This is a genomic window from Natronolimnobius sp. AArcel1 (assembly GCF_011043775.1).
In the GTDB taxonomy this organism is placed as follows: Archaea; Halobacteriota; Halobacteria; order Halobacteriales; family Natrialbaceae; genus Natronolimnobius.
This window is the reverse complement of record NZ_JAAKXY010000003.1, coordinates 564,448-677,381: the sequence shown is the minus strand read 5'-3', so window position 1 is coordinate 677,381 and position 112,934 is coordinate 564,448. Positions and strand designations below refer to the sequence as shown.

Genomic DNA, 112,934 nt, shown 5'->3' with positions numbered 1-112,934 from the left:
TTCGATTGCAGCCGAACGGGCACCCATGTCAGAGCAAGACGATGGACCCGGCCTGCATACGCTTCCGTTCACGGTCGACCACGGTGGCCACGAGCTCACAGTCACGCCAACGCTCGTCGAGAGCGACCGCGGCCTCGTCCTGATCGACGTCGGGCCCGAGGGCGCGGTCGACTCCCTTCGGACGCACCTCCGAAGTCTCGGCTACGAACTCACAGATATCTGGCTCGTCGTTCTCACGCATCACGACGCCGACCACGCGGGCGGCCTCGCCGACCTGCTCGAGCACACGGATGCGGCCGTCGCGACCCACCCTGCCGAAGCGCCGTACATTACGGGCGAGCGCGATCCGCTCAAGGGCGACGGCGAACGGTATCCGCCGGTCGGCGTCGACCTCGAGTTAACGGATGGAAGCCGAATTCCGACGCTGGCTGGACCGATGGAGGTCCTCGAGACGCCAGGGCATTCGCCCGGTCACGTCTCGCTGTACTTCCCGGACACTGGCTTGCTGCTTGCTGGTGATGCGCTGGTTGCAGACGGCGACACCGCCCTTGCAGGCCCAAAACCCGAGTTCACGCCCGATATGGACCGCGCACTCGAGTCCGTCGCCGACCTTGCAACCCTCGAGATTGACGGCGTCGTCTGCTATCACGGCGGCTACGTCGAAGAAGGAACGGCACGAATCGCGGCGATTGCCGAGCGCTCGAGCGGTGAGTGAGAGAGAAGCAACGGAAGATGTGACAGCTGCGGTGCTGGGGAACGTCGCTGCGGAAACGGGCGCTCCAAACGGCACTGGCGGCTACGAGGAGCCGACCGACGGCGGCATCTCCACCGCGATAACGTCGTGTTCGGTCTTGCGGCGGTGATCGTTTCCGACCGTCGCCGCTTCGTCGCGTCCGTCGACCGATTGTTCGAACGCACAGCCGTCGCACTTCACGAGGTACTGGCGTGGCGGTTCCTGCTCGGCGGACTCTTTGTCTGTGAACATAGCCCGCTGTTCGGGGGCAGCTTGCTTGAGCCGTTTTCCAAAAGGATTTGGAGTTACAATCGAACATGCGTTTCGATCATGACTTCGTCGGGCGATTTTTCGAATGCGTGTCCAATGGTCACTATTCCGGAAGAAGCCTGACGAGTGGCCCGTCCGCGTCGTCGACTGCTACGTAGAGCTCACCGGTCTCTGAATCGACGTCAACGTCCCGGATTCGCCAGCCACGGTCCTCGAGCAGCGGCGACTGCTCCTCAACATCGGTCCCGTCAACGGTGAAGCGACCGAGGTACTCGCCGGCCAGGTTGCCGACGAACAGATCGCCCTCCCAGTCGGAGAATGAATCGCCCTCGTAGAAGGTCATGCCGGCCGGCGGGAAGCCGCCGCTGTTGCACTCCCAGTAGTAGACTGGATCGACCACGTCCTCGCGCTCTTGGGGCCGCTCACCGACGGGGTCGTCCGTTCCGTACTCGCAGCCGGTGTGAGTGACCGGCCAGCCGTAGTTCTCGCCACTCTCGAGAATGTTGAGTTCGTCGCCGTCTTCCTCGCCGTGTTCACTCTGCCAGAGATCGCCAGTCTCGGGATGGACGGTCATCCCCTGGACGTTCCGGTGGCCGTAGGTGTAGATCGCGTCCGCGAAGGCCTCGTCGTCACCCGCACCATCGACGAACGGGTTGTCATCGGGAATCGAACCATCTGGCTCGAGGCGCAACGTCGCACCGAGTTCGTTCGTCGCGTCCTGTGAGACGTGGTCCGGCCCGAAGTCTTTGGATTGGCGGTCACCCGTGGTCACGTAGACCGCTCCATCCTCGCCGAAGACGACCCGCGAACCGTAGTGGCCGTTCGAGTTGACGAACGGCTCGGCGACATGGAGTTCCTCGAACGACTCGAGGCCGGGATCGTCCGCGTCGAGTTCGAGTTGTCCCCGGCCAAGGTGTGTGGTGGACTCGCCGTCGTCGTTCGTCGCGGCGTAGGTCAGGTAGACCCAGGGATCGTCGGGAAATTCGGGGTGAAGCGCCGCGTCGAGGAGGCCGCCCTGTCCCTCCGCGTGAACGTCGGGGACACCGTCGACGGACTCGAGGCTCCCGTCGGATCGGTCGATGAGTGTGAGAGTGCCCTCGCGTTCGGTCACCAGCAACCGGTCGTCGTCCGGAACGACGGTAATCGACCACGGGTACGCGAGGTCGTCAGAGACCGTCTCGACCTCGAAGGGGTCGTCGCTGTCCGTTTCGTCGAGGACGCTGAGACAGCCGGCGACCGCGAGCGTGCCGACTGTTGCCGTACTCGCAAGCATCGTCCGTCGGGTTCGGTCAGTCGGTGGAATCGTAATCGCCTCGTGTACTACCGTTCCGAGCCGAATCCGTTTCATTGTACTGGGTACTGCGGATGATGTTATTACCCCCGAACGGCGTGTCTCTCGAGAGAGAGAGAGAGATCCGTGCCGTGAACGGACAGATCAGCCGTTGTGAGTGAAAGCGAACATCTTGCCGTCGACGGACGCGCCGCGGCAGAAAGAAGCGCGACTTACGACGGGTCGAAGCGGAATTCTCATCGGTCTCGAGCGAGAACGGTGGGCCAATGCGAATCGAACTCCGCGTCTGCCAGCACTGTCTCGATGGCGAACACGGCGGCGGACACCACAAGTCGGCGCTGCTTCAGGATATGGTCAACTGCGCCGAGCGGATCAAAGAGCACAAGGACGTTCTCGACCTGGATGCGGTCCATATCCGCCGAGTTCGCGACGACGAACAGGGGAAACCCGAGGCACTACCCGTCGTCGCAGCGACGATTCAGAACAACCAGATCGTCCTCAACGACACCCAACTCGTCGCTGAAGGCCAGGACGGGAACATGCTGCTGTACGCCAACCCTGACGATATTCTAACTGTGCTCGCGGGCAACGTCGACGAGATCAGCAAAGCGGTCCCTGGCGACGTCACTGTTGATCTCTCAGAACCCGGCGCACAGATCGTCTCGAACGCTGATCTCGGTGCAGATCCGGATCGTCAGCCTGACGTGTAGAACGCCGGTTTTGTCACCGTCCACTCGACTCGAGTAAGTTACTGTCCGCTGCGGTGTTGTGGGTGCTGTTTCCGTCGTCGATCCCGGATGAGCAGCCACAGCGAGCACAGAAACGCAACTACCAGCGTGGCCGCAAGGACGCCGAAGGCGATCCGATACCCAAACTCCGTGTAGGCGATTGTTCCGTCAACCGTTTCGTCCGTCTGGTACGCATCGAGAGCAAGGCCCATCGCAGCGGGCAGGACGGTTCCCCCGACGAAGCCGAACGTGTTGACCGTTGCCGTCGCGACACCGCTTGCTGCGGGCGGGTAGCGTTCTTTAATCACCGACAGCGAGAGCATGATCGAACCGAGCAAGAATCCACAGGCGAGATACGACACGGCAATCGCCCACAATGGTGGTTGGCCGAAGACGGGGATGACGCTAAGTGCAATCGCGAACGCAGCCACCCCAGCTGAAAGCGGTACCAGTCGTTGCTCGAGGCGATCCGAGAGCCAGCCGATGACCGGCGAGCCAACGAGCATGCCGACCGATCCGAGCATCGTAAAGTACGACGCGGTCGCCACGTTGAGGTCGTAGACCACGACCAGGTACGGCACGCCCCACAGCCCAATGAGCGTCAACACGGCCCCGTTCCCGGCGAAAAAGATGACCGAAAGAAGCCACTGATCGATGTCTCGAGCCAGGGTTCGCAGTGTCTCGATAATCTCCGACCGGGAACTCGAGGACTGCGTAGGGACGCCATCGATTGGCTCGAGGCCGGCGTCAGCGGGGGAGTTGCGCGCCAATAGGGCGGTTGCACCGGCTCCAATGAAGCCAACGACTGCGAGCGCGCCGATCGAGGGCCGCCAACCGAACAGATCGACGGTGACTGCAAGCGGCGTCGTTGCGAGAATCGCCCCCAATCCGGCGACGCCAGCGGTCAGTCCGGTCATCGTCGCGAACTCGTCGGGCCGGTACCAGTTCGCACAAAATCGCAGGATCGAAATGAATATGACCCCGCTGCCGAGGCCGATGAGCGCCCGCGAGAGAAAGGCGGCGAGGAAGCTATCGCTGATCGCAAATCCGATTGCGCCGAGGCTCAGGACGAAGCCACCGATCGAGCCGACAAGGCGCGGACCGAACCGATCGGCGAGGACGCCGGTTGGTATCTGGACGATCGCGTAGATGAGAAAGAACGAGGCGTGTAACACGCCGAGCTGGGCGGCGGTCGTTCCGAACGCCACCGTAAGGCGGTCTGCAATGACGCCAGTCGAAAGTCGGTGGAGATTGACCAGCAAGAAGATGGTCGCCAGCGCACCCCATGCGAGCCAGCGTCGCGTTGTGGGATCCGACAGGACGTTCACGGCGGTAGATTCTGGATCCTCGAGCCTAAGGATTGCGATGGACGCTGCTGTTTGGGGCTGCACAAAAGCTGGTCGCACCGCTCGAGGCAACTGTGAAAATCGAAAAATCGCGGTGGGTCGCAGTGTCGCTTAGATGCGACCGACGTTTTCGACGGCGACGCTTTCGACGCCTTCGACGTCCGCGAAGTCCTCTTCGACGGTTTCCGTCCCGCCTGCGCCGTCAGGGACGATCACAGTTGGGTACAGTGCGGTAAGACCAAACGCGACTTCCTCGCGTTCGACGCCGTTTATCTTTGCACCCTCTGGGAGCGAACTCTCGAGGCGCTCTTGGAGAGCGTCGAGGTCGATTTCGGGGCTGTTCGGCATGACCTTGAGTTTGGCTGCTACTTTACCCATGTGTATTATGGTCCGGTGAACCCGCAGTCAGGGCACTCATAGAGGTTGCTCTGTTTTCGGCACTTGGCACAGCGGAAGATCTGGACTCCGCAATCGGGGCATTTGAACGCCGCAGCGTTCGTCCCGGCAATGTTGATCCCGCAAGAGACGCAGGATCGGGACTGATGGTCGTCCGTCGTACTCATACTCGTCCCTTCCCGCCCGCCGTTTTTAACCGTTGTCTTTCTCGAGCCGACTGTGTGACCAAGTCTCGAGGGCCGATACAACTGTATGAGCGGGTGGTATTATCAAGGACAGAAGCACGCCAAACAGCGAAAAATCGGCGTACTGCCGGCACTCGAGCGCGTTTTCCAGGTCAGAAAACACCCTGCTAGGTCTTTTTACCCACATGCGAAACTATGGGTGCGGCCGACGGTCGGTGAACTGCCCGAACACCGGTCTGGCCGTGCCTCTGACATCGTGGCCGGAAACTGTCGGTACCAGTCCACGCCGTCGCATACTGGATCGCACACCGTGTGGTTGGGTGCGTCCGTGCTGCTGGTACTACAAACATTCAAACCGGCCGCATCCCTACTTCCGGTGAATGCGCCTCGACGACTACATCGAGGACTTAGAGCCCGACGAGGAAGCCGAGCGACGACGTCTCGCCAAGGAAAAGTCGTACGCGATTACGGACCACCTCGAGGAGTTCGAACGCCAGTTTGACGACGCGTTGAGTGGCGACACGCTCGTTGGCTCGACTTCACCGTCGATTTTCGTCGGCCGCTCGAACTATCCTGACATTCCTGTTGGACTCCTTTCACCGGTCGGGAACGAAGACGACGCCCAGGAGTACGTCACCGACAGCGAGTGGTATCGCGACGATTACGCGATTCCCGACGTGCTACAGCGCCGAACTGGTCTCCTGAACTCGAACAAGCGCGCGAACGTCGATTCGCCGAGTATTGCAAGCCGGCTGACGCCGAACGTTCACGATTCGTGGGACGGCTTCGTCGGCGTCCAGCGCGAGGTCGCCATCTCGGGTCGTCCCGTTGATCTCGAGATCGGTCTCGATGATAAACCGGATCTTGGACTCGATACAGGGACGGATGTTGCAACGCCTCGCGGCCCCAGAGCCAACGCGCGCAACGCCGAACTTCGCGAGAACCCCTACGTGCCGAAACCGGTCAAGAAGACCTTAGAGGACGACGACTGGCAGGCTCAGGGCGCGATGACCTATCTCTATCGTCGGGGCTTCGACGTCTACGAGATCAATTCGATTCTCTCCGCGGGCGCGCTGGGCGAGGCGAAACAGCGCCGACTCGTCCCGACGCGCTGGTCGATTACGGCGGTCGACGACACCGTTGGCAAGTACCTGCGCGGGCGCATCCGTAACGCGCCAAGCGTCGACGAGGTACAGGTCTGGGCCAACGAGTACATGGGCAACCGCTACTGGGTCGTCCTCGCGCCGGGCAACTGGGAGTTCGAACTCGTCGAGATGAAAGCCCCCGGCAGCATCTGGAATCCCGATCCAACGGGCGACACCTGGATGGCAAGCGCGAGCGAGGGCTTCGAGGGGCGCTCAAGTTACGTCGAAGAAACCGCGGGGGCGTACTATGCGGCTCGATTAGGCGCGCTGGAACATCTCGAGTCCATTGGCAGACAGGCAAAGTGTCTCGTGCTCCGGGAAGTGAGCGACGACTACTGGGCACCAGTCGGCGTCTGGCAGGTCCGCGAAAGCGTTCGCAACGCCTTCGACGGCCAGTACGGCGAAGCCGAGACGTTCCACGGCGCACTCGCCGAAATCGCCACGCAGTTGCCAATCTCATACCAGCGCCTGCGGCGCAAATCCGAACTCGCCGCCGGGTTGCAGTCGAATCTGAGTGCCTTCGGCGCTCGAGGCCCGTCTGAGTAAGGAGAACACCTTTGTCCGCGCGGCCCGGACCGCCGCACATGTTTCCCGCATCCATTCCCAGCGATCCGCTTACGCTGCTGGCCGCACTCTTTACGCTGTTCGGACTGCCACTGATCATCTTCAGCCTCGTGCTCTTCTATGCCGGCTACATCCGACACGATGCTGATCAGGCACTCGAAGCACTTGAGGCCGAACTCGACGAGCAGGACGCCGACCGAGCGGCCGCGGATGATGCACGCGACAGCCATGACGAACGCGACAGTCAGCGGACACCCGTAGACGAACCCGAAACCACATCACCACTCGAGTCAGCAGCAGAGTCAGCCCACGCGCCAGCGGATGGCGTTGGTGAGCCGAGAGACGGTGACGATCAAACGAGACGGACCGACGACCCTGACGGGCGGTAGCAGCGAGTCACTACGCGATACGCTGGCGTGTCGCCGTCGCGTTTGGAGACAGAACCGGCACCGACTCGAGCAATCAGTCCCAGTCAGTCGCCGTCGCTGACTTCGGTCTCGACCGACTCGAGGCGTTCGAACGTTTCTGCGGTCAGGTCACCCGTTTTCTCGAGGATGTCGTCCCACGCGTCGTTGTCGGGGGCTGTACCGAGTAAGCGAGCAATCTTCATGATCGAGACGTGATAGACGCGCTGGCGACCCGGTGCTTCCTCCCAGATGATCATGTTGCAGGGAAAGAGCCCGCCGATGCGTTTCGTCTCGTCTAAGGCCTGATCCGCGATTTCGGGATTGCAAGCGCCAAGCACGTAGTAGGGGTCGCGATCCGCATCGACTTTCTCGTTCAGCAGTTCCGACGGGGAAAACTCGACTGGGATACCAAAGCCGACGTCCTTACAGACCTCGCGGACGTGTTCGATGGCTTCCTCGTGATCCATCTCGAGGATGGCCTGTTTCTCGCCGAAATCATCGGGATCGAGCGTCGCTGGGTCGATTGGGAGCGTCATGGTCGCTGCTTCGAGCGCCCCAGCCTTAATCCCACGCCCGACGCGGGGTTTCATTCGACGGGCGAACCCCTTTCTCACTCCGTGCTGTTCCCACGTGTGCCATGATCGAACACGAACGAGACCTCTTCGCCGAAACGCTTCGCGAATTATACCACATCGAATAGGAACTCGAGGACCTCCAATCGAAACTGGCGTCGGAAGCGGTCGACGAAGCCGTCGAGGAGTTCTACATGGCTCACAGCGAGTCGACGAGCGAGCAGATCGCGCGCCTCGAGATTACGAAACTCGAGACGTTGCTCGAACTCGCAGATCGGATGGATCTTCCGCCAGAAGTCGTCGACTCACTCGAGCAAACCAAAGCGGAGGCAGCGAACGGACTCGAGAAGCTACAAGCGATTTCGGCTGGCGCGTAGTCATATCCGGCGACGACTACAGCGGGAGTGAGACAAGACGTGCAATCACGAGAAGCATCATGACGGCACCGAGGACGACGAACACGGCGTTCTCGAGGTCTGGATCACCGGCGACGACCGGCGTGGAGCTGGGCTCTGGCCCGTACGGGTCGTCTTCATCTTCGCTCTCGTCCTCGTCAGCCGCGTCCGATTCATCACGCGAGAGATCCAGCGGGAACCGATCCTGCTCGGCTGTGGTCTCGCGAGTCCCGTCGTTACTCGAGTAGTGCGGTTGCTCAGTCGCCTCTGTTGCTGTCGATGTCGATGCGTCGTCCTCGATATCCCACGCGCTCGGGCCGTCCCACTGGGCGTCGCCCGTGGTCGATGCGTCCGGAGAGTCGGTCTCCGAGTCGCCCCGTTCGGGCGCTTCGTCAGCCATGTCTCGCCGTAGTAGCCCCGCAATCAAAAACCCGCGGTCCGCGAGAGGTCGGCCTCGATCAGTCGCGGTTCGCTCGTGATTCGATCGTTCGGTCGCCGATGTCGCCGCCGTAGACGACCCCACGCTCGGCGTCGACCGTCACCGTCTGGTCGGCGTCGATATCCTCGATATCGGCACCGCTGATCATCGGAATGTCCATCTCTCGAGCGACGAGCGCGGGATAGCCCGTCATCCCACGCTGGGCGTTGATGATGCCGCCGATTGTCTCTAAGTCACCGGAGAACTCCTCGTTGAACTCCGTGGAGAGGGCAACGATCGCTCCCTCGGGGACGTCCGAGAGGTCGCCATCCGATGTTCGGACGACGGGGCCTGTTGCACGACCCTCGACGACGACGCGGCCGGTCGTCAGCGCCTCGGCGGCGACGTGGACTTTCAGCATGTTCGTCGTGTTCGCCCCCTCGAGTTCGGTCATCATGCCGCAGAGAACGACGACGGTGTCACCGCTTTCGGCGATGCCAGCGGAGAGCGCCGCTTGGACGGCTTTTTCGACGACGGCGTCAGCACCCTGATCGGAGACACGGGCATACAGCGGCGTGACGCCCCACGAGAGCGCGAGGCGGCGTCGGACCTCGTGACTCGGCGTCGAGGCGACGACGGGGACGCCCGGCCGGTACTTCGCGGTCTTCAGCGCTGTATAGCCGGATTCGGTCGCAGCGACGACGGCGTCCGCGCCGATGTCTCGAGCAAGAAATCGCGCGGAGCGTGCGAGTGCATCCGTTCGAGCCTCGCCGGCGGATGGAACCCGCTGCTCGAGTGTTTCGGAATACTCCTCGGAGCCTTCGACCTCGCGGATGATGCTGCCCATCGCCTCGACGACCTCGGAAGGGTGGTCACCGATAGCGGTCTCCGCCGAGAGCATGACGGCGTCAGTCCCGTCGAGCACGGCGTTTGCCACGTCCGAGGCTTCCGCGCGGGTTGGCCGTCGCGCAGTCACCATCGAATCGAGCATCTCAGTTGCCGTGATGACCGGCAGCCCCTCGTTGCGACACTTTCGGATGATCCGCTTCTGGATCATCGGCACGTCCTCCATCGGACACTCGACGCCCAGATCGCCGCGAGCGACCATGATGCCGTAGGAGGCGTCGATGATCTCGTCTAAGTTCTCGACCGCGCCGACGCGTTCGATCTTCGAGATGAGCGGAATCTCCGCGCCGAACTCCTCGAGCACCTCGCTGACCTCGTAGACATCTTCTGCGTCCCGGACGAAACTCGCCGCGACGAAGTCGACCTCCTTCTCCGCAGCCAACTCGAGGTCCTTGCGGTCGCTCTCGGTGACGATATCCAGATCGAGGTCGACGCCAGGGACGTTGACGCCCTTCCGCCCGCCGAGTTCGCCGCCGGTATCGACGTGTGCGCGGACGACATCTCCGTCGCGCTCGAGGACGGTCGTCTCGATCAGACCGTCATCGAGGAGGATGCGGTCGCCTTCGGAGACGGCGTCGACCGGCAGCGAGAGGCCGACCGTTTCGGGTGTCACGTCGTCGCCTTCGACGAACTGAATCTCGGAGTCCGTCTCGAGGGTGACGGTTTCGCCCTCTGGCAACGGTGCGGTTCGGATCTCTGGTCCCTGCATGTCGAGCATGACCGCGACGGGTTCGTCGCGCTCGTCGTCGACATCGCGGACGCGGTCGATGAGGTCGGCTCGGTCCTCGCGGCTGCCGTGGCTCGCGTTGAGGCGCGCGACGGACATGCCAGCATCGGCGAGATTTCGGATAGAACGGCGGTCGCTCGAGGCAGGCCCGAGCGTGCAGACGATTTTCGCGTTTCTCATAGCCGCAGTTAGCGGGGGGATGGCAAAAAAGCCACGTACTTTACTCGATTTCGAGTTGGTTTTGCCTGCCGTCTTGTGCCACGTGAATCGTTTTCCGCGTGTTTGTGATAGAAAAGCGAACGTATGCCAACCTACGCCTCGCTCATCACGGTCGATGATCGTGACGTCCAGAACGCACAGGAACTGGCCTCCATCTGGGGCGAGATTCGGACCGAATTCGAGGACCACAACGCCGAACTCGTCGATTCCTACGCGGTCCTCGGCGAGCACGACTTCGTGATTATCTTCGAGGCGACAGATCGCGATTCGGCGTTCAAATCCGCGCTCACGCTTCGAAAGCACGGGCTCGAGGGCAAAACGATGGGACTCATCGATACGGACGACTTCTCGCAACTGGTCGACGAGATTTGATACTGCCGGACAAAAGTCAGTAAAGATTTTCGACCACCCGTTCGGTCGGAAATCTGTGACTCGTTTTGTCCGGCAGTAGGTGCAGCGCGCTCGAGCGCCGATATCGCTCGAGACGGACGCGTTACTCGAGGCGTTCGGTATCGACGACGCGCACTGAGTCATCGACGAACACCGCAAGTCGGTCGACGTTGCATTCGACATCGATCCGGAGCCGCGTGGGCTCGTCATCGACGACAGTTACCGCGTCGTCGGTGACGAACGGCACGTTCCAGACCTGCCAGTCGGCAAGGTCGATGCCGTGCTCCCAGAACAGCGAGACGACAGCCGGGTGCGAGAGAACCGCAACGCCGACGTGCGAGCCGCCCAGCGGGCCGCACTCGGTGCAGGTGCCCCCGAACGTATACTGCCAGTACCGATCCGGCCCGTCGCCGACCTCGAGTGAGCGCTCGACCGTCGCGTGACAGTACGGACAGATACCCTCGAGAATGCGCTCGACGGTGTGTCGCCACAGCGTTGAGGCGACGGAAAGCAGTTCCTCGAGTTCCATCTCTCGGTCGGCTGCCCCGGCGGGCCGGACGGCGTGGGCGTACAGCGGGTCGCCGTCGTGACTAACTGTGACGACGCTATCTTCGTAGACGGCGGTGAGCGGACTGTCGTCTGCGTCACTGCCGATCGGGAGCTTCGTCGGGCCGCAGACGTCGTGCGAGCGCCACGCGTCGATGTCGATTACCTTCGCAATCTCGAAGCCGGCGAACGTCAGTCGGTAGCCGCTTCGCCCGCCATCGGCCTCGTCGACCGACTCGAGGAACGCGCCATCGAGTTGGCGCAGGTGGTAGTTGAAGTTGCCCTTGTCTTCGATACCGACGGCCTCGCGCAACTCGGCGTACGGAAGCGTCTCCTCGTGTACCGCGCCGGTTTCTTGCCCGCGTTCGTACAGCGCACGTAGTATCTCGAGGCGCGTCTCGTTGCCGAGGGCCTTGAACGGATCTTCGGGGCGGTCAAAGCGCGAGCGGTCGTGTTGGGAGTGCTGTGCTGGCATAGCGGTTCACGAGCGCCGACGGCAGCGCATGGAGAAAAATATTGCTCCGAATACATATGCCGTTCCCTCGAGAAGCACGACCCATCACTGATGTCGAACCCCATTCCCCGCAGACGCGTACTCCAGGGCTCGGCCCTACTCGGCGCAACATCGTTTGCTGGCTGCCTTCCAGAGACCGTCGCCGCGGCCGACCGCTCTCGAGGCGCGACGGGCGACTCGAGTGGGTATATACCCGCCCCAACACCCGTCTCGAACATTTCCCAGGCCGACGCGCTCGATCTCGATGGCCTCGAGTCGTTCGTGGACGACCAGCTGGACGACCTGCTCGACGCTCACGATGTCGTCGGCGCGTCCGTCGCAGTCGTCCACGATGGAACCGTCGAACTCACCGCGGGCTACGGTGAGCGCGACGCAGAAACTGGCGAGTCGGTCGACCCCGCGGAAACCGCGTTCCGAATCGGCTCGGTCTCGAAGCCACTCGTTTGGACCGCCGTCGCGCAACTGCTCGAGGACGGCCGAATCGACCCGGACGAGCCACTCGAGGCGTCTCTCGAGTCGGTGTCAATTCCAGAGACGGACGACGACTCGATCACGATGGCTCATCTCGCGACACACACGGCCGGCTTCGAAGAGCGGTTTCAGGGAACTTGGGTCGACGATCCCGACGAGATCCGGCCGCTGCCCGACGTGCTGAGCCAGGAGCAACCGAATCGCGTGCGCCCACCTGGTGAGATCATCTCCTACTCGAACTACGGCACCGCACTCGCCGCGCAGGTCGTCGCCGACGTGACCGGCATGCCCTTCGAAGATTACGCGCGCGAGCACCTGTTCGACCCACTCGAGATGGACCACACGACGTTCGAACAGCCCGTCCCCGACGGAATCGAGGTCACAAAGGGCTACACCGCGGCCGCAGGGATGCGACAGGAAACGCCGCCGCTCCATCTCGAGATCGCCCCTGCTGGCGCGGCAACGGCGACCGCAGCCGATATGGCACAGTTCCTGCGCGTCCACCTCGGGGACGGCGACGTCGACGGCAATCGCGTCCTCGAATCCGAGACAGTCGAGGCGCTCCACCAGCAGTGGTTTACCCACCACGACGCACTGCCCGGGATGGCTTTCGGCCTGATCGAGGGCGACCATAGTGGAATTCGTGTGCTCGAGCACGACGGCGCGATTCCCGGCACGTCCTACAGCTACCTGCTGGTCGTCCCCGAGTACGACTTCGGGCTGTTCTGTGCGTACAACACCGACACCGGCGCGGCCGCAAACAGCGCGTTCGTCGATGCACTGCTCGAGGAGTACCTGCCTACAGATGATGAAAACGACGCACCGGCCGAACCCGACGGCCCACCCGAACACGCAGCCGCACTCGAGGGAACCTATCGCGGCGTTCGCATCGCGGAGTCGACCCATGCCCGCTTCTCCTCGACACTGCAGGCCGGCTCGGTCGATGTGACTGTCGACGACGACGGCTATCTCGTCACCGACTTCGGCGGCGGGCCGGAGCGCTGGGTCGAAACCGACGAGTCGCTCGTCTTCACGACCGTCGACGGCGATGACACGCTAGCCTTCGGCGCACAAGACGGCGACGTGACCCACCTCTTTCTCGGCTTTCAGGCGTTCGAACGCATCTCGAGGCACGAATCGCTGTCCGTCCATGGCGGTCTCGCCGGCGCTGCAACGCTCGGGATGCTTTCCGGTGCCGTTGGCTGGCCGCTCGCACGCGCACGGAGACGATTCGGCGGCGGTGGGGAAAACGATGCGGCTGCTGGCGAGAGCGACCATGAGGACGAGCACAAAACGGACGCCGCGAGCAGTGACATGGACTTGAACGGCGACACGCACTCGAATGACAACACAGACTCGAGCACACAGGGAGTATACGACCGCTTGACAGCGTGGCTCTCGCCCGCTCGAGCGCGATGGATCGCTGGTGGAGCAATTACTGCCCTGTTCGGCTTCGTCGTCGGCGCATTCACGCTGTTAGTACTCTCGCCATATACGCTGTTGAGCAGGCCGCCGCTCGCGTACGACCTCGTCTCTCTCCTGCCTATTCTCGGCGTGCTTGGAACGGCGGCCGCTGCCGTCTGTACCGTCGTCGCCTGGCGCGAGGGCTACTGGGGCCGGCTCTCGAGGATTCACTACGCGCTGGTGACGGTCAGCCTCGTTGGGTTTTGCTGGCTGCTTTCCTACTGGAACTTCCTGCGCGTGCCGCTGTAGCTTTTGGTTACATGTTCCAACTCGGGATTTATCCGGTTACAACCACTGCACACAATAATGGTCCCCGAAGATCCGGAACAGCAGGTACTGATCGAATACGAGATTCACGAGGGTGAATCTGTCAGTACGGCTGCGATCAATGCTGTCAGTTCACTCAACGACTGTGACCCATGGGAGTTGCGCCCACTGTATGCGACGATAGATCCAGAATTCCTGGACGAACTGTGTGAGTCACAGCAGACTGGCACAGTAAAATTCGTCTACAGCGACTTTCACATCACTGTTGAGAATGGCACATATCTTCTCCTTCAACCAGCAGACTGCAGGTAATTCTCATAATTCTATCCGAGGAAACCGAACCCTCGCTCCGACCGCTGCTTACCGAATCTTCTCGCCGATCTCGGCGTCGCCGTGAGTCGTCAGCAGATCCGCCTCCTCGCCCGCCGCGAGGATCATGCCGTTGGACTCGACGCCGAACAGCTCGGCTTTCTCCATATTAGCGAGCATGACGCATTTCTCGCCGGGGAGTTCGTCGAGGTCGTGGAGCTGTTTGATGCCGGCAACGATCTGGCGCGTCTCAAAGCCGATGTCGACCTCGAGTTTCGCGAGGTCGTCCGCGCCCTCGATTCCCTCAGCGGACTCGATGCGGCCGACGCGGATGTCGAGTTCCTGGAAGTCGTCGAAACTGATGCGGTCGTCTGCGAGCGGCTCGAGGCCGTCGATCTCGGTCATGTCGTCGGCTTCGGTCGCGGCCGTGTCGTCGCTTTCGGTTTCGGCGTCGGCTGACTCGTCGTCATCGTCTGTCGCTGCCGACGCGATACGGTCGGCGAGTTTGACGTTGAGTTCCTCGACGCGGTCGTCTTCGATTTTCTCGAAGAGTTCGCCGGGTTCCTCAAAGGTTCGGGGTGGAGCCTCGAGTGCGTTCTCGAGGTGCGTTGCAGACACATCGCCGTCCTCGCCGAGTTGCTCCCAGAGAGCCTGGGCTTTGTCGGGGGCAATCGGCTCGAGCAGGACGCCGACGGCCTTGGCGATCTGGACACAGTCGCGGATGACCTGTGCGGCTTCGTCGGGGCTCTCGTCGGTGAGCTTCCAGGGTTCGTGGCGCTGGATGTACTCGTTACCGAACTGGGCGAGTTCGGTCGCTGCACGGCCAACGCCGCGCAAATCGTAGTCGTTGACGCTCGAGCGGGTCGCCGCGATGGCGTCCTGAATGCGCTCGTGGACTTCGGTCGAGACGTCGGCGTCTGGCGTGCCCTCGTAGTTGCGGTAGGCAAACAGCAGCGAGCGGTACCAGAAGTTGCCAACCGTTCCTACCAACTCGCCGTTGACCTTCTCCTGGAAGGCATCCCACGAGAAGTCGACGTCCTGCTGGAGGCCGCCCGTGGTCGTCAGGTAGTATCGCAGCAGGTCAGGATGGAACCCTTCCTCGAGGTACTCTTTCGCCCAGATCGCACGATTCCGACTGGTCGAGAGGCCCTTGCCGTTGATCGTGATGAAGCCGGTTGCGGCGACGCCGCGGGGCTTGTTGTAGTTCGCCGCCTCGAGCATGGCGGGCCAGAAGATCGTGTGGTGTTGGATGATGTCGCGGCCGATGATGTGGACGATTTCGCCGTCGCCCTTCCAGGGCTGTTCCCAGTCGTACTCGTCAGTGCCGACGCGTTCTGAGTACTGCTTGGTTGAGGCGATGTACTCGATTGGGGCGTCGACCCAGACGTAGAGGACGAGTCCATCTTCGCCGTTCGGGTAGTCAATTCCCCAGTCCATATCGCGGGTGATACACCAGTCCTGCAGGCCGTCTTCGATCCATTGGCGTGGCTGGTTGCGCGCGTTCGAGGTACCCTCTAAGTCGTCAAGGAACTCGGTCAGGAACGTCGAAAACTCGGAGACCTCGAAGAACTTGTGCGGGCGTTCGCGGTACTCTGCGGGGTTGCCGGTGATCGTACTCGTTGGGTCTTCGACCTCGCCGGGCTCTAAGTGGCGCTGACAGCCCTCGTCACACTCGTCGCCGCGGGCTTTCTCGCCGCAGTAGGGACAGGTTCCCTCGACGTAGCGGTCTGGGAGATACTGGTCTGCGTCAGGGTCGTAGGCCACCTGGATCTCCTTTTCGTAGATGTAGCCTTCCTCGTCCAGCGTGCGGACGATATCCTGCGTGAGTTCGGTGTTCGTCTGGTCGTGAGTGTGGCCGTAGTTGTCGAACTCGACGTTGAACTTGGGGAACGTCTCCTCGTACTGTTCGTGCCAGTCAAGCGCGAAGTCCTCGGGGTCGACACCCTCCTGCTCGGCGTTGACGGCAACCGGGGTACCGTGCATGTCCGAGCCACAGACATAGGCCGTCTGCTGGCCAAGCGTTTGCAGTGCGCGATTGAAGGCGTCTGCGCCGATGTACCCGCGTAAGTGACCGATGTGGAGGTCCCCGTTCGCGTAGGGGAGCCCACAGGTCACGACGGCGGGGCTATCCGTCGGAAAGTCGTCGTTGCGTGTGCTCATATTCGTTCTCTGTCGGTGGCGGGCGTAAAACCCGCCGGTTTTCGGTCGTGCTCTCAGTACAGTTCGTGTCGCCTCGAGAAACTCAAAACGACGACTCGAGCGCACGGGTTTCGACGCCGCGATTGGGGCCGTATGACCGGCCTCGCGGCGCGTTCCCCGCGGTGGCGCTGTGGCTACGAACGCATACGCATGCGCGTCGGCATGCGAGTGCAAGAACAGACAGCAGTGGTGACAGCGCCAAGTCGCATACTACCAGTTACTCGCTCGCGCGTGATAACTGTTGGTGATTCTGCGAGTGTCTGCGGGCTACGCCTCGCTCGAGTCGACGCTCCAGACATCTCGCAGGTAGCCGAATCGGCCGCCGATCAGGAGGAAGACGCCGACGAGGCCGAAGCCGAGAAACAGTGTGAGAAACGCGCCGCCGCCGATATCGAGGACAAGCGTGCCGGCCGCACAGACCCACGCGAGCCAGCCAAGGGCCTCCCAGGGGCGGCCGCCGTACAACCGCCAGACCGACAGCGAGAGCGCAAAGCCGCCGAACGCGGCCGCGACGACGATTCCCTCGAGCGCGAACGCCGCGGCTGCAAGCGCGATGAATCCAACGACAGCCATGCCGTCGAGCCAGTCAAAGGCCATACTATCTGTGAGTCGCAGCGGGCGGGTAAAACGCGTATCGATCCTCGAATCAGCAGATTAGTCGTCGCTCACGACCGGCACGCTCGCACGCACCTCGAGTTGGTCGAGGTCGCTGATAAACGAGGCGAGCATCTCGCGGGTGACGTGGGGCATACAGACGATGCGGAGTTCGCCGGTTGCAGTGCGGGAGATGCGCCAGCCGCGTGCGCGGAGAGCGTCGAACGTCGACCGGGGAAGGTCCGCGGCAACCAGTGGGAGCGTCGGTTCGATGACGCTGTAGCCGCGCTTCTCCAGAGCGTCGGCGAGCCATTCGGCGTTGTTCTGCGAACGGACGTACTGGCTCCGGTAGCCACTCGGCCACAACTCTTCCATCGCGGCGACGGCGCTTGCAACGCCTGCACCCGAGCGGGTTCCGGTGAGCGTCGCCTGCGAGGTCGACTCGAGATAGGGCGTGTCGATTGCGAGTTCGTCGAGAAGACGCTCGTCGCGCACGAGCAAGCCGCCTGCGGGGACCGCGGCCTGGCCCATTTTGTGAGGGTCGATTGCCATTGTGTCGATGTCGGCGTGGCCGAAATGCCACTCGTCGTCGGTAAAGGGAAGGACAAAGCCGCCCCAGGCCGCGTCGACGTGACACAGTGCGTCCGCTGCGTGGGCGATCGTGGCGAGTTCCGGAATCGGGTCGACGCGCCCGTACTCGGTCGTCCCGGCAACGCCGACCACGAGCGCAGTCTCCGAATCGACTGAGGCCCGGACCGCCTCGAGATCGGCGCGATACTGCTCGTCAACGGGGACGATCCGAAGGTCGACGCCGAGGACATCCGCGGCTTTCTGAAAACTGAAGTGCGCCGACTCGGGCATGACGATGTTTGGTCGCCGCGTCTCAGCGCGCTCGCGGGCGATGCGGACTGCCTGAATGTTCGCTTCCGTCCCGCCGCTTGCGACGTAGCCGGCCGGGTTCTCGAGGCCGGCAATCTCGCCGAGCATCGCGATTGCGTCGTCCTCCAGGGCGGCGATGGTCGGGTAGGTGCCGGGGTCACCAGGATTCGTCGCGAGAAACCGTTCGGCCGCCTCGCGCGCTACCGGGTGGGGCTCGGTGCACATCGACGACAGCACCCGGTCGAACGCCTGCGGCTCGGTCTGCATATCACGTATGTAGATGGTTTTGGGTTTATGCATTGCGTTTGGCTGCCATTGCGCTAGCTGCGACGCCAGTCGAACCCTGAGATAGCCGCCCAAAATATCGCCTATGATATATTAAAACAGGATTTAATAATAACAACTTTAAACAAGCAGTCTGGTGACACTGGTATGACGTATACACGTCGAACGCTACTCGAGACTGGCGTCGGAACCGCACTCGTGACCGCGCTGGCCGGGTGTACTGCGCTTACGTCCGATGATGAGTCGGCTGACGGCTCGGATACCGAGGCGGAATCCGACCCCGAGTCTGATGATACCAACTCGAGTGCAAACGAGACGCCTAACGCTTCTGACGACGATTCCGACGGCGAGTCGGATGCTGAGGCGAACGGCGAGACAGACGACGAGACGGACGACGAACCGACCGAACACACCCTCGAGTTGCTCGGTGAGGAACACATCGACCATGAGCACGCGTGTCTCCACGCCGAGTTCGATGACCGAACACCGCTCGAGGCTGGCTCGGAAACTGAGGCGGCAGCTACCGTCGACGAAACGCACGTCATCTGGGAGGTAACTTACGAGGGCGAAGCGGGCTACGTCACTTTCGACGCTGACGCTCATCACGCGGACGGCTCGTTCGTCTTCTATACAGCCGACGGAACCGCAACACCCGTTTCGGGGACGCTACTCGAGGAGGGCGACGTTGACGACGATGAGTGTGGCCCGCTCGATGAGTACGTGGAAGTCGAACCCGAAGAAGGCGTGATCACGCTCGAGTTACAGGCAGAATAACGACGGCGCGGAACTGCGGTAGTTCAACATTCTGTCAACTGCCTGTGCGCTCAGTCTGCGCCCAGTGCCGCCCGCAGCGACGGAAGATTGAGTTCTTCCATCTGTTCGATCCAGCCCCAGTCCTGTTCGTTCCACTCTTCGGTCGTCCCTTCGACTGGTGTCAGCGGCTCGTAGGTGTCTGCATCGGTGTTCTCGAGGAGCACCTCGACCATCTGCGGGATGTCCTCATCAGGATTTGGCGTCTCGAACGGATCGTAGAGGACCGTCTCGATATCGTGTTCCTCGACGACGTCGATGGCCTCGGCGATGTCCGATTGGGATTCAGCTGCATCGGGGGAGATTCCGACAGGCGTGTGAATCTCGAAATCGTAGCGGTGCTCGATGTACTGGAACGCGTCGTGTCCGGCGAGGACGGCCACGTCGCGCTCGGCCTCGGCTGCAAGTTCTTCGAACTGCCGGTCAACGTCCTCGAGGCGTTCGATGTAGGCCGCGGCGTTGTCCGCGTAGGCGTCGGCGTTGTCGGGGTCGATATCGGCGAGTCCATCCGCGATGGCCTCGACGACATCCTGTGCGAGAACGGGGTCGACCCAGACGTGCGGGTCGTAAAACTCCGGCACGTCGCTCTCGTCGAGTTCCTCGACGACATCCGCGGTCATGCTATCCTCGCTCGTATCCCAGATCACCTCGCTGCCAGCGACGAGTTCAAAGGCAATCCGCGTCCGACCGGCCTCGAGGCCGTGGAACTCGACGTAATCGCCGTGCGAGACGATTTCTACGACATCGTCGTCTGCGCCATCGAGGACGCGCGCGTCGAACTGGAACGGCTGGTCGTCGCCGAGTGGCAGGATGCGTCCCTCGTCGTCTTCGAAGACACCCTCGACGGCGGCGTGGCCGTCAACCGGCGCGTCAGGGACACTGCCGTGCCAGTGGTCGATGTGCCAGTAGGCGATTTCCTCGCCGGACTGGCGGTCATAGACCTCGAACCCGTCGACGGTGAGCGAGTCGGGATCGTACTCGTGGTCAGTATCAGGAGTCCGGTCGGTGTCTGCGTCTCGATCAATTGGCAACAGCGACGACTCGAGGCCGTCCATCACGTCGATGACGGCGATATCATCGTAGTCATCCTCGAGGCCGGCGGCAACGTCTTGGGCCCACGAAAACTCGGCCGTATCCAGATAGATGAACGTGTCCGAGTCGGCGATGTCGCGCTGGATGTCCGCTGGTGGTTCCCAGCCGTGGCCCATCTCGCCAGTGGCGACGGGATTCGTGAACGTCATGTGGTCGCCGGCGACGTGTTCGGCCCAATCCCAGAGTGTGAAAAAGGCCGCGTAGCCGCTGTGTTCGGCCTCGCTTTCGCTTTCAGTCCCGTCACTGTCGGTTCCGTTTCCGCTCGGTTCGTTCATGCAACCGGCGAGTGCGCCGAGTGCGAGCGTTGCGCTACTGGTCAGCGTCGCACGTCGTGAGAGATCCATACACACACGTGTGGGGTAGCAAACAAGTATCTTATTATCTTGTCCCAAGGTTTTACTAAATTCTGTTATTGAGATTGGTCTCATTGCTAAATCGATACGCGGTCCGTCGCTGTGGGGCGTCTTACTGGATCAACCGCCGTGCCAGCGGACTCGAGTCGAGCGACCATCGCGAACAGCAACGTGTGGGATCGATTGCCATCGCTATCCACGCGGGCGCTGTTTGGAACATGTTTCAGCTGAGTTGGAAATACGGTCCGTCATAGCCTCTCCGTGCGGTCTCGAGCATGTTCTTCGACATTAGACATTAGTCAAACCATTGCTAGTTATTAAAACCAGCCAACTAGATAATATTTTTAAACATCCAACAGAGATGGGTTGGTAGCATAAATGATTGCAAGAAGACAGCAGACGAAACGACAAGATGCGCTGACAATCGTTGCAGTGCTGATGGTTGCCGTCGCGGCCGGCGGCCTCCTTGCGAGCGGAACAGTCGGCGCTTCAGATGACACCGTGCCCGCCGAGGACGCCGAGGGCGTCATCTTCCTGGCCGAGGAATCCGTTGATCACGCACACGCATGTGGCCACGGTGACGAAGATCCGCGAACGCCACTCGAGGCTGGCGACGCGGTCGGCGAGGGACCGACACTCGAGGAGACCCACGACATCTGGAACGTCACGTACGTGGGTGACGAGGGATACGTCTCCGTTGACACTGATGCACACGCCTACGACGGCCCGTTCACCTTCTACGTGGCCGACGGTTCCGCGGAACCCGTTGATGCCACAGTTCTCGAGAGTGGCGAGGTCGAGGAGTGTGACTCACTCGACAACTATCTCGAGGTCGAGACGCCCGAGGACGGCACGCTCGAGTTTGAACTCACCGCGGACGAAGCCGATGAGGACGGTTCGGACGAAGAGTCCGATGGCGGTGACGAAACGGATGACACAGACGACACGAACGAAACCGACGAGAGCGAAAACAAGTCTGGCGACAGCGACGACGAGACGCACAATCTGGATATCGACGCGTTCGAACTCCTCGACCGCGAGACGAACGACGCGCTCGCGGACGTTCACGATGACCACTGGCACGGCGAGGTGCCCGACCTGCAAGCGGGCGACTCAATCTCGCTCGAGGCAGCTGTCACAGATGACGGTGACGAACTCGACCTCGGCGACGACTACCATCTCGAGGCCGCGTTCGCTGCGGGCGCAACCGAGTCCGTCCTGAGCCTCGAGAGCCACGGCGACCACGTCACGCTCTCCGGCGATGAAGCGGGCGAGACGGAGGTCGTTTTCCTGGTGAGTGATGGCGAGGAAGCAGTCTACGAGACGCCATCGCTCGAGGTCGCAGTTGACGCGGCTGACGATGACGAGAGTGATGGAGACGATGAAACCGACGGAGACGACGAACAGAGCGACGAACTCGGAACGCTCGAGGTAGTCGACCGCGACACGGACGCTGTCGTTGCCACGTGGCAAGACGGCGAGTGGGACGGCGAGATTCCCGACCTCTACGGCGGTGAGCCGCTCGTGCTCGAGGCGACTGCAGAAGACGACTCCGGCGAGGAGATCGAACTCGGCGACGACCACGAACTCGGTGTGTCCCATGCAGCGGGTGCTGAGGAGCTGCTTGGATTCGATGAACGCGGCGATCACGTCTACGTACTCGCTGCGGGCGACGGCGAAACAGAAGTCGTCTTCGAACTCCGCGAGGACGAGACGGTTATCGACGAGACGGCATCCGTCGCAGTCGAGTCGGAGCGGCCGCCTGGCATCAAATTCCTCGTTGAAACGGAAATCGACAACAGTCACGCCTGTTTCCACGGTGACTACGACTCCCGAACGGCACTGGATGGCGGTGACGAACCCGGGAGCGGCCCCGTCCTCGAGGACGACCACGTCATCTGGAATGTGACTGCCGAGGGCGAGTCAGGGTACGTCACGTTCGACACCGAACCGCACTGGTGGGACGGCCCGTTCGTCTTCTACACAGCCGACGGGACGGCTGATCCCGTCGACGCCGAGGTTGTCGAGCGCGGTGAGGTCGATGAGTGTGCAACCCTCGATTCGTACGTTCAGGTCGAAACGCCCGAGGATGGCCTGATCGACTTCGAACTGCGCGAGGACACTGAGGTTCCAGACGACATCGCAGGCGAGCAAACGACTGTGGCACACGAGTTCGCCGGGATTGTCGACGACGACCCACTCCCAGTCAGCGCAGACGGGCTGACCGACGGCGACGGCACCGCACTCGAGGGAGACGTAACGGTGCAGGTGGTCCGCGAGGACACCGTGCTCGCAGAAACGACCGGCGTCACGGTCGAAGACGGCTCCATCGACGGAGCAACGGTCGACACGACCGCAATCGACCCCGCCGTCGAACCCGGTCCAGCGACCATCGCTATCGACGGCGTTGACACGGACCACGAGGCAACAATCGACCTCGTCCACGAAGTCCGCTCGCTCGAGGATGGATTCTCGCTGCAGGGGATTCCACAGCCCGCCGCCCTCCACACGGAGAACGTCAGCGCACTTGAGCGCTGGGACACCGAGGCCGAGAGCTACGTCAGCCTCGGCGCGAGCTACGACGACGGCGAGGTGATCGACGCAGCTGGCGATCTCCACCGTGGACTGTACGTTGATGCCGACGCCGACGCGCGACTCGGTTACGACTTCCAGACTGACGACGCACCAGCACCCGGCGATGTCCACCTCGAGGATGGCTGGCACCTCGCGAGTGCGAACTTCGCACTCGGCGAAGATGAGGGAACTCGAACGCTCGGGGACGATCTGGTGAATATCGATCCCGAACGCGATGGGATCACGGTCTTCGACGCACAGCAGCGAACGCAACTCGGTGCGGGATCATTGATCAGCGGCTACGACGCCTACTGGCTGTACGTCGACAATCCGGATCGTGCCGACCGCGGAACGATTGGACCGAACTACGAGCCGACCGACCGCGCCGCTGCCCTGAACGGAGCCGACTAACCGCATGAATCACGTCCGAACAGTCATCGCAGCAATCATCATCATCTCGGCTATCACGGCCGGGAGCGTCGCCATCGGAGCCGCACAGGAGGGCGCGCCAGGCCCGCCGGCGAACTTCTACGGCGAGGCTGTTGACGACGATGGCACCCTCGCACCGAACGGAACGACACTCGTTGCCGTCGTCGACGGCACCGTCAGTGGCGAGATCACCGTCGATGAAGCCGGCGAGTACGGTGGCGACGACGCGTTCGACGAAAAGCTGAGTCTCGATAGCGCCGCTGGCGACGAGGTTTCGTTCCACGTCGCGAACGCCTCCGGCCCAGCCGCCCTCGAGAGCCCCGTTGATCTCGAGTCCGGAACGCACGAACAGTCGTTGACGTTCCCGAGCGGAGCGTTCGAGGATGGCGATGATTCGGACTCGGGCTCCGGCTCTGATCCAGGCTCAGGCCCAGGGTCCGACCCCGGTGACGAACCCGAGCCAGAGCCGACAGAATACACCCTCGAGTTACTCGCCGAACAGACGGTCAACCACGCCCACGCCTGCACGCACGGCGATTACGATGATCGGACATCGCTCGATGCGGGCGACGAACCCGACGAGACAGTCGTCAGCGACGATCACGTCATCTGGGCAGTCACCTACGAGGGCAGCGAGGGCTACGTCACGTTCGATACGACGGCACACCAGTACGACGGCCCGTTCGTCTTCTATATGGCGGACGGCTCGGTCGACCCGGTCGATGCGACGGTGACCGACAGCGGCAGCGTCGACGAGTGTGACACCCTCGAGGAGTATATCGAAGTCGAGACGCCCGACGACGGGACGATTGACCTCGAACTCACTGGTGGAGACCGAGAGAGTAGTCCGGATCTGGGTGCGCCCGGTGTGGGTGGCGGAGACGACACGGACGGCCCCGAAGCGAACATCTCCGTCGACCCGGCGAATCCAGTCATCGGTGAGACGGTCACGCTGAACGCCAGCAACTCGAGCGCACCGGATAGCGAGATCGTCGCCTATGAGTGGTCTGTCGGCGACAAAAACGTGAGCGGCGAACACGCAAACATCACGTTCGATGACCCCGGCGAGAAGACGGTCGAGTTGACCGTCGAGACCGACGATGACGAGACGGGGACGACAAACGAGACAATCACTGTGCTGGACGACGACGCTGCGTTCTTCGAGGTCACCTCTCTCGAGGCACCATCGAACGCCTCGCCCGGCGACTCGCTTGCCGTAACCGCCACCATCGAAAACAGCGGCACGGAACACGGAACCGCCACGATCACGTACGAGTTCGACGGCACTGTCGTCGAGGAGCGCTCGGTCGACCTTAAACCGGACAGCGAAACGACCCTCGAGTTCGACGCGGTTGCACCGGATGCAAACGGCGACTACACGCACCACGTCGGGACACCGAACGAGAGTGCGATTGTGACCACGACGGTCCTCGCAGAGCCGGACACGGACGAGCACCACGACGATGACGACGGCCAGCCTGAGTCGAACGAGTCACAGGACGACCGCGAGACAGACAGCTCACACGATACCGAATCGGACGACTCTGAGTCACTGCCCGTTTCAGGCTTCGGTTCCGTTGCTGCGCTTGCTGCCATCTTCGGTGTCTTGCTCGTCGTCCGTCGCGACTGACGCTCGGCTCTCGAGTTTGCCGTTTCGAGGTGTTTCAGTTGGATCGACAATCGATTGAGATGAGTCGTGACCCAAAAAACAGAACTGAGATCGTAACGAACCGTTAGCGGACCGACTCGAGCAACAACTTCTGTTCGACGCGTTTGACTTCGTGCTGGACGTCGCGGACGGCGTCGATGTTCGCCGAAATCGAGCTAATGCCTTCGTTGACGAGATACTGAACCATGTCGGGTTTCGAGCCGGCTTGCCCGCAGATGCTCGTATCCACGTCGTGTTCGCGGCAGGTTTCGATTACGTCGCCGATCAGGCGCAGGACGGAGGGATGCAGTTCATCGAAGCGGTCGGCGACGTGCTCGTTGTTCCGGTCGACCGCGAGCGTGTACTGCGTGAGGTCGTTCGTTCCGAACGAAGCGAAGTCGATGCCGGCCTCGGCTAACTCCTCGACCGCCAGTGCGGATGCTGGCGTCTCGATCATCACGCCCCACTTGCGCTTGTCCGGGTCGATTCCGGCCTCACGCATGAGTTTCGTTGCTTGGTAGACGTCTTCGGCGTCGTTGACCAGCGGCAGCATGATCTCGACGTTATCATAGCCCATCTCGTACAGGCGGCGGAACGCCTCGAGTTCGTGGGCGAACACATCCGAGCGGTCGAGCGAGCGTCGAATGCCTCGGTAGCCAAGCATCGGGTTGTGCTCGACGGGTTCATCCTCGCCGCCCTCGAGTTGGCGGAACTCGTCGGTTGGAGCGTCAAGGGTGCGCACGCGGACTGGCCGCGGGTAGAACTCGTCTGCGACGCTGCGGATGCCCTGGACGAGCTGGTTCGTGTACTCGTCGGTGCCGTTTTCCTCGATGAACTTCTCGGGCGTCTGATTCAGCGAGAGGATCATGTGCTCCGTTCGGAGCAGGCCCACGCCATCTGCGCCCGTGGCGGCCGCGCGTTCGGCGGCTTCGGGAATCGAGACGTTGACTTTGACCTCGGTCGCGGTCATCGGCTTAACCGGCGACTTTGGACGGACCTCCTCGACTGGTTCGGCTTCCTCGTCGGGTTCGACGGTTTCACCCTCGAGAACGGTCCCTTTGTCGCCATCGAGCGTGACGACCTGTCCGTCCTGCAGGACAGTCGTCGCGTTGGTCGTACCGACGACGGCGGGAACGCCGAGTTCCCGGGAGACAATCGCTGCGTGGCTGGTCATCCCGCCCTCGTCAGTGACGATTCCGGAGGCACGTTTCATCGCGGGCACCATATCGGGCATCGTCATCTCGGTGACGATGATGTCGCCCTCTGCGACCTTGGCCAGATCGTCGAGTTTCGTGACGATTTTTGCGGGGCCGCTGACAGTGCCCGGACTCGAGCCGAGGCCATCGATGATCACGTCGCCGGCACTGTCGCCAGTCGCTCCGCCTGAATCTGTGCTGGCGCTTGCGGTCTGTGTGCCGCTACCATCGGCGACGCCAGGAGCGGTGCTGACGGTGTCTTCGATCGGGTCTGCAGCCTCGGTGCGTGCCCCGTCGTCGATCGTCGTGATCGGACGCGACTGGAGCATGTAGATATCGTCCTCGAAGATCGCCCACTCGACGTCCTGTGGGGTGTCGTAGTGGTCTTCGACGCGTTCGCCGAGATCAACGAGACCCTCGATTTCCTCGTCGGTGAGAACGCGTTCGGTCTGGCGCTCATCAGAAACCGGGCGTTCGACGGTTTCGCCTGTCTCCTCGTCTTTGATGTGCATAACCTTCTTCTCGGCGACGGTGACGTCGGTCGAGCGATCCCCACGCGAGACGACGTAGTTATCCGGTGAGACTGCCCCGGAGACGACCGCTTCGCCCAGTCCCCAGGCGGCCTCGATGATCATCGTCGGATCACCCGTCGATGGGTGGCTGGTGAACATGACGCCCGATTTCTCGGCGTCGACCATCTGCTGGACGACGACCGCGATGTTGACACTCGAGTGGTCAAAGCCCTGTTCCTGGCGGTAGTAGATCGCTCGCTGGGTGAACAGGGAGGCCCAACACTCGCGGACGCGCTCGAGCAAAGCCTCTTCGGTGACGTTTAAGAACGTCTCCTGCTGGCCGGCAAAGGAGGCATCGGGGAGGTCCTCTGCGGTTGCCGAGGAACGGACGGCGACGAAGGCCTCTTCTTCCCCGCCGATGTCGCGATAGGTGGTGATGATCTCCTCGCGCAGGTCCTCGGGAAACGGCGTCTCGAGGATGAGTTCCTGTGCGCGGTCGGCCGCGGTCGCGAGCGCACTCGAGTCGTCGGCGTCGACGTCGACGGCCTCGAAGAGTTCCTCGTCGATTTCCGCCGCTTCGATAAACGAGCGGTAGGTCCCGGCAGTGACAACGAAGCCTGGTGGGACGGGTAATCCTGCACCCGTCAGTTCCCCCAGGGAGGCGCCTTTGCCGCCGACCCGCTCGATGTCGCCGGCACTGATCTCGTCCAGCCAGAGTACAGCCATCTGTATCTGAGTGGTCACTGGAGCGAATAAAGAATGTTGCGAACGTTCGTTCGTGACTGCAACTCGAAATTGGATCAATTTCTCCGCGAGAACGTTGTTCCTGCCAGGTAACTGGCCGATCAAACTGGACAGAGAGCACAGGAAACCACGTCTCACGAGGTGGACCGCTACTCGAGTTCACCGAACGTCTCTGCTATCCGAGAAAACCGATTGCTATTGCCAGTACGCTGCTCGAGCGGTTGAACGTGTGCTGTCTGCCCGTCTGCGTCAGGCCTCGAGAATCTCGTCGTCTTCTTCCTCGGGAATCACGAGCGAGCCATCGAGGACGGTCACGCCGCGGCCACCGACGCGAACCTCGTCCTCGAGGCGCACGCGGACCAGCCCCGGCCGGTCGACGTAGTGGCCCTGCTCGAGGCGCAACTCATCTGGCAGATCGTTGTCGAACGCACCGAATCGGTCCAGATAGGCCGCGACAGCGCCGCTTGCGGTGCCCGTGACGGGGTCTTCGGGGATGCCAGCGCCGGGTGCGAACAGCCGCCCGTGCAGGGTCGAGTCGGCCGCGAGCGCGTCGAAGGTGAACAGGTAGACCCCGAGTACGTCGAGTTCGTCAGTCAGCGCCTCGACAGCCGCCATGTCCGGCGTTGCGTCACCGAGATCTGAGAGGTATGTGATTGGGACGATTAGATACGGCACTCCAGTCGACGCTCTCGCGAGCGGAATATCGTCACTCGCCCCCTCGAGTGCGGCCTGTTCGACCCCGAGCGCGTCGGCCACGCGGTCGTAGCCAATATCGACTTCGCGCACCTGCGGGGCGTCCTGGGTCATCCAGACCGTGCCGTCGCCCTCGAGTTCGATCTCGAGGGGGCCGACGTTCGTCTCGAGGGTCGTCGTGCCCGACTCGAGGCCCTCGTCGTGGAGGTGGGCGAAGGTGGCGATGGTCGCGTGGCCACAGAGGTCGACCTCCTGTGTGGGCGTGAAGTAGCGAATGCGTCGGTCGGCATCGGGATCGTCGCTCGCGGAGACGAACGCGGTTTCGCTGACGGCCATCTCGGCGGCGATTGCCTGCATCTGGTCAGCGGTGAGTCCGTCTGCATCAGGGACGAGGCCGGCGGGATTCCCAGCCAGCGGTTCGTCGGTGAAGGCGTCGATCTGCAGAATGCGTGTCGTGTCCATACCGTGGGTGTGCGGCGACTCCCTCTTCGCTCTTTTCACTGCTGGCGACTCGAGAGCGCACGGACTCGTGCCAGGACGACGCCCAGCAACCGATCAGTCGTCACTCGGCGTTCCAACATCGAACGCCGAGTCCGAGTCAGAACCGGGTCCGCCGCCCCCGCCAGTGAGATCGTTCGTTCGCCACGTTCCTCGGCGGAACCAGAGGGCCGCACCGACCGCGCCGACCAGATGTGCAACCGCGAACGACGCCCAGATGCCTGACGGACCGAACGCACTCGAGGCGACCCAGGCGACGGGTATCTGGACGACCATGAACGCGAGCAAGACGAAGCCGGCGGCCGTCCCTGTCATGCCCGCGCCGCGGAAGCCACCCATGTAGGTGTACATTGCCCCAAAGAGGCCGAACGTCGGGGCAACGTAGTAGAGGAAGGTGGCCCCGGCGTCGACGACTTCCGGATCGTTCGTAAAGAGTGCGACCAGCGGCTCAGCGAACAGCGTCGAGAACAAGCCAACGGCGGTGAGACCGACGAAGATCACTGCGGCGGTGAGATGATTCGCCTTCGCCGCCCGGTCAGGCTTGCCAGCACCGACGTTCTGGCCGGTCATCGTCTCGACGCCCTGCGAGAGCGCCATCGCCGGCAGGACGATCACCGAAAGGATGCGCGTGCCGATCCCGTAGGCCGCGACAACCGGCGTCGCAAACAGCGCCACGACAAAGAGCAACAGCGAGATCGAGAGCGCGCGGCTCGCTCCCTCGAACGACGCTGGCAGCCCGATTCGGATGAGTTTGGCCCCATAGCTCGGGTTCGGGATCATCTCCTCGAGGCGGATGCGGACGCCGCGGTAGCCACGGAACATGAGCCAGAGACCGATTGCGAGCGTCACGCCGCGGGCGAAGATGGTCGCGTAGGCAGCACCGGCAATGCCGAGTTCGGGGAACGGGCCGACGCCGAAGATGAGCAGCGGATCGAGGACGATGTTGATCACGACCGAGACGAGCATGACCAGCATCGGCGTCACGGTGTCTCCGTAGCCACGCATGAGCGCGGTGAACATCATGAAGCCGAAGACGAAGACGAGGCCGACCGCGTAGATCTGCATGTAGCTCGTCGCGGCCGCGACGACCGCCGGTTCAGCATCGAAGAGCATGAGCAGGTCCTCGACGACGAAATAGCCCAGTCCACCGAGTACGAGCGAACTGAGAACTGAGAACGCAACGGTCTGCGACGCCGCATACTCCGCATCGCTCTCTCGGTCCGCGCCGATATACTGGGCGACGAGTACGCTGCCCGCGACTGAGAAGCCAATCGCGAACGAGATCAGCAGGAAGATGATCGGAAACGCAAAGCTGATCGCCGCGACCTCGACCGTTCCGTAGCGGCCCAGCCAGAACGTGTCTGCAACGTTGTACGCCGTCTGCAGGACGTTCGTAATGATAAGCGGAATCGACAGATAGAGCAGCGGCTTGACGATTCCACCGTCAGTCAAATCGACCTCCTCGTGTGCCGAAAACGTCTGCTCGAGGTGGTCCCGAAGCGTCATCGTTGCCTCCGCCGTCGCATCAGTCGCAACAATCGCACCAGCCGCGGCCGCGTTCCGTCTCGCGTAGTCACTGGACTAACTAACCAGTCAGTCAGATAAGTGTGTTCCGATCAGCGAAGACGGTTGTCACTATCACGGTACACTCCGAACGGCGACAGACCCCCAAGTACGACGTATCTGAGGACCTACAGTGCTAAATGCGATGTGTGCGTGGCCCCAGTGTATCGAATTCCGACCGCTCGAGAAAGGACATATACGAAGATTGATACGGCGCTGTGACTGAATAAACTCATTAGGATCCGAGAGAATCACGGATACATGAACGACCGCTACGACGTGGTGATTGCCGGTGCCGGTCCTGCCGGTGCCCAGTGTGCACGCGACCTTGCAGCCCGGGACTACGACGTCGTTGTCTTGGAGACTGAGGCGGAAGATGAGTTCCCGCGCCAGAGTAACAAATCGACTGCCGGGACGTTCCCGTCGATGATGGCTGCCTTCGGCATCCCCGACGATGTCGTCATGCAGTACACCGACAAGGTCGTCCTCGAGTCGCCACATGACCATTACGTCCAGAACCAGTCCGGTGCTGTCCTCGAGTTCGCGGACTTCAAGCGCTATCTCGTCAAAGATAGCCGCGACGACGGCGCAGAGTATCGGTTCGATTCGCGCGTCACCGCGCCGATCATGGAAAACGGCGAGATCGTCGGCGTCACAGTCAACGGCGATGAGGAAGTCTACGGCAAAATCATTATCGACGCGACGGGGCCAGCCGCGCCGATCGCGAAGAAACTCGGCGTCAGCGACCTCTCACACGAAAATCACGCCATCGGGATCGAGTACGAATTCGAGGGCATCGATATCGACCGCCCCGGTTTTGCGGATCTCCACGACGCAATGATGTTGCGACTCGACCACGAACTCGCACCCGGCGGCTACTCGTGGATTTTCCACACCGGCGAAGACACCGCCAAGGTCGGCCTCTGTTACATCCGCAACGAAAAGTACCACCAGTACGGCAAGGACGACTTCACCGTCGACGACTACCTCGAGCACTGGCTCGATACCGACCCACGGCTCGAAAACGCCACCCGGCTCGAGGGGAAGATGCACCGGGGCTCGGCACACATCCAGATGCCCGGCCAGATGCACACCGACCGGTTCATGGCTATCGGTGACACCGTGCCGACGGTCGACCCGCTCTGGGGCGAGGGGATCCACAAGTGCATGAAATCCGGCCGCGCGGCAGCGGCGACGGTCGATAGCTGTCTCAAACACGGCAATCTCGAGCCGACCGCAGACAATCTCGAGGTGTATGAGACGCTCTGGCACCGCGACGTCGCACCAAACATGCGCGCGCGCCTGCTGATGACGAAACTGCTCTATCTCGCCTCGGATGAGCGATATGACCAGTTCATGGCTGATCTCAGCCGACTCGACGACGACACGCTCGCGAAAGCGAACAAAGGCAATCCGTTCGCGATCACCAAACTGCTGCACCGCGATGACCTGCCGCTTCTCAAAAAGTTTGCTCGAGAGGAGCTGCAACTCGCAGATATCCTGCAACGGCGCGCTGGACTATACTGACTCGAGGAGCGCGTCGGTTCGAACGATTTGTGCGAACTCTCCCTCGAGCTGTGCGAGTGCGCTTCGGTGTATCGTCTCCGCGTCGAACTCTTCCCCGTCGAACGTCCGGTCGAACGTCGCCGTGGCATCAGCAACCACAATCGGCGAAAAGCCCAGATTCTCCGCCAGCCGCGTACTCGTCGAGATGCAATGGTCAGTCGTCAGGCCCACAATGACGAGCGTCTCGAGGTCTCGCTCTCGAAGCCAGTCCTCGAGGCCGGTACCGATGAAGGCAGCGTTGACCGACTTGACGAACGTCGCCTCGCCCTCGAGTGGCGCTGTTTCGGGTTTGAACGCAAATCCCGGCTGGTCGCCTCGAAGCGGCGAGTCGGCCTCGCTCGAGTCGTGGCGAACGTGGACGATGGGCAGATCCGTTTCGCGCCAGCGTGTGAGCAGCGATTCGGCCCGCGCTTCAGCATCGGGATTGTTTCGCGTCCCCCAGACAGACTCGTCGAAGCCTTGCTGGAGGTCAATCAGGACCAAGACTGCGTCGTCCGATAGCGACTCGAGCGGTCCGGATGTCCCTGTCATGACAATCGCGCCGCCGGCTTTGGATGCTCGCGCGTGACCGTGATCGGACATGTTTCGGGGGCTTGCGTCTCGTCCGCCGAAAGCATGTACTGAATCCACTCGCGGTCACCCTCGACGCCCCAGTCACCCAGATCGGCGTGGGGACAAACGCCGTCGTACTCGGCGAGGCGCTCTTGAATCACATCGCGTGCGTGCTGGCCGGCGTCCGTGTCGGCCGTCACCGACAGCGACTCGAACAGCGTCCGCGGCTGGAACGTGATCTCGAGGCCAATCGGACAGTAGCGACTCTTCCGGTCGTCGTAAAACGGTGCGCGACAGGTCGGAAACATGGGTTCGCCGCCGAGACAGAACTCCCAGCGCGAGTCATCGGGGTTGGTCGGGATATCCGCTGGCCACGGCTCGGTGTCGTGGACGTGCAGCGTCTGAAGGATGTGCCACAGCGCGTCGTGATACGCCTGTTCCGACAGCGGCTCCGCGGGCGGTTTGAAGAAGGTGACCAGCGAGGCGCGCTCGGCGTGGTCGCGATAGACCTCGAGATACTCGAGGATGGTGTCACGAAGCGAGACGAGCGCGTCGGCGTCGCTCATCGACGGGACGGCAGTATACAGTGGTTCGCCCTGGTGAACCGATTCAGCGCCGAAAAAGCAGGGAAACGGCGTCTCGTTTCGCTGGCCGAGCAACCCATCCTGAAAGGAGTGCCAGTGAGCGGCGACCCACGAGGGCGTCTCGCCGGCGCGGACGCGGTCATCGAGCGTTTCCTGGTCCATCAGCGACTGGATGCCAGGCTCGTTCATACGGAGTCGTTTGCGTCCGGACGGATATCTGTTCAGGTTCGATTCTCTCACGGCCGACGACTCCAGCCGTTGGCTCTCCGCCCTGCGTTTGGGGACAGACGTTTTTCGCTCGAGGCCCTGGCTCCCGTATGGTGATTCAGACGGATGTCCTCGTTATCGGCGGCGGGGCGACGGGTGCCGGAACCGCACGTGACCTCGCACTGCGCGGCCTCGACGTCACCCTCGTCGACAGTGGGGGACTTGCCGCAGGGACCTCGAGTCGCTCGCACGGCCTCTGTCATAGCGGCGCGCGGTATGCCGAAAGCGACCGACCGGGTGCCGAAGAGTGTCTTCGCGAACGCCAGACTTTCGGTGAGATTGCTGGCGCGTGCGTCCGCGACACCGGCGGTCTGTTCGTCGAACTCGAGGACGACGACCCAGACTATTTCGACACCAAGCGCGATGCCTGCGAGGAGATCGGCATTCCGACGACGGAACTGACGGGCGAGCAAGCCCGCGAGCGAGTGCCCGATCTCTCGTCGACAGTCACGCGCGCACTCGAGGTGCCGGATGGCGTCGTCTATCCGTCGCGACTGGTCGCCGCGAACGCCGCAGATGCTCGAGAACACGGCGCACGAGTGCTCACGCACGCACCGGTCGAAGACATGACGCTCGAGGATGACCGGATCGCTGCGGTCGACCTCGGCGGAGACGTTGCAGAGACTATCGAACCGCAGTTCGTCGTCAACGCCGCTGGCGCGTGGGCTGGCCGCGTCGCTGCGATGGCGGGCGCGGACGTGGACATGCAACCAAATCGAGGCGTGATGGTCTCTGTCGCGTACGACGGCCTCGAGCCAGTTCTCAATCGGTGTCGTGACCCCGACGACGGCGATATTATCCTCCCGCACACGGATGAGGTCGTCCTTGGGACGACGAGCATCGACGTGGACGATCCCGACGAGTACGATACGGCGGAGTGGGAACTCGAGCGCGTCCGCAAGGAGTGCGCCGAAATGCTGCCGCCGGTCACCGACGCCGACGAAATCCGAACGTGGTGGGGCGTCCGCCCACTGTACGCACCGGACGAAGCCACTCGCCAGTCACGCGGCATCTCGCGCGGATTCTTCCTGCTCGAGCATGCAGACGATGACGAGCGCGTCGCGAACATGGCCTCGATTGTCGGCGGCAAACTGACCACCTACCGCGCGATGGCCGAGGCGACGGCAGATCTGGTCAGCGACCAACTCGGCGTCGAGGAACCCTGTCGCACAGCCGAGCGAACACTGCCGGGTGCGGACGATCCCGACCAACTCGACGCGTACGTCGCCGAATTCGATGGGAGCGGGCCGGCGGATGCCGATGTCGTCTCGCTCGAGGCCGAATAACTCTCACTAGTCCTCGCAAAATCTGGTCGAAAAACTGCCGCGGCGATACGCTACGACTCGAGTACTCAGACCGTCTCAGGCAGCCAACCGCCGTCGACTTCGATATTTTCGCCACTGATGTATCCCGCCTCGGGATCGAGGAAAAAATACAGCGGCTGAATCAAGTCCTCGAAACTTGCGGGCCGGTCTCGAGGCAGTTCCGCGGGGAATTCGTCGGAGTTCTCGACCACGTACGGCGAGATGGCGTTGACAGTGATTCCGTCGTCCTGCGTATCCGCGGCGAGCATCCGCGTAAACATCAGGACGCCCGCTTTCGCGACGAAGTAGGGGAAGTTTGTCGGGCTAACGAGGCCTTTCTCGCTCGAGGCGTAGCCGATGTTGACGATTCGGGCGTAGTTGTCCCCGTTTGCGCCGTCGTTCGCGCCGTCACCTCCACGCATGTTCTGCAGTGCCCGCTTGCTGCACAGATACGTCCCATTGAGATTCGTCTCGAGGACGCGGTTCCACGTGTCAAACTCGATGTCTTCCCAGTGGGCCGGCGCGAAATCGCCGACGTTGTTCACGAGCACGTCGACGGGGCCGAGTTCGGATTCGACGGCAGCGAATAGGCCGTTGACGCTTTCAGGTGTCGTAACATCTGCCTGGACTGTCATCGCCTCGCCTGCACCGCGGTCACGGGCTTCGGAAGCGACTTCACGGGCGGCGTCGGCGCTCGAGTGGTAGTGTACGGCCGTGTTCGCGCCACAGTCGGCTGTCGCAAGCAAGAGTTCGCGCCCAACGCCGCGGGCGCTTCCTGTGACGAGCACTGTTCGATTGGTGAGGTCCGGTCCGTCCATACCGATGACTTGCTGAGCGCGTGCAAAAAGGTCTGGAACAGTGTGACCGAGACACATGGATTTACGTCAGTGGGCGAGAAACGCACTGCCATGACGCTGGAAAGTGTACTGCTGGCCGTTGGACCGGGCGATGCTGACCGAATCGATGATCTCGCAGAGGCTGTTATTGAAGTTGCTGCGCCAGCCGATGCGACCGTCGTCCTTGCACACGTCTTTACCGACAGCGAGTATGACGAAGTGCTCGAGCGCCTCGAGTTTGATACCGAAGTCGACGAGATTGATCCCGACGAGGTCGCAGCCCGACATTCGACAATTCGCGACCTGAAGGCATCACTCGACGAGTACGATATCGAGTACGAGACCCGCGGTGCCGTCGGCGAACACGGCTCAACAATCGTCGATTTGGCGAGCGAGGCCGACACCGACCGCGTCGTCGTCGGTGGCCGTAAACGCTCGCCGACCGGCAAGGCCGTCTTCGGCTCGACCGCACAGGAAGTGTTGCTCTCGTCGCCGTGTCCCGTGACGTTCGTCCGGAGCAGCGACGAATAAAACCGATACCCGCCGGCCGCACGAGCGGCCGCTATTCCTCGAGGTGTGCGAAAATCTCGACTTCGTAGCCGTCGGGATCTTCGACAAAGACCGCGCGAGCGTCGACCGCATCGACGGTGATCGGACCGCGAAGCACCTCACAGTCGGTTCGTTCGGTGAGTGTCTCGAGCGTTTCCGAGACGTCGTCGACGAGGAGCGCGAGGTGAACGATGCCGCCAGGTTCGATCTCGTCGTCGCTCTCTGGGTCGTAAGCGAACTGAATCTCCGTCTCGAGGTTGTCGCCGGTGACGTAGTAGTTGCGGACGCCGTCGCCGGTCGTAAACTCCTTCGAGAACTCGAGGCCGAGACCGTCTTCGTAGAACGCTTTCGTTGCCTCGAGATCTGAGACGCGAACTGCCGTGTGGTGAACCTCCATACCTGCGGGTCAGGGCGACTCTGTATAAATCATTCCGTCTCCGAAGCGCCAATTACGGGGAGTATGTAAACAGCCCTGATATCGTGGTTATAGGGCTATCCCCGAGTGGAGTCTACTAGTAGCTGTTATGAGTTCCTACCAATTCCGCTGTCCGGAGTGTGTCTCCCAACTCACCCTCGAGCGCCCGGAACGTGTGGCGACGCTCGAGAGCGGCTGTCCGTTCTGTGGATCACCCATCACCCCAGCCAATTTCGCGACAGCGTGATATTACCGGACAAAAGTCAGTACAGAGTTCCGACCACCAGTTCGGTCGAAAATCTGTAACTCGTTTTGTCCAGTAGTATAAGGACACCAGCCCGCAGGCACCCGATTCTGGCTGCGAGTTTATGAGCCTCGAGTCCGAAGTATGGGTACATGTATCAGGACGTGCTGATTCCGACGGACGGGAGCGATGGGACGCGGCGCTCAATCGAACACGGACTGGCCATCGCCGAGCAGTTCGATGCCACGGTTCATGCACTCTCGATTGTCCCTGAAGGACCACTCGGCACGCTCGAGGCCGAAGAGGCCACGCCAGCCGCCTATCGGGCGGTCGAACGCGTCCAACTCGAGGCCGAAGCCGCAGGCGTCGACGTCGTCACGGCGGTCGAGCATGGCGTTCCCCACGAAGAGATTCTCGCGTATATCGACGCCCACGACATCGAGATGGTCGTCATGGGAACGCAGGGTCGGACTGGCATCGACCGCGTCCTGATGGGCAGCGTCACCGAACGCGTCGTCCGCATGTCCGACACGCCGGTCGTCACTGTTCGCCTGACCGAAGACCTCCGCATTGAGGACGCCGATGAGGCCGAACGACTCGCCCGCGACGCGCTCGCGGCCGAGGATCACGACCGCGAGGCACCGCTCTCGGAGCAACCTCATCGGACCAGTGCCTCCTGGATCGTCCCGTTTGACCTCGGAGACGAGCGCGTCCACGTCCACGTCGATGCCGTTTCGCGTGAGACTCGCGTCGCGCGACCGCCGCGGTAGCTGGCTCAATCAGAAATCGAAAATCGACCCTCAACGACGCAGTTGTTACTCGAGCGTGACCCACTCGCCGCGTTCGTCGCTGTCCCCGATGGCGCTCAGGACGCGCTGGACGGCTAATCCATCCTCGAAGCTTGGGTTGAATTCGTCCCCGTTCTCGACAGCGGAGAGGAATTCGTAGTTCTCGTGGACGAACGTGTGTTCCCAGCCGATGACGTGGCCCGGTGGCCACCAGTGCTCGACATAGGGGTCACTCTCGTCAGTAACGAGAATCGTCTCGTAGCCGCGACTGTCTTCGCGCAGGACCTCGAGTTCGTTCAGGCGCTCGAGTGAGAACTTCAGGCTGCCCTTCGAGCCATGAATCTCGATGGAGTGGTCGTTCTTGTGGCCGTTCGCAAAGCGCGAGGCCTCGAGAACGCCCATTGCGCCGTTTTCGAACTCGAGTTGGGCCGAATAGGCGTCGTCGACGGTGACGGGTTTGGTTTCGGTTGAGTCACCGCCAGCGCTATCGAGTGCGCTGCCCTCTGCGCCGGGAACGGGGCGTTCGTCGACGAACGTCTGGAGGTGACCGCTGAGTCGGTCGATATCGCCCGCGAGGTCGTCGTCGCCGACGAGGAATCGGATCAGGTCGATGGTGTGTGCGCCAAGGTCGCCGAGCGAGCCTGACCCGGCCATCTCCTCGTCGTTGCGCCACGACCACGGCGCGTCGGGGTCGATCAGCCAATCCTGCAGATACTGGCCGCGAACGTGGTGAATCTCACCGAGTTCGCCCGCCTCGAGCAGCCCTTTCGCGTACTGGATGGCGGGAACGAACCGATAATTAAAGGCACAGCCGGCGGGCACGTCCGAGCCGGCGTGACGGGCGGCGTCGGCCATCTCCTCGGCCGCCTCGAGTGTCGGTGCGAGTGGTTTCTCACAGAAAACGGGTGTGCCGGCCTCAAGGGCGGCAATCGAGGGCTCGGCGTGGACGAAGTTCGGGCCGAGGTTGTAAAAGACGTCGACCTCGTCGACGACGTCCTCCCAATCGGTTGCGGTGCGTTCGAAGCCGAGCTGGTCTGCAGCGTCGTTCAGCGCATCTTCGTCGCGGCCGATCAACACGCTGCGTTCGATCTCGGGCGCGTCCGGGAAGAACATTGGCAGTCGCGCCATAGCGTTTGCGTGTGCCTTACCCATGAACCGGTAGCCGAGAACACCGACTTGGAGTGACATGGGTGCGTGTTCACAATAGATATAGTTAGACGTTTCCGTCGCGGTGATCGACTCCGGCCGCACGGTTTCGAGGCACGGCACCTTCTCGGTGACGTGTAACTGGTCAATACATTCATCGCAACGTTCAACTAGTTTCGCTCCTAGCGGGAGTGTATGAAGGTTGCCCTGATCGGAGTCGGTCAGGCCGGTGGGAAGGTAACCGAACGGCTTGCCCAATTCGACGCGAACATGGGTTACGACGCCGTTCAAGGTGCCCTGGCCGTCAACTCCGCGGAACCTGACCTCCAATCGCTCGAGTTCGTCGATACCCAACTGATCGGTGCAGACCGTGTCAATGGACACGGGGTCGGTGGGGACAATGAACTGGGTGCCGAGGTCATGCAGTCAGATATCCAGGAAGTCCTCGGCGGACTCGATGGACGAATCACCTCGCGTGCCGACGCGATTTTCGTCGTTGCCGGCCTCGGTGGAGGGACAGGAAGCGGCGGTGCACCGGTCCTCGTACACAACTTACAGCAAATTTACGATATCCCGGTCTACGCACTCGGCGTCTTGCCCGGCCAGAACGAAGGCTCGCTGTACCAGGCGAACGCGGGCCGGTCGTTAAAAACACTCGCACGCGAGGCCGACTCGACGCTGTTGATCGACAACGACTCCTGGCACGAACAGGGTGAAAGTATCGATGGCGCGTTCGACCGGATCAACGGCAAAATCGCCCAGCGCGTCGGCCTACTGTTTGCCTCCGGCGAAGCCGTCGACGGCGTCGGCGAAAGCGTCGTCGACTCGAGCGAGGTTATCAATACCTTGCGTTCGGGCGGGATCTCTGTGCTTGGCTACGCGAGCGAGGTCGCCGCTGAGGATGCAAGCGACAATCTCCGGACGACGATGACCGTTGCCCGGCAGGCACTCCTGACGGGAACCAGCCTGCCCGACGCGACGCAGGCCGATTCCGCACTGCTTGTTATCGCCGGTAGACCCGAAGCGATTCCACGCAAAGGCGTCGAGAAAGCCCGGCGCTGGCTCGAGGACGAGACTGAGAGCATGCAGGTCCGTGGCGGAGACTTCCCGCTCGAAAGCGACCGCCTCGGCGCACTGGTCTTACTCGGCGGAGCCGAACGCTCCGAGCGCCTCGAGCGATTTATGGAACGCGCACGCGAGGCCCAGCAAGCCGAGGAGACGGACGTCGATCGCGCTGAAGCGCTGACTGACGACCGCCTCGAGAACCTCTTCTAACGCAAGCGGGCAACGGAGAGTCAAAGGGGGACGACACAGTCGGCCCGCTCACGTTTCCGACACGACGAATGCGCAGAGAACTCTACGAACGTGCACTCGATTCCGATCAGTACCAGCGGCTGTCTTTATATATGCAGTCCCGAACCATGTGAGTGTCCAACAGGCTCAAACAGGGTCCCTGCTAACGGTTTTCACGGTTTGAAGGACCGGTACATTTAAATTATAGGCGACAGTAGCTATCGGTACCAGAACGCCATCGGGGCGCGTATCGCTCGACGATCAATGACAGGAAATCTTATTCACCAGGTTTCGCAAGTCGTGAGCAGTTGCTCTCTACAGGAGCCACGACAGCATCCTGTCACCCCGGTGCGGGTATGGCACAGAGGTTTGACTAACACATGGTAGACGAATCGAAAAACATCGAACTGACAGAGGACGACCTAGCAAACAAATCGAAAGGCGAGCTTATCAAGATGGCAGGCCAGCTCCGAGATCGGCGAAACGATCTCAACCAGATGGCCTCCGAGCGCGCCTCCAGCCGCGACGATCTGAACGCCAAAACGCGCGAGAAGGTCGACGAGGCCCAGGAACACCGCGAGCAGCGCGACGAGCTCAACGAGCAGGTCCAAGAGCACAAAGAGAGCCGTAACGAGCTCAACGCCGAGGCCAACAAGCTCTTCGACAAAGTCGAGAAGCTCAAATCGGATATGGAACTCGACGAGGGCCAGGACCTCGACAAGCTCGAGGAAGAAATTGAGCAACTCGAGTTCAAACAGCAGACCGAGGTTCTCTCGAGCGAAGAAGAGCAAGAGCTGATCGAGAAAATCGAGTCCAAGCGCGAAGAGTACGAAGACCGCAAGGGAAAACTCGAGCAGAACGAGGATCTCGAAGGGCTCGTCGAGGAAGCTGAAGAAGTTCGCTCGGAAGCGTCCCAGCACCACCAGAAGGTGACGGAGCTTGCGGACAAGGCCCAGGAACATCACAACCAGATGATCGAGGCCTATCGCGAGGCTGACGACATCCGTGATGAAGCCGACGAGATGCACGAGAAGTTCGTGGAAGCCCAGGAAGCCGCCGACCAGCACCACGAAGACTTCGTTCGCGTCCAGAAGCGTCTGCGCGAACTGGACAAGGAAGAAGAGCAAGAGCGCAAGTCCGCTCGCGACAAGAAGAAAGAAGCGGCCAAAGAGGAGGCCGAGGAGATTTATCAGAAGTTCAAAGAGGGCGAGACCCTCGACACCGAGGACCTGATGAAGCTCCAGAAGACTGGCCTGCTCTAAGGGTCGTCTCTCGGATCTTTCGATTCGTCCCACGTTCTCTTTCGGGAACGTGTTTTTGCCCGACCAGAGTATCACTCGAGAGCCGTCGTTTCGTCGAGTGGGGCTGACAGAGTGGACGGACGGATGCCGTTGGTCGTGAGGAGAAACGAACGCCTATTGAGTACTGTTGATCGTGCTGTTTTCGTGTTCCTATAGTGGCGCACAACTCCGAAAGTGAGACCGCTGTCGTCACACCTGCTAGTCGACTCCGGGCGAGTGCCGACGGTAACGGTTAACCGGGCGGCAGACACAGACTCGAGCATGAATCGAGGTGCTAGCGGAAGCGATGGTCAGTAAGAGCGGTATTGGATCACTCGCAGTTGTCTTGCTTGCCGTTGCCGTGTTCGCTGTGGCCGGAATTGGACTGTTCGTCTACTATCCGACGACGCTGACGGACCTGTTTGGTGTCCTGTTTGCTCTCGGTGCCGTGTTGCTCGGCCTGAAAATTGGTGGCAACGTTGCTGGGTCGCTGTTTCCCGGCTACAACGTCGCCGAGGTCGCTGTCGACGGGCCGATTACGCGTGATGGGGGTGGCGGCCCGCTCCCCTCGAGTCCGCGTTCGACGCCGGCCGACGATATCGTCGACCAGATTGACCGCGCGGACGACGACGAAAACGTCGACGCACTCCTGTTGAAACTCAACACGCCCGGCGGCGAGGTCGTCCCGAGCGACGATATTCGACTGGCAGCCGAGCGATTTGACGGTCCGACCGTGGCGTACACGACGGATGTCTGTGCCAGTGGCGGCTACTGGATCGCAAGCGGCTGTGACGAACTCTGGGCGCGCGAGGGCTCCATCGTGGGCTCGATTGGCGTGATCGGCTCACGAGTCAACGCCAGTGACCTCGCAGAGAAAGTTGGCCTCTCCTACGAGCGATTCGCCGCCGGCGAGTTCAAAGACGCTGGCACGCCGTTGAAAGAACTCGAAGAGGACGAACGCGAGTACCTCCAAGGTGTGATCGACGACTACTACGAGACGTTTGTCGAGCGCGTCAGTGAAGGCCGCGAGATGGACGCTGAGTTCATCCGCGATACCGAAGCGCGAATCTACCTCGGCGAGTCGGCACACGACCTCGGGCTGGTCGACGAACTCGGCACCCGCCGCGATATCGAAGACGAACTCGAGCGTCGCCTCGAGACGGACGAGATTGCCATCGAGGAGTTCGAACCGGAGCGGCCGCTGATGGCGCGGGTTGGTGCGGGTGCCCAGCAGGTCGCCTACGCGTTTGGGGCAGGTCTGACTGGACTTGCCGAGGATCGAGAGTTCCGACTGCGAACCTGATCGCACCCGTTATGCCGACCGGGAGGTCGGGAAGCGATTACCGGCGGTGAACCGGTCGAACGAGTAAGTGGTTTTATCGTTCCACAGCATGGAACGACACTCGTGACAACGCTGGTCGTGTGCCTCGACCGGACCGACGATGTGGGTCGCAAGACCGGGCTTCGCTCACCAATCGTCGGCTGGGAGGCCGTTCGCGCGCTTGTAACCGATATCGGGCTTGCAGATCCCGAGGATTCAGGCGTCAATTCTCTGCTCGAGACACTGCGGGTTGCCCAGGACCTGCGCGACGAAAACGAAGATGTCGTCGTGGCGGTCGTCTCCGGGGACCGTGAGTCGATGGTCTCGGCTGACAGAGCGGTGGCCCGGCAGGTAGACGACCTGATGGCGGACTACGACCCGGACTCGGCGGTCGTCGTTATCGACAGCGCCGAAGACGAGCGACTGGTGCCCATTGTCGAGAGTCGCGTTCGCATCGACTCGGTCGACCGGGTCGTCGTCCGACAGGCTCGAGACATCGAATCGACGTACTACCTCCTGAAGCAGTTTCTTGCGGACGAGGAGTTGCGCCAGACCGTGCTGGTGCCGCTCGGATTGACGCTGCTCGTGTTTCCGGTGCTTGCGATGCAGATTGGAACGGCACAGGGCGCAGCCGCGATTACGACTGTGATCGGCCTGTTCTTGCTCTATAAAGGGTTCAACATCGACGAAATCCTCACCGGCTTTTCTCATCAGGTACGCGAAGCGCTGTACTCCGGGCAGGTGTCGGTCGTCACCTACGTCGTCGCGACGGGATTGACGTTCGTCGGGCTGTTCATCGGCGCACTCGGCGTCTCGAGTCTCGATGACCCCTCCGGCGTGCTCATACCTGCGACACAGTTTCTCTTTGACAGTGTCCCGTGGCTCGCGATGGCGGCGCTGACTGCAAGCGCCGGTCGCTTACTCGATGAGGCGATCAGCGAGGAACCTGTCCGTCGCTCATTTCGGAATCTGCCGTTTATCGTCGTCGCCGTTGGACTCGTAATTCGCGGGTTTTCGGCATACTTCCTCGAGCAACAGAGCGTGATCGGCCCCGTTGTCTTCGCAGGGATCGAACAGGGGGCGCTCACACTCGATAGCTTCCAGATCGGCGGCGGCGAGCGACTAACGATTTACGTCGTGACCGCGCTCATCGTGAGTCTGATCGGGGCACGAGTCGCTGCCTCCGTGAGCGACGGGGAGTCAGGCGCTGGCGATGAAGACGACTCGAACGCACCCGCGGATGGCTCGAGTCCGGCCCCCGAAAGTGCATCATCGGAAGCCACCGATCAACAAACCGAGCCAGCGACAACCCCGACGCCGACGGCCGAATCGGGTCGCACTGATGGCGGGCCGGAAACACCTGAGACGGAGTCAGCAGCGGACGAGTCGACCGACGACTCGAGTTCGGACGGAACCTAACTCGCCATCCCTTTACTCTCCGACCCCAACTACTCAGTATGAGCGACGCAGATGGCGCGTGGGTTGGGCTTTTCTCCGGCGGGAAAGATTCGTCATGGGCCGTGTATCAGGCACTCGAGGCCGGACTGTCCGTCGAGCGACTCGTGACTGTGCATCCATCCGAGGATTCGTACATGTATCACGTTCCAGCGACGGACCTCGCCTCGCTGGCCGCCGAAAGCATGGGAATCAAACTGATCGACGTCGATCCGGGCGATCTCGAGGCCGATTCTGTGCCGGACTCGAGCGTGCAGGGAGATGACGAACTCGAGCCACTCGAGGCTGCACTCGTCGATCTCGAGGACGAACTCGAGGGCGGCATCGCCGGCGTCACGGCGGGTGCTGTCGAAAGCGAGTATCAGACGAGTCGTATTCAGGGGATGTGCGACCGCCTCGAGTGTGACCTGTTCGCGCCGCTGTGGCAGGAAAACCCTCGCGACCTCGCCGATGCAATGCTCGAGGCAGGCTTCGAAATCATGATTATTCAGGCCGCCGCCCACGGACTCGATGAGTCCTGGCTCGGGCGGACGCTCGATCACGAGGAAATCGCCGACCTCGAGGTCCTCAACGAAGAATACGGCGTCCACATTCTGGGAGAGGGCGGCGAGTTCGAGACAGTAGTTGTTGACGGGCCGCATATGGATCAGCGACTGGATCTCGAGTACGAGCGCGAGTGGGAAGGAACACGCGGGCGGTTGCGAATTACGGACGCGCGACTCGAGTGATTCTCACGCGAGTTCACAGCGGCACTGGCAGCCACTCGAGGTACTGCAACGCAGGCGTTGGATCGAACAGCGGATCGTGCAGGACGAGCCAGTCTAAGAGGACGAGACCGGCTCCGTGGGCGATGACGGATGGGAGAATCGAGTTCGATTTGTAGTCTACTGCACCGAAGAGCACGTCGGTCGGCCCCGAGAGCAGGAATTCGATGGGTGGCTTCGAGGCGTGGTGAATCATGTAGACGACGGGGCTGATAAGCACCGCTTTGAAGCCAATGTCTTTAACGCCGACACAGAGCAACCCACGATAATAGGTCTCAGTCGCCAGCGCAATCGCGAACAGTTTGATTGCGTGCGGAATGAATTCGCCGGGCGCAGTTGAGGTCTCCCACATCGGATAGAACTGGCGAATCGTCGGGAGCGTCGACCCGATGAGATAGAAGGGGAGGACGAACATCGAGAGCAAGACGGCATTTCGAATCGCGACGCGATTGATGTTCCAGCCAATATGACGGCCGTGGGTCAGTCCCAGTGCGAGCGGGCCGCCGACCAGGATCAGCAGGTCGACAACGACCCGTGTCTCGAGGTCGCCGGGAACGTAGCGCATCCACAGCAGCGTCAGAACTGCACCGGTCAGTATCGACTTCTGAAACCACGAGAGGCGATTGAATTGGTCACGAAGCCAGCCAACGGTTCGGTGGGTGCCGTCCGTCGCCACGTGTTACTCGTCTGCAGTCGGGATTGGACCGGTTCCGATAACGGACCGGATGTGGGTTTCGAACTCCTGGTGGCGCTGGAAGTACGTCTCATCGACGTCCTCGAGGATCGCAGCCAGTTCCTGTGGACCCGCAGGCGTTCGGATTACGCTTTCGCCCTCGAGACGGGCGACTTCGCTTTTTTCTTTGGGCCAGGTAAGTCGGGAACTGACGCGGGCCAGTGGCGCGCCCTCGACGGGTGTGTGCTCACCGAGTGACACTGCTGGATCGTCGTCCTCGTCGTCGCTCATATGCGCCAGTTTGCAAGCCCAGCGATTCAAGGTTTCGCTTCGGCGGGTAATACCCTCAGATTCTCGAGATGTGTCTGACGTAGGGTTTTGTGGAGGGAGGTAGAAAGGCTGTCCATGACAAGCCTGACGGAGGTCTACGACGGGAATGCCCGGGGTGTGAGCCTCCAGCGGCTCTACGCGGGGATGGGGCTGGTTGTCTGTGGCGCAGTCCTGGCCGTCGTTGCCGTCCTCGTGGCCACGACGGACCTGTTCGCCGGATTCGTCGTGTCCGTAGCCGACTGGGGAATGAGCGACCACTTCGCAGTCGTCCGGGTCGCTGGCGTCCTCGCCGGCATTGGCGTCCCCGCGACGCTCGTCGGCCTCTTTATCGTCCTACCGGCGAGTCGTCGCGTCCGCGCCGCCGCTGCGATCAGTGCTAGCCTGTGCCTGCTTGGCGTCGTGCTCTTCTGGTATGCTTACCCAGAAAACTGGCGCTACGGCAGCGATCAACTCACGCTCGAGGTCTCTGCAGTCTACCTGCTCGGGCTCGTGACCGCCATCTGGTGTCTGTTCAGCGCCGTTGTCAACTTCAAGACGCGCAATGATCCCGGCGGGATGCTCGAGATGAACGTCACGCGTCACAATCAGACCATCGTCGAGGTTGAGGAATCCGAGACTCCCTCGAGTGGCTTCGGCGGGATTGGCTTTTTTGGCAACACGCCCGATGGCGAAGTCGAGACACAGACGAACGCCGCCGATACCGACGGAACGACGCTCTCGTTCGACGGCAGTGAGACGACTCACTCGAACTCGAGTGAGTCGCCCTCGCCAGCCGCAGGCGCAGCAACCAGTGATGGCGGGACGGAAACTGATGACATCAGGTCGCCACTCGGTACTGACGAGCCCACAGGGGCGACAACTGGCCCACACGCGGCTGGGTCGGCGACACGCGACCGAAGCGCCTCGAATGGCGTTTCGGCGACAGCCGGTGGCTCCGATGCCGAAATTATGGACGCTGACTCGAGCGCCGCGTCGGACCGGACAGGGTCGAACGCGAATTCTCCCGGTGACCGCTACTGTGGAAACTGCCAGCACTTCGAGTACGTTCGGTCGTCCTCGTCGGGCATGGTTCCATACTGTGGGCTCCACGAGACGGCAATGAACGATATGGACGCCTGCGAGGAGTGGGCACCGAACAGCCGCTAACGCCTCGGAAACCGTCTTCTTACACGCCGATGAACTGCTGGCCTGCCTCGAGCCACTCCGGAACTTGATACAAAATCACCGCAGCAATCACCAGTTCCGCAATCGTGACGATGACCATCATTAGATCTGCACGCTTGCTGCTGACTGCGACGCCGATGGGGAGTCCAAACTCCTTCTTCCAGAGTGGATAGAACAAGGCGATGCCGCGTTTACTGCCGGCAACGTCGAGAATGTAGTGTGTCAACACGCCGACCCAGACCCACTCGAGGTTGCCAAAGAGTGCGGGAAAGACTGCAAATCCGGCGAGCAGCGGGAGATTGTGCAGTGTCTTCCGGTGCTTGCCGAACGCAGTGTCGATATCCGGCACCATCGCCCCGAGCGTGATCGGCACGCCGATAGCGATAATCGTCTCGAACGTCTCCAGATTCCCCGCCGGCTCAAGGAGATACCCCAACCCGATACTCAGTAACACCGCGTTGAGAACGTGTCCCTTCTTGTTCATTACGCGGTACTCGAGAGGCAAGCGCCGAATAGCTTTCTCTCGAGACTGTCCACACTCGTGATGTTAGGGCCGATTCCCAATTGCAGTGAGAAGGTCCTCGAGCGCCTGTGAAACGGTTTTGGCGCGAACTGCGGCGCGATCTCCGTCAAACTCGTAGCGCGAGGCGGTTGCATATGATGACTCGCTGCCCCAGGGGCCGGCGTAGGCGACGCCGATGTAGACCGTGCCGACTGGGGTGTCCTCGGAACCGCCGGATGGGCCGGCGACGCCCGTCGTCGAAAGGCTCCAGGTCACGTCGCAGGTGTCGCGAACACCGCGGGCCATCTCGAGGGCGACGGGTTCAGAGACCGCTCCATGTTCGTCGAGCGATTCGCGGCTGACACCGAGTGCGCGGCGCTTGGCACCGTAGGCGTAGGTCGTCGCTCCGGACTCGAAGTAGTCACTCGAGCCCGGAATCGCTGTCAGTGTCGCGCCGATCAACCCACCAGTGCAGGACTCAGCAACGGCGACCGTGTCGTCAGTTTCAGCGAGGGCGTCGGCGACGGCCCGCGAGCGCTCGAGATCGATGGCATCCATGCTCGATTGTATGCACTGGTTTGTTGTTAATTGGCGGGAGCCAGTGTCAAGAAAGATGATTTTGTTTAGTGGAAGAGCCATCCAGTAATTCACAACAGAGTTCTCTATAGCGGAACATACTCTAACCCACAGTCAATGACGACATCATCTCTACTCGAGCGAGCGCATCGGTTTTCCGTTCGACCAACGCCACCACAGGCACAGAACTACCGATTTCGTGGCTATTGAGCGAAAATAGCTTTTTCTCACTCCAATACGCCTCGGAACGAGGGCATTATCTACAGCCATAGTAATTGTCTCAAATGTGGCTGGTGTTCTCTATAAACTCGATTACGTACAATGTGTAAGTCCGTGTCATACGTCACGAGAGCGCCTCTCACGCAGAGATTCGGAACCTCAATCTTTATCTGTGACGATGGTAACTCTTCTATCACATGTCCGAAACCGGGACGAAGCGCCCGCCGGTCAGACGGGGCCTTCCAGATCCGAACACTGCGTCGAACGTGCGCTACAATCCGTCGCTCGAGGACCTTCGTGACCTCGCGGCGCATGCTGAGACGACGACGGAGTTTGGATCACCGTCCTACGTCAGCGAGTTTCGTTCGCGCAGTTCCGATAAGACGAAGAATGCGGTCGATCACGAGTTCGGCGCAGACGACTACGCGCTGCTTACCGATGCCGTCGAGCGCGCAACCGAACGCGAGATGATCTGTGTCGACCGCCAGATGGGACGCCACCCCGACGCATCGTTTTGCTGCCGTCTCTTTGTGCCGGTCGAGCACGCCCGCATCGCACTCGCGTGGGCGACCCTCTTCGAGCCGACCGACGAGTCTGAGCCCGACCTCGTAACTGTTCACGACCCCGACTACGACCAAACCGCAATTCGCGTCCTGCCCGAGGAGGGCTTTACCGCTGCACTCGGCAGCGACTACCTCGGAGAGGCCAAAAAGTCGTTCCTGCGCCTGTTCATGTTCCGCGTGAAACAGCGCGGCGGACTCGGACTCCACGCCGGCAGCAAGCGCGTTCGCGTCCGAACCGATGACGATGACCTCGAGACCGTCGGCCAGGTCTTCATGGGCCTGTCCGCGACCGGCAAGTCGACACTGACCTCCCACGGCTGCTGGCTCGAGGGCGAAGAAGAGGCCGTCATGCTGCAAGATGACGTCTGTGGCCTCCTGCCGGATGGCTCCGTCGCCGGCAGCGAAGGCGAGGGGCTGTTCATCAAAACGATCGGCCTCGACGAGGACGAACAGCCGGAACTCTACGACGCTGCAACCGCCGAATCTGCCGTCCTCGAGAACGTCGCTGTCGACGACGACGGCACCGTCGACTTCGATGCGGATCGATACACCTCGAACTCACGCGCAGTTGTCCGTCGCGACGAACTCGAGAGCGCAGATGACGACATCGACTTAGAGCGGATGGATCAGGTCTTCTTTATCACCCGGAATCCGCTCATGCCGCCGGTTGCGAAGCTCAACGAGGAAGAAGCCGCCGTCGCGTTCATGCTCGGCGAGTCCATCGAGACCAGCGCAGGCGATCCATCGCGTGCCGGTGAATCCATCCGCGTCGTCGGGACGAACCCGTTCATCATCGGCTCCGAAGGTGAGGAAGGAAACCTGTTCCGCGACCTGATCGCCGAACTCGACGTCGACTGTTACATCATCAACACGGGCTATCTGGGCGACAAGTCGGCCGATATCGGCGTCACCGAATCGGTGACGATTCTGACTGAACTCGCCCGCGGCACGGTCGAGTGGAGCGATGACGACCAGACCGGCTTGACGATTCCCGAAACGGTACCGGGAATCGACATCGAGGAGTTCTACGTCCCCGACCACGTCGAGGACTACGAGGACGCCGCCGCCGACCTTCGTTCAGACCGACTCGAGTATCTCTCGCAGTTCGACGATCTGGACGAGACGATCATCGACGCGACGTACTGACGGCAGATAACGACCTCGAGGCGACCCAATCTGCTCGATTTTGCCGGCTGTTTCTCGCTCTTGAACTGAACCCAACCGCTTTCATACGCGCTTGTGAACTGTCACCTACGATGGAATCGTCAGAACACGCGACTCGAGACAGTCGTTGGCGCGGCAGTTCGCTACTCGGCGTCGTCACCGCCAAGCAGACGTACACAAATCTAGTGTACCTGTTTCTGGCGATTCCGCTGGCGTTTGCGTACTCGGCAGTCTTCATGTTCGGACTCGTCTTTGGCACGTTTCTCATACTGTTCATCGTCGGAATTCCGATTGTCATCGCAACGATCCTCAGCAGCCGACTCCTTGCCGCGTTCGAGCGCGCGCTCGCGAACGCCTTGCTCGCTGTCGACCTCGAGGCACCAAATGACGTCCAACGAGGGGACGGCGATGGGTTCGTCTCGAGTCTTCGGCGCTATCTTGTCGCGGGGTCGACCTGGCGCGGACTCGGATTTTTGTTTCTCAAAATCGGCCTGGGATTCGTGTCGTTTATCGGCCTGTTCCTGTTCGCGACGGCCCTGTCGCTGGTGCAGTCGCCAGTGCACTACCCTACCGAGACGGAATTCGTGACGGTCAACGACCAGCCGATTACGTGGGCCATCGATACTGTTCCAGAACTCGGGCTTGCCGTTGTCCTCGGTGTTGTCTTGCTGCTCGTCTGTTTCCACCTGGTGAACGCACTCGCCGCGTTGACCGGGCGAATTGCCCTGTCCCTGCTCGACGGTCCAACCGAACCTGTTCCCTCTCCAGGCACTGAATCGTTACCCACTGCTGGGAGCGACGATGGCGACGGCGGCGACAACGCTGACTCGAGTGAGACACCACGTTCTGACAGCGCCGAGCACGATGGAGACTCCTGACCGTTGAGTCGCAAGAGAAAAACCCACGGTCGAGGGCCCCAATAGCCCACGCATGGAGTACGAGACGCCACTTTTCTTTCGGGTTATGCAGTACGCCTCACGGGCAGAGCGTGACGTGATCGACATGGTCAGCGGAAATCCCGACTGGGAGCCACCCGACGCACTTCGCGAGGGATTACACGAGTACGCCGACCTCGAGTCGGCAGCGTTTCAGTACCCGCCAAGCGAGGGACTTCGCGAGTTACGCGAGGAAATCGCTGCCCGCCGTGGCGTCGATGTGGAACAGGTCGTCGTCACCAACGGCGCGGGCGAGGCGAACTACCTTGCGATGGCTCGCGCGCTCGAGCGCAACCGCGGCGACGAGGTTATTCTGACTGACCCGGTCTATCCCTACTATCCGGGCAAGACGACGATGCTCGGCGGGACACAGTGTTTCGTCGCAACGGACGATGCGGGTCAGATCGATCCGGACGCCGTTCGCGAGGCCGCGAGCGAGCAGACAGGCGCAATCGTCGTCAACACGCCGAACAACCCGACCGGTGCGGTGTATCCCGAAGACACGATGCGGGAACTCGTCGCCATCGCCGAAGCATACGACGCGATTCTCGTTAGTGACGAGGTCTACGACCACTACGACCTCTCGGGACAGTTTGCGAGCGCGCTTGCAATCGACTCCGACAATCGCATCGTGACGAACGCCTTCTCGAAATCACTCTCGATCACCGGCTTTCGCGTTGGCTACGCCGTCTTCCCACCGGAACTGGTCGAGGCCGCAAAGAGCCGACACATGCTGGTCAACGTCGCCGGGAGCCGACCCGCCCAGTACGCCGTCTTCCAGGCGCTCCAAGAGACCGATCCCGCCTACTACGAGGCAAACCGCGAACTCCTGGGCGAGCGCGTCGACACCTTTACTGACGCACTCGAGGACGCGGGCGCGGAGTACACCCGCCCAGACGGCGCGTTCTACGTCATGGCGCGGTTCGAGGGCTATCCGGGCACGCTCGAGAACGTCTTTCAACTGGTCGACGAGGCGGGCGTCGCGGGGATGCCCGGCGAGGCGTTCGGCGACTCGCGGGCGGACTGGCTGCGCTTTGCGCTCGTCACGCCGCGCGTTGAGGACGCAGCGGATCGATTGGCGCAGTATTTCGGGTGACGGACGAGCAGCCAGCGAGAGACCGACGAATACTCGTGTCCGCTCGGAAAAGAGCGTGCTATGAGCGGACTCGATGTCGAACCGGTCGACGAAGACGAGCAGGAGCACGGACGGGCGACAGGCGACGGCGGCGATAACACAATCGAGGTCACGCCAACGGACTCCGTTTCGGAGCCGGATCACGACCGTGAGACCATCGACGTCGAGCCCTCCGACGGACCGATCGACGGCCCCGAGTACGTCCTCTACGGCGGAAAAGGCGGCGTCGGCAAGACGACGATGGCGGCCGCGACAGCACTCGATAGCGCCCGCGCAGGGACGAGCACGCTTGTCGTCTCGACGGATCCCGCCCACTCGCTGTCCGACACGTTCGAAACGGCGATTCCTGCCGAACCCGGCCGAATCCGCGAGGACGTCCCCCTCTACGCAGCCGAGATCGACCCCGAAGCCGCCATGGAGCGCGGCCAGGCATTCCTTGGTGGGTCGGCTGGTGGCGATGGTCCGGACGCCGGTCCGGACGCCGACGCTGCGGGCGGATTCGGAATGGGACCTGACGGGGCCAGTGAGGGGCCACTGGGCGACCTCGGCGGTCTCGGTGAGATGCTCGGCGGCGACTCCCCGATGGACGCCATCTTCGGCGGCTCGATGCCCGGCGCGGACGAAGCCGCCGCGATGCAACTCCTTCTCGAGTACATGGACGACCCACGCTTTGAGCGCGTCATCGTCGACACCGCACCAACGGGTCATACCCTGCGACTGCTCGAGTTGCCGGAACTGATGGACTCGATGATGGGGAAGATCATCACATTCCGCAAGCGGATCAGCGGCATGTTCGAAGGCATGAAAGGCATGTTCGGCGGGCAGGAACCGCCGGAGCCGGACGACCTCGAGGATTTGGACGAACTACAAGAGCGCATCGAGCGCTTGCGAGCGGCGCTTCGTGATCCCGCGCGGACGGACTTTCGGATCGTCATGGTGCCCGAGGAAATGAGCGTCTTCGAGTCAAAGCGCCTGCGAGCGCAGCTTGACGAGTTCGGTATTCCAGTCGGGACGCTCGTCGTCAACCGCGTCATGGAACCACTCTCGGACGTGACTGGCGACGTCCAGGGATCAGAGCAGTTCCTCGAGCCGAACTTAGACGACTGTGAGTTCTGTCAACGGCGCTGGGATGTCCAACAGAGTGCGCTCGCGGAGGCACAAGAGCTGTTCCGCGGAACGGACGTCCAACGCGTGCCGCTGTTTGCCGACGAAGTTCGTGGCGAGGAGATGCTCGCGGTCGTCGCGGCCTGCCTCCGATAACTCGACTGACCGGATTAGTTGACGTCCACCGGGACGGTCATTACCGGCCGGTCGCTATCGAGAATCACTGCTTGTACGACGCTGCCGAACAACACCTTCCCGACTGGAGAGCGACTGCCAACGCCGAGAACGATCGCGTTCGCGTCGAGTTCGTCTGCGAGTTCGAGAATCGCCTCGGCCGGACCCCCGCTTCGTTCGTGGACTGCGTACTCGAGGTCGCTCGACTCGAGGCGCTCAACTGCGACTTCGACCGACGATGGGATTCGGTCGGCGTTGCGGACGTGCTCGGCCATCTCTTCGGCATAGGTTTCGGCGAAGCTGCCGCCAGCAGCCCACTCCGCGTTCGACGTCGATACCTCGTCGTGGACGTGAACGACATCGACGGCGAGGTCGTCCGAAGCGGCCGGCATCTCGAGGACTGCGTCGGCCTGTGTGCGTGCTCGTGACTCGCTTCTATCGACCGGCAGTAAGATGCGGTACATACACTTCGATTAGGTGCCGACACATAAAGCAATTCTCTGTATTCTGCGGATAACGGGCTGACATAGCCCCTTACTCCTGCATTGCCGGCTCATCTACGGGCGGCTCGAGGCGGATCGCGTAGACTAAGAGCGCAGCAGCGACGAGGGTTCCGGCAGCGAGTAGCCACCACGAGCTCTGGTAACCGACGGTGTCTGCGAGGTAGCCAAAGGCAGGCGGGGCGACGACTGAACCAACGACGAGCGCGAGTTGGCCGGCGGCGGTCGCGCCGCCCATCTCGTCGGCGGTGACGAGCGTCGCCATGTAGGAGTAGTAGACGCCGGTGTTTCCGAGGACAAAAAAACCGAGCGCCGAGAAGGCGACGACGGCACTCCACGGACTGTCGGTCGTCGCGACGACGACGAACATCCCAGCGCCGACGACGGCTTGGACGATCAGAATAGCGCCAATTCGGGTGTCCGGTTCGCCGGGGAGGGTGTCGCTCAGCCATCCGGTGATGATCCGGCCGAAGCTACCGAACAGTTGGACGAGCGCGAGGACGACGCCGGCAAAGACGACCGAGGTACCGATCTCTTCTTCGACATAGAGAACGGTGTAGCCGGTCGTGGTGAACAGCGCTGCGCCGAGGAAAAAGCCCGCGACGACGAGCACGCGGTATGGGCGGTTGTGTGCGAGCGTTCCGAAGTCGGGATACTCTGCGGTTCCACCGTCGCTGTAGCCGCTGTAGAAGAATGCGAAGATAACGGCGACGACGATGCCGACACCGGCAGCGATCAGGAAGCCCGCTTGCCAGAAGAGGATTCCTGCGAGACCGGTTACGAGCAACGAACTGATGCCGCTGCCGGCGGTGACACCGACCTGTTTGATCCCCATCGCGAAATTCTGACGCCCCGCGGCAATGTTGTCGTAGATCGCCTTGTTCGTCCCCGGAATCGCCGTCGCGTACATCGATCCGAGGAAGAAGGCCGCCGCAAGCAAGAGCGCATAGGTCGGCGCACCTGCGACCATCGCGGCACCGGCCGAGAGTCCAACCAAGCCAATGATGAGCGTGCGTCCCTCCCCAAAGCGGTCAATCAGCGCGCCGATAGGCAACAGCCAGACCGCATAGCCAAGCGTCAGCGCCGTCACGACAAAGCCCACCGAAAACCGCGAGAGGCCGAACTCGTCGCGGAAAAACGGCGTCGCCGCAAACACCGTGTAGTAACAGATGCTCGCCGAGACTTGCCACAGCGTGACGAGCGAAACTGTCCGCCAGTAGGACTGATCCATCGACTACCGCGAGGTTCCTCGAGCGAGCGCTTTACAGTCCCGAAGGCGGAGACACGTTCCGGGACGCAGGGGCTCATTCAGTTTGGATTGGTCCGCCGTCTGTGGCGTCGGCTCACTCCTCGTCCCACTCGCCGCCGACACGGTCGACACCCATCATCGACTCGCCGGGGTGGTCGGTGAACACGACCTTCATGTTCTCGTCGGGAACATCGAACGTCTCGCCGAGATACGCGAACGTCTCGAGAGCGAACGCGCGCTTTCGGTCGACCGACCGGCCGCGTCGAATCTCGGCGTCGAGAAAGACGAGTGGCCCGTCGACAGCGCGCCCGAGATAGAGGTCGCTCGGCTCACGCTCGCGAATCGTCACTGCGACATGGCCCGCGGTCGTCGCCATCTCGGTCGTGTAGGAGTCGGTTACCCGGTCTGCGAGCGACGCTTTTTCTTCGGCCGACAGGGATAGCGTCGTATCGAACTGTAATAGTGGCATACCTCGAGGTAGGCCGTGATGAGTGTAAACACATCCGCTCTCGAGCGACCGTCATACATGAAACTAATCTAATGTTTATCGCCGATGAGGCTGGCTCGATAGATATGTAGCGTTCCCTTTCGAAAGGCCACTATCGGTACTGTTTATACACTTTGGCAGGAATGAACGGAATAATGGTGGATATCTCCCGGGAAACAGGTCAAACGTTTATTCAAAAGATCTGGAACTATCTGTGGCGACTCAACGCTCAGACGAAAGCGTACCTCCGCCTTGACGGGCCGGCTATCGTCCGAGACATGGACGGCGTGACCGACGAGGAAAAACAACTCGCCGAGAAGGCGTTCGCGGATGGTGGCCGAAACTCGGGAGACGGCAACGGGTCGGATCCAGACGGCGGCAACAACGGTGACCGGGGCGACGATGGAAATCCGTTCGACGTCGGTGGCGGGACATACGGACTTCGACAGAAAATCGGCTTCGTGCTCGGGCCGCTGCTGTTCGCACTGATCTACCTTTCGCCGACGCCGGAGGGACTCACGCCGGAAGGTCAGGCAGTCGCCGCAGTCACCGCCTGGGTGGCCGTCTGGTGGATGTCCGAGGCGATTCCGATCCCTGCAACGTCGCTACTGCCGATTCCGTTGTTTCCACTGACCGGGGCGTTGCCAGCCGAAGACACCACACCGTCGTACGCCGATCCACTGATCTTTCTCTTTATGGGTGGTTTCTTCCTTGCGATGGCGATGCAGCGGTGGGGGCTGCACCGACGGATCGCCCTGCGAACCATCAAAGCTGTCGGCACGGAACCCTCGAGGCTTATTCTCGGGTTCATGATCGCGACGGCGTTTCTCTCGATGTGGGTCTCGAACAGCGCGACTGTGATGATGATGGTGCCGATCGCGCTGGCGGTCATCTACCAGACCGCTGACCTGATCGATGAGACTGGACTCGACATCGACACCAGTCAGGGTAACTTCTCGTTCGGCGTAGCGCTGATGCTGTGTATCGCCTACGGTGCCTCCGTGGGCGGCGTCGCAACGCTGATCGGGACGCCACCAAACATCCTCTTTGCGGGCCAGGCCAACGAGTTGTTCGGCGAGTCAATCTCCTTCGCCCAGTGGATGCTCTATGGGGTCCCGATCTCACTCGTCGGTCTGGCGACAGTGTACCTGTACGTCACGCGTATCGCGATGTCACCGCAGTTCGACGAGTTACCGATCGGTGCCGACACGATCGATCGACAACTCTCCGACCTTGGCGTGATGGGCAAGCAAGAGAAACTGGTCCTTGTCGTCTTTGTCGGCATGGCCGTCGCCTGGATCGGGGCCAGCCTGATCGGCCAGTTCGATTCTTCCCCAGCGATCGTTCCTGGCGCGATCGCTCTGGTTCTCGATCCAGTTTTCGGGGTCCCTGTCCCCGAAGACGCCGACACTGTCGTCGCGATCGGCGGCGCGATGATCCTCTTTACGCTGCCGACGACGACCGAGGACGGCGATCACACGTTCTTACTGGACTGGGAGAACGCCGTCGACATCCCGTGGGGTGTCATCCTCTTGTTCGGTGGCGGGCTCGCCATCGCCTCCGGCTTCGGCGATACCGGTCTCGCAGCGTGGATCGGCGAGCAACTACAGGCGCTTGCTGGCGTCCCCATGGTTCTCATCCTTCTGTCGGTGGTCGTCATGACGATCTTCCTGACCGAAGTTACGTCGAACACGGCGACGACGGCAATGTTGATGCCAATCCTCGCCGGCGTTGCAGTGGGCATCGGCGTCCACCCCTTCGGACTGATGATCGCGGCTGCGACCGCAGCCTCGTTCGCGTTCATGCTCCCGGTCGCAACGCCGCCGAACGCAATTGTCTTCGGCAGCGGCTACATTACGCTCCCGCAGATGGCCAAAGTCGGGGTTGGGCTCAACATAATCGGGATACTTTTGATTACCGCCGTTGCGCTCGTGTGGCTGCCGATCGCTTGGGGGATTGACGTCGGAACACTCCCAACCGAGTTCGTCGAGGCCTGGGATTCATAGAGCGCGTCAGGTAACTTCCAAGGCACTCTTCGGATTGTCATCGACAACACGGATCCGTTCGATTTTCGTCGATCATTGCCGGTCAAAGAGTGGTTCGTCTTCGGAACGGCGGCTCTGGTGGTCGTCCGCCCCGTCGACATCGGCAGGTGGCTCACCCAGAACTTCGCTCGAGGCACACTGGAGACAGTAGTGATTGTACCCCTCAGAGTGCGTGTAGACGGGCACGCCGGCAATAGCGGATTCCTCGCGATACCGGCGGATGAGCCCCGTCTCAATTGTTCCCTGACAGGAGATGCACGTCTCGTCGCACTCTTCTTCAGGTCCGATAGTACGCTGGTCGACACTGCGGACACGCCCGAACTGCGTGGGCTCGTGACGACGCTCGAGTCGGCGACGAAATCGCGGGTTAACGAAAATACCGAACGCGATGAGCATAAATGCGGATCCGAACATGACCATTGCACCGAGCAGTGAGGAGTCGGCCAATCCCGCGTCGACGAGATTCAAACTGGCGGTCACCGTCATCACCACGCCGATTGCGATTAGCAGCCACCCACAGATCGCATACAGCCATTCAGAAACGGTATCGGCGAGCGAGACGACACTGGAGGGCGGGGATGAGTCGGCGGACATGAATTGTCTCTCCGCCTGACTCGAGAAAAAGGTTCTGTCGCTGTCTGGGTCCCGAATCAAGGGCACACACCGTGGCGTTCAGGTCAGTTTCCGGAGTAATCCGTAGCCAGCATCACGCAGCCGATCCGGCAGGTAGCGGGCGTAGACGCCGTACTGCGCCAGCGGGCCAACTGGATATCGCGCGGGTGGCTCGGAGGTCGTCGCGGACTCGAGAATCGCGCGAGCGACGTCTTCGGGGTCGGAGGCGAATGGACCGCCACCGCCGATCAGTTGCATATCGTCGTAGAGTTCGTACAGCGCCTCGTAGGCTGGTGTACGCTGGTCTTCGGGTAGTTCCTCGTCGACACGATTCGTAAACTCCGTCTCGACTGGGCCGGGTTCGACGATGACGACTTCGATACCGAACTCCTCAGCTTCCGCTCGGAGCGCGTCGCTCATCGCCTCGAGAGCGTGTTTCGAGCCGGCATACGCACCGGAGCCGGGAATCGAAATCCGGCCGATGACGCTCGAGACGTTGATGATTCGGCCTTCTCCCTGGGCGCGCATGTGGGGCAATGCGGCACGGGTGAGTCTGTGCGGGCCGTAGACGTTCACGTCGAACTGGCGGTGGAGATCCGCCGTAGACACGTCCTCGAGTGGCCCCATCTGGGCGTAGCCAGCGTTGTTGACGAGACAGTCGATTGCACCGCCGATCTCGACGGTTTCTTCGACTGCGCGAGCGACCTGTTCGGGATCGGTCACGTCGAGTGCGAGCGTCGTACACCCTGCCTCCTCGAGGTCGGTAATATCGTCGGTGTTGCGAGCCGTCGCGACGACCTGCCAGTTCGACTGCAAGAACGCGAGGGCAGTCGCACGGCCAATACCCGAGGAACAGCCAGTGATCAGGACGCACTTCTTGCGCGTGTAGCGCTCGTTGGCTGTGTCAGTCGTCGTCTCACTGGTTGCTCCAGCGTCGGTTGCGCCAGTGTCAGTGTCTGTCGCAGTTGCTTCACCCGAGGTGTCACCCGTCCCAGCGCCTGCGTCGGCTGTAGCCGCCGGCTCGCTTTCGGTGGCCGGCTCAGCTGCTGGTTCGCCGGTTTCAGGATCGTCCGTCTCGAGGTTGGCGTCATCCTCTCTCTCGGGTGGTGTCGACTCGACTGGCTCTGGATCGGCGTCCTCGGCCGGTTCCGCCGACTCGTCGCCGGTTTCGTCCGTCCCCGCGTCGTCCTCAGCGGTGGTCATACGGTCCGGTACGTGAGTCGATACCTAAGTATCGACGGTTTGTCTCGCCAAGCGGACTGTCACGTTTGCTGTCTAATCCGGATTGGGTGGCCATGGCTCGAGTCAGGGTTTGGCCGCCGTCGCCTCGGAATCGGCGAGTCGAACGGGTTCCGGCAGTTTGTACGATCCGGCGAGTGCGAGCGCGATGTCGGCCGCCGTCTCCGCGCCGACCCGGTGGCCGGGACTGACGTACAGTGGGTTGATATGGCGATTCGGCGAGTCGTACTGGCGGGTCTGGACCGCGTAGCCGAGGACGGTCCCCGCGGGTGCGTCGACGGAGTCGTCCGCCTCAATCGGAATCTGTGTTCCCACCGAGCGATCCGCGGTTTCCTCGAGTGGCTCGCCACAGAGCAGACTCTTTGCGACCCCGATGGCCGGCACGTCCAGTACGACGCCCATATGCGTTGCAATTCCGGCCTGCCGAAAGTGAATGCGCCCACTCCCGTCGAACAGCAGGAGATCGGGGTCGACGGAGAGTTTCTCGAGCGCCGCCAGAATCGGCCGTCCCTCGCGAAAGGAGAGGAGGCCCGGAATGTAGGGACTCTCGAGTGGCGTAATCGCATGAACTCGCTCGAGCACGTCGCCGCCTTGCATGGCGACGACGGCACTGAGCGCGCGGTCTTGCTCGCCCTCGTCGTTCGTCAGAAAGGACTGATCGACGCCGGCGACAATCGGCTGGTCGCCGTCCGCATCTCCCGCAGCCGCAGCCAGCGGGTTCGAAAGCGTCGTTGGCTCAAAGGCAAGATCGTCTTCGAACACCGCGGCCGCCGCGATGTCGCGCTGGAGCGATTCCATCTCGGCTCTCGAGAGGGAGGCGTCGGGCTCGAGGTCGGGGCGAGAGCTGGTCATCGATGGAGACGTTGTGACCGGGAGAAAATCAGTTGTTGGGTTGCAAACGATATGCTCGAGCGGTTAGAAGCGACGACGGCCGGGACCGCCCGGGCCGCCTGGACCGCCGGGGCCTCCGCCACCGCCACCACCGAGTTGCAGCTGGCTTGGGGTTCGGATATTTTTGGTTCGCTTGATGTACTCACCGTAGGCAAGCCCGATGACCAGTCCGATGAGGTGGGCTGCGTGTGCGATATCTCCGCCACCGCCTGTCCCAACGAAGAAGATACTGATGAACGCGACACCGGCGGTGAGCGCCCACAGCGGCATCGGGATAATCATCATGAGGTAGACCCGAAGGTTCGGGTTGAGAACGGTGATAACGCCCATAATCGCGAGCGCAGCACCGCTGGCTCCAACGACGCCGCCGAAGGGGGTCTCTGCAAGGCCCTGTGTGATCTGAATTGCAACCTGTCCGAGACCAGCAAGCGCACCGCTGACGACGAACAGAATCGCAAACTTCTTCGAGCCGACGTAGCGCTCGACGAGCGGGCCGAAGAAGAATATCACGATGCTGTTGAAGACGATGTGGAAGATGTTAGGCGGCAGCGCGTGTGAAAACGTCGACGTGACCCACGTCCAGACGAACTCCGGATTCTGGGGCGTAAGCACGAACAGCGCGCGGTAAAGATTTGTGCCACCCAAGGTCGCTACGAGTATCTGAGCGACCCACGTAATCCAGATCAGCAGGAGAATTGTGTAGGTTGCATTGCCGCGGAAGTACGCCAGTGGGCCACCCGGTCCAGTGTCGATTGGAACGGCATCGAGGACCTTCTGTGACGTCGATTTTGACGCACTCGAGCCTGCCTGTACGCTGTCGTCGAACCCGCTATCGAAGACGCCTTTCGGGTCGTTCCAGTTCTCGAGGCCGGTGCAGTTGTGATTCTCCGGCAGCCGGTGGTCACCGCAGTACGTGCCGCCGCAGTGGCGGCAGTTGTACGGCATATTTTCGTTTTTTCCACACGCGTCGCACTTGGCCATTGCCCGGGGGTATGTGTGGCACCGCTAAGGGATTTGGGGTTCGTCGTGCCCGCTGCGAGAGCCACCGAGCGGTGACGAACGACTTACAGCGGTTCGTCGGTGACAGTTCCGTTGGAGTAGTGCGTCGGCTGGTCCTCGTAGAAAACACCACACCCAGTCTCCGGGCCGCTGGTTGAACTCCCGCACCCGCGGAGGTCACCGTCGACGTACCGTTCGGTCCGCAGTGCGTCTGCAGCATCAGGATACGGTGTGTCATACTCGACTCGGTAGATGATGCGGCCAGGACACTCATCGTCCTCGACCGACGTGTTGTGCGTCGCAACGTCGACGCGGTACGTAGCAACTGTCGCATCATCCGGAGACGGTCGCCGAATCTGGGCGGAGACCTCGGTCTGTGTCGAGGTTTCGTTGATTACCCCGACCCAGACGCCGCTACTGCTTGACATCGAATAGGGGTTCACGTCGTCGTAACACCCGGCCTCAAGGATTTCGACGGATTCGATCTCGGGATCTGCTGGTGTCTCATCCAAAATCGACAGGCCACCGGCAGCGACCGCGCCGATAGCGACGCCGATGAGGAGCGCGCCTGCGACGAACACCTTCAGATCAAACGCGTCATATCCGCGGCTTGGTCCGGTTCCCGCATGTACGCCAGTGACGGTGTCGTCTCTGCGGTCCCCGGGATCAGCCATTGGTTATTGTTTCTCGACGAACACTAAAGCAGTTCTGTCTTTCATCTCTCGACGACTGGTTTCTCGAGTCACGTCACGAGACGTCGAGTCCGCCAGTCGACCACGGACTGTACACTTTTGGCTCCGCGGCACCCATATCGAGATGTGCAAGCATACGAGCGCAAGCAGTTGCTCGAGCGCGTCGAGCGCGACGGTGCGACCGTCGGTGCGGACATCCCGGAGACCATCGAGGTCCAGGGCGAGGCAATCGACCTCCGGACGTTTGTCTTCGAGATCAAGCGCCGCGAGACGGTGCCGGCCGGCGAACGCGACCGCGTCGAGCAAGCAAAACAGAACCTGCGGCGTGAACGCAACGAGCGCCTCGAGTTAATCGAAGAGGGTGATATCTCCCGCGAGAAAGGCGAGGAACTCGCCGGGAGTATCATCGGCATCGACCGCGCGCTGAATGCCTTAGAGAGCCTCGGCCCGACGAACCTCGAGCGCGAACAGAAGGCACAGCAAGCCGCCGATACGAAACGCTGGATGTCGTTTCTCAAGAAGGCGCTGGGACAGGACGACGACGCGGCCACACGGAGGGGACGCTAGATGGCGACCAACGCCGAGATCGCCGGCCGATTCGAGGAGTTTGCGGACTTACTCGAGGCCGACGACGTCGAGTACAAACCGCGTGCGTATCGCCGCGCCGCAGAAAACATCCAAGCCCATCCCGTCCCGATTGCCGACCGGATCGGACGCGGCGACGAGGAGGTTCTCGAGGAGATCGACGGCGTTGGCAACGCCATCTCCTCGAAAATCGTCGAGTATGTCGACACGGGGACCATCGCGGAACTCGAGGAGCTTCGCGCCGAGTTGCCAATCGACATCGCTGATATCACGCGCATCGAAGGCGTCGGCCCGAAAACCGCGGGCAAACTGTACCGTGAACTCGGGATCGAAACGCTCGACGATCTCGAGGAAGCCGCTGAAGCGAGCGAGATTCAGGAGATCAAAGGCTTCGGTCCGAAGACCGAGGAAAACATCCGCGAGAACCTCGAATTCGCCCGTGAGGTCGGCCAACGCCACCTGCTTGGTGAGGGGCGTCCGCTCGCCGACGACGTGCTCGCGTTTCTGTCCGGACTCGAGTCAGTCGAACGCTGTGAGGTCGCGGGTTCGATCCGGCGCTGGCGGGAGACAATCGGCGACGTAGACGTCTTGGTTGGCACGAATGCTGGCGAGGACGTAATCGAGGCGTTCACAGCGTGGGATTCCGTCGACAGCGAGATCGAGTCCGGTCCGGAAAAGGCGAGCGTCCGCGTTGGCGAGATTCGAGTCGACCTGCGCGTCGTTGTCCCCGAGGAGTTCGGCTCCGCACTCCAGTACTTTACGGGCAGCAAGGATCACAACGTCACGCTTCGCAACTACGCGATTGACCGCGGGATGAAGCTGAACGAGTATGGTGCCTTCGACGTGAGAGATGTCGCCGATCACGAAGCAGGCCAACGCGTCGGTGATCGCGTCGCAGGCGAGACTGAGGAAGGCATGTACGAATCACTCGGCCTGCCGTGGATTCCGCCGGAACTGCGCGAGGACCGCGGCGAAATTGCGGCCGCTGAAGCCGACGCCCTCCCTGATCTCATCACGCGCGAGGACATCCGCGGCGACCTCCACACCCACACCGAGTGGTCCGACGGCAACACACCCATCAAGTCGATGGTCGAGGCCGCTGCTGACATGGGGTACGAGTTCTATGGCGTCGCCGACCACGCTGAAGGCCCCGGAATCGTCGGGGGGATGGGGCTCTCAGACACCGAAATTCTCGAGCAAGTCGAGCAGATCCGTGAGGTCGCCGCTGCAGCCGATATCGAGGTCTTAGCCGGGATTGAAGCCAACGTCGACGCTACGGGCGAAATCGGGCTCACTGAGGAGGTAATCGACGCACTCGACGTGATCGTCGCCTCGCCCCACAGCGCGCTCGATCAGGACGCCGAAACCGCAACCGAGCGGCTCGTCACCGCCGTCGAAAATCCTGCGGTCGACGTACTCGGCCACCCGAGCGGGCGCATGCTCAACGAGCGTTCGGGACTCGAGTTTGATGCCACCGCGCTCGGACGGGCAGCCGCGGAACACGACACCGCGCTCGAGATCAACGCGAATCCTCGCCGGCTGGATCTGTGGGGCAGCGCCGTTCAGGCGGCTCTCGAGGAGGGAGCGCCGATTTCGATCAACACGGATGCCCACCAGCCCTCGACGCTCGAGTACATGCGCTGGGGTGTCCATACCGCTCGGCGCGGCTGGGCCGAGCCTGCAGACGTGATCAACACCTGGGAACTCGAGGAGCTACGCGAGTTCTTGCACTGACGGCCGTTTCTCCGTCCTTTCCCACCAATCATGCGACTCCTCCTCGATGTCATGTGCGGCGGCCTTGTCGCCTACCTGCGAATGTGCAACCATGACACCGTCTACGCGGGTGACCGTGGCCTCGAGGCAGACGACGTCCTGCTAGCACTCGCCCGCGAAGAGGGCCGAACGCTCGTCACGAGAGATGTTGAACTCGCAACTCGAGCCGCGGAGTCTCCTGGCTCGATTCTGCTCGAGGAGCATAACGTCGAGGCTCAACTCGCAGAACTCGCTTCGGCCGGCGTTTCCCTCGAACTGCCGGCTGAACCCCGGCTGTGTGGCCGGTGTAACGGCTCGCTCGAGGCAGTCGAATCCGACGCACCAACGCCTGCATACGCGCCCACTCCGGAAGAGTTCTCCGTGTGGCGCTGCCAGGACTGTGGCCACCACTTCTGGCGTGGCAGTCACTGGGATCGTGTCGAACAGACGCTCGCGCAGGTCTCGAGTGGGATAGCGGAGTCGAACGACGAAGGTTAGTACACAGAAACGTCGTCGAATCGGCCGTCGTAGGCGATGTGGTTTGGATGGGTTGGCTCAGTTCCCGACAGAAACAGTCGATCCACCTTTTTCCAGGTATTTTCGTAGCCGAGGTGGGCCAGTTCACTCGCCGTTGTAATCCATCGCTCGAGGCCGTCCTGATGAACGATCTGTCGTGGCGCAGGATTTGTCAGTGCCCCACAGAGGTCGTCTTCACTGTTGATTTCGGCTTCGAAGGCTGTATAGGCGGCCCCCGCTGTCCGCGTGAGGTGCGCGTATGAGGACGTAAACGGTGCTAACTCGTGCTCGTTGGCAAGCGCCTGGGCACGACGGTTATGAAAGGGAAGGTGTTTCGGATTGAACGTCTCGAGTGCATCAATTGTCTCTGCGTACCGGGCGATGTCGCTTTCAGACAGACAGACGGTCGCAAACGTCGGATGTGGCACGAGTACGGCTGCGTCCTGTCGCTCGAACTCCGTCATCGCCGCCTCGAGCGAGATGAAATCCGGTACAGGGTCGGTAAGCCCGACGGCGAGGACGTGCTTGCGGTTTCGCCACGTCCCAGTGAACACTTCGCGTGCGGGGACGACGAGAAGGTCCTCATCGGAGTAGGCCGCCGCCTGGTCGCGGATTTCGGGCAACCGAGTGAAATGGGGTGCATAGACGAGTACATCGAGTCCAGCTTGCTTCGCTCGCTCGACAACGCCCTCCGAGAGGACCTTCACATGGCAATCGACTAGAGTCGTCACGCCGTCACTCACGCCCATCCGTTTCGAGACCGGAGAGTTATGGGTTCTGATTCCTTATGGGTTCGATTTCATGCTCGAGGCGGTCGACCGAACGTGTTGACTCGGACACAATGACTGCGAAAAGACCATTAGGCCAGCACCGAGATGTTTCGATCGAATGGCCTGGGAATGCGGAATCAGCGGCTGTGGTTCGGTGTTCGAGGACGTCGAGTCGGCGATTATCCATCAGGCAACCGAGCACGAACGGCCAGAGTGTAAAGTCTGTGGCACTGTCGTCCCCGATGGCTACCTCGCGATCCGACACACCTTCACCGAGCACAGTCGCGCCGAATACGTCCGTGCCTACGGCGCGGACTCTGCGGATGTTCGCAACCGGGAAGCACTCCTCGAGGAGATCGAAACCGAAGCAGATCTGGAAGCGATCGCCACCGAGTTGAAACGCTAACGCGTCGTCGGACAGGCCGACTCGCACTCGAGTTGCCCGGTTACTCATCGAGCGGTTCTGCTGTCGACGTAGCTACAGTTCACGCCGTCGGGGTCCATCGCTCCGCTCTGAACCGCTCCGTGCAAAATGTAGTATAAAAGTACACTCGCTATCGCTCGTCGCTGTCGAGCACTCGAATCTGGTCGCCCCGAACCGTCACGTGGCTAAATTTTACGTCGTCGGGTGCCTCGCTTCGCGTCGGCACCGCTCCTTGCAAAATTTAGTATAAAACTTTCCGACTCGCTATCGCTCGTCGCTGTCGAGCACTCGAATCTGGTCGCCCCGAACCGTCACGTGGCTAAATTTTACGTCGTCGGGTGCCTCGCTTCGCGTCGGCACCGCTCCTTGCAAAATTTAGTATAAAACTTTCCGACTCGCTATCGCTCGTCGCTGTCGAGCACTCGAATCTGGTCGCCCCGAACCGTCACTGGGATCGGAACCGTCGCCTCGTACAGTTCGACGGTCACCTGATCTTTGCCTTCGTCGATGCGCTGTACCTGTGCTTTCTCGCCTTTGAACGGGCCAGCGATGAGTTCGACGATGTCACCCTCTGCGATTCCCTCGACGTCTGGTTTTGGCGAGAGGAAATGCTCAACCTCGGAAATGTCGGATTCGCCAGGGACGATGCTACGCGCGTGTGGGATATCCTCGAGCACGCGATTCAAGGCCGCATCGCCTTCGGCTTCGACCATCACGTACGACGTGAGCGAGTCGGGTGCGAGCGCGGCGTGAATCTCTGGCTCTTCGCGGTTGATGATCATGTCCGCGACGGTGCGTTCCTGGCTCGCGGTTGTTTTGACGGCGAAAATACCCATTAGAGGCCACCACCCGCCGGGAGGAACATCATAATCGTGCCGATAATGAAGCCGATGAATCCAACGAAGAGGATTCCTGCACCGGCGATTTTTGCTACCTGCGTGAATTCCTCGGTGGTGGGTGTCGTCGCCATTTTTAACACCCGCACGTACGAGGTGAGGTCGTACGGAACGTCCATATCTGTCTATTCACAACGGGGCATCTTTTATCTGTCTTTCGTGTCCGCGGGGTAATCGGATCGAATCGGCGTTCGGACTGATCGGTCGATGGACGCGACAGTGACGAGCCACGACTTATTATATTGGCAACTAACACGTCTGTATGAATCGGCGACAAGTGTTGCAGGCTGGAAGCTGTACAGCCCTCGCTGCAGGGGCAGGCTGTCTCGGGCCGATCTACGATTTCAGGTACCGAGTTACCGGGTCGCTCTCCCGCCATGTCACAATCTCGAGTGTCGACACCGTTCCCGACGATTTCCCCTTCAAGTACGCCGTCGACGTCATCGCACCAGAAATAACGTCAACACAGTACGCGCGCCTCGAGATTGAAACCACCAATCGGAGCGAGTCCACAACGGACACAGCGGCCCCGATTTACAAGACTGCAAGCGCTACCGCTGGAACAGCCGGAATTTTACTCTACGATATTCGGGCACCGGACGCCCCGTCGACAGAGACTGAGCCGACGTGTTCGACCAGCGAGAATCTCAACTGGACACTTGAACACCAAGGACCGACAACGCTCGAGCCCGGTGAATCGATGCACACTGAGTACGTTATTGCTGACGATCCCTCTGTAAGGGGGTGTTTCCCCGTCGGCGAGTATCAGTTCGATGGGATCGTCAGCTACAACGACGGGACTGATCGCACGATAGAGTGGGAACTGTCGATCCAACTCGAGGATGCGTGAGTATAGCTCACTCGACGTTGCATGCGACGGCCCGAGGCCCAAACCGCCGGCTACCGAACCACAGGTATGGCAGAAGACGATCAAGACCGTCAAAACGAACGTGAAGCAGAACACGAAGCTGAGATCGAAGACGAACTCGAGCGAATCGACCGCGATCCGGACGAGGTTGACGATGGCGATGATGATCTCGGAACACAGAACGCGCCTCGAGAGGACGCAGACGACCTCGAGGAGGCCGAACAGGCGGACGAAACCGACTAGTACCGTGTTCTGAGCGGATCGAAGCCGTTACCCGCGACTCGAGAGCGTCGTTACGGCAAGTCGACATCCGGACGTTCCGCAAGCTCGAGATCGACCGTCTCGCTGTCGCCGTCGCGGATAATTTCGACCGAGACTGTGTCGCCGGGTGCGGTCTCAAGGGCGAGAAATGAGGATAAGCGGTCCTGATTCGGAATCGGCTCATCATCGATTGCGACGATGACATCGCCACCTGTCGGGACAACCGTATCGCCGGTGACGGCACCGTCGTCGGCAGCGTCGAAGACGCCACCCGCAGGACCATCAGGTTCGACATCCATGACCAGCACGCCCTGTGGCTCCTCGAGGTCGTTCGCCTCGGCGATCACTGGATCGACGGGCAGTACGCCGACGCCCATGTAGGGGTGTGCATACTCGCCGTCGTCGATCAGGTCGGGGACGACTCGATCGGCAAGTTGGGCAGCAATCGCAAAGCCGATTGTCTGGCTCGCGCCGGCGAAGACGATGCCGGCGACTTCTCTCTCGAGGGTAACGAGCGGGCCGCCGCTGTTGCCAGGGTTGAGCGCCGCGTCGGTCTGGATCGCCGCCGGGATCGAAAAGCCGGTCGGACTCGGCAGCGACCGATCGACCCCGCTGACAATTCCCTGTGTGATCGACGCGTCGAACCCGAGTGGGTTGCCGAGTGCGAGCACCTCCTGGCCAATCGTTGGCGTTTCGTCGACGAACGAGAGTCCGTCGACAGCGTCGGGAGCATCGCCGTCAATTTCGAGGATGGCGAGATCGCTGTGGCTATCCGTTCCGATGACTGACGCCGTTGCCCACTGTTCGTCTCGAAACTGGAGTTCGACGTCTGTCGCGTCGGTGACGACGTGCTCGTTCGTGACGACGTATCCATCTTCGAGAATGAATCCCGATCCCATCCCCTCTGGCGCGTCTTCGGGGACATCTCCGTCCTCGTTCGGGCCGCCGACAGTGACGAGAACGACGTTGTCGATCGTCTCCTCGTAAACGTCTGCGTACTGGGCCTCTCCGTTTGGGTCGTCCGTTTCTTGGAGTGATTGGGGGTGCCTGCTCGAGTCCGTGCTCCCGGTGACGGTCTCCGAGACAGCAGCGGACGCGGTCGCTGGAAGGCCCCCTGCCGCGACAGTGATACCGGCCATCTGGAGGAGTTGGCGACGAGGAAGGCGGTCCTGTTGGTCTGACATTAGGACGGGAATCATCGGCGGCGGTATTAAGTCACAGGCTGGCAGGCACATCCAGTCTAAACCGCCTGCTGTCGACGAACGGTCCCGATACAGACACCACCCTATCACTTCGTTCCGAAAAATCGGTCAGTGCAGCGATTCAGCTAGGAAGTCGCGATACCAATCCGCCTCAGGCCTCGTCGAAGAGCTCTTCGCCCTCGACCATGTGTTCTGCGACGACGTCCATGTCGAGCGTGACGCCGAGACCTGGCTTTTCGGGGATTTCGATGTAACCGTCTTCGATGACGTCCTCTTCGACTAAGTCCTCCCACCAGCCGAGTTCGTAGGAGTGGTACTCGACGGCGAGGGAGTTCGGAATCGCCGCGCCGACGTGGGCGCTGCCCATCGTCGACACCGGCGAGGCGACGTTGTGCATCGCGACCGGCATATAGTACATATCCGCGAGGTTGGCGATTTTGACTGTCTCGCGCATGCCGCCGACTTTCGGCATATCCGGCGCGATGATGTCGACGGCCTGCTCCTCAATGAGTCGGCGCTGACCGTGCGTCCGGTAGACGTTTTCGCCGGCCGTAATCGGCGTCGTCGTCGACTGCGTGACCTCTTGTTGCACGTCGTGGTTCTCTGGCGGAACGGGGTCCTCGAGCCACCAGATGTCGTACTCCTCGAGTCGCTCGGCGAGTCGCTTCGCGCTGCCGCCGGAGAACGTCCAGTGGCAGTCAAAGGCGACGTCTGCGCGCGAGCCAACGCGTTCGGTGACGGCCTCGACGATGCTCGCTTTGTGCTCGATTTCGGGGCCGCGCAGGTGGCGGTTCGCGCGGTCTTTTTCGTGGCCCGAAGGCACGTCGAGGTCGAACTTCAGCGCGTCGTAGCCGAGTTCGTCGACGACGCGTTCGGCCTCGTCGGCGCAGGCGATTGGGTCGGCTTCCTCTTCGGTGTGGCAGTCACAGTAGACGCGCATCTCGTCGCGGTACTTGCCACCGAGCAGCTGGTAGGCCGGGACGTCCAGAATCTTGCCTGCGAGGTCGTGCAGGGCGACTTCGATGCCGGAGACGGCAGTGATAGTGACGCCGGCAATCGAGCCTTCACCGGACATCTTCTGGACGAGGTGCTCAGTGAGTCGGTCGATATCAAGTGGATTCTCGCCGACGAGGAACGGCTTCATCCGTTCGGTGAGTTCGGGAACGCCAGCGCCCCAGTAGGCTTCACCGGTGCCGACGATACCAGCGTCAGTGTAGATTCGCACGAGCGTCCACGGGAAGTTGCCGTCGACCATCGTCGTCTGGATGTCGGTAATTTCGACATCGCGGCCGCCGCCGCGCTCGCGCGTGACGTTCATATTCTCGGCGGAGAGTTCCCGCATCGTATACTCCGCGTTCGGATCGTGCAAACCTGAATAATTGACTCCCATAGACCAAACACTTACTCCAAAGGTAGTAATAGTTTCTATCCTCCCGACTGACTGTCTCGAGCGGAGACCCACGCCCCTCTTAGCGACTCGAGAACTCGACGGCGGTCTTGATAACGTCGTCACCGGTTTCGAAGGCACGGTCGAACTCCTCGAGGCCGTAGACGCCGGTCACGAGGTCGTCGGTGAACCACTCGGGCAGTTGCGTGAGGGTGTCGACGGCGGCCTCAAAGTGGCCACGATGCGAGTTGACGGTCCCGAGCAAGGCCTTGTTGTGGAGAACGAGTTCTCGGTGGAGTCGGCCGCCGTCGACCTCGAAGTTCCAGTCGTCGGGCACGCCGAGGAGGACGCCCACCCCGTTCGGCGCGAGCGCATCGACCGTCTCGAAGGCGTGTTTCGCGTAGCCCGTTGCCTCATAGACGAGGTCCATCCCCTCGTATGCGTCGGCAACCTCAGAGACTGGGGTTTCACGCGAGTCGATGTACGTCCCACCCAGTTCCTCGATAATTTCGATTGTCGGATCTGGCCGGTCACGCCGGCCGAGACAGTAGGTGCTCTGGAGGTCGCTCATCTCGAGCATTGCGAGCGTGATGAGTCCGAGCGAGCCGTTGCCGAGGACGAGCCCCGAGTCGAGGGTCCAGTCGAACGCCGACCGAGAAGCGAGTGCGTGCTCGAGTGCCTTCTCGGAGATACTAATCGGTTCGACGAGAAAGCCGAGTGATGCGTACGCCTCGGGGACGGGAACGAGCGCGTCGGCAGGGCTCACGAAGTACTCCGCCATGAACCCATCCGCGCCGACGATGCCGCGTTCGACGTACTCGCCGGCCGGTGCCATGTCGGGTTCGCCGCGTTCGAAGTACTCGTTGTCGACGCCGTTTGGCCGCCGGCGAACGGTTGGGACAACGACCTGGCCGGCCTCGAGCGCGGTGCCGTTTGGGTCTTCGACGACACCGACGGCTTCGTGACCGAGGACGAGTCGGTCTGCTTCATCCGGGAGGTCCCCGTGATGGCCTGCGATGACTTCGTGGTCAGTTCCGTCGACACCCACGCGGAGGGTTCGGACGAGTGCCTCACCGGGTCCTGGGTTGGGCCTGGGCCGCTCGACAAGTTCCGGTTTGCCAGCCCCCGGTTCCACTGCGATAGCTTTCATAGCGGTACTGAGAACGCCAGCCGTTAAAATATTTACCCAGTTAATAGTAAATCATTTTCTCTGGAGACGGTGCGAGTCTGTCCTCATATGTGGCTACTTTCTGTGTACTCATCCAACTACTGTGCCGGCCACTAATTGAACGAAACAAAAGCCACTCATTCGCTCGAGCAGACACCAACCACGCCGGCAGGCACAAAAAGATCGACTGAGACTAGTCCTCAACCTGGGAGATCGTCACCGAATCGGCTTCGAAATCCTCGAGGAACGCACCTGAGCCGCCGATAGTGTACTGCTCGCCGTCGACCTCGAGTTCGAACGCGTTTTCGATAGGGACTGTTGACGTGGCGGGACGAACCAGACTCTGGCGAACGTCGGTGACGGTGCCGGTCAGCGTCGATGGAAGGTCCCGGTTGCCGACTGGTTCGCCAGTGACAGTGACCTCGAGGTCGGTGTCGATCGCGCGATGAAGCGCGAGCTGGAAGACAGCATGGCGGAATCCGTCGTAGGTTGCAGGGAGATCAGCAGCAGCCGCGATGTGCTGTTCTTCGGCGACGGGCCAGTAGTTCGCCAGAAATGACCCGGCGAGGACGGGTGCAAGCTGTTCCTGTGAGAGTGAGATTGCTTTGGTGTCGCTCGTTGACGTGGTGAGCAACTGGCTCGGTGCGAGCAGCCCGTGCTGACGGTCGACGGTCAACATCGTTGGCACGAGCGCATCCCAGGTACGGACAGCGCTGGCTGTCCCGGCGAGTGACTCGAGATCAACGTGGTCGCCATCTGCAACGCCGACCAACAACAAGACGAGCACACCACGGTTGGCAGTTCGCTCGAGCGTTGGCTGAATCTCCGGCAAGACGGACGCAGGAACGGAGAGTGTCACCTCCGTTCGTGCATCACTCAGGAGCTGCTTGATTCGCTTGTGGACGGTCTGGCGGGCTTTGATGACCTCGAACTCCTCGGCCGGCTGATCCGTTGTTGTATACCGCGAGCGCAACTCGGGTTCCATCGCTTCGACGCTCGTGGTCAGCCGGTCAACAACTGTTCCGGGGTCGATTGGCCGAATGACCGTCGGCACAGCATGGTCATCAACCTCGACGAACCCGCGTTCCTCGAGTTCCTCGCTGATGCTGTAGACGTACCGCTTCGAGACGTTGGCAGCGTCCGCGATGGTGCTTGCTTTCGATGCCCCGTGGTCGAGAATTGCGAGATACGTATCGATCTCCTTCTCGGAGAGTCCAAATTGCTCGAGTAGTCCGGCGAGCCCCTCTGAATCCATGGTAGTCAGTACATCGAACGTGCGGGTGCCGTGTAAAAAAGATTCGCTGTCGCAGCCACTCTTAAAGTTAGAACTACTATTACAACAATCTTTTTAGCTGCTGGTCGCAATCGAGCGAGTACGATGACACTCCACAGCGCCCTCAACGACGCTAAACGCACGCGAGCCGACGATACCGGTCGGCAGTTTCCCGGTGAGCGCCGGTCGACAACAGGGCTGTTTTCGGGACTCGATGACCGGTTAGTTCACGTCACACCCGACGGCTCGAGCAGCGACTACTCCTATTCGCTCTGTGGCCTCGTCGGCCTCGAGCGCTCACGATTTGGGCTCGTCGACGACGGCGACGTCCAATGGTTTGAGGATGGGACACAGCGCTATGTCGGTGCGAGTGCCGTCGTCGAAACCGTCCACGACCTCGAGGATGTGACGATCACCCAGTACGATCTGACCGTCGGGACGGTCCACCTCACACACTTCGAACTCACTGATGGCGGTGAGACGCTCTCCGAGCCGACGATACGGGCCTGTCTCGCGTTCGCTCCGGAGGGCCGAGTCGGCCAGACTGGCCAGTTGCGCCACGACGACGCTATCGAAATCTATCACGACCGCGAGCGAAACTACGTCGCCGCCTCGAGTGATCTCGAGATCAGCGGACAGGTGCCGGCCGATTTCGAGACCCTTCTCGAGCCTGAGCCGGTCGAGTTTCCCCGCAACGACGACGGTGATGGGCGCTACGAGGAGACGCGACTGAGTCCAATCGTCCTGGCCGATGCCGACCTCGCCGGGTCGACACCGAGTACGACGATTGCAACACTGCTGACTGACTCTCGCGCTCGGACCGGTGATCGACTCGAGGCACTCGAGCGGATTCGAGCCGCCGTCTCACAGTACGCGACCAGTGAGTCGCTCCTCGAGGCAGGGCGAGTGCAGGCCCGTGAACACACGCCGGATCTCACCGCACTCGAGGATGACAACGACATCGACGGCGCACTCGCGGACCTCCGCGTCCTCTCGCTGTTGCGTGCGTCCAACGGGGCACGAATCGCCGGCCCCGAGTTCGATCCCTTCTTCCGATACTCCGGCGGCTACGGCTACACCTGGTTCCGAGACGACGCCGAAATTGCCTCTTTCCTACTCGAGGCCGACCAGCGCGTCGACCTTGGTCTCGAGCAGTGGCACCGCCAGAGCGCGCAGTTCTACGCCGAAACGCAACTTCCGGACGGAACCTGGCCACATCGCGTTTGGCCCCGCAGCGGCGACATCGCGCCAGGGTGGGCGAATGGCCGCCTCGAGACGGGGACCGACGATGCGGACTACCAGGCAGACCAGACCGCAAGCGTCGCGACCTATCTCGCGCAGTATCTCCAGAGCGTCGACAGCAACAGCGCAGCAGTCGAAAACGCACTGCTGGGCGCGCTCGAGGGCCTCGATGACACGCTCGAGCAGGATGGGCTCCCCGAGCGCGTCCAGAACGCCTGGGAAAACATGACCGGGCTCTTTACACACACCGTTGCGACCTATCTCGAGGCGTACGCCACGATTGCACAGGCACCGATCGACCCCGAGAAACGACAGCACGCAGCCGAGCGCGCCCAGACCGTCTACAGGGCGCTCGATCTGCTCTGGACGCCAGACCGGGGATGCTATGCGCTCCGACTTGCTGATGGTGAACTCGATGACCGCCTCGACGGGAGTACGTTCGCGCTCGCATCGGCACACGCCGCGTACGCGGCTCTGCCGGAGACGACACTGTCGGCCGAGCGAATCGACCGACTCGTCAGTCACTTCGAGACGACACTTGAGGGGCTGTACCGCGATCCGTCCGGCCCAATCGAGGGCATCGCACGGTTCGAAGACGACCCGTGGCGTGTGCAGGATCAGGATGACCCGAAGGTCTGGACGGTGACGACTGCCTGGGGCGCACACGCCGCCGCCGAGTTGAGCGAGTTGCTGGACGCACACACTCACGACGCCGCATCGACGTTCGACCAGCGCGCACGCGACCTCCTCGCACTCGTCGATCCCAACGGAACGCTCCGCAGCGATGGCAACTACCTCCCCGAGCAGTTCTTCGATGACGGGACGCCCGACAGCGCAACGCCGCTTGGCTGGCCCCACGCGCTGCGGCTCGTAACGGCCGTGACACTCGAGGAGCCATCCCAGTCACAGACCGAGCCCCCGCTGACACGGTAATCGGTCTAACTCGAGCAGCTGAAAATCGCTCTCTGTGTCCGTGACTATGCGTCTGCGTCTGTGACCTCGAGCACGGCGACCGTGTCGACAGTGACGCCGGTGGAAAGCCCCTCGCTGGCGGCGGTGTCGGCCCGAGTAACCGTCGATCCGGTGACGAGGTCCGTCTCCGCGACTGCTTCGTCGAACCGGACCGTTGCCTCGCCTTCGCCGAAGTGGAGCACAACGATAACTCGGGTCCCATTTTTGTCTTCGCGCGCGTAGGCGACCGCGGCGTCCGTCTCGGTGTCGTACTCAATGCGCTCGAGTGTGGCGTCAGTCTGTAGCGCCGAGTGTGTGCGTCGGAGGTCGCTCAACTGTTCGTAGTACGTGTGCAGGTCGTCGTCGAACGCACCCCAGTTCATCGGCTCGCGGCGTGTTTCGAGGCCGGTTTCCTGCCCGTAGTAGACCATCGGCACGCCGGGGAGTGTGAACGTCGCCGCCGCGGCCGCTTTCTGCGCGTCTCGGCCATATTGCGTGAGATACCGATCCGTATCGTGATTCTCGACGTACTGCAGCCACAGCGAGTCCGGGTGGCCGCCACGACGGTCGCGTTCTGCCACCGCCTCGAGAATCGCATCGGCACTCGCAGTGTCGATGCCCGCCGCGGAATCGGTGAATTCGTCGGCGACGGCGTCTTCTTCGTCGGTGGCTCCGGCTTCGGCCTTGATTTCGGTCTGCCCGGCGTCGGCATCGCCTGCGTCAGTCGTCCCCGCTGCATCTGCAGCGCCTGCCCACTCGCCAATCGCCTCGAGCGTGTCGTGGAGCACGTCGTCGTGATGCATGTGGAATCGGCCGCCACCCATGTCCACGTCGGACGGCAGCGTCTCGTCGAGCAGGAAGAAGTCGGTGTCGGCGCTCGTGAGTCGGTCGTGCACTTCGGTCCAGAAGCCAAGCGGGACGCCCCACGCGACGTCCGTCCGGAAACCGTCGACTTTCGGGGCCCAGAAGTCGATCACTTCGAGGAGGTACTCGCGGACGGCCGGGTTGCTGTGATCGAGGTTCGGAATCCCGTCCCAGCCGAAGTAGGTGTCCGGCTCGCGCTCGTCTGTGTCCTCCCAGCGATACCAGTCGCGATAGCGCTCGTGGTCGGGATGGGAGGAATCGACAGCGGCCTCGTAGAACGGGTGCGTCTCCGACGTGTGGTTGATGACGAGGTCGAAGACGACGCGAATCTCTCGGTCGTGACAGGCCTCGACGAGGGCCTCAAGGTCCTCGAGCGAGCCCAGATCCGAATCCGGGCTGAAGTAATCGCGCGTGTTGTAACCGTGGGGTCCACCTCGGTCCATCGGTGTTCCAAAGCCGCTTTCGGCCTCGAGAAACGGCGTTAACCAAAGGACGTCAACCCCGAGTGACTCGAGGTGATCGAGGCGGTCGGCAATCGTCTGGAAGGTTGGCTCGTCCTGATCGGGAAACCGGCGCGTGAAGATTTCATACACCAGTGCGTTTTCGACCCACGTTGGCGCTTCGAACGGCTGCTCGAGGCGGACACCGGCGTTGGCGCTCTCGTCGGGCACCAACTCGAGTGCGTCGGGAACTGAGTGACGCTCGCCGACGGCGACGGCGTAGACCCGAACCGGCTCCGTAATCTCGGCGGTCGGAATCGTCCCGTCCGCACTGATCGTCGCCTCGTCACGGTCGTCTACGTAGTACTCGACCTCGAGGTCTGCATCAGATCCATCGGTGACGGTCGCCGTTGCCTCGAGTGCAATCTGGTCGTCCGTGACCGTCGCCTCAAGTGAAACCTGCGGACGGGGCGCACGCTCGTCTGCCTCCGGAAACGCTCGAACGGTTAGCTCGTGGGTTCCGTCGGGAGCCTCGAGTGCGAGCGTGTACGTGCCGGGAACGTCGGGGACGAACTCAGTGATGGGGGCTGCTGTTGGCGTTGCACTCGAGTCTGCGGGTGCGTCGCGGACGTGCCAGGAGTAGGACGCATCACCGCGCGGATTCCACGGTGCGAGTTCATCACGCGTCTCCATGTCGTTGCCGTTCGGATTGACAAAACTCTCGCCAACGGTGACGAATCGCGGGGGGCCGGGATGTGAGGACCCGTCGCCGCTTTCGAACTCGAGAGTAGTCTGTTCTCGATTGCGATCCGAATTCGAGTCTCGATCAGTCATACTCGAGGCCTCACGCGCCACGCTAAAATGTGTGGTGTGATACTACGTCAGAATTTGCTAGTCGTCGGTGTACGACTCCGGTCCGGTGGGGTCGTGGTCGTATTCGCGCTCGAGTGCGGACGGAACGGCGTCAACACTCGCCTCGAGCGTCCGCGTCGCGGTGAGGGCGGCCCGCTTTTCAGCCGTCCGCTGTTCAATTGCTCGCTGACCGACTGCGAGTTCGATCTCGAGTGCGCCATCTGCAGTCGGTGCCCGACTGAGAATCGTAACGGGGCCGATCTCGCGCGTGTTTCTGACGTGGGTCCCACCGCACGCCGCGACGTCCCACGGCTCACCGCCGTTCCCGACCGTAAAGCCGCCACTGAGTCGACTCGTTCCGGACCCGTTGCCGTTCTCGTCGGCAGAGCCAATCGTCACGACTCGCACGCGCCCGTTGTTGCGGGCGCTCTCCTCGGTTGCGTCAGTCAATACAACGTCGTCGCGCTCGCGCGCCTCCGCGAGCGGGATTGAGTCCCACGATACTGGTCGGGACTCCCAGACGACGCGATTGAGGCGCTCGTTCAGTGCGAGCATCGTCTCGTCGTCGACCGCTGTCGTCGTCTCGAGTGTCACTCGAACTGCGTCCTCGCCATCGAACGCGAGGCCGCCGTACTCGAGGTCCTCGAGCAGTGTTCTAGCCGCGCCATAGAGTGCGTGACTCGCGGTGTGTGCGCGCATGCAGTACATTCGAAACGACCAGTCAATCGAACACAGTACGCGCTGGCCCGCCCGAAGCGCGGGTTCGTCGGCCAGCACGTGAACCTGCGTGCCGTCGACGTACTCGACGTCGACAACCTCGGTATCTGCGATGCGACCCTGATCGGCGGGCTGGCCGCCGCTTGCTCCGTAGAAATAGCTGCGCTCGAGCCAGACCGTTCGTCCGTCGACGGCGGTGACTTCCGTCTCGAACCGTGTGGTGTAGGGCTCCGCTGCTGCCCGTTGCCCGGTCATCGGTATGACTGCGCGGCCCGGTACTAAAAGTCTGCTCGCCGATAGCCGGGACTTGTCGCCTGTCGCGTCCCGCAGTTGGGGTTACTCCGCCAGTTCCACGTCGAGGCGCTCCTCGAGTGCGTCGATCAGCCCGCCGCCGATGCCGGCCTGCGTTGCGCGACCCTGTTCGACGGCGAGGAGGTCTTTCTCGCGCGCGCCGAGTTCCTCGGCGAGTTCCTCGCGCTTGAGGCCGGCGTCCTGTCGTGCCTCGATGAGGCTCTCGCCGTAGTCAGAGACGAGATACGGCAGTGGATCGTCGTTGTAGTTCGTGCCCTCTTTCTCCCAGTGCTCGGAGTCGCCATCCCAGACTGGGTTTGCCTTCGCGACGTTTTGTGCCGCCTTCTTCTTGCGATTTTGGTCCTCACTCTGCCCGGACGAGCCTGCTCCTGCGCCGGAACCGGAGCCAGCACCCGGGCCCGACCCGCGCGACCCGCTTTGCTTCTGGTTGTCGTCGTGGGGCGCACAATCTGGGCAGACCTCGAGTTCGGCACCCGCGACCGAGGCCAGACGGAGCGAGTTGCTTTCGGCACCGCAGAGTTCGCAGTTCGTTCCACCGCCACTGGAAGACGAACCGGTCGAGTATTTAGCCATGGTAGCTGTTGGCAACTGATGCATTTGAAATCACCGCTCCGTTGAGTCCCCTGTGACCCCACCGCAGGCCCGGAGACAAAGGAAAGGGCTTTTATAATCACACTGGATACGAATGAGTGCGGAAAAGAAAGACACAGCGAGCGTGGGTAGCCAAGCCAGGCCAACGGCGCAGCGTTGAGGGCGCTGTCCCGTAGGGGTCCGCCGGTTCGAATCCGGTCCCACGCATCGCACGGGTGGACGTAGTCCACCAATAGCGAGGCGGTGTAACCGCCGAGCACAACGATGCAGGTGATTTCCCTTCGAGGACATCACCCACGCATAACTTCTACAGGAAACTACTTCCCAAGAGCGACTGCCCCGGAAATGGGCGCTGTCCCGTCGGGGTCCGCCGATGAGCGATTGGCATGGCCAATCGCGAATGTCGCCGTAAGCGAAGCGAAACGGCGGAAGTTCGAATCCGGTCCCACGCATCGCACACGTGGCGCAACGCGCCACGGAACGCGAGGCGAGCGCGGAACCTTCGGTTCCGCGAGTTGTTGAACGGGTGCTTTGCACCCGTGAAACACGGTGTAACCGCCGAGCACAACGATGCAGGTGATCTCCCTTCGAGGATATCACCCACGCATAATCTTCTGGAAACTACACTGAACAGCCACAGTGCTGTTCGGCTGGGTTTCCGTTGATCAGTTCTTTGAGAGCGATTGCCTCGAGACTACGCCCAAGAGCTAACAGCCATCTCTGTCGAGGACAGTAACCGATTTCCTCCCACAGTCGAACCCTGTTACATGGAGTACGTTCCTCGAGAGCGGGTTCGCCCGCTCACAGCGATTCTCAGCGTCGTCTCGCTCGTGGTCGTCTTTGCGGCTGCAGGCGGGCGAATTCCGCCGTCGTTCGTGCCGGCTGCACCGGAGTGGGTCCTTGAGTCGATTCCACACGTCAACGTTGCGCTTAGCGCGATGGCAATTGTGACGATTACGTTTGGTTGGCGTGCAATTCGTCGTGGAGACATCAACCGCCACCGGCTCGCGATGCTCGCCTCATTCGGCCTGTTCGCGGCGTTTCTAGTGCTGTATCTGTACCGGCTGGTTGCAACTGGCGGTCCGCAGCCGTTCCCTGGCCCGGACACGGTGTATCAGTTCGTCTACCTGCCGCTGCTTGCAGTGCACATCTTCCTGGCCGTTGTCTGCGTACCGCTGGTCTATTACGCGTTGTTGCTAGCGAGTGCGTATTCGCCCGCAGAACTTCGTCAAACGAGCCACGGCCGCATCGGTCGGTACGCGGCGACGCTTTGGCTCGTTTCGTTTTCGCTTGGGATCGCCGTCTACGTGCTGTTACACGTCGTCTACTGAACTATGTGACCAGATTCTGGAAGACGTCACTGAACGCGATGAGGAATAATGCGGCGATGATAATTAAAATCAAAAATCCGAAGAATATCAACAACGCCTGTCGTCCGGTAAGCGATTCGCCCTCGAGAAACTCGTCCAGCGCCATAGCGCCTAGTCGGGGACTTGTTCCTTAAATATTGATACGTTTTGCGGAAGCTCGAACGAGCGACCGAGTAGAAAACAGCTGTGAGATTAATCGTCGGCGTACATCGTCTGCCCGCCAAGTTCTGGACGAGTTACGTCACGGTCCGTTTCTTCGCCCTCAATATCGTAGGGATACTCGCCGGTGACACAGCCGAGACAGAGGTCGCCGCGTTCTTTCTCGAGAACCTCGGCGACGGCGTCGGTCGAGAGGTAGGCGAGGCTGTCGGCGCTGATTTCGTCGCGGATGTCTGTGGTCGATTTGCCGGCAGCGATGAGTTCCTCGCGGGTGGCCATGTCGATGCCCATGTAGCAGGGAGCAACGATGGCGGGGGCACCGATACGGACGTGGACCTCCTCTGCGCCGCAGTCTTTGAGCAACTGGACGAGTTGTGTGGAGGTGGTTCCGCGGACAATCGAGTCGTCGATGACGGTGACGGTTTTGCCCTCGATTGTGGATTTGATCGGGTTGAGTTTCAGTCGGACGGCGCGTTCGCGTTCGTCCTGGGTGGGCATGATGAACGTCCGACCGACGTAGCGGTTTTTCATCAGACCTTCGGCGAACTCGACGCCGTCGTCTTCCTCCGCACGGAGTTCGCCATCGGCGGTCGTCTCGCCTGCAGCGTCTGCATACCCGGAGGCAAACGCGCGTCCGGAGTCAGGAACCGGCATGACCACGTCTGTCTCGACGCCGCTTTCCTCCCAGAGCTTGCGCCCGAGATTTCGACGCGCTTCGTAGACGAGCGTCTCGTCGATGACGCTGTCCGGGCGCGCGAAATAGACGTGTTCGAAGAAGCAGTGAGCGGTGTTTTCTTGTTCGACGAGTTGGTAGGAGTCAAAGCCCTGCCCGTCTTCTTCCAGAACGATTAGCTCCCCGGGCCTGACGTCGCGGACGAGACCCCCATCAAGCGTGTCGATAGCCGACGATTCAGAGGCGAGAATGTAGCCGTCCTCGAGTTTGCCAATACAGAGCGGTCGGTTGCCCTGTGGATCGCGGACGCCCAGGACTGTGTCGTCGTGGCTGATCGTCAACGAGTACGAGCCGTGAATGCGGTTCATCGTTCGTTTGACCGCGCGTACGAGGTCTTCCTCGAGGAGGTTACGCGCTAAGTCGTGGGCGATGACCTCGGTGTCGCCGTCGCTGGTAAAGGCGTGGCCAACGGCGGCGAGTTCGTCGCGGATCTCGTCGGCGTTGACGAGGTTGCCGTTGTGTGAGAGGCCGAGCGAGCCGCTTTTGAACGAAACGGAAAACGGTTGTGCACAGCACGAATCGACGGAACCCGCGGTTGGATAGCGAACGTGGCCAATTCCTGCAGAGCCATTCAGCACGTCGAGGTCGTCTTCGTCAAAGACGTCGCCGACGAGGCCCATCTCGACGTGGCTGTGTTGCTGGAAGCCGTCGTGCGTGACGATTCCAGCCGACTCCTGGCCGCGGTGCTGGAGTGCATACAGCGCATAATACAACGGTCGTGCCGCCGGTCGACCGTCAAGTGAGACGCCGACGACGCCGCACTTCTCGGTCATTCCTGTTCGCCGGGGAGTTTCGCCCCGCCCATCAGTCATGGGAGTTTGTAGGGCGCTCGGCAGATAAAAATCCCCGTGTTTGTGCGTCCACTGGCAGTCATCTCGAGAGAATATATCCATACTTGTGTATACTTTTCGAGAGTGTATCAGTTGGACTGTTCGCCATCCAGTTCTGAGGTGGTTGGCGCTCTGAGTTTTCAGCGACGGCCGTTCGCATAAATATCCATATCATTCTAGAATAATCTTATAGTATAACCTATGGAACAAAGTGTTGCAGCATGACAAACAACAACTGCGATAGCGACGATTCGACGGAGAACCGATCTAGCCTCACCGACGTGGCACGGAGCGTGACCGACTTCATGCCGGGTGAGAATCAACCAACCGAATCCACCACGGGCAAACAGCACGCAATCGGTCGACGTGGATACTTGCAGGCCGTCGGCGCCGCCGCGGCGACGGGACTCGGTGCCGGGGCCGTAGCAACCCCTGTTGCCGCCCAGGAAACGCTTACCGAGAACCAGCAGACCGAATATGACGGGCACTTCGTGTCGTTCTGGACTGACACGGAAGACTCGGTCTCGATGACGCTCGAGGATGCGGGCAGTTACAGCGTCGATTGGCAAGACACCGGCAACTTCGTCGTCGGGATGGGGTGGAATCCGGGCGACCGTCGGACAATCGAGTACGACGCGACGCACAACCCGACGGAGAACTCCTATCTGTGTCTCTACGGCTGGACGACGGACCCGCTCGTCGAGTACTACATCATCGAAAACTACGGCACGTACCGGCCCGGCGACGAGGAACTCGGCAGCCACGAGAGCGACGGTGGTACCTACGATCTCGCCACGTCCGAGCGGATCGAACAGCCCTCCATCGAGGGGACGGCGACGTTCACGCAGTACTGGAGCATCCGTCAGAATTCACGAACCAGCGGGACGATCACCATCGGCAATCACTTCGACGCCTGGGAGAGCGCCGGCCTCGAGTTGGGGAGTCATGACTACCAGATTATGGCTGTCGAAGCCTACGGCTACCAAGGCAGCAATAGCGCCTCCGTTTCGTTCAGCGAAACCGACAGCAATGGCGGTGATCCGGGTGGAGACCCTGGCGGCGATCCCGTCGAGGACCCCGGCGAGGACCCTGGCGAGGACCCTGGCGACGGCGACACGTGGGACTCGAGCCAGACGTACACCGAGGGCGATCAGGTCACGTGGGACGGCACGGTCTGGGAGGCCCAGTGGTGGACGACGGGCGATGAACCCGGCACCGACCAGTGGGGTCCGTGGGAAGCGGTCGACGACGAAGACGAATCCAACGGTGACTCCGGAAACGGCGATACCGGCGGCAACGGCGAAAACAATGACGACTCGAGTGCAGAGGACGCCGACGCGTGGGACTCTGACCAGATCTACACCGAGGGTGACCGCGTCACGCACGACGGGTCGACTTGGGAGGCCCAATGGTGGACCCAAAATCAGGAACCCGGAGCCACGCAGTGGGATCCGTGGGAAGCGGTCTAATGCGGCGTCAAAGAACGACTGCAAGTCGGTGAACTGCCGATTGCATAGTCCACTAGTCGGCAGTATCAAGACGATTCCCTCGAACACCTCGAGTAGACTATGCGACTCGAGGAGTACTGGGGCGTCGGCCCGAAGACCCGGGAGACGTTGCTCGAGGAGTTAGGACAGGAGCGCGCGGCACGGGCAATCGAGAGCGGTGACGTGCGTGCGCTCGCTGATGCTGGGCTGGCTCGTGGTCGTGCCACCCGAATCTTACGGCGGGCAACGGGCGGTGACGGCATCGACGTGTTGGCAACGAGTGATTCGCGCTCGGCGTACAAGGACGTCCTGGATCTGGCCGCAGAATACGCCGTAACACAGCGTGCGGCTGACCGCATTCGCGTGCTGACGCCGCTGACCAGCCGCGAGGCGATGACCGACCGCCTCGAGGACGTCCTCGCCGCGCGGGACGCCTGGGCCGATCTCTCGGAGGATGACCACGAGACTGTTCTCACGGCGTATGCACACTACGATGAACGCGACGAGAGCGAACATGCGGCCGTCGAGGCGGCCCTCGCACTGCTCGAGGCGGGCGTCGACTCCGGCCCGTTCGCGGCGATTGCCGACCTCGAGCGCGAGACGCTCGAAGAGGCTGCAGACGCATTGGCAGCACTCGAGGGCAAGCGCGGTCGGGTTGCCCGTGGTGCGGACGACGAACTGGATCGGCTCCGGGATGCGCTGGGTGCGGTCGAGGATATGGATGCGAACGCACTGGATCTGATCGAGGAGTTGCGCTCGGACGGCGTTCGGAACGTCGACCAGTTTCAGGAGGCGTTCGAGGACCACCTCCGGACGGAGACGAACGTGACCATCGACCGAATCCGCGCGGCCATGCCGACCGATGCAACGGATGCGACGGATTTCGTCGGTACGACGCTGCGAACGCTGCGAAGCGATCTCACGGCGGCAATCGACGAGCGCGAGGAGACGGTTGCAAGCGAGTTCGAAGCGACGCTCGCCGAGGCCGACGACGCCGTCTCGCGGGCCGTTGCCGCGGTCGACGACATCGCGTTGCATCTCTCGCTGGCCCGCTTTGCACTTGCCTACGACTGTACGCGCCCGACGTTCCGTGACGGAACCGACGCCGCCGTCTCCGTCCGCAACGCCCGCAATCTCTCCATCGCAGCGACCGACGAGGAGGGAGTCCAGCCCGTGACCTACGCGCTTGGCGAGCACGCGCTTACTGGCCCAGCTGGGGCAGGCGTCGAAACACTCCCCGACGACGAGCGGGTCACCGTCCTCACTGGTGCGAACAGCGGCGGGAAGACGACACTGCTCGAGACGCTGTGTCAGGTCGTCCTGCTGGCGATGATGGGTCTCCCCGTCCCTGCCGACCGGGCGGAAGTAACGCCCGTCGACTCGCTGGTGTTTCATCGTCGCCACGCAAGTTTCAATGCCGGCGTCCTCGAGTCGACCCTGCGCTCGATTGTCCCGCCGCTGTCCTCGGGCGGGCGCACGCTGATGCTGGTCGACGAGTTCGAGGCGATCACCGAACCCGGGAGCGCGGCGGATCTGTTGCACGGACTCGTCCGTCTGACCGTCGAGCGCGACGCCCTGGGTGTGTTCGTCACTCACCTTGCGGACGACTTAGAGCCGCTGCCGCCGGAAGCCCGCGTCGATGGCATCTTCGCCGAAGGGTTGAATCCCGACCTCGAGTTGCTCGTGGACTACCAGCCACGCTTCGATACCGTTGGGCGGTCGACACCGGAGTTTATTGTCTCGCGACTAGTTGCAAACGCCGACGACCGCAGCGAACGCGCCGGGTTCGAGACGCTTGGTGAGGCCGTCGGCAACGATGTCGTCCAGCGGACGCTCGCGGATGCGCGCTGGAGCGACAGCCAGGCGGAGTAGCGTCAGCGAGGGCCAACGCCACCGAGTCCGTCGTCTGCATCCCAGGCGTCGTCTGCCAGCAATCGGTCCCGTCGTGGCTCGTACGCATCTGGCTCGTCGAGTGAGCGTCCGTGCGTGTAGATCGTTCCGTCGTAGTCCTCACAGACGCGAGCCTCGAGATAGGTGCGGGCGGCTCGCCTCGAGAGCGCACCCATCTCGATACAGTCCCCGAGAACCGTTTTGGTGGCGCGAAACCACGTTCGAATCCGGCTGACATTGTCGTCGGACTCGAGCGAGATGAGCGCGCCACGGCCAGCGTCGCGGCCGTCGCCCCACTCGAGCCAGCAGACGACCGACGCGGTGACTGAGTAGTCGTCTGTGGGTGAGACGATGTATAGCATCTCGTGGACACAGGGGTCGAGGTGATCAGCGAGAATGCGGTCGCGAGTGATCGAATCTGCGAGCACCGAGTCAGCAACGCCACCGTCTGCGAGTGGCGTGTCGGCAGTGATCGCGTCGCGGAGCGAGCAATCCTGGCCGCCCCAGTGGCTGTACCGCAGGTCATACAGGTGGCCGGGGCGCTCGTAGGCAACGAGTGCGCGATGTCCCATCATTGACTCGCCTCCGATCGGGTGTGGCTGGTGAGGGTGAGAGACAACGGAGACGCTGCGAGGGGAGTTGGGTCAGGTGATGTTCCTGGCGCGCGAACGCCGCTGTGCGCGTGGGAACGCAATGTTGTGGAACCCATCACCGATGTTCGCTTCCTTACCCTATTTCAAAGATAGCATCACAGTGGGGAACTCGAGCGCAACGCCAAAACGCCCCCAGTCCCTACAGGACGGTGAATGGGAGCGAACACGTACGATGCGGTTATCTTCGATAACGACGGCGTCCTGACGACGCCGACGGAGTACGACGTGCTGGTCGAGGCGATGCGGACAGCACTCGAGACCGTAAGCGACACCGAACCGACTGACGAGCACCTCGAGACGCTCATCAGCCCGAGCGTTGCCTCGCTGCGACAGGTTGCTGAGACCCACGCAGTCGAGGCCGAAACGCTCTGGCGCGCTCGCGAACAGGCGGCGATTGCGGCCCAACGTGCTGAGATCACGGCCGGGAGAAAGCATCTCTACGATGACGTCGCCGCCCTTGAGCAACTCGGCGTGCCGCAGGCGATTGTGAGCAATAACCAGCACGAGACGATCAAGAATATTCTCGAGCACCTCGCACTGGACGGATTCGAGGTCTGGTACGGGCGAGAGCCGACGGTACAGGGAATCAAGCGCAAGAAACCCAACGCGTACTATCTCGAGTCGGCAATCGACGAGCTGGGCGTCTCGAATCCACTGTACGTCGGCGATAGCCGCGTCGACGTCACTGCGGCCGAGAAGGCCGGAATTGACGCGGCGTTTATCCGTCGTGAGCACCGCCACGAGTACGAGTTGCCGACGACGCCAGCACACGAAATTCACTCGCTCGAGGGTCTCCTTGACCTCGTTTGAGGGCCTCAGATAGCGAATTGCTGACACTCAGCCGATCCACTTCGGACAGTTTTGGACCTTCGCTGTGTCGCGCAGTCAGATTACCACATCGGGGCGCAAACCGTCTCAGGCCGTCGCAGCAACGCGGGCTTCAGCGCGTGTTTTTACCGCGGTGTTCATGGCCTCAAAGCCACGCTCGAGGCGGTCACGGTCGAACAGCAGTGGCACGAGCGCGCCACGGAACGTTTCGCGGTGTAAGAGCTGCGTCCGTTCGCTCGCCCCGTCGCCGTCGATTGGCTCGAGGTGGAACTCGTGATAGCCATCGAAGACGAACGGGACAGCCAGTCGGCCAGCCCAGGCGAGGCGGCGCTCTTCGTCGACGGCGACGACGGTGGGTTTGAACGTCATCCCGCGAGAGTCCGGCGGCTCGATCCGAACCTCGAGTTGTTCGCCCGTGGCAGGAACGCCCTCGATTGCGCGGACGAACGGATTCCACTCCGGATAGCTGTCGAACTCGAGAAGGACATCCCAGACGACTGCCGGCGGCGCGTCTATTTCTTCGAACAACTCGATCTGTTCCATGGGTAGTAGTTACACACCGGAGGCGATACCAGTGTGGGTAGCAACTGACGGGCCCGGGTCACAGTATCGAGGGCGTTATCGCAGTGGGCGAGACTGTTCGTCGGTTGCATCGAAAGAGGCCGTCGACTCACTCGAGTCGCTGTGTGATGGATCCGGAGTAGCAACAGCCCCGGCCGTCGACTGCTGGTGCTGTCCGTTGTGGTATTCGGTCCGGTAGGTTTCGATGATCGCGACGAGGACGCCGATCAGGATCGGCCCGACGAACAGGCCGACAAACCCGAGCGTGTAGACGCCGCCGAAAACACCCACGAGAATCGCTGCGGGGTTGATTCGGGCTCGCTTGTCAATGACGATTGGGCGGACGTAGTAGTCAATGAAGCTCACGACGATGAGGCCGTAGGCGGCCAGAAACATGGCGGCAGTCGGTTCGTCGATGAGATAGAGGTAGACTGCGGCCGGTGCCCAGACGATGAACACACCAATCAGTGGCAAGAACGCCAGAATAACCATCACAATCGTCCAGAACACCACATTCGAGATGCCCACCAGATAGAAGCCGACGCCGGCGACGAGCGCCTGGACGACGGCCGCAAAGGCGTGGCCGACGACCGCACCCCACGTCGTCCGGTCGATCTGATCAATGAGTGTCTGGCTGACCGACGGCGAGAGCGGACTCGCTTCGGTTAGCCACGCGACCAGCGCGGGCCCGTCGATGAGCAGGTAAAAAACCAGGAACAACAAGAGTGCAATCCCAAGCGAGACGTGAAGCATCGACGCAAACAGCCCGGACACGTCGCCGAAGAACACGGCGAAAATCCACTCGGTAACGAGCGTAATCCCTTCCTCGAGGTTGATCTCAGCGCCCGCGTACTCGGAGATTTTCGACTCGATTAGCGCAGTTTCGATGTTCGATTCGCCCCGGTAAATCACCTGTAAGTCGCCGAGGAACGCGACGAACACGTACAACAACGGAAGGATAATCGCGACGAGACTGGCCAGTATCAGTCCCAGAGCCGACAGCGGTTCGGAAAATCGAGCAGTGGGGAAGCGGTTGTTGAGGATCGCAACCAGCCGACCGTGAATCGGAAAGAGCACGTACGCGAGGATCAGCCCAAGGAGCACATATTCCAGAAACGGGCGAACAATGCCAACGACGAGGAGGGCGACAATCGCCAGCAACAGGAACAAAAACCCCTTACCGCGATTCATGTCCACAAATCACATTCATAGTAGATGAACGTTTGTATGAGATACGACAGTGTATATAACTCGAGAACGATCCTAGAATCCGTGGCTTTGCAGTCGACTCGAGAGCAATGCGTATCACAGCCGCGACTGACCGCATCGGTTCAGACGCGTTTTGTCCGGCAATATCAGTCCGTCTCGAGTGAGAATCGACCGGTCGGGAACTCGTGTATACTCAACGCGTCGTTTCTGATGAGAGTCGACACGTACACAACGGCGTCAGTCGGAACCGAGTCGCCGATGACGTACGCTTCCGTCAGCGACTCGCCGGGCTCAATCGTCGTCGTTCGCTCTCGAGTTGGTTGTGGTGGCTGTCTGGTGATGGGATCGATCTCGATGGTGTTGTTTTCGACGTATCGGTCGTGGCCCAGTAGTGTGACCGTCTCTCCGACTGCAACACTAACCCCGAAGTATGGTCGGCCGGTGTGAGACACCTCAAGCGGAGCAGAATGACTGTTGGTCAATGAGCACTCGAGTTCGGTGCCGGTGGCGGTTGCATCAAACGTGACAAAATCGAGTGTGTCGGGGTTTTGGCCGTGTCCCATCCCATCACCGACACTGTAGCTGACGGTGAACGTCCGGTCGCGATAGTCGACATTTGAGACGTCTCCCTCAGAAATTGCCGGCGATTCGGTGATCATGTACTCGCCTCGGTGGATCGCGTTCGCAACCTCGAGTCGCTGTTCGCGGGACAACGAGTCGAACGGAATCGACGGTTCTTGCGGCTCGTCCGTCAGTTCGCTTCGTAACTCGTAGACGGCGCCAGCCGCAGAGGGATACGACGTCTCAGCGGACGTAACGGTCACGCCCGCGGAGAGACAACCAGCGAGCACCCCAGCCGCTCCGATGGCTGCTGATCCGAGAAACGAACGTCGGTCCATACTCTCGTTTCGACGGGAGGTGTCAAAAAGTATTCGTCTATTGAACTATAATTCAATGCGCCGGATGGCCACAGCCAGCCCGCAATGAATGTGGATCTGGCCGGACAACGCTGACCTAACCTACTTTACCGTGTCCGGTGTCGACTCGCTATGACGAACATCGCAATCGCTGGCTCGTCGGGTACCGTCGGCCGAGAAGCCATCGAGGCACTCTCCGAGAGCGACACCGATGCGTCGCTTACGCGCTTCTCGCACAGTGAAACCTCGGATGGAGAGACCGAGCCCCTCGAGATCGCCGGCCACGACGCGTTCGTCGACGCGCTCGAGTCTTCGTATCGAAAGACCGAATATCGGAACCCGTCTACATGTCGGTATGGCGATCAAGGTATCTCAGTCGACGGGCTACGTCCCGAATCTTCAGATGTCGGCGTTCGGGTACGTGATGGGCGTCGTATTACTCATCATCATGCTTCCCGCGCTGCCGATTTTGATTCCTGCGTACGTGGTCTGGCGAGTGTTCTTCGCGGACGAACCAACGGAGGAAACGTTCGAAACCTGGCGAACTGACGCGAATCGCTACCGACCGCAGGCACCCCAGCCTGACGAGCCTGAGGACGAAGACGACGACTGAGCCGTTTTCGTATTTCCGTTCTGTAGTGACTAACCGCCACTCAATCGTCTGCTGTCGATTTGGCGAGTGCAGCCGGCGGTCCGCCCGGTAGCTCGTCCCGGTTGTGGGGGGCCTCGAGGTCGAGGTCCGGCCCGCGGGCGATGATCCGGTGTGGATTCACGTCGGGGTGGGTCGTGTAATAGTGTTCTTTGATGTGGTCCATATTTACGGTCGCAGCGACGCCAGCGGTCTGGTACAGGTCGCGCAGGTACGGCCAGAGGTTGTCGTACTCGCGAATTTGCTGGACGTTGCACATGAAGTGCGTGTGATAGACGTTGTCGAATCGAATGAGCGTCGTAAACATCGCGATATCGGCTTCCGTGAGCTGGTCGCCTGCGAGATAGCGCTGGTCAGCGAGCACGTCGTCCCAGTGCTCGAGCGCGTCGAACAGGTCGGTGACGGCTTCGTCGTAGGGTTCCTGTTTCGTCGCGAAGCCAGCCCGGTAGACGCCGTTGTTGATTGGCTCGTAAATCGCCTCTATAACCCGGTCGACATCGTCCTGAAGGCCCTCCGGATAGAGGTCGACGTCCCGTGTTGCGACGTCGTCGAACTCGGTATCGAGCATCCGCATTACCTCCTTAGACTCGTTGTTGACGATGGTCTCATCTTCGGTATCCCACAGCACTGGAACCGTCACGCGCCCGGTCACGTCCGAATCGGCTTCCACGTACAACTCTCGCAAATAGTCGGCGCCGTGGCAGTGATCGCGCGTACACCCGTCCTTTTCGGGCGTGAACTGCCAGCCGTCCTCGCCGCGGTAGGGGTCGACGACGGACACCGAGATGGCGTCCTCGAGGCCTTTGAGCGCGCGCATTACGAGCGTCCGGTGGGCCCACGGGCAGGCGTAGGAGACGTACAGATGGTATCGTCCCGCTTCGGGCTGGAATCGGGCGTCGGGTTCGTCCTGAACCCAGTCGCGAAACGATGTCTCTTGTCGGTCGAACGAACCGTCCTCGCCGGTCGTCTCGTACGTGTCTGTTCGCCACTCGCCGTCGACGAGCATGTTCATACCACAATAGACGCACTCAAGCGTGAAAGGCACCCGCTAACCCCAGTGTCACCGGCTTGAGCACGCCGGCACGGATTTGACGCCCACCACAGGCGCGACTCACTCGAGTCACAGGTGTTTATGCGCCCCGCGTGAGCACTCGAAGCCATGACGGACACTGGGGACGAACCGGACCGCCACCGGCAAAGCCGGCTGTTTACGGATGACGATGGCGGATTCGATGCCGAACGCGCACGGGACGAGTCCCTGCCGGTCGAAGATGGTGAGGTGATCGACACCGACGCGCTTGCCGAGCATCAACAGTACGTTGAGGGACGTGGAATCTACGATGAGCGAAATCGGGTTAATGATCTCACGGGCAAAGAATGGAAGTACGCGACGAAATCGGTGATCGCACAGGGGTATCCGCCGGCCGTCCAGCACGACCTGCGGAGCGAACACGGCGGGCAAAAACCGCCGCGTCTGTGTGCGGAACTCATCGGTCGGTTTAGTAAGTCCGGTGACACCGTTCTCGATCCGTTCGCTGGCGTCGGCGGCACGCTGCTCGGCGCGAGTTTGTGCGAACACGAGGGAACCGGGCGTCGCGAAGCAATTGGCTTCGAACAGAACCAGCGCTGGATCGACATCTACGAGACGGTGCTCGTCCGGGAAAACGACGAGCGCCAAGCAAACGGCGAGTCGCCGCTTGCGGCCCAGGAGATGCGCCATGGTGATTGTGCGGACCTGATCGAGGACATTCCCGACGACTCTGTGGAGTTGCTGTTGACCGACGTCCCCTACTGGCATATGGACGAACTCGAGCAAACGCGCAACGAGCGTGCAACCCGAGAGAGTAAACTGGGCGCGTTCGACGCCAACGACACTGACGTCGCCGAGTCGACGGATGCAAGCGAATCCACAGACAGAGAGGGCAACAGGCCGACGCAGCAAAAAGACGAGTGGCTCGCGGATATGGCTTCGAAGTTCGAACGATTCGCCGATGCGGTCGTTCCTGGCGGCCACGTCGTCGTCTTCATCGGCGATATGTACCGCGAGCAGTCCTACGAGTTTCTCTCGGCAGACCTCGCGCGCGCACTCGAGAAGGGGACGTCGCTGTCGCTCGCGGCGAATCTCATCTGGTACGATCCATCCAAGGATTTGCACGTCTATGGCTATCCGTTCTCGTTCGTCCCGTCGATGGTTCACCAGAACGTGCTGGTGTTCAGAGCACCCTCGGCGTAACGGAACCAGGCCTCGAGTGAGCGACTCTCGAATTTCCGAGAGCGGGTTAGGTGTCCCTATCGGGGCCAGTCTGACCTCCGTCAGTCAGTTGTCTGACGGAATTTTATAGCCTCGTACTCCCACGGTACAGATGGCGCGCGTTGTGCGGTATCACCCCCATCCCTCAACCCCATCCAACGCTACCCCATCAGCGCGCCCCCGTACTTCTGTTTCGAGCGCACCTATCGACTCATCCAGAGGCAGGTAACAGCGCCGCGTGCAAGTCATCGACGCGATCCGTCTCTGTAATCAGTGCGACCTCATCACCGACCTCGAGTTCAGTCCCCGGCAGTGGAATCGTCAGCGACTCGCGCTCACGACCGTGGGCGTACAGCCGCGCAGACGACGGTAACTCGAGTTCACTGACGCGCTTGCCGATCGCTGGCGAGTTATCTGGAATTTCGATGACCGTCAACTGGAGATTCGTCGCAAGGTCGGCAACGACGTTGAAGTCCCCACCGAGAAGTGCGGTTTTCGCACCGGCTGCACCCAGTCGCTCGGGGTAGATGATCTCGTCCACCTCGTCGGCGTACGTCCGGTAAATATCTTCGCGATAGTCCTCGTCGATCCGAAGCGCGGTTCGACAACCGTGATGGTTTCCGACCATGCAGGCCGCGAAGTTGACGTTCAGATCCGGCGTAAATGCCCCAACCGCGTCGGCGTCGTCGATACCTGCCTCAAGCAGGGTCTCTTCGTCCGCGCCGTCACCGTGAACCGTCTCAAATCCGTGGTTCTCCGCTCGCTCGAGGCGATCCATCTCGTTGTCGACCACGACGACATCGTGGCCCTCCTTGTCGAGAATCCGTGCCGTTCTCGAGCCAACCCGGCCGTACCCCACGATGACAAAGAACATGCTACTGTGGTACGTGCTCCGGGGTAAAATACGTTGGTCCCAGTAACGAGTCGGCAACACATGTTTGACAGAGTGACAGAAAACCTGCCGAATCGTGGCGCCCCACCAACATATATTCACATGTGTGCATACTTCTCTGCAATCACAGACGAGAACCTTTAACTAATCGCTGTATCTATGCCTGACCATCCAACATGGGGGCAGCTGAGAGACTCGCTGACTACTTCAATTTCAGCGACCACGATACAGACTACCGCACTGAAACACTCGCAGGAATCACGACGTTTCTCGCGATGGCGTACATTATTGTCGTCAATCCGGCGATTCTGAGCGATGCTATCGTTATCGAGGGCTACGACCAGACGGAGGTCTTCCAGATGCTCGCGATCGTCACGATCCTGTCGTCAATCGTTGCGACCGCCGTAATGGCGTTTTATGCCAAACGCCCGTTCGGACTCGCACCGGGAATGGGGCTGAACGCGTTCTTCACGTACACTGTCGTGATTGTTCTGGGCGTCCCGTGGGAACTCGCACTCGCAGCAGTGTTCGTCGAAGGGATCATTTTCATGGCGCTTACCGCAGTGGGTGCGCGTAAGTACATTATCGAACTGTTTCCCGAACCCGTGAAGTTCGCGGTCGGGGCCGGTATTGGTATTTTCCTGCTCTTTCTCGGCCTACAGGAGTTAGAGCTTGTTGTCCCGTATGTTGATCCCGATGGCTTCCCATCTGGGACGCTTATTGAACTCGGAAACGCCATCCAAAGTCCGGTTGCCGCGCTTTCCGTAATTGGACTCGGATTGACCTTTTTCCTGTATGCTCGAGGCATCAAAGGGTCGATCATCATCGGTATCGTGACGACGGCGATTGCGGGCTGGGCAATCACGCTCCTCGGAATCGTCCAACCCGATGTGCTCACGCCAGAAGGAGCCTACGATGATGTCACGAACGACGGAATCGTTTCGATGCTAACATCGGTGCAGTACGACTTCACACCGCTGTTTTGGGGCTTCGTTGACGGCCTCAGCATGATTCCTGAAGATCCACTCGTATTCCTTCTGGTCGTGTTTACATTCTTCTTCGTGGACTTTTTCGACACTGCTGGAACACTGATTGGAGTCTCCCAGTTTGGCGGCTTCCTTGATGAAGACGGGAACCTGCCCGAAATCGAGAAACCACTCATGGCCGACGCTGTCGGGACAACGTTCGGAGCGATGATCGGGACGTCGACAGTCACGACCTACATCGAATCCTCGACCGGAGTCGAAGAGGGCGGCCGAACCGGATTTACCGCACTCGTCGTCGGTACATTCTTCCTCCTCGCGTTGTTCACGGTCCCGCTAATGACCGCGATTCCGCAGTATGCAACCTACCTTGCACTGGTTGTCGTCGGAATCATCATGCTGCAAGGCGTTGCTGATATCGACTGGAACGACCCCGTCTGGCTCATCTCGAGCGGGCTGACGATCACCATTATGCCGTTGACAGCCTCTATCGCGAACGGAATCGCAGCCGGTATCATCAGCTACCCGCTGATCAAAACTGCCGTCGGCGACGCTCGTGATGTCTCGCTTGGGCAATGGACGCTGGCAGTTGCGTTCATTGCGTACTTCGCCGTGTACTTCGCGATTGAAGCAGGCACCATCACGTTCTGAGACTGTCGAACACTATTTTGTGGCAACCCGATAGCCGACCGGTGACCTCTTCCCACACACTCCCTTAGTGCCATCCATGGCAGACATCACCATGTACGAACTGCCCGGCTGTCCGTACTGCACAAAAGTCCGCTCGAAACTCGACGACCTCGAACTCGAGTACGATGTGATCGAGGTGCCACGCTCTCACAGCGACCGAACCGAAGTTGAGCGTGTTAGCGGCCAGACCGGTGTCCCCGTCATCACTGACGAGGCACACGATGTCGAGGGGATGCACGAAAGCGACGATATCGTTGCCTATCTCGAGGAGACGTACGCCTGATCGTCACTGAAAACAGAGACTAATGTGAGCACGACGCCGCAATCAGGCGGCTTCTTCGTGTTCGGCGCGTTCGCGAATGACTTTTCGGAGTTCGGCAGCGTCGTGAAGTTCGTCTAGTTCACCGCGTTCAACGAGTGCAGTGCCGTCGACGGACTCCTGTTTCGCACGGTCGACGACGTAGACCGAGCGGGTATGCGTGACGTGGCCGATTGAACTCATGATCCGGGCGCGCTTTTCAGCAGCTTTGGTGAATTTTGAGTGGCCAGTCAGAACGACGTCTTCGTCGTCGTCTTCCTCGCGACTCACGGCTTTGAACGGTGAGCGAGCGGTCGGGTGTACCTTGTAGCCGGCGCGCGTAAGGACCGCGACAACGCGCTCGTCGTCGGGATCTGCCTCGGGGTCGTCCGGCATCGAGTCGGTTTCGTGGACATCCTCTGCGCCGTCAAGGACGTCAACGGGACTGGTCAGTGGCGCATCGAACAGTTCCTGTAGCGCCATTGCGATCTCGACGGAGGCGTTCATGCCATCCTCGTACTTCGAAACCGTCCGACGGGAGACGCCGAGTTCGTTCGCAAGTCGGCCGAGACTCCAGTCGCGGTCCTCGCGTTCGTCGGCGAGCAAGTCGCCATCGATGTTGACGTAGAGGCCACCCGGGGCCGCATAGATCAGGGGCGGTACGTCTTCGATGAAGAGGTTGTACGCCGTATCTGGGCTGAAAACCGGGACTCCGTGTCGGAAGTAGACGACATCCGGTTTCAGATCCTCATCGCGACTGCGCAGGCCGATCACCAGCGGCGTCGCCTCGAGATAGGTCCCAAGGCGGCGCATCTCGTGACCAGTCGCCTCGTTGAAGGCGTCGATGTTGCCCAGAATCTTCACGAGGACCAGGTCCTGGCCGCGACGGGCGGCGATATCGAAGCTTTTCGGTCGGATCGCACACCGGTCGCTGACCACGAATCCCGCGTCCTCGAGCATCGCGGTAACGTTGCCGACCAGTGCGGAACGGGACATAGGGGGGAATAAGCTATTCCTGCTATAAAACAGTTTCCCCGATGCCTCCTTGCCGTGACGTGGTTCAAATACGTACTGCCAGTATACTTATATAGGGGTTGTTTTCTGTAACGGTACCGTTCGCCGGTACAATTGACTCGTGTGTCGACTGCCCATCCCGAAAGGCGTTACTCGCTGCTCACCCAATCGCCCGTAATGACCGTCGTCGGACTCGACGATACTGATTCCCGCGAGCGCGGGATGTGTACGACCTATGTCGCCGCCACCATCGCTCGAGCGTTGCAACGCGACGGGGCGACTGTTTCACGCCTGCTTCTTATTCGGCTCAACCCCGCCGTCGAGTACAAGACACGCGGCAACGCCGCACTGGCGATTCACACCGACGCCGACCCTGCAGTCGCGTTCGACCGCGCGCGCGAGCACCTTGCTACCCTCGCAGAAACTGCCGACGAGCGGACGCATCCCGGTCTCGTCGTCGCTGACAGCGACCCTGAAGCTGTTCCCGACTCAGTCAGCGAGTTCACCACACGAGCAATCCGTGACCACCTCGAGATTGACGACGCCCGAGAGCTGTGTGCACGCTATGACTACCGAACGTGGCACGTCGGCGACGGCCGCGGCCGAATCGGCGCACTGGCCGCAATCGGTGCCTGGAACGGGCTGTCGGAGTGGACCTACGAACACATCTCCTACCGTGACTCCGAGCGGTGGGGGACCCCCCGCGAGGTCGACACGGAGAGCGTTTTCGCGGCAGCCGAGTCAGCGTATCCGACCGTCTGGGATACGGTTGATCGCGGCGAGTACGATCCCGTCTGTGTCCCCCATACACCCGGCCCGATCCTTCATGGTATCCGCGGTGACGACGCCGACGCCGTCCGAACCGTCGCCGAACGCATCGAGAGCGAACCCGTCGCCTCGAGCCAACTGTTTGTGACCAACCAGGGAACTGATAGCCACCTTCGGGATGCCACCGGTGAGTCGCTTGCTACAGCACAGGATGGCCACGCCTACCGACTCGAGGGCCGCGTCGCCACCGAACCCGAGACACGACGCGGTGGCCACGTCTTCGTGACACTCGAGGATGAGGACAACACCGAACCCGACGGCTCCAATCGCGCCCGCCTCGAGTGTGCTGCGTTTGAGCCGACCAAGCGCTTTCGCGACCGCGTCCGCGCCCTCCGTGTCGGCGACCGACTCACCGTCTGTGGCGAAGTCGCGAGAGGGACGCTCAAACTCGAGAAGTTCGCCGTCCGCGACCTCGTCGAAACGGAACGCGTGACGCCACAGTGTCCCGACTGTGAGCGGACGATGAAAAGCGCCGGCCGGAATCAAGGCTATCGCTGTCGTGACTGTGGGACGAGTACACCCGGAAAACGCGAGGTCACACTCGAGCGCGACCTCGAGACGGGGTGGTATGAAGTCCCGCCGTGTGCGCGCCGTCACATCGCGAAGCCGCTGGTTCGTGGCGGGTTCGACGGGCCGACACAGCCGGAGCGATAGCTCACGGGGTAGAGCGCAAAAATAACCGATACGAGCGAGTGCTCAGTTGCGGCGGGTGAGGAACAACACGAGTGCTGCGCCCATGCCGGCGAAGACGACGACAGGCCCAAAGCCGGGGATGCTGTCGCCATCGAGGTCGACACCAAGATAGGCTGCTGCTTCGTCAGTATCCATCTCGGCGAATTCGCGGTCGCCCTCACCAGGATCGTAGACCGTTGTTTCATCGTCGACGAGACCGTGCTCGCTGAGTTCGTCCTCAGAGAGGTCCTCGCCCTCGACGTTCTGGAGGTAGACGTACGTTGCAACGCCGTCATCTTCTTCGGTCCCGGCAATCTGCGTTAGGACGATATCGTCTCCGAACAGGCCGCTCTCGACGAGCGACTCTGTACTGTCGAACTTCGCACCGGCTTCGAACGTAACGGTCTCGCTATCGAAGTCCGCATCGACCTTGGCGATCTCGAGGTCTGCGTTCTCGAGCGCCGCGGCGAAACTACCTAGTTCGTCGGATTCCTGCTGGAACTCCTGGGCGATTGACGTGAGGACAGTCTCTGCAAGATCGTCCATGCCGACTTCGACCTCACCGTCGATTTCGATCTCGCCATCGTTGGTCGTGGCGGTGAACTCGAAGACAACTTCCTCGTCGCCGACATCGACGCCGCGGTCTGCGAGTTCGTCCGTGTACGCCTGATAGTTCTCGGTGTCGCTTTCGGCTTCGAAGATAATCTCGATTTGGTCGTCATCGGTGAACGAGACTTCACCGTCCCACTCGAAGCTGGTCTGCAGATCTGCGGCCTGCTGGGCCTCGAGCATGGTGTCGAACTCCTCGAGTTCCTCATCGAAGAGGTCCTCGTCATCGACGGTTGCCTCACTGAGTTCAACGAACGCCTCAAGGACGCTCGCGTATTCGTTGATCTCAACATCCCAGGTGGCTTCGAGTGACTCGGCACCCGAGGTCATGTCGAACGCGATTGTCTCGATCTCGAGTTCGGTGATCTGGGCTGCGACCTGCTCGGCTTCCTCCTGTGAGATATCTGCGGCTGGGTCATCTGCGAGTTCCTCGGCGAACATGCTCTCGAGGCCCTCGTCGATTCCCTCATAGGTGATCGTGTACTCGAGTTCCTTCCAGTCGGTAAAGTCGTCGATCTCTTCGAAGTCGTGGTGGTGGATCTCGACAGTTGCCTCGCCGCCGAGTTCGTCTGCAAGGTCAGCGTATTCCTCCTCGAGTGCGGCCTTGGCGTCTTCTTCAGTCTTCCAGTCGTCGGGGTCCGTCATGAAGGAATCTGTGACGGTCTCTTCTTCGGTGACGGAGAGTTCGTAGCCGGACGCGGTTTCGCCGAGTTCGAACGAGAACGTCTCTTCAGGTGTTTCATCACCCATGCCGTCGCCGAAGTCGACGACGACGTCGCCGGTGGTCGTGAACGTGTCTGCGGTTACGTCGACTTCACCGGATGTGCTCGCGGATTCGAACAGCGATGGCGCCTGTTGCTGTGCGTTTGGTTCGAGCGAGGCCTGTTCGATGTCAGCCTGATCCTCGCCATCACCGATCAGCGCGTAGATGTCAGCGCTGAATTCGTTCGTCTCTTCGGTTTGCTCACCGGAGATGTCGACATCGAGGTCCTCGAGTTCTGGTGGCTGCTCGAAGGCAAGTGCGCCACCGGCCGTGAACAGATCATCCTCGAGTGCGGCGCTGAATTCGCCCTCGACATCGTCGTCGCCTGTCGCGTCGGCATCGTCAGCGATGAGAACGTGTGCAAGGCCTTCGCTTACGTCGGCGCCGAGTTGGAACTCGGAAATCTCGTCATCGTCGTCTTCGTAGACAAGGACGCCGCTCCCGTTGTCTTGCAGATAGACCTCATCGGCAGGGCCGAAAATCGAGGCCTCGTCGACGCCATCGTAGGCTTCGATGTCGGCGTCTGTCTGTTGGTCTGCTGCGGCGATTCCTCCAGTGGCGGCCATCGCAACCATCGACAGTGCAACAATCGCAGCGAGTGCGATTGCTGTCACCGAGTGGTTGCGAGCGGCCGACAAGCGGCTGCGTCCCTTCCCAATTGACATGTGAATTCCTGTTCTCAGCCATGACTTATAAACCTTCAAATGGAATTTCCGAGGGAGAAAGTACGTGTAGCTATACCATATCATATTGGTGGTAATGCGGGGTCACCGACGGCGCGCATGGAAAGTGTTTTTCGGCGCGGGCGGTTGCATACAGACAAATGGGGCTCGAGGACGAGATTGAAGCAATCGAGGACGAAATCGCCAACACCCCCTATAACAAGTCGACCGAGGCCCATATCGGCCGTCTCAAGTCGAAACTGGCGGAGAAAAAGGAGAAACTCCAGAACCAGAGTTCGGCGGGCGGCGGCACGGGTTACTCAGTCGAGAAACACGGCGACGCGACCGTCGCGTTGGTTGGCTTCCCGAGCGTCGGCAAGTCGTCGATGCTGAACTCGCTGACGAACGCCGAAAGCGAGACCGGCTCCTACGAGTTCACGACGCTGGATGTGAACCCGGGGATGCTCCAGCATCGGGGTGCGAACATCCAGATGCTGGACGTGCCGGGGCTCATCGAGGGTGCGGCGACGGGACGGGGCGACGGCCAGCAGGTGTTGGCAGTCGTACGTAACGCCGATCTGATCATCTTCACCCTCTCGGTGTTCGAGATCGAACAGTACGACCGCCTGCAGGAGGAACTGTACGACATCAACATCCGCGTCGATCAGGAACCCCCGCGCGTGACCGTGCGCCCGAAGATCAAAGACGGGATCAAGATCACCTCGAGTGCTGACCAGGAGTTAGACGAGCAGACGATCAAGGACGTGCTTCGCGAGCACGGCTACGTCAACGCGGACCTCAACCTACAAGAGCAACTCTCCATCGACCGACTGGTCGACGGCCTGATGGAAAATCGCGAGTACATTCCCTCGATCACCTGCGTCAACAAGGTCGATCTCATCGAACCCGACTATAAGGAAACTGTCGACGAGAAACTGCGTGAGCGCGACCTCGATCCCGAGGAAGTGACGTTCATCAGCGCCGAGAAAGAGAAGGGGCTCGAGGCGCTGAAAGACCGGATCTGGGACAATCTTGGACTCATCCGCGTCTACATGGACAAACCCGGTCGCGGCATCGACTGGGACGAACCGCTCGTCGTCGAGCAGGGAACGACGATCGGCGAAGCTATCGAAAAACTCGGAGGCGAAATGGAAGAGCGATTCCGCTTCGCCCGCGTCAGCGGCCCCAGCGCAACCCACGACGAACAGCAGGTCGGCACGGATCACGTCCTCGAGGACGAAGACGTATTGAAACTCATTCTGCGCCGGTAGCGCCGGTTCATTTCTGGTTCGGCCGCGTTGATGCCTGCGTGTTTACGTCGGCGCATGTGACGGTCGGCAACCTATGTGAATTGATAGCATTATTTGGCGCTTCGATGTAGTCCTCAGTATGTCCGAGTTTGGAGCACTGTCATTGCTTCCGCCGCTCCTTGCGATTGTCCTCGCAATCGTCACCAGACGACCAATTCTCTCGCTTTTTCTCGGTATCTGGTCCGGCGGCGTCATCGCGACGGGAAGCATCGGTATTGGACAGACGTTCACGTGGATCACCGAATCCATCGGCGATGTCTTTCACGCGAACATTCTCGTGTTCACGCTGTTGCTTGGCTCCGGCGTCGCGCTCATCTGGCGACTCGGCGGTGCAACAGCCGTTCGAAACTGGGCGACGGCCCGCCTCGGTACGCCGCGGGCAGCCGGGCTGGCAACCTGGGCGCTTGGCATCCTGCTCTTTTTCGATGACTACGCTAACACCGCGATTGTCGGCTCGACAATGCGCGAAATCTCCGACCAACTACGCATCTCGCGGGAAAAACTCTCCTACATCGTCGACTCGACAGCCGCCCCCGTCGCGACGCTCGGCCTCTCGAGTTGGGTTGCATTCCAACTGTCGATGATCGACGAGGGGTATGCGAGTCTCGTCGAGAATGAGGACTACGACGTTGCGGCGGCCGACACGCCGGGCGCGTTCGAAACGTTTGTCGGCTCGATTCCGTTCAACATTTACTCGCTGCTTGCCATCGTGATGGTCGGCATCATCGTCCTCTCGAGGCGCGATTACGGAGAGATGCTTACGGCCGAACGCCGCTCGAGGCGGACGGGGAACGTGACGCGCGAGGACGCGAACCCCCTGCAGGAGGTCGAGGAAGACCTCGGGAGACCAATCGAGACGAAACCCATGCTTCGGACCTTCTTCGCACCGATTGTCGTCTTGATCGTCGTGACGCTGGGAGGTGCGTTCTGGACCGGTTACCAGGAGTGGGTGGTCGAACAAGACGAGGCCGGGGCGACGACCTCGCTCGAGGCGGCAATTGGCGACGCCGGAACACTGCCGGTGCTCGTCGATATCGTCGGTGCGAGTGATTTCGCGGCCGCGCTCGTCTGGGGATCGTTCGCGATGGTCGTCACGGCAATTGCAATCGGACTCGCGTACGATCTGTTCGATATCGGGGCGAGCGTGGATACCGTTCTGGACGGCTTTTCGATCATGCTCACCGCAGTCACAGTGCTCGTGCTTGCGTGGGCGATCAGCGCCGTTGCCGAGGATCTTGGAACTGGTGACTACGTCGCCGCCGCAGCGGAGGGCGTCGTTTCGCCGGCACTCTTGCCGATTGTCGTGTTGTTCGTCGCGGCATTCGTCGCGTTCACGATGGGATCCTCGTGGGCGACGATGGGTATCGTGACACCAATCGCGATTACGGTTGCCTACGATATCACCGGCGCATTCGATCTCATGCCGGTGATTATCGGCGCGGTGTTTTCGGGAGCGATCTTCGGCGATCACACCTCGCCCATCTCGGATACGTCCGTGCTCTCCTCGACCTTTACTGGCGCAGACCTCATCGATCACATCCGAACACAGCTGTACTACGCCAGCACCGTCTTGCTCGTTGTTGTCATCTGCTACGCTCTCTACGGCTACGCCGACATCTCGCCGATCATCTATCTCCCGATCGGGGTCGTCTTGCTCGTCGGCCTCGTCTACGGCCTCTCGAGTGCCGATGCCACGCGCAGGGGTGTCGAACCGGTGGCGACGACGAAGGATCACGAGCAGCCACGCGAGCATGAGTAGACCGCCGCCTTCGCCACGCTTTTGAGATTTCCGGGCGTTGACTCGCGCATGGAGGGCACGCTCGACCACACGATGATCCGCGTCTCGGACCTTGAGGAATCGCTCGATTGGTATCAGACCCACCTCGAGTACGAGGAAAAAGATCGCTATGCGGGCGACGGCTTCACCATCGTCTACCTCGGTCCCGAGGACATGCACGAGGACGGTGCGATGCTCGAACTCACCCACAATGAGGGCGAGGAGGACCTCGAGGTCGGCGACGCCTGGGGCCACATCGCGGTCCGTGTTCCCGACGGCGAACTCGAGGAGCGCTACGAGCAACTGATGGACGAAGGCGTCGAGGATTATCGCGATCCAGAATCGTGTGATTACAACTACGCGTTCGTCACAGATCCCGACGGCCACGAAATTGAGATCGTCAAGCGCGATGTCGGCGCACTCTGGAGTCTGGATCACACGATGATCCGCGTCGAAGACGCAGACGAGTCGCTTGGATTCTGGACCCGCAAGTTCGAGTACGACCACGACGGCCGCTGGGAGGCCGACAGCTTCTCGAACTACTTCATGAAGCCCGAGGGGGCTGCCGACGAGGCGATGACGGTCGAACTTACCTACAACTACGACGGCCGCAGCTACGACATGGGCGACGCCTGGGGCCACCTCTGTGTCCGCGTCGACGACCTCGAAGAGGACTGGGATCAACTCATGACCCGCGAGGCCGACGACTACCGCGATCCAGAAAGCAACGACAACATGTACGCCTTTACGACGGATCCGGACGGCCACGAGATCGAACTCATCGAACGCGACCTCGAGGCGGACTCGCTGTTCCCGTTCTGAGCGGGCTCACTTGCACTCGCACTCGCGTTCGCATTTTTTTGCGGTCGCAGTTTGGAATGTGACAGTGGTCCGCTCGAGGGAGTCCATCCACTCGAGCGTGCAGTACGCGGGCACCACTGATACGGATTGCTGTAACGGTTTACCGGCGTAACCGCGACCCGGACGGCGGTTGCGCCGGAAATGACTTACAGTAAACCGTATGAGATCCGGCCGACGGTTCCGACACGGAAATTCTTAGGCCCAGCCAGTACGACCTGTGTTCGTAATGACAGCGTATTCCGAGTCGAACGCGGACGATCCCTCCGTCGTCGTCGTCCACGAGGACCTTACCTACGCCGAGCGCGACGCTGGCGACCTGAAACTCGATCTCTACGTCCCCAAACCCGATGCCGGCGACAACCGGCCACCGCTGGTGGTCTACATTCACGGCGGTGCGTGGATCTACGAGACTCGGAAGAACGCCCCCGACCTCGAGCGGTTCGCGGCCGAATGGAACTGTGCACTCGCAAGCGTGAGCTACCGGCTGGCGGCGGTTCCCGACGATGTCGACCTCCCGTTCGACGTCGACCCGGAGAACCCGACGCCGCGTGGCGTCTTCCCTGACCCGATCATCGACGTGAAGGCGGCGATCCGGTGGTGTCGTGCACATGCCGACACGTACGGCTTCAACGGGGAGCACATCGCAGCGTGGGGGTCCTCTGCGGGTGGCCATCTGGCGGCACTGGCCGGCGTCGTTGATGACGTCACCGACATCGCTGGCGACGCCTACCCAGCTGAGTCCGTCAGAAAAGCGGTCGAACCCACCGAATCGGGCGCGGTACAGGCCGTCATCGACTGGTACGGAGTCCACGACCTGCTCGAGTTGCCGGGTATCGAGGAGACACCCGAGTCGCTCCTGTTGGGTGGGCCGCTGTCGGCAAACCAAGACCGCGCCCGACGCGCGAGTCCAGTCACCTACGTGACGCCGGACGATCCACCGTTTTGCATCATGCACGGCCGCGAGGACGAGGTCGTATCCGTCGAGCAGAGCTGCCTGCTGTTCGACGAACTGGCGAACGCAGGCGTCGACGCAGCGTTCTATGACCTGCACGACCTCGGTCACGTCTGGGGTGGCGACTCCGAGCGGACGGCCATGGCCGCCCTCGAGTCGGGCGACCACGCCCAGACCGTTACCGCGACTGCAACGACCCGCACGGAATGCGACGAAACGACGACCGGCCCATTGCTCGTTTCGCACCCGCCAGCGGGACCAGACGCGATCGGCACGTTCCTTGAGCGAACGCTTCGAGAGGGTGCCGGCGACGGATCTGCGTCGCGGTAACGGTGTGTGTGACGGACCAGCGAAAACCACCCACAGCCCGCCGCAATCAGCACTTTATTGGCTTTCTCATCAGTACTATGGACCGATGACAGTCCCAACAAAGACGCTGCCGAGTGGCGACGAACTGCCGATGATCGGCTTTGGCACGTGGGAACTCGAGGGTGAAACCGTCCAAAAGTCGGTCCAAGCCGCACTCGAGACGGGCTACACGCACATCGACACGGCCGAGGGGTACATGAACGAAGCCGAAATCGGCGAGACGCTCGCCGACGCTGATGTCGACCGCGATGACCTCTTTCTCACGTCGAAGGTGCTCGCGAAGAACCTCCACTACGACGACGTGATCGCCTCCTGTAGGGACAGCCTCGAGAAGTTGGGAACCGACTACCTCGATCTGTATCTGATCCACTGGCCCAACCCGGCGATTTCGGTTCGGGAAACGATGCACGCGATGGAGACGCTTCACGAGGAGGGACTCGTCCGCAACGTTGGGGTCTCGAACTTCAGCGCCTACCAGTTGAGCGCCGCCCAGCACGTTTCCGACGTGCCGATTGCAGTCAACCAGATCGAGTTCCACCCCTGGTTCCAGCGCCCCGATCTTGTTGAATACTGCGAGGACACGGATACCGTCCTCGAGGCGGCAGCACCGCTTGGCCGAACCGAGGTCTTCGAAGACGAGGTCGTTCAGGAACTGGCCGACGAATACGAGAAATCGCCCGCACAGATCGTCCTTCGGTGGGCTATCGAGCGCGACGTTGTTGTCCTCCCGCGGTCGACAACGCCCGAGCACATTGCGGATAACTACGCGCTGTTCGACTGGGAACTCTCGAGCGAGGATCGTCAGCGCCTCGACGAACGCGACCGCAACGAGCCAGTGTACGATACGCCCGCACGCGACTGGGAGAGCGACGTGTGGGGGATTCCACAGTGAAAAAGGCGGTCGCGCTCACGCCGGAGTCGAGTTAGTGAACCGTCCGATCGTCGCTCGTGTCGATTTCCTCGAGTGGGTCGTGATTGCCTCGAACTGGTTCTGAGAGGTCGTCACTTGGCGCAGCCCACTCGACGGCGTTTGCAAGCACTTGTTGAATCTCCTCGTTGTGATAGACGGGGTAGGTCTCGTGGCCCGGCCGGAAGTAGAAGATTTTCCCGCTGCCACGGCGGTAACAACAGCCCGAGCGGAACACTTCGCCGCCTTCGAACCACGAATTGAAGACGAGCGTCTCGGGTTGTGGGATGTCGAAGTGCTCGCCGTACATCTCCGCTTCCTCGAGTTGGATGTACTCGTCGATGCCGTCGGCGATTGGGTGGCTTGGTTCGACGACCCAGAGGCGCTCGCGTTCGGCTGCCTCGCGCCATTTGAGCGCGCAGGTGGTGCCCATCAGTTCGCGGAAAATCTTCGAGAAGTGTCCTGAGTGCAAGACGAGCAGGCCCATCCCCTCGAGGACGTGCTGTTTGACCCGCTCGACGATTTCGTCGTCGACTTCGTCGTGGGCAGTGTGGCCCCACCAGGTGAGCACGTCTGTCTCTTTGAGGACGTCCTCAGTGAGACCGTGTTCGGGCTCTTGCAGGGTGGCGGTTTGAGTGTCGAATCCATGCTCCTCGAGTGTCTCCGCGATAGTCGCGTGAATGCCATCGGGATAGAGGTCTGTGACGGTGTCGTTTTCCTGTTCGTGGACGAATTCGTTCCAGACGGTGACCTGCGTTCCCATACTGTCATCTCTGTCGTTCGGGCCAAGCGGCTTGGTAAAGCGGCAAAACGTATCGACTCTCAGCGAAAGGCACAGTCAGGATGTGGCGACCAGTCCGCGCTCGCGTAGAATCCGATCACAGACGACGACCGCGAGCGCGCCGACGACAGTGACGACCAGCACCGTTGGATCGGACGAAACGTACAGATTTGGCGTCGGATGGCGATACCACGTCAGTGGGTAGAGCCACGCATCCGCAGCGCCGTCAGCATAGGCTTTCAGCCCGTCAACAAGCAGATGCGACAGTGCGCCAGCGAGTAACACTCCGAACGCGCGACGCTGGTGGGCTGAAAGCACCATCGCGCCAATTCCGGACAGCACCACTACGCCACCGAGCGTGTGAATCGCATCGACGCTCACAGGAACACCAACGAGACGCTCGAGCGTCGCGTCGCTGACGAACAGTCCAACTCGATTCACGTCGGGGATCAACGCGCCGATCATCGCGATGGCAACCCACCGGCGCGTCAGCCATTCGAGTCGCCAGCTTGCTATTGTTGCGAGCGTGTACGCAATGAGCACATGCGAAAGCAGTTCAGCCATCCTCGGACACCTCCGCCGCCGATGCACGGCCTTCCGATTGCGACGACTCCCGTGCTTCGAAACCAAGCGTCGAACGCGAGGGCCGCCAGTACCGGAAAAAAGCGGCAATGGCGAGACCGATTCCGAGAACGGATGTGACGTGTTTGTACATCGTCGCACCGGCGCTTTCGTCGACGACCACGGCTTGGTCGGCGTCCATCGTTCGGTCGGCCTCGAGGATGCCGTATACTTGGACGAAGCCGCCCGGTTCGACTGAGTCGTCGATTCCGTCTACCTCGAGGTCGGCCGCGACGTTATCTGCGGAGTCTGTCACCCGGACGAGTGTCGTTTCGCTATTGGAGTCACGCTCCTCGACGGTACCGAACAGGAGTACCTGCTCACCGACGAACGCGTCGTAGTCTTCCTGGAGTTCATCGCCGGTTGGGTGTGGCCAGTGCTCATCATGTGTGATACCGTGATGAACGACAAGGCCACCAAGTATCACAATGAGCACGACAGCGACCATGAGTCGCGCGCGAAAACGCATCTTGTCTGGCACTCGTCGATAACCCACTTGGACATTGTGTTTTCGCTGACTGCGTGTACCGTGTGTTTTGGAGACAGCCACCCACTCGAGGCGGGGACTTTTTGACCGCCACCACGTAGGAGAGGTATGACAACACACGTCCTCGTTCCGATCGATGGCTCACCGCAGGCGTGGGCGGCACTCGATCACGCGGTCTCTGCGCACGGTGATGACCGGATTACGATGTTACACGTCGTCAACCCAGCTGACGGTGTCGCGAGTGACTACGGCGGTGGGGGCTACGCCGACCCACAGACACAGGATCGCGTGCGCAAGCGAGGCGAATCCCTCTGTGAGCAAGCCCGCGACCGCGCTGCCGAGCAGGGTGGGGTCTCGGGGACGCTCGAGACGAGCGTTGAAACTGGCCAACCGGCCCGGCTGATCGTCGACTACGCGGATAAACACGATGTCGACCAGATCGTCATGGGGAGTCACGGCCGGTCTGGAGTCGCCAGATTGTTGCTTGGAAGCGTTGCCGAAACGGTCACCCGTCGTGCAAGTGTTCCAGTGACGATCGTCCGATAACTACCTCGAGAAGGGCGTTTGACGGCAGCTCTGTTCGAACATTGTTCTTCGTGCTCGTTGGATTCTAGATATCTGCCGATAAAATGATCTGGAAACAGGAGTATTAATACGTTCAACAAGTTTATGCCGCTCCCGGCCGCTTGCTCGGAACGAATGCTGACTGGCTGGCGGTACCGTGTGGTCGCGCTGCTTGGAGTTATCGGACTTACCGTCGCCACTGTGAGTGTCGCCAACCACCCCGTTTCCCAAACAATCTTCACGACGCACGTACCACTTTTCAACCGTCTCGAGGTGACGGTCCTCACGAACGGATCGCTGGGCTGGGCGATTTTGCTGAGTGTTATTGCTGTGACCATCGCCCTCCTGCCGTTATACAAACCGCGTCCACGCCGGTTCCTCGATACTATCGTCATGGCCCAAAAGCGCGTGTTCGTCGCCGGGTTGGGACTGGCCGCACTGGGATACTTCAAGTGGTCACACCGACTCCCGCGGGCGACACTCGCGATGATTGTCGGCCTGCTCGCGATTGTGATTCCGGCGTGGTTCGTCTGGATCCGGCGACGACCTGCCGGCACCAACGGGAGGACCCTGATCGTTGGGGATGATCTGGCACAGATCGAACGCATCGCGCCCGAAATCGATGCCCCCGTTCTGGGCTATCTCTGTCCATCGACTGCCGGCCAATTTATGTTCGACGAGCGCACGGTTGACGATGAATCAACCGACAAGATGCGCGCGGACGGCGGACTCGAGATGGCATCCAAGCCACTCTCCCGTGACGACGCCGAACGCGAAACGGCTGGTCACCAACCGCTCAATCTCGAGTCACTCGCACGACTTGGCGGACTCTCACGACTCGAGGATACGCTTGTCGAACACGATATCGATACAGTCGTCTTGGCGTTTCAGCGTGCCGATCGCGCGGAGTTCTTTGGCGCACTGGATGCCTGCCACGAACACGGCGTCGATGCGAAAGTCCATCGAGAGTACGCAGACAGCGTCCTCGTCTCGAAAGGTGACGTCGGTACGCTGGTTGACGTTGACCTCGAGCCATGGGACCCACTGGACCATCTGTTCAAACGGCTGTTTGATATTGTCTTCGCCGCGGTCGGATTGCTCGTCTTCGCCCCGCTCATGCTCGTCCTCGCGGCGGCGGTCAAACTCGATAGCCCCGGTCCAGTGCTGTACAGTCAGGACCGCACCGCTGGCTTCGGTGAGACGTTTCCGGTCTACAAGTTCCGCTCAATGGTTCCCGAAGGCGAGTCCGCAACGCCATCCGAGGACGAGGAAAACGACCGAATCACGCGCACGGGATCGATTCTCCGGACAACGCATCTAGACGAACTCCCGCAGCTGTGGTCGATCTTCGTCGGCGATATGAGTGTCGTCGGCCCGCGAGCAGCCTGGACAGAAGAGGAGGTGCTCCTCGAGGAAGACGCCCCTGCCTGGCGCAAGCGCTGGTTTGTCAAACCCGGACTCACGGGTCTGGCCCAAATTAATGATGCCAAGAGCACGGACCCGAACACGAAACTGCGCTATGACCTCGAGTACATCCGCCGCCAGTCGTTCTGGCTCGACGTCAAAATCGTCGTCCGACAGGTCTGGAAAGTGCTCGAGGACATCGTTGCAACGGTGCAGTTAGATAGGTCACCCTGACTCTGAGTTCGAATCGTCGTCAACGACGGTGATCTCGCCTGTGGGGACTCTCGATTGCATTGTCGCAATCGCGTCCGTTACAGCCTGCCGTGTCGGGTACGTCTGTGTACTTTCGAGGACGGGGTCGCCGGTCGTATCGATCAGTCGCCACGCCCACTCCTCATCACCGTACAGTTCGATCACTGGCTCCTCGAGGGTGATGACGTCTGCTGCGGCCAGTAGCTTTTGGATGCTTGCGACTCGCTCGTGAACGTCGGCTTTCGACCCACCGGGGCGGGCATCGACTGCGACCGGGTCACCGTTGGCTTCGAGGAGTCGCCACTGCCAGCCTGCTCGAGTTATTTCGTCAGTGTGGTCACTAGCGTCGTCCGCAGCCGTGGGTGGACCCGACCCAGAGTCTGGCGCCTCGACGAGATCAAACGAGACACCGGTGAGCGCGACTGGCGAGGCGTGTGGCGCGAGTCGGCGCATCCTGTCGATTTGTGTTTGCAGCGCGGTCTTCGTCGTTTGCGTCGGCGAGCGTGCAAGCACTGTTCGATCCGCATCGAGCAGTGTCCAGCGCCAGGTTGAATCGTGCCCGTCACCGCTTTCGGTCGCTGTCTCGACCGCCACGTTGGCACCATCAGCTTCATCGCTCGCGCTATCAGATGCACCGTCGTCGCCGTCGGCTGCGCGCTCGAGCCAGATCACGGCGTCATCAATCGTAAAGACCGGGACGCTGGAGGTAGTGCGCTCGAGGGCAGCGATCGCGGTGCGTGCGCGTTCGCGGGTCTCGTACGTCCGTGTCGATTCGGCGATGGGCGTCCGATTGCGATTGATGAGGCGGAACCGACAGGACTCTTCTCCGACGAGTTGGACGGTGACGGGACCTGTGGTCTCTACCTGCTCGGTCATCGCTACTTCCCGAAGCTCGTCGATCTGCTCGAGAAGGGCATCGCGCGTGGCGAACCCACGTCCCGAGACGGCAAGTAGCTCGCCGCTTGGGTGGACAACACGCCAGTGCCAGCGAGGTGTTTCTGCAGCGGTGCCGGCCTCGGTGGCTGTAGGTGTCGGTTCGTCGGTCCTAGTGGTGCCATCGTCCCCGTCGCAGTTGGTGTACGGTTGGAACGTCGCCCGGTCCATCGTGACGCTGTCTGCACTCGAGTGTGTTTGAACGCGGTCAGCAGCCTCTCTCGCGGCGTCTACACTCGGATATCGGGTTGGTGCGGTTGCGACAAGCATCCCGGCGTCGTCGAGCAGTCGCCACGACCACTCCTCGCCGACGGTGTACAGTTCGAACGTCGCGGTTTCGACTTCAACGACGGCCGCATCGGGTGCGCGCTCTTTGAGCGTTAGCATCGCTTCGATCGCTTCGTTACGCGAGTCATGGGCGGCGTCGCTATCGTCGAGGACGGTTCCGCCGGCATCGAGCAGCCGCCACCGCCACTCGCCGTTCTCGCTCTGGTAGACTCGAAACGCGGCGGTTTCGAACGAGCAAAGGGTTGCATTGTGACCTTGTTCTCGGAGCCGATCAAGTTGTGCTCTTGCGCGCCCGGCATCGGCTGACGGCTCCGGACTGACTGCGAGACACGTGCGGTCATCAGTTACTAGCCGCCAGTTCCACTGGCCAGCGGCTGCGACGCTGTCAACGCTGTCGTCGCCACTTCTGTCAGCTGTCTCAGACTGTGTCGTCCTGTCAGACGCTGTATCGCGCTCGAGAACGGCACCTGCCGGGTGGATTTCGTACACTGCGTCCTCGAAATCTGTAATGGTCGCATCCGGTATCGCGTTCCGAAAGTGGTTGATTGCCTGTCTGGTCTGCTCGTGTGAGTGACGAGCGGTCGCCCCTCGAGCCACGACTTGATCCGTGTCATCGACGAGTCGCCACTGCCAGACACCTGCGTCAGGGTAACAATCGTAGGCACACTGGTCGACAGCGAGGACGGCAGCCGACTCGATACCCTCGAGTGCGGTCGTCGCGGCCGCTTCAGCACCTGTCCGGTCGTCGAACGTCGCGGTTGCGGTGAGCAGTTCAGTGGCTTGGCTATCGAGGAGTCGCCACGTCCAGCGACCGGGTCCATCCTCGCTGCGGTGGAGTTCAACGGCACCCGTTTCGGCGTCGATACACCGGGCATCCGCGAGCAGCGAACCGACGGTTTCGGCGGTTGCCGCGGCCTCGTCTCGGTGGAGGGTTCCGTCGGGGCTGACTGCCAACGGCGTCCGCTCGTCGTCAACCAATCGCCAGTACCAGCGCTCGTCGCGTTCCGTGAGGGTAAACGCCCCCGATCCGATATCGATGCGTGTTCCATCCGGACCTCGATCTTTGAGCTGGCTTACTGCCGTTGCGACCGTCTCGAGATCGTCGAACTCACTTGCAGCGGTTGCAACTGTGTCGCCACTAGGACGGATAAGCGTCCACGTCCAGTCACCATCGTCGTTCGAGAGGCGAATCGCCGCGTCGGACAGTTCGCGAACGCTGGCACGCTCGAGTGCTGTCTGGAGCTGTGAGCCCTGATCAACGGCCGTCGTACTCGAGTCTGCAGAGGTGGGACTCTCGGCCAACGCCTCGAGATGGAGCGCGCGCCACGTCCACTCGCCGTGGTCTGTCTGGACGAGTGCTAACTGGCTTGCAGCGGTATCTGTGCCCGAAATGACTGCCGGTAGATCTGACGTGGGAGCATCGGTAGGCAGTACGGACTCGTCGTGATCTGCAGTGGTCG

The 112,934-nt window shown here is 61.3% G+C and carries 107 protein-coding genes and 1 tRNA gene (1 of these 108 running past the window's edge); 51 read left to right on the top strand and 57 right to left on the bottom strand.

The genetic code is table 11. The features are described 5' to 3' along the window. The first annotated feature begins 25 nt into the window (after positions 1-25). Positions 26-715, top strand: a complete 690-nt coding sequence (locus tag G6M89_RS11605; protein ID WP_165161933.1) for an MBL fold metallo-hydrolase — start codon at positions 26-28, stop codon at positions 713-715. An 81-nt stretch (positions 716-796) separates the two neighbouring features. Here G6M89_RS11605 and G6M89_RS11600 read toward each other — a convergent pair whose 3' ends face one another. Together G6M89_RS11600 and G6M89_RS11595 are read right to left on the bottom strand one after the other, a co-directional pair. After that, on the bottom strand, positions 797-985 hold the full coding sequence (locus G6M89_RS11600) for a hypothetical protein (protein WP_165161932.1): 189 nt from the start codon (positions 983-985) through the stop codon (positions 797-799). 121 nt (positions 986-1,106) lie between these two features. Further along, positions 1,107-2,276 (bottom strand): PQQ-dependent sugar dehydrogenase, encoded by a 1,170-nt coding sequence (locus G6M89_RS11595; protein ID WP_394352365.1) that lies wholly within the window; start codon positions 2,274-2,276, stop codon positions 1,107-1,109. A gap of 284 nt (positions 2,277-2,560) precedes the next feature. Between G6M89_RS11595 and G6M89_RS11590 the strand changes: the two genes are divergently transcribed. After that, complete coding sequence (locus tag G6M89_RS11590) at positions 2,561-3,004, top strand: hypothetical protein (RefSeq protein ID WP_165161930.1); 444 nt, start codon at positions 2,561-2,563, stop codon at positions 3,002-3,004. A 38-nt stretch (positions 3,005-3,042) separates the two neighbouring features. Here G6M89_RS11590 and G6M89_RS11585 read toward each other — a convergent pair whose 3' ends face one another. The 3 genes from G6M89_RS11585 to G6M89_RS11575 form a co-directional block, all read right to left on the bottom strand. Further along, positions 3,043-4,350, bottom strand: coding sequence for an MFS transporter (locus G6M89_RS11585; protein ID WP_165161929.1), 1,308 nt, complete (start codon positions 4,348-4,350; stop codon positions 3,043-3,045). A 129-nt stretch (positions 4,351-4,479) separates the two neighbouring features. Next, positions 4,480-4,746 (bottom strand): elongation factor 1-beta, encoded by a 267-nt coding sequence (locus G6M89_RS11580; protein WP_165161928.1) that lies wholly within the window; start codon positions 4,744-4,746, stop codon positions 4,480-4,482. Positions 4,747-4,751: 5 nt separating this feature from the next. Beyond that, the gene (locus G6M89_RS11575; RefSeq protein ID WP_165161927.1) at positions 4,752-4,931 is read right to left on the bottom strand and encodes an HVO_2753 family zinc finger protein; all 180 of its coding nucleotides are present in this window, start codon (positions 4,929-4,931) and stop codon (positions 4,752-4,754) included. A 398-nt stretch (positions 4,932-5,329) separates the two neighbouring features. Between G6M89_RS11575 and nreA the strand changes: the two genes are divergently transcribed. Then, the gene (gene nreA, locus G6M89_RS11570) at positions 5,330-6,640 is read left to right on the top strand and encodes a DNA repair protein NreA (RefSeq protein WP_165161926.1); all 1,311 of its coding nucleotides are present in this window, start codon (positions 5,330-5,332) and stop codon (positions 6,638-6,640) included. 38 nt (positions 6,641-6,678) lie between these two features. Continuing rightward, positions 6,679-7,047 (top strand): hypothetical protein, encoded by a 369-nt coding sequence (locus G6M89_RS22140; protein ID WP_206335524.1) that lies wholly within the window; start codon positions 6,679-6,681, stop codon positions 7,045-7,047. 83 nt (positions 7,048-7,130) lie between these two features. On the opposite strand, the gene G6M89_RS11560 is transcribed toward G6M89_RS22140, so the two are convergent. After that, positions 7,131-7,601, bottom strand: a complete 471-nt coding sequence (locus G6M89_RS11560) for a DUF302 domain-containing protein (RefSeq protein WP_165161925.1) — start codon at positions 7,599-7,601, stop codon at positions 7,131-7,133. Positions 7,602-7,831: 230 nt separating this feature from the next. Here G6M89_RS11560 and G6M89_RS22345 point away from each other — a divergent pair, with 230 nt between their 5' ends. Next, entirely contained in the window at positions 7,832-8,014 is a 183-nt protein-coding gene (locus G6M89_RS22345) for a DUF892 family protein (protein WP_165161924.1), read from the top strand. 16 nt (positions 8,015-8,030) lie between these two features. Here the strand turns inward: G6M89_RS22345 and G6M89_RS11550 are convergent, their stop codons facing one another. Together G6M89_RS11550 and pyk are read right to left on the bottom strand one after the other, a co-directional pair. After that, positions 8,031-8,432, bottom strand: a complete 402-nt coding sequence (locus G6M89_RS11550) for a hypothetical protein (protein ID WP_165161923.1) — start codon at positions 8,430-8,432, stop codon at positions 8,031-8,033. Positions 8,433-8,490: 58 nt separating this feature from the next. Beyond that, positions 8,491-10,263 (bottom strand): pyruvate kinase, encoded by a 1,773-nt coding sequence (pyk, locus tag G6M89_RS11545; protein WP_165161922.1) that lies wholly within the window; start codon positions 10,261-10,263, stop codon positions 8,491-8,493. 123 nt (positions 10,264-10,386) lie between these two features. On the opposite strand from pyk, the gene G6M89_RS11540 reads away from it, so the two are divergent. Continuing rightward, positions 10,387-10,674 carry a GYD domain-containing protein gene (locus tag G6M89_RS11540; protein WP_165161921.1) on the top strand — a complete coding sequence of 96 codons (288 nt, stop codon included), beginning with the start codon at positions 10,387-10,389 and terminating at the stop codon, positions 10,672-10,674. A 121-nt stretch (positions 10,675-10,795) separates the two neighbouring features. On the opposite strand, the gene G6M89_RS11535 is transcribed toward G6M89_RS11540, so the two are convergent. Continuing rightward, positions 10,796-11,713 carry a winged helix-turn-helix domain-containing protein gene (locus tag G6M89_RS11535; RefSeq protein WP_165161920.1) on the bottom strand — a complete coding sequence of 306 codons (918 nt, stop codon included), beginning with the start codon at positions 11,711-11,713 and terminating at the stop codon, positions 10,796-10,798. Positions 11,714-11,803: 90 nt separating this feature from the next. Between G6M89_RS11535 and G6M89_RS11530 the strand changes: the two genes are divergently transcribed. Beyond that, positions 11,804-13,936, top strand: a complete 2,133-nt coding sequence (locus tag G6M89_RS11530; protein WP_165161919.1) for a serine hydrolase — start codon at positions 11,804-11,806, stop codon at positions 13,934-13,936. 57 nt (positions 13,937-13,993) lie between these two features. After that, on the top strand, positions 13,994-14,266 hold the full coding sequence (locus tag G6M89_RS11525; RefSeq protein ID WP_165161918.1) for a HalOD1 output domain-containing protein: 273 nt from the start codon (positions 13,994-13,996) through the stop codon (positions 14,264-14,266). A gap of 48 nt (positions 14,267-14,314) precedes the next feature. Here G6M89_RS11525 and metG read toward each other — a convergent pair whose 3' ends face one another. The 3 genes from metG to mfnA all read right to left on the bottom strand — a co-directional run bounded on the left by metG (position 14,315) and on the right by mfnA (position 18,202). Beyond that, positions 14,315-16,423, bottom strand: a complete 2,109-nt coding sequence (metG, locus tag G6M89_RS11520) for a methionine--tRNA ligase (protein WP_165161917.1) — start codon at positions 16,421-16,423, stop codon at positions 14,315-14,317. Positions 16,424-16,729: 306 nt separating this feature from the next. Then, positions 16,730-17,059: a hypothetical protein gene (locus G6M89_RS11515; protein ID WP_165161916.1), complete on the bottom strand. Its 330-nt coding sequence runs from the start codon at positions 17,057-17,059 to the stop codon at positions 16,730-16,732. A gap of 57 nt (positions 17,060-17,116) precedes the next feature. Next, a complete protein-coding gene (gene mfnA / locus G6M89_RS11510) occupies positions 17,117-18,202 on the bottom strand; it encodes a tyrosine decarboxylase MfnA (protein WP_165161915.1) in 1,086 nt (361 codons plus the stop codon). A 165-nt stretch (positions 18,203-18,367) separates the two neighbouring features. Between mfnA and G6M89_RS11505 the strand changes: the two genes are divergently transcribed. Beyond that, a complete protein-coding gene (locus G6M89_RS11505; protein ID WP_165161914.1) occupies positions 18,368-18,994 on the top strand; it encodes a hypothetical protein in 627 nt (208 codons plus the stop codon). A 50-nt stretch (positions 18,995-19,044) separates the two neighbouring features. Here G6M89_RS11505 and G6M89_RS11500 read toward each other — a convergent pair whose 3' ends face one another. Continuing rightward, entirely contained in the window at positions 19,045-20,466 is a 1,422-nt protein-coding gene (locus G6M89_RS11500) for a metal ABC transporter solute-binding protein, Zn/Mn family (RefSeq protein ID WP_165161913.1), read from the bottom strand. A 387-nt stretch (positions 20,467-20,853) separates the two neighbouring features. On the opposite strand from G6M89_RS11500, the gene G6M89_RS11495 reads away from it, so the two are divergent. Beyond that, entirely contained in the window at positions 20,854-23,460 is a 2,607-nt protein-coding gene (locus tag G6M89_RS11495; protein WP_241175295.1) for a hypothetical protein, read from the top strand. A 4-nt stretch (positions 23,461-23,464) separates the two neighbouring features. After that, on the top strand, positions 23,465-25,108 hold the full coding sequence (locus G6M89_RS11490) for a PKD domain-containing protein (protein ID WP_165161912.1): 1,644 nt from the start codon (positions 23,465-23,467) through the stop codon (positions 25,106-25,108). 103 nt (positions 25,109-25,211) lie between these two features. Here G6M89_RS11490 and ppsA read toward each other — a convergent pair whose 3' ends face one another. The 3 genes from ppsA to G6M89_RS11475 form a co-directional block, all read right to left on the bottom strand. Continuing rightward, positions 25,212-27,560 (bottom strand): phosphoenolpyruvate synthase, encoded by a 2,349-nt coding sequence (gene ppsA / locus G6M89_RS11485; protein WP_165161911.1) that lies wholly within the window; start codon positions 27,558-27,560, stop codon positions 25,212-25,214. Between the two features lie 267 nt (positions 27,561-27,827). Then, on the bottom strand, positions 27,828-28,733 hold the full coding sequence (locus G6M89_RS11480) for a PhzF family phenazine biosynthesis protein (RefSeq protein ID WP_165161910.1): 906 nt from the start codon (positions 28,731-28,733) through the stop codon (positions 27,828-27,830). 93 nt (positions 28,734-28,826) lie between these two features. Beyond that, entirely contained in the window at positions 28,827-30,275 is a 1,449-nt protein-coding gene (locus G6M89_RS11475) for an MATE family efflux transporter (RefSeq protein ID WP_165161909.1), read from the bottom strand. A gap of 318 nt (positions 30,276-30,593) precedes the next feature. Here G6M89_RS11475 and G6M89_RS11470 point away from each other — a divergent pair, with 318 nt between their 5' ends. After that, a complete protein-coding gene (locus tag G6M89_RS11470; protein ID WP_165161908.1) occupies positions 30,594-31,859 on the top strand; it encodes a digeranylgeranylglycerophospholipid reductase in 1,266 nt (421 codons plus the stop codon). Here the strand turns inward: G6M89_RS11470 and G6M89_RS11465 are convergent. Beyond that, the gene (locus G6M89_RS11465) at positions 31,851-32,429 is read right to left on the bottom strand and encodes a cysteine hydrolase family protein (RefSeq protein WP_165161907.1); all 579 of its coding nucleotides are present in this window, start codon (positions 32,427-32,429) and stop codon (positions 31,851-31,853) included. The genes G6M89_RS11470 and G6M89_RS11465 overlap by 9 nt on opposite strands. Further along, on the bottom strand, positions 32,426-33,223 hold the full coding sequence (locus G6M89_RS11460) for a YqcI/YcgG family protein (RefSeq protein ID WP_165161906.1): 798 nt from the start codon (positions 33,221-33,223) through the stop codon (positions 32,426-32,428). Before G6M89_RS11460 ends, G6M89_RS11465 begins: the two co-directional genes overlap by 4 nt. 128 nt (positions 33,224-33,351) lie before the next feature. On the opposite strand from G6M89_RS11460, the gene G6M89_RS11455 reads away from it, so the two are divergent. After that, positions 33,352-34,587 carry an FAD-dependent oxidoreductase gene (locus G6M89_RS11455; RefSeq protein WP_165161905.1) on the top strand — a complete coding sequence of 412 codons (1,236 nt, stop codon included), beginning with the start codon at positions 33,352-33,354 and terminating at the stop codon, positions 34,585-34,587. Positions 34,588-34,652: 65 nt separating this feature from the next. Here the strand turns inward: G6M89_RS11455 and G6M89_RS11450 are convergent, their stop codons facing one another. After that, positions 34,653-35,423 carry an SDR family NAD(P)-dependent oxidoreductase gene (locus G6M89_RS11450; protein ID WP_165161904.1) on the bottom strand — a complete coding sequence of 257 codons (771 nt, stop codon included), beginning with the start codon at positions 35,421-35,423 and terminating at the stop codon, positions 34,653-34,655. 90 nt (positions 35,424-35,513) lie between these two features. Between G6M89_RS11450 and G6M89_RS11445 the strand changes: the two genes are divergently transcribed. After that, entirely contained in the window at positions 35,514-35,972 is a 459-nt protein-coding gene (locus G6M89_RS11445; RefSeq protein ID WP_165161903.1) for a universal stress protein, read from the top strand. 31 nt (positions 35,973-36,003) lie between these two features. Here the strand turns inward: G6M89_RS11445 and G6M89_RS11440 are convergent, their stop codons facing one another. Continuing rightward, the gene (locus G6M89_RS11440; RefSeq protein WP_165161902.1) at positions 36,004-36,387 is read right to left on the bottom strand and encodes a VOC family protein; all 384 of its coding nucleotides are present in this window, start codon (positions 36,385-36,387) and stop codon (positions 36,004-36,006) included. 127 nt (positions 36,388-36,514) lie between these two features. Between G6M89_RS11440 and G6M89_RS11435 the strand changes: the two genes are divergently transcribed. Then, the gene (locus G6M89_RS11435) at positions 36,515-36,652 is read left to right on the top strand and encodes a zinc ribbon domain-containing protein (protein WP_165161901.1); all 138 of its coding nucleotides are present in this window, start codon (positions 36,515-36,517) and stop codon (positions 36,650-36,652) included. A gap of 149 nt (positions 36,653-36,801) precedes the next feature. After that, positions 36,802-37,419: a universal stress protein gene (locus tag G6M89_RS11430; RefSeq protein ID WP_165161900.1), complete on the top strand. Its 618-nt coding sequence runs from the start codon at positions 36,802-36,804 to the stop codon at positions 37,417-37,419. A 45-nt stretch (positions 37,420-37,464) separates the two neighbouring features. On the opposite strand, the gene G6M89_RS11425 is transcribed toward G6M89_RS11430, so the two are convergent. Then, positions 37,465-38,625: a Gfo/Idh/MocA family protein gene (locus tag G6M89_RS11425; RefSeq protein WP_165161899.1), complete on the bottom strand. Its 1,161-nt coding sequence runs from the start codon at positions 38,623-38,625 to the stop codon at positions 37,465-37,467. A 153-nt stretch (positions 38,626-38,778) separates the two neighbouring features. Between G6M89_RS11425 and G6M89_RS11420 the strand changes: the two genes are divergently transcribed. From G6M89_RS11420 to G6M89_RS11400, 5 genes are all read left to right on the top strand, one after another. Beyond that, on the top strand, positions 38,779-39,858 hold the full coding sequence (locus G6M89_RS11420; protein WP_165161898.1) for a tubulin/FtsZ family protein: 1,080 nt from the start codon (positions 38,779-38,781) through the stop codon (positions 39,856-39,858). Between the two features lie 398 nt (positions 39,859-40,256). Then, complete coding sequence (locus tag G6M89_RS11415; protein WP_165161897.1) at positions 40,257-41,138, top strand: coiled-coil protein; 882 nt, start codon at positions 40,257-40,259, stop codon at positions 41,136-41,138. Between the two features lie 325 nt (positions 41,139-41,463). Then, entirely contained in the window at positions 41,464-42,459 is a 996-nt protein-coding gene (gene sppA / locus G6M89_RS11410; RefSeq protein ID WP_165161896.1) for a signal peptide peptidase SppA, read from the top strand. Between the two features lie 102 nt (positions 42,460-42,561). Then, a complete protein-coding gene (locus tag G6M89_RS11405) occupies positions 42,562-43,896 on the top strand; it encodes a DUF373 family protein (protein ID WP_165161895.1) in 1,335 nt (444 codons plus the stop codon). Positions 43,897-43,934: 38 nt separating this feature from the next. Then, a complete protein-coding gene (locus G6M89_RS11400) occupies positions 43,935-44,660 on the top strand; it encodes a diphthine--ammonia ligase (protein WP_165161894.1) in 726 nt (241 codons plus the stop codon). Positions 44,661-44,673: 13 nt separating this feature from the next. Here the strand turns inward: G6M89_RS11400 and G6M89_RS11395 are convergent, their stop codons facing one another. Both G6M89_RS11395 and G6M89_RS11390 read right to left on the bottom strand, forming a co-directional pair. Next, positions 44,674-45,372, bottom strand: coding sequence for a type II CAAX prenyl endopeptidase Rce1 family protein (locus G6M89_RS11395; protein ID WP_165161893.1), 699 nt, complete (start codon positions 45,370-45,372; stop codon positions 44,674-44,676). A gap of 3 nt (positions 45,373-45,375) precedes the next feature. Next, entirely contained in the window at positions 45,376-45,660 is a 285-nt protein-coding gene (locus tag G6M89_RS11390) for a DUF5789 family protein (protein WP_165161892.1), read from the bottom strand. Between the two features lie 114 nt (positions 45,661-45,774). Here G6M89_RS11390 and G6M89_RS11385 point away from each other — a divergent pair, with 114 nt between their 5' ends. Beyond that, complete coding sequence (locus G6M89_RS11385; RefSeq protein WP_165161891.1) at positions 45,775-46,845, top strand: hypothetical protein; 1,071 nt, start codon at positions 45,775-45,777, stop codon at positions 46,843-46,845. A 19-nt stretch (positions 46,846-46,864) separates the two neighbouring features. Here the strand turns inward: G6M89_RS11385 and G6M89_RS11380 are convergent, their stop codons facing one another. Next, positions 46,865-47,347, bottom strand: a complete 483-nt coding sequence (locus G6M89_RS11380) for a metal-dependent hydrolase (RefSeq protein WP_165161890.1) — start codon at positions 47,345-47,347, stop codon at positions 46,865-46,867. 63 nt (positions 47,348-47,410) lie between these two features. Further along, complete coding sequence (locus G6M89_RS11375; RefSeq protein ID WP_165161889.1) at positions 47,411-47,923, bottom strand: CinA family protein; 513 nt, start codon at positions 47,921-47,923, stop codon at positions 47,411-47,413. Between the two features lie 434 nt (positions 47,924-48,357). Between G6M89_RS11375 and G6M89_RS11370 the strand changes: the two genes are divergently transcribed. The 4 genes from G6M89_RS11370 (at position 48,358) to G6M89_RS11355 (ending at position 53,217) form a co-directional block, all read left to right on the top strand. Beyond that, the gene (locus G6M89_RS11370) at positions 48,358-49,869 is read left to right on the top strand and encodes a phosphoenolpyruvate carboxykinase (ATP) (RefSeq protein WP_165161888.1); all 1,512 of its coding nucleotides are present in this window, start codon (positions 48,358-48,360) and stop codon (positions 49,867-49,869) included. A gap of 110 nt (positions 49,870-49,979) precedes the next feature. Further along, positions 49,980-50,765, top strand: coding sequence for a sensor domain-containing protein (locus tag G6M89_RS11365; RefSeq protein ID WP_165161887.1), 786 nt, complete (start codon positions 49,980-49,982; stop codon positions 50,763-50,765). Positions 50,766-50,817: 52 nt separating this feature from the next. Further along, entirely contained in the window at positions 50,818-51,918 is a 1,101-nt protein-coding gene (locus G6M89_RS11360; RefSeq protein WP_165161886.1) for a pyridoxal phosphate-dependent aminotransferase, read from the top strand. A gap of 60 nt (positions 51,919-51,978) precedes the next feature. Next, a complete protein-coding gene (locus tag G6M89_RS11355) occupies positions 51,979-53,217 on the top strand; it encodes a TRC40/GET3/ArsA family transport-energizing ATPase (protein ID WP_165161885.1) in 1,239 nt (412 codons plus the stop codon). A 14-nt stretch (positions 53,218-53,231) separates the two neighbouring features. Here G6M89_RS11355 and G6M89_RS11350 read toward each other — a convergent pair whose 3' ends face one another. The 3 genes from G6M89_RS11350 to G6M89_RS11340 form a co-directional block, all read right to left on the bottom strand. Next, complete coding sequence (locus G6M89_RS11350) at positions 53,232-53,699, bottom strand: universal stress protein (RefSeq protein WP_165161884.1); 468 nt, start codon at positions 53,697-53,699, stop codon at positions 53,232-53,234. A 70-nt stretch (positions 53,700-53,769) separates the two neighbouring features. Further along, positions 53,770-54,966, bottom strand: a complete 1,197-nt coding sequence (locus G6M89_RS11345; protein ID WP_165161883.1) for an MFS transporter — start codon at positions 54,964-54,966, stop codon at positions 53,770-53,772. 112 nt (positions 54,967-55,078) lie between these two features. After that, the gene (locus tag G6M89_RS11340) at positions 55,079-55,453 is read right to left on the bottom strand and encodes a tautomerase family protein (RefSeq protein ID WP_165161882.1); all 375 of its coding nucleotides are present in this window, start codon (positions 55,451-55,453) and stop codon (positions 55,079-55,081) included. A 173-nt stretch (positions 55,454-55,626) separates the two neighbouring features. On the opposite strand from G6M89_RS11340, the gene G6M89_RS11335 reads away from it, so the two are divergent. Next, a complete protein-coding gene (locus G6M89_RS11335) occupies positions 55,627-57,477 on the top strand; it encodes a DASS family sodium-coupled anion symporter (protein WP_165161881.1) in 1,851 nt (616 codons plus the stop codon). Positions 57,478-57,549: 72 nt separating this feature from the next. Here G6M89_RS11335 and G6M89_RS11330 read toward each other — a convergent pair whose 3' ends face one another. The 5 genes from G6M89_RS11330 to G6M89_RS11310 all read right to left on the bottom strand — a co-directional run bounded on the left by G6M89_RS11330 (position 57,550) and on the right by G6M89_RS11310 (position 61,931). Then, on the bottom strand, positions 57,550-58,110 hold the full coding sequence (locus G6M89_RS11330; RefSeq protein ID WP_165161880.1) for a hypothetical protein: 561 nt from the start codon (positions 58,108-58,110) through the stop codon (positions 57,550-57,552). A gap of 78 nt (positions 58,111-58,188) precedes the next feature. Then, the gene (locus G6M89_RS11325) at positions 58,189-59,331 is read right to left on the bottom strand and encodes an SDR family oxidoreductase (RefSeq protein ID WP_241175294.1); all 1,143 of its coding nucleotides are present in this window, start codon (positions 59,329-59,331) and stop codon (positions 58,189-58,191) included. 102 nt (positions 59,332-59,433) lie between these two features. Further along, positions 59,434-60,219, bottom strand: coding sequence for an endonuclease V (locus G6M89_RS11320; protein ID WP_165161879.1), 786 nt, complete (start codon positions 60,217-60,219; stop codon positions 59,434-59,436). A 63-nt stretch (positions 60,220-60,282) separates the two neighbouring features. Continuing rightward, complete coding sequence (locus tag G6M89_RS11315; protein ID WP_165161878.1) at positions 60,283-61,239, bottom strand: rhomboid family intramembrane serine protease; 957 nt, start codon at positions 61,237-61,239, stop codon at positions 60,283-60,285. 83 nt (positions 61,240-61,322) lie between these two features. Next, complete coding sequence (locus G6M89_RS11310) at positions 61,323-61,931, bottom strand: hypothetical protein (protein WP_165161877.1); 609 nt, start codon at positions 61,929-61,931, stop codon at positions 61,323-61,325. 144 nt (positions 61,932-62,075) lie between these two features. Between G6M89_RS11310 and G6M89_RS11305 the strand changes: the two genes are divergently transcribed. The 3 genes from G6M89_RS11305 to G6M89_RS11295 are packed head-to-tail and all read left to right on the top strand — an operon-like array spanning position 62,076 to position 64,784. After that, the gene (locus G6M89_RS11305) at positions 62,076-62,516 is read left to right on the top strand and encodes a DUF5788 family protein (RefSeq protein WP_165161876.1); all 441 of its coding nucleotides are present in this window, start codon (positions 62,076-62,078) and stop codon (positions 62,514-62,516) included. After that, positions 62,517-64,268 carry a DNA polymerase/3'-5' exonuclease PolX gene (gene polX, locus G6M89_RS11300; RefSeq protein WP_165161875.1) on the top strand — a complete coding sequence of 584 codons (1,752 nt, stop codon included), beginning with the start codon at positions 62,517-62,519 and terminating at the stop codon, positions 64,266-64,268. Positions 64,269-64,298: 30 nt separating this feature from the next. Further along, on the top strand, positions 64,299-64,784 hold the full coding sequence (locus tag G6M89_RS11295) for a Mut7-C RNAse domain-containing protein (protein ID WP_165161874.1): 486 nt from the start codon (positions 64,299-64,301) through the stop codon (positions 64,782-64,784). Here G6M89_RS11295 and G6M89_RS11290 read toward each other — a convergent pair. Next, positions 64,781-65,551, bottom strand: a complete 771-nt coding sequence (locus G6M89_RS11290; protein WP_165161873.1) for a PHP domain-containing protein — start codon at positions 65,549-65,551, stop codon at positions 64,781-64,783. The two genes, G6M89_RS11295 and G6M89_RS11290, sit on opposite strands and share 4 nt — an antisense overlap. Positions 65,552-65,690: 139 nt before the next feature. Between G6M89_RS11290 and G6M89_RS11285 the strand changes: the two genes are divergently transcribed. Then, positions 65,691-65,978, top strand: a complete 288-nt coding sequence (locus tag G6M89_RS11285; RefSeq protein WP_165161872.1) for a hypothetical protein — start codon at positions 65,691-65,693, stop codon at positions 65,976-65,978. Between the two features lie 416 nt (positions 65,979-66,394). Here G6M89_RS11285 and G6M89_RS11280 read toward each other — a convergent pair whose 3' ends face one another. Together G6M89_RS11280 and G6M89_RS11275 are read right to left on the bottom strand one after the other, a co-directional pair. Next, positions 66,395-66,832, bottom strand: coding sequence for a transcription elongation factor Spt5 (locus G6M89_RS11280; protein WP_165161871.1), 438 nt, complete (start codon positions 66,830-66,832; stop codon positions 66,395-66,397). Then, entirely contained in the window at positions 66,832-67,011 is a 180-nt protein-coding gene (locus tag G6M89_RS11275) for a protein translocase SEC61 complex subunit gamma (RefSeq protein WP_165161870.1), read from the bottom strand. The genes G6M89_RS11280 and G6M89_RS11275 overlap by 1 nt, the downstream gene beginning before the upstream one ends. A 143-nt stretch (positions 67,012-67,154) precedes the next feature. Between G6M89_RS11275 and G6M89_RS11270 the strand changes: the two genes are divergently transcribed. After that, on the top strand, positions 67,155-67,742 hold the full coding sequence (locus G6M89_RS11270; protein ID WP_165161869.1) for a hypothetical protein: 588 nt from the start codon (positions 67,155-67,157) through the stop codon (positions 67,740-67,742). Between the two features lie 66 nt (positions 67,743-67,808). After that, entirely contained in the window at positions 67,809-68,003 is a 195-nt protein-coding gene (locus tag G6M89_RS11265; RefSeq protein WP_165162124.1) for a hypothetical protein, read from the top strand. Between the two features lie 50 nt (positions 68,004-68,053). Here G6M89_RS11265 and G6M89_RS11260 read toward each other — a convergent pair whose 3' ends face one another. The 4 genes from G6M89_RS11260 to G6M89_RS11245 form a co-directional block, all read right to left on the bottom strand. Continuing rightward, positions 68,054-69,205 (bottom strand): S1C family serine protease, encoded by a 1,152-nt coding sequence (locus G6M89_RS11260; RefSeq protein ID WP_165161868.1) that lies wholly within the window; start codon positions 69,203-69,205, stop codon positions 68,054-68,056. Between the two features lie 169 nt (positions 69,206-69,374). After that, positions 69,375-70,613: a mandelate racemase/muconate lactonizing enzyme family protein gene (locus tag G6M89_RS11255; RefSeq protein ID WP_165161867.1), complete on the bottom strand. Its 1,239-nt coding sequence runs from the start codon at positions 70,611-70,613 to the stop codon at positions 69,375-69,377. Positions 70,614-70,692: 79 nt separating this feature from the next. Further along, a complete protein-coding gene (locus tag G6M89_RS11250; RefSeq protein ID WP_165161866.1) occupies positions 70,693-71,760 on the bottom strand; it encodes a glucose 1-dehydrogenase in 1,068 nt (355 codons plus the stop codon). Positions 71,761-71,971: 211 nt separating this feature from the next. Next, the gene (locus tag G6M89_RS11245) at positions 71,972-73,033 is read right to left on the bottom strand and encodes a TrmB family transcriptional regulator sugar-binding domain-containing protein (protein WP_165161865.1); all 1,062 of its coding nucleotides are present in this window, start codon (positions 73,031-73,033) and stop codon (positions 71,972-71,974) included. A gap of 123 nt (positions 73,034-73,156) precedes the next feature. On the opposite strand from G6M89_RS11245, the gene G6M89_RS11240 reads away from it, so the two are divergent. Further along, positions 73,157-75,226, top strand: a complete 2,070-nt coding sequence (locus G6M89_RS11240; protein ID WP_165161864.1) for a glycoside hydrolase family 15 protein — start codon at positions 73,157-73,159, stop codon at positions 75,224-75,226. A gap of 44 nt (positions 75,227-75,270) precedes the next feature. Here the strand turns inward: G6M89_RS11240 and G6M89_RS11235 are convergent, their stop codons facing one another. The 3 genes from G6M89_RS11235 to G6M89_RS11225 all read right to left on the bottom strand — a co-directional run bounded on the left by G6M89_RS11235 (position 75,271) and on the right by G6M89_RS11225 (position 79,002). Then, the gene (locus G6M89_RS11235) at positions 75,271-77,382 is read right to left on the bottom strand and encodes an alpha-amylase family glycosyl hydrolase (protein WP_165161863.1); all 2,112 of its coding nucleotides are present in this window, start codon (positions 77,380-77,382) and stop codon (positions 75,271-75,273) included. Positions 77,383-77,439: 57 nt separating this feature from the next. Continuing rightward, positions 77,440-78,372 (bottom strand): alanyl-tRNA editing protein, encoded by a 933-nt coding sequence (locus G6M89_RS11230; RefSeq protein ID WP_165161862.1) that lies wholly within the window; start codon positions 78,370-78,372, stop codon positions 77,440-77,442. Between the two features lie 81 nt (positions 78,373-78,453). Further along, complete coding sequence (locus G6M89_RS11225; RefSeq protein ID WP_165161861.1) at positions 78,454-79,002, bottom strand: multiprotein-bridging factor 1 family protein; 549 nt, start codon at positions 79,000-79,002, stop codon at positions 78,454-78,456. A gap of 140 nt (positions 79,003-79,142) precedes the next feature. Between G6M89_RS11225 and G6M89_RS11220 the strand changes: the two genes are divergently transcribed. Together G6M89_RS11220 and G6M89_RS11215 are read left to right on the top strand one after the other, a co-directional pair. Further along, a tRNA-Leu gene (locus G6M89_RS11220) sits at positions 79,143-79,227 on the top strand. A 560-nt stretch (positions 79,228-79,787) separates the two neighbouring features. Beyond that, entirely contained in the window at positions 79,788-80,351 is a 564-nt protein-coding gene (locus G6M89_RS11215; protein WP_165161860.1) for a DUF420 domain-containing protein, read from the top strand. Between the two features lies 1 nt (position 80,352). On the opposite strand, the gene G6M89_RS11210 is transcribed toward G6M89_RS11215, so the two are convergent. Further along, positions 80,353-80,496 (bottom strand): hypothetical protein, encoded by a 144-nt coding sequence (locus G6M89_RS11210; protein ID WP_165161859.1) that lies wholly within the window; start codon positions 80,494-80,496, stop codon positions 80,353-80,355. A gap of 86 nt (positions 80,497-80,582) precedes the next feature. Continuing rightward, a complete protein-coding gene (gene purF / locus G6M89_RS11205) occupies positions 80,583-82,055 on the bottom strand; it encodes an amidophosphoribosyltransferase (RefSeq protein ID WP_165162122.1) in 1,473 nt (490 codons plus the stop codon). A 278-nt stretch (positions 82,056-82,333) separates the two neighbouring features. On the opposite strand from purF, the gene G6M89_RS22860 reads away from it, so the two are divergent. After that, a complete protein-coding gene (locus G6M89_RS22860) occupies positions 82,334-83,581 on the top strand; it encodes a glycoside hydrolase family 11 protein (RefSeq protein ID WP_206335522.1) in 1,248 nt (415 codons plus the stop codon). Between the two features lie 99 nt (positions 83,582-83,680). Further along, complete coding sequence (locus G6M89_RS11195) at positions 83,681-85,471, top strand: DNA mismatch repair protein (protein ID WP_165161858.1); 1,791 nt, start codon at positions 83,681-83,683, stop codon at positions 85,469-85,471. Positions 85,472-85,473: 2 nt separating this feature from the next. On the opposite strand, the gene G6M89_RS11190 is transcribed toward G6M89_RS11195, so the two are convergent. Beyond that, on the bottom strand, positions 85,474-86,061 hold the full coding sequence (locus G6M89_RS11190) for a DUF6735 family protein (protein WP_165162118.1): 588 nt from the start codon (positions 86,059-86,061) through the stop codon (positions 85,474-85,476). Between the two features lie 234 nt (positions 86,062-86,295). Between G6M89_RS11190 and G6M89_RS11185 the strand changes: the two genes are divergently transcribed. Beyond that, positions 86,296-86,952 carry an HAD family hydrolase gene (locus G6M89_RS11185; RefSeq protein ID WP_165161857.1) on the top strand — a complete coding sequence of 219 codons (657 nt, stop codon included), beginning with the start codon at positions 86,296-86,298 and terminating at the stop codon, positions 86,950-86,952. 105 nt (positions 86,953-87,057) lie between these two features. Here G6M89_RS11185 and G6M89_RS11180 read toward each other — a convergent pair whose 3' ends face one another. From G6M89_RS11180 to G6M89_RS11170, 3 genes are all read right to left on the bottom strand, one after another. After that, a complete protein-coding gene (locus tag G6M89_RS11180; protein ID WP_165161856.1) occupies positions 87,058-87,513 on the bottom strand; it encodes an SRPBCC domain-containing protein in 456 nt (151 codons plus the stop codon). A 75-nt stretch (positions 87,514-87,588) separates the two neighbouring features. Next, the gene (locus G6M89_RS11175) at positions 87,589-88,722 is read right to left on the bottom strand and encodes an AI-2E family transporter (protein ID WP_165161855.1); all 1,134 of its coding nucleotides are present in this window, start codon (positions 88,720-88,722) and stop codon (positions 87,589-87,591) included. Between the two features lie 164 nt (positions 88,723-88,886). Then, on the bottom strand, positions 88,887-89,639 hold the full coding sequence (locus tag G6M89_RS11170) for a twin-arginine translocation signal domain-containing protein (RefSeq protein WP_165161854.1): 753 nt from the start codon (positions 89,637-89,639) through the stop codon (positions 88,887-88,889). Positions 89,640-90,012: 373 nt separating this feature from the next. Here G6M89_RS11170 and G6M89_RS11165 point away from each other — a divergent pair, with 373 nt between their 5' ends. Beyond that, entirely contained in the window at positions 90,013-90,270 is a 258-nt protein-coding gene (locus G6M89_RS11165; protein ID WP_165161853.1) for a hypothetical protein, read from the top strand. A gap of 40 nt (positions 90,271-90,310) precedes the next feature. Here the strand turns inward: G6M89_RS11165 and G6M89_RS11160 are convergent, their stop codons facing one another. After that, positions 90,311-91,318 (bottom strand): glutathione S-transferase family protein, encoded by a 1,008-nt coding sequence (locus G6M89_RS11160; RefSeq protein ID WP_165161852.1) that lies wholly within the window; start codon positions 91,316-91,318, stop codon positions 90,311-90,313. 147 nt (positions 91,319-91,465) lie between these two features. Here G6M89_RS11160 and G6M89_RS11155 point away from each other — a divergent pair, with 147 nt between their 5' ends. After that, entirely contained in the window at positions 91,466-92,539 is a 1,074-nt protein-coding gene (locus G6M89_RS11155) for a DNA methyltransferase (RefSeq protein WP_165161851.1), read from the top strand. A gap of 229 nt (positions 92,540-92,768) precedes the next feature. Here the strand turns inward: G6M89_RS11155 and G6M89_RS11150 are convergent, their stop codons facing one another. Further along, positions 92,769-93,431, bottom strand: a complete 663-nt coding sequence (locus tag G6M89_RS11150) for a TrkA family potassium uptake protein (protein WP_165161850.1) — start codon at positions 93,429-93,431, stop codon at positions 92,769-92,771. A gap of 194 nt (positions 93,432-93,625) precedes the next feature. Here G6M89_RS11150 and G6M89_RS11145 point away from each other — a divergent pair, with 194 nt between their 5' ends. Together G6M89_RS11145 and G6M89_RS11140 are read left to right on the top strand one after the other, a co-directional pair. Beyond that, positions 93,626-95,083, top strand: a complete 1,458-nt coding sequence (locus G6M89_RS11145) for an NCS2 family permease (RefSeq protein WP_165161849.1) — start codon at positions 93,626-93,628, stop codon at positions 95,081-95,083. Positions 95,084-95,159: 76 nt separating this feature from the next. After that, positions 95,160-95,405, top strand: coding sequence for a glutathione S-transferase N-terminal domain-containing protein (locus tag G6M89_RS11140; protein ID WP_165161848.1), 246 nt, complete (start codon positions 95,160-95,162; stop codon positions 95,403-95,405). 42 nt (positions 95,406-95,447) lie between these two features. On the opposite strand, the gene G6M89_RS11135 is transcribed toward G6M89_RS11140, so the two are convergent. After that, entirely contained in the window at positions 95,448-96,416 is a 969-nt protein-coding gene (locus G6M89_RS11135) for a transcriptional regulator (protein ID WP_165161847.1), read from the bottom strand. 195 nt (positions 96,417-96,611) lie between these two features. Between G6M89_RS11135 and G6M89_RS11130 the strand changes: the two genes are divergently transcribed. Beyond that, a complete protein-coding gene (locus G6M89_RS11130) occupies positions 96,612-97,916 on the top strand; it encodes a tRNA(Ile)(2)-agmatinylcytidine synthase (protein WP_165161846.1) in 1,305 nt (434 codons plus the stop codon). 42 nt (positions 97,917-97,958) lie between these two features. Here the strand turns inward: G6M89_RS11130 and G6M89_RS11125 are convergent, their stop codons facing one another. After that, positions 97,959-99,971, bottom strand: coding sequence for a hypothetical protein (locus G6M89_RS11125; protein WP_165161845.1), 2,013 nt, complete (start codon positions 99,969-99,971; stop codon positions 97,959-97,961). 158 nt (positions 99,972-100,129) lie between these two features. Here G6M89_RS11125 and G6M89_RS11120 point away from each other — a divergent pair, with 158 nt between their 5' ends. From G6M89_RS11120 to G6M89_RS11100, 5 genes are all read left to right on the top strand, one after another. Continuing rightward, a complete protein-coding gene (locus G6M89_RS11120) occupies positions 100,130-101,239 on the top strand; it encodes a GTP-binding protein (protein WP_165161844.1) in 1,110 nt (369 codons plus the stop codon). A 118-nt stretch (positions 101,240-101,357) separates the two neighbouring features. Next, entirely contained in the window at positions 101,358-103,037 is a 1,680-nt protein-coding gene (locus tag G6M89_RS11115) for a Na+/H+ antiporter NhaC family protein (protein WP_165161843.1), read from the top strand. Between the two features lie 48 nt (positions 103,038-103,085). Next, positions 103,086-103,877, top strand: coding sequence for a VOC family protein (locus tag G6M89_RS11110; RefSeq protein WP_165161842.1), 792 nt, complete (start codon positions 103,086-103,088; stop codon positions 103,875-103,877). 265 nt (positions 103,878-104,142) lie between these two features. After that, positions 104,143-105,198: an alpha/beta hydrolase gene (locus tag G6M89_RS11105; RefSeq protein ID WP_165161841.1), complete on the top strand. Its 1,056-nt coding sequence runs from the start codon at positions 104,143-104,145 to the stop codon at positions 105,196-105,198. 85 nt (positions 105,199-105,283) lie between these two features. Then, positions 105,284-106,129 carry an aldo/keto reductase gene (locus tag G6M89_RS11100; protein WP_165161840.1) on the top strand — a complete coding sequence of 282 codons (846 nt, stop codon included), beginning with the start codon at positions 105,284-105,286 and terminating at the stop codon, positions 106,127-106,129. A 31-nt stretch (positions 106,130-106,160) separates the two neighbouring features. Here G6M89_RS11100 and G6M89_RS11095 read toward each other — a convergent pair whose 3' ends face one another. From G6M89_RS11095 to G6M89_RS11085, 3 genes are all read right to left on the bottom strand, one after another. Continuing rightward, positions 106,161-106,907, bottom strand: a complete 747-nt coding sequence (locus tag G6M89_RS11095; protein WP_165161839.1) for a ThuA domain-containing protein — start codon at positions 106,905-106,907, stop codon at positions 106,161-106,163. A 75-nt stretch (positions 106,908-106,982) separates the two neighbouring features. Beyond that, positions 106,983-107,489, bottom strand: a complete 507-nt coding sequence (locus G6M89_RS11090; protein ID WP_165161838.1) for a metal-dependent hydrolase — start codon at positions 107,487-107,489, stop codon at positions 106,983-106,985. Then, positions 107,482-108,015: a DNA-binding protein gene (locus G6M89_RS11085; protein ID WP_165161837.1), complete on the bottom strand. Its 534-nt coding sequence runs from the start codon at positions 108,013-108,015 to the stop codon at positions 107,482-107,484. The genes G6M89_RS11090 and G6M89_RS11085 overlap by 8 nt, the downstream gene beginning before the upstream one ends. Before the next feature lie 126 nt (positions 108,016-108,141). Between G6M89_RS11085 and G6M89_RS11080 the strand changes: the two genes are divergently transcribed. Next, positions 108,142-108,579, top strand: a complete 438-nt coding sequence (locus G6M89_RS11080) for a universal stress protein (RefSeq protein ID WP_165161836.1) — start codon at positions 108,142-108,144, stop codon at positions 108,577-108,579. Between the two features lie 153 nt (positions 108,580-108,732). Continuing rightward, a complete protein-coding gene (locus G6M89_RS11075; protein WP_165161835.1) occupies positions 108,733-110,235 on the top strand; it encodes a sugar transferase in 1,503 nt (500 codons plus the stop codon). On the opposite strand, the gene G6M89_RS11070 is transcribed toward G6M89_RS11075, so the two are convergent. Then, positions 110,227-112,934, bottom strand: the 3' portion of a protein-coding gene (locus G6M89_RS11070; RefSeq protein ID WP_165161834.1) for a DUF1508 domain-containing protein. It continues 250 nt past the right edge of the window; 2,708 of the gene's 2,958 nt are visible here — the last part of the coding sequence; its start codon lies off the right edge, out of view — the gene reads right to left on this strand; the stop codon is at positions 110,227-110,229. The two genes, G6M89_RS11075 and G6M89_RS11070, sit on opposite strands and share 9 nt — an antisense overlap.

Bases quoted from the DNA above. Each gene is read 5' to 3' on its own strand.
- G6M89_RS11280 (WP_165161871.1), bottom strand. From the start codon at position 66,832: ATGGGTATTTTCGCCGTCAAAACAACCGCGAGCCAGGAACGCACCGTC.
- purF (WP_165162122.1), bottom strand. From the start codon at position 82,055: ATGACCGAGAAGTGCGGCGTCGTCGGCGTCTCACTTGACGGTCGACCG.
- G6M89_RS11145 (WP_165161849.1), top strand. From the start codon at position 93,626: ATGGGGGCAGCTGAGAGACTCGCTGACTACTTCAATTTCAGCGACCAC.
- G6M89_RS11330 (WP_165161880.1), bottom strand. From the start codon at position 58,110: ATGTCCGCCGACTCATCCCCGCCCTCCAGTGTCGTCTCGCTCGCCGAT.
- G6M89_RS11125 (WP_165161845.1), bottom strand. From the start codon at position 99,971: ATGTCAATTGGGAAGGGACGCAGCCGCTTGTCGGCCGCTCGCAACCAC.
- G6M89_RS11415 (WP_165161897.1), top strand. From the start codon at position 40,257: ATGGTAGACGAATCGAAAAACATCGAACTGACAGAGGACGACCTAGCA.
- sppA (WP_165161896.1), top strand. From the start codon at position 41,464: ATGGTCAGTAAGAGCGGTATTGGATCACTCGCAGTTGTCTTGCTTGCC.
- polX (WP_165161875.1), top strand. From the start codon at position 62,517: ATGGCGACCAACGCCGAGATCGCCGGCCGATTCGAGGAGTTTGCGGAC.
- G6M89_RS11250 (WP_165161866.1), bottom strand. From the start codon at position 71,760: ATGAAAGCTATCGCAGTGGAACCGGGGGCTGGCAAACCGGAACTTGTC.
- G6M89_RS11195 (WP_165161858.1), top strand. From the start codon at position 83,681: ATGCGACTCGAGGAGTACTGGGGCGTCGGCCCGAAGACCCGGGAGACG.
- G6M89_RS11560 (WP_165161925.1), bottom strand. From the start codon at position 7,601: ATGACGCTCCCAATCGACCCAGCGACGCTCGATCCCGATGATTTCGGC.
- G6M89_RS11255 (WP_165161867.1), bottom strand. From the start codon at position 70,613: ATGGGAGTCAATTATTCAGGTTTGCACGATCCGAACGCGGAGTATACG.
- G6M89_RS11315 (WP_165161878.1), bottom strand. From the start codon at position 61,239: ATGGCCAAGTGCGACGCGTGTGGAAAAAACGAAAATATGCCGTACAAC.
- G6M89_RS11170 (WP_165161854.1), bottom strand. From the start codon at position 89,639: ATGGACCGACGTTCGTTTCTCGGATCAGCAGCCATCGGAGCGGCTGGG.
- metG (WP_165161917.1), bottom strand. From the start codon at position 16,423: ATGAGCACACGCAACGACGACTTTCCGACGGATAGCCCCGCCGTCGTG.
- G6M89_RS11295 (WP_165161874.1), top strand. From the start codon at position 64,299: ATGCGACTCCTCCTCGATGTCATGTGCGGCGGCCTTGTCGCCTACCTG.
- pyk (WP_165161922.1), bottom strand. From the start codon at position 10,263: ATGAGAAACGCGAAAATCGTCTGCACGCTCGGGCCTGCCTCGAGCGAC.
- G6M89_RS11450 (WP_165161904.1), bottom strand. From the start codon at position 35,423: ATGGACGGACCGGACCTCACCAATCGAACAGTGCTCGTCACAGGAAGC.
- G6M89_RS11490 (WP_165161912.1), top strand. From the start codon at position 23,465: ATGAATCACGTCCGAACAGTCATCGCAGCAATCATCATCATCTCGGCT.
- G6M89_RS11455 (WP_165161905.1), top strand. From the start codon at position 33,352: ATGGTGATTCAGACGGATGTCCTCGTTATCGGCGGCGGGGCGACGGGT.
- G6M89_RS22140 (WP_206335524.1), top strand. From the start codon at position 6,679: ATGTTTCCCGCATCCATTCCCAGCGATCCGCTTACGCTGCTGGCCGCA.
- G6M89_RS11235 (WP_165161863.1), bottom strand. From the start codon at position 77,382: ATGACTGATCGAGACTCGAATTCGGATCGCAATCGAGAACAGACTACT.
- G6M89_RS11135 (WP_165161847.1), bottom strand. From the start codon at position 96,416: ATGTCCCGTTCCGCACTGGTCGGCAACGTTACCGCGATGCTCGAGGAC.
- G6M89_RS11265 (WP_165162124.1), top strand. From the start codon at position 67,809: ATGGCAGAAGACGATCAAGACCGTCAAAACGAACGTGAAGCAGAACAC.
- G6M89_RS22345 (WP_165161924.1), top strand. From the start codon at position 7,832: ATGGCTCACAGCGAGTCGACGAGCGAGCAGATCGCGCGCCTCGAGATT.
- G6M89_RS11575 (WP_165161927.1), bottom strand. From the start codon at position 4,931: ATGAGTACGACGGACGACCATCAGTCCCGATCCTGCGTCTCTTGCGGG.
- G6M89_RS11240 (WP_165161864.1), top strand. From the start codon at position 73,157: ATGACACTCCACAGCGCCCTCAACGACGCTAAACGCACGCGAGCCGAC.
- G6M89_RS11085 (WP_165161837.1), bottom strand. From the start codon at position 108,015: ATGCGTTTTCGCGCGCGACTCATGGTCGCTGTCGTGCTCATTGTGATA.
- G6M89_RS11095 (WP_165161839.1), bottom strand. From the start codon at position 106,907: ATGGGAACGCAGGTCACCGTCTGGAACGAATTCGTCCACGAACAGGAA.
- G6M89_RS11285 (WP_165161872.1), top strand. From the start codon at position 65,691: ATGGCCTGGGAATGCGGAATCAGCGGCTGTGGTTCGGTGTTCGAGGAC.
- mfnA (WP_165161915.1), bottom strand. From the start codon at position 18,202: ATGCAGACCGAGCCGCAGGCGTTCGACCGGGTGCTGTCGTCGATGTGC.
- G6M89_RS11140 (WP_165161848.1), top strand. From the start codon at position 95,160: ATGGCAGACATCACCATGTACGAACTGCCCGGCTGTCCGTACTGCACA.
- G6M89_RS11525 (WP_165161918.1), top strand. From the start codon at position 13,994: ATGGTCCCCGAAGATCCGGAACAGCAGGTACTGATCGAATACGAGATT.
- G6M89_RS11120 (WP_165161844.1), top strand. From the start codon at position 100,130: ATGGGGCTCGAGGACGAGATTGAAGCAATCGAGGACGAAATCGCCAAC.
- G6M89_RS11495 (WP_241175295.1), top strand. From the start codon at position 20,854: ATGATTGCAAGAAGACAGCAGACGAAACGACAAGATGCGCTGACAATC.
- G6M89_RS11335 (WP_165161881.1), top strand. From the start codon at position 55,627: ATGGTGGATATCTCCCGGGAAACAGGTCAAACGTTTATTCAAAAGATC.
- G6M89_RS11540 (WP_165161921.1), top strand. From the start codon at position 10,387: ATGCCAACCTACGCCTCGCTCATCACGGTCGATGATCGTGACGTCCAG.
- G6M89_RS11075 (WP_165161835.1), top strand. From the start codon at position 108,733: ATGCTGACTGGCTGGCGGTACCGTGTGGTCGCGCTGCTTGGAGTTATC.
- G6M89_RS11550 (WP_165161923.1), bottom strand. From the start codon at position 8,432: ATGGCTGACGAAGCGCCCGAACGGGGCGACTCGGAGACCGACTCTCCG.
- G6M89_RS11445 (WP_165161903.1), top strand. From the start codon at position 35,514: ATGACGCTGGAAAGTGTACTGCTGGCCGTTGGACCGGGCGATGCTGAC.
- G6M89_RS11515 (WP_165161916.1), bottom strand. From the start codon at position 17,059: ATGGCCTTTGACTGGCTCGACGGCATGGCTGTCGTTGGATTCATCGCG.
- G6M89_RS11425 (WP_165161899.1), bottom strand. From the start codon at position 38,625: ATGTCACTCCAAGTCGGTGTTCTCGGCTACCGGTTCATGGGTAAGGCA.
- G6M89_RS11370 (WP_165161888.1), top strand. From the start codon at position 48,358: ATGTCCGAAACCGGGACGAAGCGCCCGCCGGTCAGACGGGGCCTTCCA.
- G6M89_RS11080 (WP_165161836.1), top strand. From the start codon at position 108,142: ATGACAACACACGTCCTCGTTCCGATCGATGGCTCACCGCAGGCGTGG.
- G6M89_RS11595 (WP_394352365.1), bottom strand. From the start codon at position 2,276: ATGCTTGCGAGTACGGCAACAGTCGGCACGCTCGCGGTCGCCGGCTGT.
- G6M89_RS11115 (WP_165161843.1), top strand. From the start codon at position 101,358: ATGTCCGAGTTTGGAGCACTGTCATTGCTTCCGCCGCTCCTTGCGATT.
- G6M89_RS11185 (WP_165161857.1), top strand. From the start codon at position 86,296: ATGGGAGCGAACACGTACGATGCGGTTATCTTCGATAACGACGGCGTC.
- G6M89_RS11480 (WP_165161910.1), bottom strand. From the start codon at position 28,733: ATGGACACGACACGCATTCTGCAGATCGACGCCTTCACCGACGAACCG.
- G6M89_RS11165 (WP_165161853.1), top strand. From the start codon at position 90,013: ATGGCGATCAAGGTATCTCAGTCGACGGGCTACGTCCCGAATCTTCAG.
- G6M89_RS11460 (WP_165161906.1), bottom strand. From the start codon at position 33,223: ATGAACGAGCCTGGCATCCAGTCGCTGATGGACCAGGAAACGCTCGAT.
- G6M89_RS11505 (WP_165161914.1), top strand. From the start codon at position 18,368: ATGACGTATACACGTCGAACGCTACTCGAGACTGGCGTCGGAACCGCA.
- G6M89_RS11230 (WP_165161862.1), bottom strand. From the start codon at position 78,372: ATGACCGGGCAACGGGCAGCAGCGGAGCCCTACACCACACGGTTCGAG.
- G6M89_RS11100 (WP_165161840.1), top strand. From the start codon at position 105,284: ATGACAGTCCCAACAAAGACGCTGCCGAGTGGCGACGAACTGCCGATG.
- ppsA (WP_165161911.1), bottom strand. From the start codon at position 27,560: ATGGCTGTACTCTGGCTGGACGAGATCAGTGCCGGCGACATCGAGCGG.
- G6M89_RS11605 (WP_165161933.1), top strand. From the start codon at position 26: ATGTCAGAGCAAGACGATGGACCCGGCCTGCATACGCTTCCGTTCACG.
- G6M89_RS11375 (WP_165161889.1), bottom strand. From the start codon at position 47,923: ATGGATGCCATCGATCTCGAGCGCTCGCGGGCCGTCGCCGACGCCCTC.
- G6M89_RS11345 (WP_165161883.1), bottom strand. From the start codon at position 54,966: ATGGATCAGTCCTACTGGCGGACAGTTTCGCTCGTCACGCTGTGGCAA.
- G6M89_RS11360 (WP_165161886.1), top strand. From the start codon at position 50,818: ATGGAGTACGAGACGCCACTTTTCTTTCGGGTTATGCAGTACGCCTCA.
- G6M89_RS11590 (WP_165161930.1), top strand. From the start codon at position 2,561: ATGCGAATCGAACTCCGCGTCTGCCAGCACTGTCTCGATGGCGAACAC.
- G6M89_RS11110 (WP_165161842.1), top strand. From the start codon at position 103,086: ATGGAGGGCACGCTCGACCACACGATGATCCGCGTCTCGGACCTTGAG.
- G6M89_RS11290 (WP_165161873.1), bottom strand. From the start codon at position 65,551: ATGGGCGTGAGTGACGGCGTGACGACTCTAGTCGATTGCCATGTGAAG.
- G6M89_RS11215 (WP_165161860.1), top strand. From the start codon at position 79,788: ATGGAGTACGTTCCTCGAGAGCGGGTTCGCCCGCTCACAGCGATTCTC.
- G6M89_RS11320 (WP_165161879.1), bottom strand. From the start codon at position 60,219: ATGACCAGCTCTCGCCCCGACCTCGAGCCCGACGCCTCCCTCTCGAGA.
- G6M89_RS11155 (WP_165161851.1), top strand. From the start codon at position 91,466: ATGACGGACACTGGGGACGAACCGGACCGCCACCGGCAAAGCCGGCTG.
- G6M89_RS11390 (WP_165161892.1), bottom strand. From the start codon at position 45,660: ATGAGCGACGACGAGGACGACGATCCAGCAGTGTCACTCGGTGAGCAC.
- G6M89_RS11580 (WP_165161928.1), bottom strand. From the start codon at position 4,746: ATGGGTAAAGTAGCAGCCAAACTCAAGGTCATGCCGAACAGCCCCGAA.
- G6M89_RS11260 (WP_165161868.1), bottom strand. From the start codon at position 69,205: ATGTCAGACCAACAGGACCGCCTTCCTCGTCGCCAACTCCTCCAGATG.
- G6M89_RS11325 (WP_241175294.1), bottom strand. From the start codon at position 59,331: ATGACCACCGCTGAGGACGACGCGGGGACGGACGAAACCGGCGACGAG.
- G6M89_RS11245 (WP_165161865.1), bottom strand. From the start codon at position 73,033: ATGGATTCAGAGGGGCTCGCCGGACTACTCGAGCAATTTGGACTCTCC.
- G6M89_RS11130 (WP_165161846.1), top strand. From the start codon at position 96,612: ATGACCGTCGTCGGACTCGACGATACTGATTCCCGCGAGCGCGGGATG.
- G6M89_RS11400 (WP_165161894.1), top strand. From the start codon at position 43,935: ATGAGCGACGCAGATGGCGCGTGGGTTGGGCTTTTCTCCGGCGGGAAA.
- G6M89_RS11310 (WP_165161877.1), bottom strand. From the start codon at position 61,931: ATGGCTGATCCCGGGGACCGCAGAGACGACACCGTCACTGGCGTACAT.
- G6M89_RS11500 (WP_165161913.1), bottom strand. From the start codon at position 20,466: ATGGATCTCTCACGACGTGCGACGCTGACCAGTAGCGCAACGCTCGCA.
- nreA (WP_165161926.1), top strand. From the start codon at position 5,330: ATGCGCCTCGACGACTACATCGAGGACTTAGAGCCCGACGAGGAAGCC.
- G6M89_RS11270 (WP_165161869.1), top strand. From the start codon at position 67,155: ATGAATCGGCGACAAGTGTTGCAGGCTGGAAGCTGTACAGCCCTCGCT.
- G6M89_RS11470 (WP_165161908.1), top strand. From the start codon at position 30,594: ATGAACGACCGCTACGACGTGGTGATTGCCGGTGCCGGTCCTGCCGGT.
- G6M89_RS11180 (WP_165161856.1), bottom strand. From the start codon at position 87,513: ATGGAACAGATCGAGTTGTTCGAAGAAATAGACGCGCCGCCGGCAGTC.
- G6M89_RS11420 (WP_165161898.1), top strand. From the start codon at position 38,779: ATGAAGGTTGCCCTGATCGGAGTCGGTCAGGCCGGTGGGAAGGTAACC.
- G6M89_RS11160 (WP_165161852.1), bottom strand. From the start codon at position 91,318: ATGAACATGCTCGTCGACGGCGAGTGGCGAACAGACACGTACGAGACG.
- G6M89_RS11600 (WP_165161932.1), bottom strand. From the start codon at position 985: ATGTTCACAGACAAAGAGTCCGCCGAGCAGGAACCGCCACGCCAGTAC.
- G6M89_RS11465 (WP_165161907.1), bottom strand. From the start codon at position 32,429: ATGACAGGGACATCCGGACCGCTCGAGTCGCTATCGGACGACGCAGTC.
- G6M89_RS11175 (WP_165161855.1), bottom strand. From the start codon at position 88,722: ATGAATCGCGGTAAGGGGTTTTTGTTCCTGTTGCTGGCGATTGTCGCC.
- G6M89_RS22860 (WP_206335522.1), top strand. From the start codon at position 82,334: ATGACAAACAACAACTGCGATAGCGACGATTCGACGGAGAACCGATCT.
- G6M89_RS11210 (WP_165161859.1), bottom strand. From the start codon at position 80,496: ATGGCGCTGGACGAGTTTCTCGAGGGCGAATCGCTTACCGGACGACAG.
- G6M89_RS11090 (WP_165161838.1), bottom strand. From the start codon at position 107,489: ATGGCTGAACTGCTTTCGCATGTGCTCATTGCGTACACGCTCGCAACA.
- G6M89_RS11365 (WP_165161887.1), top strand. From the start codon at position 49,980: ATGGAATCGTCAGAACACGCGACTCGAGACAGTCGTTGGCGCGGCAGT.
- G6M89_RS11190 (WP_165162118.1), bottom strand. From the start codon at position 86,061: ATGGGACATCGCGCACTCGTTGCCTACGAGCGCCCCGGCCACCTGTAT.
- G6M89_RS11535 (WP_165161920.1), bottom strand. From the start codon at position 11,713: ATGCCAGCACAGCACTCCCAACACGACCGCTCGCGCTTTGACCGCCCC.
- G6M89_RS11475 (WP_165161909.1), bottom strand. From the start codon at position 30,275: ATGACGCTTCGGGACCACCTCGAGCAGACGTTTTCGGCACACGAGGAG.
- G6M89_RS11380 (WP_165161890.1), bottom strand. From the start codon at position 47,347: ATGAACAAGAAGGGACACGTTCTCAACGCGGTGTTACTGAGTATCGGG.
- G6M89_RS11105 (WP_165161841.1), top strand. From the start codon at position 104,143: ATGACAGCGTATTCCGAGTCGAACGCGGACGATCCCTCCGTCGTCGTC.
- G6M89_RS11435 (WP_165161901.1), top strand. From the start codon at position 36,515: ATGAGTTCCTACCAATTCCGCTGTCCGGAGTGTGTCTCCCAACTCACC.
- G6M89_RS11340 (WP_165161882.1), bottom strand. From the start codon at position 55,453: ATGCCACTATTACAGTTCGATACGACGCTATCCCTGTCGGCCGAAGAA.
- G6M89_RS11150 (WP_165161850.1), bottom strand. From the start codon at position 93,431: ATGTTCTTTGTCATCGTGGGGTACGGCCGGGTTGGCTCGAGAACGGCA.
- G6M89_RS11225 (WP_165161861.1), bottom strand. From the start codon at position 79,002: ATGGCTAAATACTCGACCGGTTCGTCTTCCAGTGGCGGTGGAACGAAC.
- G6M89_RS11350 (WP_165161884.1), bottom strand. From the start codon at position 53,699: ATGTACCGCATCTTACTGCCGGTCGATAGAAGCGAGTCACGAGCACGC.
- G6M89_RS11355 (WP_165161885.1), top strand. From the start codon at position 51,979: ATGAGCGGACTCGATGTCGAACCGGTCGACGAAGACGAGCAGGAGCAC.
- G6M89_RS11440 (WP_165161902.1), bottom strand. From the start codon at position 36,387: ATGGAGGTTCACCACACGGCAGTTCGCGTCTCAGATCTCGAGGCAACG.
- G6M89_RS11530 (WP_165161919.1), top strand. From the start codon at position 11,804: ATGTCGAACCCCATTCCCCGCAGACGCGTACTCCAGGGCTCGGCCCTA.
- G6M89_RS11275 (WP_165161870.1), bottom strand. From the start codon at position 67,011: ATGGACGTTCCGTACGACCTCACCTCGTACGTGCGGGTGTTAAAAATG.
- G6M89_RS11385 (WP_165161891.1), top strand. From the start codon at position 45,775: ATGACAAGCCTGACGGAGGTCTACGACGGGAATGCCCGGGGTGTGAGC.
- G6M89_RS11430 (WP_165161900.1), top strand. From the start codon at position 36,802: ATGTATCAGGACGTGCTGATTCCGACGGACGGGAGCGATGGGACGCGG.